The sequence below is a fragment of the Labrenzia sp. OB1 genome, assembly GCF_001624695.1.
In the GTDB taxonomy this organism is placed as follows: Bacteria; Pseudomonadota; Alphaproteobacteria; order Rhizobiales; family Stappiaceae; genus Roseibium.
The window spans coordinates 1-114,949 of sequence record NZ_JSEP01000017.1 but is presented as its reverse complement, the minus strand read 5'-3'; the positions used below and the strand labels follow the sequence as shown (position 1 = coordinate 114,949).

The 114,949-nt window shown below is 59.8% G+C and carries 101 protein-coding genes, 1 other RNA gene and 2 pseudogenes (1 of these 104 cut by a window edge); 63 read left to right on the top strand and 41 right to left on the bottom strand.

Annotation, left to right across the window (positions count from 1 at the left end; genetic code table 11):
• The 9 genes in view from OA90_RS20350 to OA90_RS20310 are tightly spaced (at most 35 nt apart) and all read left to right on the top strand, a layout consistent with a single transcriptional unit that may run on beyond the window.
• On the top strand, nt 1–977 hold the 3' portion of the coding sequence (locus tag OA90_RS20350) for a UDP-N-acetylmuramoyl-L-alanyl-D-glutamate--2,6-diaminopimelate ligase (protein WP_068416557.1). Its footprint begins 493 nt before the window's first position; only the last 977 of its 1,470 coding nucleotides appear in the window; its start codon lies off the left edge, out of view; it ends in the stop codon at nt 975–977.
• Nucleotides 974–2,404 (top strand): UDP-N-acetylmuramoylalanyl-D-glutamyl-2,6-diaminopimelate--D-alanyl-D-alanine ligase, encoded by a 1,431-nt coding sequence (locus tag OA90_RS20345; protein ID WP_068416554.1) that lies wholly within the window; start codon nt 974–976, stop codon nt 2,402–2,404. Before OA90_RS20350 ends, OA90_RS20345 begins: the two co-directional genes overlap by 4 nt.
• A gap of 10 nt (nt 2,405–2,414) precedes the next feature.
• Complete coding sequence (gene mraY / locus OA90_RS20340; RefSeq protein ID WP_068416551.1) at nt 2,415–3,500, top strand: phospho-N-acetylmuramoyl-pentapeptide-transferase; 1,086 nt, start codon at nt 2,415–2,417, stop codon at nt 3,498–3,500.
• Between the two features lie 5 nt (nt 3,501–3,505).
• Nucleotides 3,506–4,906 (top strand): UDP-N-acetylmuramoyl-L-alanine--D-glutamate ligase, encoded by a 1,401-nt coding sequence (murD, locus tag OA90_RS20335; protein ID WP_068416548.1) that lies wholly within the window; start codon nt 3,506–3,508, stop codon nt 4,904–4,906.
• Nucleotides 4,907–6,064 carry a putative lipid II flippase FtsW gene (gene ftsW, locus OA90_RS20330; RefSeq protein ID WP_068416546.1) on the top strand — a complete coding sequence of 386 codons (1,158 nt, stop codon included), beginning with the start codon at nt 4,907–4,909 and terminating at the stop codon, nt 6,062–6,064.
• A gap of 35 nt (nt 6,065–6,099) precedes the next feature.
• The gene (gene murG / locus OA90_RS20325) at nt 6,100–7,206 is read left to right on the top strand and encodes an undecaprenyldiphospho-muramoylpentapeptide beta-N-acetylglucosaminyltransferase (protein ID WP_068416544.1); all 1,107 of its coding nucleotides are present in this window, start codon (nt 6,100–6,102) and stop codon (nt 7,204–7,206) included.
• Nucleotides 7,203–8,603 (top strand): UDP-N-acetylmuramate--L-alanine ligase, encoded by a 1,401-nt coding sequence (gene murC, locus OA90_RS20320; RefSeq protein WP_068416541.1) that lies wholly within the window; start codon nt 7,203–7,205, stop codon nt 8,601–8,603. Before murG ends, murC begins: the two co-directional genes overlap by 4 nt.
• Before the next feature lie 12 nt (nt 8,604–8,615).
• Nucleotides 8,616–9,587 (top strand): UDP-N-acetylmuramate dehydrogenase, encoded by a 972-nt coding sequence (gene murB, locus OA90_RS20315; protein ID WP_068416537.1) that lies wholly within the window; start codon nt 8,616–8,618, stop codon nt 9,585–9,587.
• 1 nt (nt 9,588) lies between these two features.
• Nucleotides 9,589–10,515, top strand: a complete 927-nt coding sequence (locus OA90_RS20310; protein WP_068416534.1) for a D-alanine--D-alanine ligase — start codon at nt 9,589–9,591, stop codon at nt 10,513–10,515.
• 164 nt (nt 10,516–10,679) lie between these two features.
• Here OA90_RS20310 and OA90_RS29595 read toward each other — a convergent pair whose 3' ends face one another.
• Complete coding sequence (locus OA90_RS29595; protein ID WP_244274681.1) at nt 10,680–10,832, bottom strand: hypothetical protein; 153 nt, start codon at nt 10,830–10,832, stop codon at nt 10,680–10,682.
• Between OA90_RS29595 and OA90_RS20305 the strand changes: the two genes are divergently transcribed.
• The 9 genes from OA90_RS20305 to OA90_RS20265 all read left to right on the top strand — a co-directional run bounded on the left by OA90_RS20305 (nt 10,770) and on the right by OA90_RS20265 (nt 26,389).
• Nucleotides 10,770–11,417: a cell division protein FtsQ/DivIB gene (locus OA90_RS20305; RefSeq protein ID WP_068416638.1), complete on the top strand. Its 648-nt coding sequence runs from the start codon at nt 10,770–10,772 to the stop codon at nt 11,415–11,417. The two genes, OA90_RS29595 and OA90_RS20305, sit on opposite strands and share 63 nt — an antisense overlap.
• Nucleotides 11,414–12,736 carry a cell division protein FtsA gene (gene ftsA, locus OA90_RS20300; RefSeq protein ID WP_068416531.1) on the top strand — a complete coding sequence of 441 codons (1,323 nt, stop codon included), beginning with the start codon at nt 11,414–11,416 and terminating at the stop codon, nt 12,734–12,736. The genes OA90_RS20305 and ftsA overlap by 4 nt, the downstream gene beginning before the upstream one ends.
• Before the next feature lie 115 nt (nt 12,737–12,851).
• Nucleotides 12,852–14,633: a cell division protein FtsZ gene (gene ftsZ, locus OA90_RS20295; protein ID WP_068416635.1), complete on the top strand. Its 1,782-nt coding sequence runs from the start codon at nt 12,852–12,854 to the stop codon at nt 14,631–14,633.
• 254 nt (nt 14,634–14,887) lie between these two features.
• Complete coding sequence (lpxC, locus tag OA90_RS20290) at nt 14,888–15,832, top strand: UDP-3-O-acyl-N-acetylglucosamine deacetylase (RefSeq protein ID WP_068416523.1); 945 nt, start codon at nt 14,888–14,890, stop codon at nt 15,830–15,832.
• Between the two features lie 261 nt (nt 15,833–16,093).
• Entirely contained in the window at nt 16,094–16,906 is an 813-nt protein-coding gene (locus OA90_RS20285) for an outer membrane protein assembly factor BamD (protein ID WP_082837172.1), read from the top strand.
• 127 nt (nt 16,907–17,033) lie between these two features.
• Entirely contained in the window at nt 17,034–18,704 is a 1,671-nt protein-coding gene (gene recN, locus OA90_RS20280; RefSeq protein ID WP_068416518.1) for a DNA repair protein RecN, read from the top strand.
• 374 nt (nt 18,705–19,078) lie between these two features.
• Complete coding sequence (ligA, locus tag OA90_RS20275) at nt 19,079–21,232, top strand: NAD-dependent DNA ligase LigA (protein ID WP_068416515.1); 2,154 nt, start codon at nt 19,079–19,081, stop codon at nt 21,230–21,232.
• A gap of 265 nt (nt 21,233–21,497) precedes the next feature.
• On the top strand, nt 21,498–23,552 hold the full coding sequence (locus OA90_RS20270) for a nitrate- and nitrite sensing domain-containing protein (RefSeq protein WP_068416513.1): 2,055 nt from the start codon (nt 21,498–21,500) through the stop codon (nt 23,550–23,552).
• Between the two features lie 407 nt (nt 23,553–23,959).
• Entirely contained in the window at nt 23,960–26,389 is a 2,430-nt protein-coding gene (locus OA90_RS20265; protein WP_068416510.1) for a UvrD-helicase domain-containing protein, read from the top strand.
• Between the two features lie 185 nt (nt 26,390–26,574).
• Here OA90_RS20265 and OA90_RS20260 read toward each other — a convergent pair whose 3' ends face one another.
• A complete protein-coding gene (locus OA90_RS20260; RefSeq protein WP_156510575.1) occupies nt 26,575–27,069 on the bottom strand; it encodes a hypothetical protein in 495 nt (164 codons plus the stop codon).
• Between the two features lie 153 nt (nt 27,070–27,222).
• Here OA90_RS20260 and OA90_RS20255 point away from each other — a divergent pair, with 153 nt between their 5' ends.
• Together OA90_RS20255 and OA90_RS20250 are read left to right on the top strand one after the other, a co-directional pair.
• On the top strand, nt 27,223–27,987 hold the full coding sequence (locus OA90_RS20255; protein ID WP_244274679.1) for a response regulator: 765 nt from the start codon (nt 27,223–27,225) through the stop codon (nt 27,985–27,987).
• Nucleotides 27,980–29,308: an ATP-binding protein gene (locus OA90_RS20250; protein ID WP_082837171.1), complete on the top strand. Its 1,329-nt coding sequence runs from the start codon at nt 27,980–27,982 to the stop codon at nt 29,306–29,308. Before OA90_RS20255 ends, OA90_RS20250 begins: the two co-directional genes overlap by 8 nt.
• A gap of 70 nt (nt 29,309–29,378) precedes the next feature.
• On the opposite strand, the gene OA90_RS20245 is transcribed toward OA90_RS20250, so the two are convergent.
• A complete protein-coding gene (locus OA90_RS20245; RefSeq protein ID WP_082837170.1) occupies nt 29,379–29,942 on the bottom strand; it encodes a tetratricopeptide repeat protein in 564 nt (187 codons plus the stop codon).
• A 129-nt stretch (nt 29,943–30,071) separates the two neighbouring features.
• Here OA90_RS20245 and OA90_RS20240 point away from each other — a divergent pair, with 129 nt between their 5' ends.
• Nucleotides 30,072–30,968, top strand: a complete 897-nt coding sequence (locus OA90_RS20240; protein WP_208986217.1) for a 50S ribosomal protein L11 methyltransferase — start codon at nt 30,072–30,074, stop codon at nt 30,966–30,968.
• Between the two features lie 273 nt (nt 30,969–31,241).
• On the opposite strand, the gene OA90_RS20235 is transcribed toward OA90_RS20240, so the two are convergent.
• Nucleotides 31,242–31,448, bottom strand: coding sequence for a hypothetical protein (locus OA90_RS20235; RefSeq protein ID WP_068416621.1), 207 nt, complete (start codon nt 31,446–31,448; stop codon nt 31,242–31,244).
• 258 nt (nt 31,449–31,706) lie between these two features.
• On the opposite strand from OA90_RS20235, the gene OA90_RS20230 reads away from it, so the two are divergent.
• A complete protein-coding gene (locus OA90_RS20230; protein ID WP_068416501.1) occupies nt 31,707–33,521 on the top strand; it encodes an aminopeptidase P family protein in 1,815 nt (604 codons plus the stop codon).
• A gap of 75 nt (nt 33,522–33,596) precedes the next feature.
• The gene (locus tag OA90_RS20225) at nt 33,597–34,634 is read left to right on the top strand and encodes a phytanoyl-CoA dioxygenase family protein (protein WP_068416498.1); all 1,038 of its coding nucleotides are present in this window, start codon (nt 33,597–33,599) and stop codon (nt 34,632–34,634) included.
• A gap of 13 nt (nt 34,635–34,647) precedes the next feature.
• Here the strand turns inward: OA90_RS20225 and OA90_RS20220 are convergent, their stop codons facing one another.
• Both OA90_RS20220 and OA90_RS20215 read right to left on the bottom strand, forming a co-directional pair.
• A complete protein-coding gene (locus tag OA90_RS20220) occupies nt 34,648–36,291 on the bottom strand; it encodes a chloride channel protein (RefSeq protein ID WP_068416494.1) in 1,644 nt (547 codons plus the stop codon).
• 139 nt (nt 36,292–36,430) lie between these two features.
• Nucleotides 36,431–36,943, bottom strand: coding sequence for a thioesterase family protein (locus OA90_RS20215; protein ID WP_068416616.1), 513 nt, complete (start codon nt 36,941–36,943; stop codon nt 36,431–36,433).
• A gap of 111 nt (nt 36,944–37,054) precedes the next feature.
• Between OA90_RS20215 and OA90_RS20210 the strand changes: the two genes are divergently transcribed.
• Both OA90_RS20210 and OA90_RS20205 read left to right on the top strand, forming a co-directional pair.
• On the top strand, nt 37,055–38,470 hold the full coding sequence (locus OA90_RS20210) for an FAD-linked oxidase C-terminal domain-containing protein (protein WP_208986219.1): 1,416 nt from the start codon (nt 37,055–37,057) through the stop codon (nt 38,468–38,470).
• A 170-nt stretch (nt 38,471–38,640) separates the two neighbouring features.
• Nucleotides 38,641–42,432: an AsmA-like C-terminal region-containing protein gene (locus OA90_RS20205; RefSeq protein ID WP_068416489.1), complete on the top strand. Its 3,792-nt coding sequence runs from the start codon at nt 38,641–38,643 to the stop codon at nt 42,430–42,432.
• A gap of 2 nt (nt 42,433–42,434) precedes the next feature.
• On the opposite strand, the gene OA90_RS20200 is transcribed toward OA90_RS20205, so the two are convergent.
• The 4 genes from OA90_RS20200 to ssrA all read right to left on the bottom strand — a co-directional run bounded on the left by OA90_RS20200 (nt 42,435) and on the right by ssrA (nt 44,028).
• Nucleotides 42,435–42,662 (bottom strand): ribbon-helix-helix domain-containing protein, encoded by a 228-nt coding sequence (locus tag OA90_RS20200; protein WP_068416486.1) that lies wholly within the window; start codon nt 42,660–42,662, stop codon nt 42,435–42,437.
• Between the two features lie 6 nt (nt 42,663–42,668).
• Nucleotides 42,669–42,878, bottom strand: a complete 210-nt coding sequence (locus tag OA90_RS20195; RefSeq protein ID WP_068416483.1) for a DUF4169 family protein — start codon at nt 42,876–42,878, stop codon at nt 42,669–42,671.
• A gap of 20 nt (nt 42,879–42,898) precedes the next feature.
• Nucleotides 42,899–43,483, bottom strand: a complete 585-nt coding sequence (locus tag OA90_RS20190) for an SspB family protein (RefSeq protein WP_068416480.1) — start codon at nt 43,481–43,483, stop codon at nt 42,899–42,901.
• 175 nt (nt 43,484–43,658) lie between these two features.
• Nucleotides 43,659–44,028, bottom strand: a transfer-messenger RNA (tmRNA) gene (gene ssrA / locus OA90_RS20185).
• A gap of 146 nt (nt 44,029–44,174) precedes the next feature.
• Here ssrA and OA90_RS20180 point away from each other — a divergent pair.
• Nucleotides 44,175–44,969, top strand: coding sequence for a thymidylate synthase (locus tag OA90_RS20180; RefSeq protein ID WP_068416477.1), 795 nt, complete (start codon nt 44,175–44,177; stop codon nt 44,967–44,969).
• A 232-nt stretch (nt 44,970–45,201) separates the two neighbouring features.
• The gene (locus OA90_RS20175; RefSeq protein WP_082837168.1) at nt 45,202–46,272 is read left to right on the top strand and encodes a serine hydrolase; all 1,071 of its coding nucleotides are present in this window, start codon (nt 45,202–45,204) and stop codon (nt 46,270–46,272) included.
• 53 nt (nt 46,273–46,325) lie between these two features.
• On the opposite strand, the gene OA90_RS20170 is transcribed toward OA90_RS20175, so the two are convergent.
• The 3 genes from OA90_RS20170 to OA90_RS20160 are packed head-to-tail and all read right to left on the bottom strand — an operon-like array spanning nt 46,326 to nt 48,799.
• The gene (locus tag OA90_RS20170; RefSeq protein ID WP_068416474.1) at nt 46,326–47,687 is read right to left on the bottom strand and encodes a GH1 family beta-glucosidase; all 1,362 of its coding nucleotides are present in this window, start codon (nt 47,685–47,687) and stop codon (nt 46,326–46,328) included.
• A gap of 60 nt (nt 47,688–47,747) precedes the next feature.
• Nucleotides 47,748–48,428, bottom strand: coding sequence for a DUF2461 domain-containing protein (locus tag OA90_RS20165; RefSeq protein WP_068416471.1), 681 nt, complete (start codon nt 48,426–48,428; stop codon nt 47,748–47,750).
• Nucleotides 48,425–48,799 (bottom strand): TfoX/Sxy family protein, encoded by a 375-nt coding sequence (locus OA90_RS20160; protein WP_068416462.1) that lies wholly within the window; start codon nt 48,797–48,799, stop codon nt 48,425–48,427. The genes OA90_RS20165 and OA90_RS20160 overlap by 4 nt, the downstream gene beginning before the upstream one ends.
• A 297-nt stretch (nt 48,800–49,096) precedes the next feature.
• Between OA90_RS20160 and OA90_RS20155 the strand changes: the two genes are divergently transcribed.
• The 6 genes from OA90_RS20155 to OA90_RS20130 all read left to right on the top strand — a co-directional run bounded on the left by OA90_RS20155 (nt 49,097) and on the right by OA90_RS20130 (nt 54,410).
• The gene (locus OA90_RS20155) at nt 49,097–49,609 is read left to right on the top strand and encodes a dihydrofolate reductase (RefSeq protein ID WP_068416459.1); all 513 of its coding nucleotides are present in this window, start codon (nt 49,097–49,099) and stop codon (nt 49,607–49,609) included.
• Between the two features lie 36 nt (nt 49,610–49,645).
• Entirely contained in the window at nt 49,646–50,110 is a 465-nt protein-coding gene (locus tag OA90_RS20150) for a GNAT family N-acetyltransferase (protein WP_068416610.1), read from the top strand.
• Between the two features lie 222 nt (nt 50,111–50,332).
• Complete coding sequence (hflK, locus tag OA90_RS20145) at nt 50,333–51,523, top strand: FtsH protease activity modulator HflK (protein ID WP_068416456.1); 1,191 nt, start codon at nt 50,333–50,335, stop codon at nt 51,521–51,523.
• Nucleotides 51,524–51,525: 2 nt separating this feature from the next.
• Nucleotides 51,526–52,455, top strand: coding sequence for a protease modulator HflC (locus OA90_RS20140; RefSeq protein WP_068416452.1), 930 nt, complete (start codon nt 51,526–51,528; stop codon nt 52,453–52,455).
• Nucleotides 52,452–52,637, top strand: a complete 186-nt coding sequence (locus OA90_RS20135) for a DUF2065 domain-containing protein (protein ID WP_068416449.1) — start codon at nt 52,452–52,454, stop codon at nt 52,635–52,637. The genes OA90_RS20140 and OA90_RS20135 overlap by 4 nt, the downstream gene beginning before the upstream one ends.
• Nucleotides 52,638–52,922: 285 nt before the next feature.
• A complete protein-coding gene (locus OA90_RS20130; protein ID WP_082837167.1) occupies nt 52,923–54,410 on the top strand; it encodes a DegQ family serine endoprotease in 1,488 nt (495 codons plus the stop codon).
• An 84-nt stretch (nt 54,411–54,494) separates the two neighbouring features.
• On the opposite strand, the gene serB is transcribed toward OA90_RS20130, so the two are convergent.
• Nucleotides 54,495–55,385 (bottom strand): phosphoserine phosphatase SerB, encoded by an 891-nt coding sequence (serB, locus tag OA90_RS20125; RefSeq protein ID WP_068416447.1) that lies wholly within the window; start codon nt 55,383–55,385, stop codon nt 54,495–54,497.
• Between serB and miaA the strand changes: the two genes are divergently transcribed.
• Nucleotides 55,369–56,334 carry a tRNA (adenosine(37)-N6)-dimethylallyltransferase MiaA gene (gene miaA, locus OA90_RS20120; RefSeq protein WP_347876842.1) on the top strand — a complete coding sequence of 322 codons (966 nt, stop codon included), beginning with the start codon at nt 55,369–55,371 and terminating at the stop codon, nt 56,332–56,334. The two genes, serB and miaA, sit on opposite strands and share 17 nt — an antisense overlap.
• A gap of 212 nt (nt 56,335–56,546) precedes the next feature.
• Entirely contained in the window at nt 56,547–57,086 is a 540-nt protein-coding gene (locus tag OA90_RS20115; RefSeq protein WP_068416443.1) for a GNAT family N-acetyltransferase, read from the top strand.
• Between the two features lie 26 nt (nt 57,087–57,112).
• Here the strand turns inward: OA90_RS20115 and OA90_RS20110 are convergent, their stop codons facing one another.
• A complete protein-coding gene (locus tag OA90_RS20110) occupies nt 57,113–58,144 on the bottom strand; it encodes a LacI family DNA-binding transcriptional regulator (protein ID WP_068416440.1) in 1,032 nt (343 codons plus the stop codon).
• Between the two features lie 242 nt (nt 58,145–58,386).
• Between OA90_RS20110 and OA90_RS20105 the strand changes: the two genes are divergently transcribed.
• The 5 genes from OA90_RS20105 to ugpC all read left to right on the top strand — a co-directional run bounded on the left by OA90_RS20105 (nt 58,387) and on the right by ugpC (nt 64,970).
• Complete coding sequence (locus OA90_RS20105; RefSeq protein WP_082837175.1) at nt 58,387–60,705, top strand: alpha-L-rhamnosidase; 2,319 nt, start codon at nt 58,387–58,389, stop codon at nt 60,703–60,705.
• A gap of 48 nt (nt 60,706–60,753) precedes the next feature.
• Entirely contained in the window at nt 60,754–62,046 is a 1,293-nt protein-coding gene (locus tag OA90_RS20100) for an extracellular solute-binding protein (protein ID WP_068416434.1), read from the top strand.
• A 69-nt stretch (nt 62,047–62,115) separates the two neighbouring features.
• Nucleotides 62,116–63,000: a sugar ABC transporter permease gene (locus tag OA90_RS20095; RefSeq protein WP_068416431.1), complete on the top strand. Its 885-nt coding sequence runs from the start codon at nt 62,116–62,118 to the stop codon at nt 62,998–63,000.
• Nucleotides 62,997–63,824, top strand: a complete 828-nt coding sequence (locus OA90_RS20090; protein ID WP_068416428.1) for a carbohydrate ABC transporter permease — start codon at nt 62,997–62,999, stop codon at nt 63,822–63,824. Before OA90_RS20095 ends, OA90_RS20090 begins: the two co-directional genes overlap by 4 nt.
• 63 nt (nt 63,825–63,887) lie before the next feature.
• Nucleotides 63,888–64,970, top strand: coding sequence for a sn-glycerol-3-phosphate ABC transporter ATP-binding protein UgpC (ugpC, locus tag OA90_RS20085; protein WP_068416425.1), 1,083 nt, complete (start codon nt 63,888–63,890; stop codon nt 64,968–64,970).
• Between the two features lie 10 nt (nt 64,971–64,980).
• Here the strand turns inward: ugpC and OA90_RS20080 are convergent, their stop codons facing one another.
• The 3 genes from OA90_RS20080 to OA90_RS20070 are packed head-to-tail and all read right to left on the bottom strand — an operon-like array spanning nt 64,981 to nt 67,808.
• Nucleotides 64,981–66,282 carry a TRAP transporter large permease gene (locus OA90_RS20080; protein ID WP_082837166.1) on the bottom strand — a complete coding sequence of 434 codons (1,302 nt, stop codon included), beginning with the start codon at nt 66,280–66,282 and terminating at the stop codon, nt 64,981–64,983.
• A gap of 9 nt (nt 66,283–66,291) precedes the next feature.
• Nucleotides 66,292–66,783, bottom strand: a complete 492-nt coding sequence (locus OA90_RS20075; RefSeq protein WP_068416422.1) for a TRAP transporter small permease subunit — start codon at nt 66,781–66,783, stop codon at nt 66,292–66,294.
• A 20-nt stretch (nt 66,784–66,803) separates the two neighbouring features.
• Complete coding sequence (locus OA90_RS20070) at nt 66,804–67,808, bottom strand: sialic acid TRAP transporter substrate-binding protein SiaP (protein ID WP_068416419.1); 1,005 nt, start codon at nt 67,806–67,808, stop codon at nt 66,804–66,806.
• Between the two features lie 192 nt (nt 67,809–68,000).
• Here OA90_RS20070 and OA90_RS20065 point away from each other — a divergent pair, with 192 nt between their 5' ends.
• The 3 genes from OA90_RS20065 (at nt 68,001) to OA90_RS20055 (ending at nt 72,370) form a co-directional block, all read left to right on the top strand.
• On the top strand, nt 68,001–68,915 hold the full coding sequence (locus OA90_RS20065; protein WP_068416416.1) for a dihydrodipicolinate synthase family protein: 915 nt from the start codon (nt 68,001–68,003) through the stop codon (nt 68,913–68,915).
• Nucleotides 68,916–69,001: 86 nt separating this feature from the next.
• A complete protein-coding gene (locus OA90_RS20060; RefSeq protein WP_244274678.1) occupies nt 69,002–69,643 on the top strand; it encodes a GntR family transcriptional regulator in 642 nt (213 codons plus the stop codon).
• Nucleotides 69,644–69,649: 6 nt separating this feature from the next.
• Nucleotides 69,650–72,370, top strand: a complete 2,721-nt coding sequence (locus tag OA90_RS20055; RefSeq protein ID WP_068416409.1) for an alpha-L-rhamnosidase — start codon at nt 69,650–69,652, stop codon at nt 72,368–72,370.
• A 164-nt stretch (nt 72,371–72,534) separates the two neighbouring features.
• Here OA90_RS20055 and OA90_RS20050 read toward each other — a convergent pair whose 3' ends face one another.
• The 4 genes from OA90_RS20050 to OA90_RS20035 form a co-directional block, all read right to left on the bottom strand.
• A complete protein-coding gene (locus OA90_RS20050; RefSeq protein ID WP_068416601.1) occupies nt 72,535–74,091 on the bottom strand; it encodes a 2-isopropylmalate synthase in 1,557 nt (518 codons plus the stop codon).
• Nucleotides 74,092–74,635: 544 nt separating this feature from the next.
• The gene (locus tag OA90_RS20045) at nt 74,636–75,325 is read right to left on the bottom strand and encodes a DUF899 domain-containing protein (protein ID WP_068416406.1); all 690 of its coding nucleotides are present in this window, start codon (nt 75,323–75,325) and stop codon (nt 74,636–74,638) included.
• 24 nt (nt 75,326–75,349) lie between these two features.
• Nucleotides 75,350–75,850: an SRPBCC domain-containing protein gene (locus tag OA90_RS20040; RefSeq protein ID WP_068416401.1), complete on the bottom strand. Its 501-nt coding sequence runs from the start codon at nt 75,848–75,850 to the stop codon at nt 75,350–75,352.
• On the bottom strand, nt 75,847–76,170 hold the full coding sequence (locus tag OA90_RS20035) for a metalloregulator ArsR/SmtB family transcription factor (RefSeq protein ID WP_156510574.1): 324 nt from the start codon (nt 76,168–76,170) through the stop codon (nt 75,847–75,849). Before OA90_RS20035 ends, OA90_RS20040 begins: the two co-directional genes overlap by 4 nt.
• Nucleotides 76,171–76,331: 161 nt before the next feature.
• Here OA90_RS20035 and OA90_RS20030 point away from each other — a divergent pair, with 161 nt between their 5' ends.
• Nucleotides 76,332–76,982 (top strand): glutathione S-transferase family protein, encoded by a 651-nt coding sequence (locus OA90_RS20030; RefSeq protein ID WP_068416395.1) that lies wholly within the window; start codon nt 76,332–76,334, stop codon nt 76,980–76,982.
• A 55-nt stretch (nt 76,983–77,037) separates the two neighbouring features.
• On the opposite strand, the gene OA90_RS20025 is transcribed toward OA90_RS20030, so the two are convergent.
• A complete protein-coding gene (locus OA90_RS20025) occupies nt 77,038–77,802 on the bottom strand; it encodes an SDR family oxidoreductase (RefSeq protein WP_068416393.1) in 765 nt (254 codons plus the stop codon).
• Between the two features lie 173 nt (nt 77,803–77,975).
• Between OA90_RS20025 and OA90_RS20020 the strand changes: the two genes are divergently transcribed.
• On the top strand, nt 77,976–78,887 hold the full coding sequence (locus OA90_RS20020) for an AraC family transcriptional regulator (protein WP_082837165.1): 912 nt from the start codon (nt 77,976–77,978) through the stop codon (nt 78,885–78,887).
• A 29-nt stretch (nt 78,888–78,916) separates the two neighbouring features.
• Here the strand turns inward: OA90_RS20020 and OA90_RS20015 are convergent, their stop codons facing one another.
• The 3 genes and pseudogenes from OA90_RS20015 to OA90_RS20005 all read right to left on the bottom strand — a co-directional run bounded on the left by OA90_RS20015 (nt 78,917) and on the right by OA90_RS20005 (nt 82,173).
• On the bottom strand, nt 78,917–79,828 hold the full coding sequence (locus OA90_RS20015; RefSeq protein WP_068416385.1) for a PhzF family phenazine biosynthesis protein: 912 nt from the start codon (nt 79,826–79,828) through the stop codon (nt 78,917–78,919).
• 152 nt (nt 79,829–79,980) lie between these two features.
• Nucleotides 79,981–81,144 carry a GNAT family N-acetyltransferase gene (locus tag OA90_RS20010; RefSeq protein WP_068416382.1) on the bottom strand — a complete coding sequence of 388 codons (1,164 nt, stop codon included), beginning with the start codon at nt 81,142–81,144 and terminating at the stop codon, nt 79,981–79,983.
• Nucleotides 81,145–81,271: 127 nt separating this feature from the next.
• Nucleotides 81,272–82,173: pseudogene (locus OA90_RS20005) on the bottom strand (pirin family protein).
• Between the two features lie 247 nt (nt 82,174–82,420).
• Between OA90_RS20005 and OA90_RS20000 the strand changes: the two are divergent.
• The 4 genes from OA90_RS20000 to OA90_RS19985 are packed head-to-tail and all read left to right on the top strand — an operon-like array spanning nt 82,421 to nt 85,532.
• Entirely contained in the window at nt 82,421–83,344 is a 924-nt protein-coding gene (locus OA90_RS20000) for an ABC transporter ATP-binding protein (RefSeq protein ID WP_068416374.1), read from the top strand.
• A gap of 8 nt (nt 83,345–83,352) precedes the next feature.
• Nucleotides 83,353–83,838: a GNAT family N-acetyltransferase gene (locus OA90_RS19995; RefSeq protein ID WP_068416594.1), complete on the top strand. Its 486-nt coding sequence runs from the start codon at nt 83,353–83,355 to the stop codon at nt 83,836–83,838.
• A gap of 13 nt (nt 83,839–83,851) precedes the next feature.
• Nucleotides 83,852–84,613: an ABC transporter permease gene (locus tag OA90_RS19990; protein WP_068416371.1), complete on the top strand. Its 762-nt coding sequence runs from the start codon at nt 83,852–83,854 to the stop codon at nt 84,611–84,613.
• Between the two features lie 31 nt (nt 84,614–84,644).
• A complete protein-coding gene (locus OA90_RS19985; protein ID WP_068416369.1) occupies nt 84,645–85,532 on the top strand; it encodes a D-alanyl-D-alanine carboxypeptidase family protein in 888 nt (295 codons plus the stop codon).
• An 83-nt stretch (nt 85,533–85,615) separates the two neighbouring features.
• On the opposite strand, the gene ilvC is transcribed toward OA90_RS19985, so the two are convergent.
• Both ilvC and OA90_RS19975 read right to left on the bottom strand, forming a co-directional pair.
• Complete coding sequence (gene ilvC / locus OA90_RS19980; RefSeq protein ID WP_068416367.1) at nt 85,616–86,635, bottom strand: ketol-acid reductoisomerase; 1,020 nt, start codon at nt 86,633–86,635, stop codon at nt 85,616–85,618.
• A gap of 86 nt (nt 86,636–86,721) precedes the next feature.
• Entirely contained in the window at nt 86,722–87,372 is a 651-nt protein-coding gene (locus tag OA90_RS19975; RefSeq protein WP_068416365.1) for a TetR/AcrR family transcriptional regulator, read from the bottom strand.
• A gap of 392 nt (nt 87,373–87,764) precedes the next feature.
• Here OA90_RS19975 and OA90_RS19970 point away from each other — a divergent pair, with 392 nt between their 5' ends.
• Complete coding sequence (locus OA90_RS19970; RefSeq protein ID WP_082837163.1) at nt 87,765–89,765, top strand: bifunctional diguanylate cyclase/phosphodiesterase; 2,001 nt, start codon at nt 87,765–87,767, stop codon at nt 89,763–89,765.
• A gap of 3 nt (nt 89,766–89,768) precedes the next feature.
• Here the strand turns inward: OA90_RS19970 and OA90_RS19965 are convergent, their stop codons facing one another.
• Both OA90_RS19965 and OA90_RS19960 read right to left on the bottom strand, forming a co-directional pair.
• Complete coding sequence (locus OA90_RS19965; protein ID WP_156510573.1) at nt 89,769–90,740, bottom strand: ABC transporter substrate-binding protein; 972 nt, start codon at nt 90,738–90,740, stop codon at nt 89,769–89,771.
• Nucleotides 90,741–91,067: 327 nt separating this feature from the next.
• Nucleotides 91,068–91,970, bottom strand: a complete 903-nt coding sequence (locus OA90_RS19960; protein ID WP_068416354.1) for a LysR substrate-binding domain-containing protein — start codon at nt 91,968–91,970, stop codon at nt 91,068–91,070.
• 165 nt (nt 91,971–92,135) lie between these two features.
• Here OA90_RS19960 and OA90_RS19955 point away from each other — a divergent pair, with 165 nt between their 5' ends.
• The 5 genes from OA90_RS19955 (at nt 92,136) to OA90_RS28110 (ending at nt 96,105) form a co-directional block, all read left to right on the top strand.
• On the top strand, nt 92,136–93,266 hold the full coding sequence (locus OA90_RS19955; RefSeq protein WP_068416350.1) for a TauD/TfdA family dioxygenase: 1,131 nt from the start codon (nt 92,136–92,138) through the stop codon (nt 93,264–93,266).
• Nucleotides 93,263–94,030, top strand: coding sequence for a class II aldolase/adducin family protein (locus OA90_RS19950; RefSeq protein ID WP_068416348.1), 768 nt, complete (start codon nt 93,263–93,265; stop codon nt 94,028–94,030). The genes OA90_RS19955 and OA90_RS19950 overlap by 4 nt, the downstream gene beginning before the upstream one ends.
• Nucleotides 94,031–94,086: 56 nt before the next feature.
• Nucleotides 94,087–94,716, top strand: a complete 630-nt coding sequence (locus OA90_RS19945; protein WP_068416345.1) for a DUF998 domain-containing protein — start codon at nt 94,087–94,089, stop codon at nt 94,714–94,716.
• A gap of 130 nt (nt 94,717–94,846) precedes the next feature.
• The gene (locus OA90_RS19940; protein ID WP_068416342.1) at nt 94,847–95,440 is read left to right on the top strand and encodes a DJ-1/PfpI family protein; all 594 of its coding nucleotides are present in this window, start codon (nt 94,847–94,849) and stop codon (nt 95,438–95,440) included.
• A 314-nt stretch (nt 95,441–95,754) separates the two neighbouring features.
• Nucleotides 95,755–96,105 carry a ribbon-helix-helix domain-containing protein gene (locus OA90_RS28110; protein WP_082837162.1) on the top strand — a complete coding sequence of 117 codons (351 nt, stop codon included), beginning with the start codon at nt 95,755–95,757 and terminating at the stop codon, nt 96,103–96,105.
• Here OA90_RS28110 and mdoH read toward each other — a convergent pair.
• Nucleotides 95,997–97,910, bottom strand: coding sequence for a glucans biosynthesis glucosyltransferase MdoH (gene mdoH, locus OA90_RS19930; protein ID WP_082837161.1), 1,914 nt, complete (start codon nt 97,908–97,910; stop codon nt 95,997–95,999). The genes OA90_RS28110 and mdoH overlap by 109 nt on opposite strands.
• A gap of 118 nt (nt 97,911–98,028) precedes the next feature.
• Here mdoH and OA90_RS28650 point away from each other — a divergent pair, with 118 nt between their 5' ends.
• A complete protein-coding gene (locus OA90_RS28650) occupies nt 98,029–98,316 on the top strand; it encodes a hypothetical protein (protein WP_156510571.1) in 288 nt (95 codons plus the stop codon).
• Here the strand turns inward: OA90_RS28650 and OA90_RS19920 are convergent.
• The 5 genes from OA90_RS19920 to gatC all read right to left on the bottom strand — a co-directional run bounded on the left by OA90_RS19920 (nt 98,295) and on the right by gatC (nt 103,600).
• The gene (locus OA90_RS19920; RefSeq protein ID WP_244274677.1) at nt 98,295–99,887 is read right to left on the bottom strand and encodes a glucan biosynthesis protein; all 1,593 of its coding nucleotides are present in this window, start codon (nt 99,885–99,887) and stop codon (nt 98,295–98,297) included. The two genes, OA90_RS28650 and OA90_RS19920, sit on opposite strands and share 22 nt — an antisense overlap.
• 215 nt (nt 99,888–100,102) lie before the next feature.
• Entirely contained in the window at nt 100,103–101,197 is a 1,095-nt protein-coding gene (locus OA90_RS19915) for an NAD(P)/FAD-dependent oxidoreductase (protein ID WP_068416316.1), read from the bottom strand.
• Nucleotides 101,198–101,323: 126 nt separating this feature from the next.
• Complete coding sequence (gene gatA, locus OA90_RS19910) at nt 101,324–102,808, bottom strand: Asp-tRNA(Asn)/Glu-tRNA(Gln) amidotransferase subunit GatA (RefSeq protein WP_068416313.1); 1,485 nt, start codon at nt 102,806–102,808, stop codon at nt 101,324–101,326.
• A 12-nt stretch (nt 102,809–102,820) separates the two neighbouring features.
• Nucleotides 102,821–103,297 (bottom strand): GNAT family N-acetyltransferase, encoded by a 477-nt coding sequence (locus OA90_RS19905; protein WP_068416310.1) that lies wholly within the window; start codon nt 103,295–103,297, stop codon nt 102,821–102,823.
• A gap of 15 nt (nt 103,298–103,312) precedes the next feature.
• Nucleotides 103,313–103,600 (bottom strand): Asp-tRNA(Asn)/Glu-tRNA(Gln) amidotransferase subunit GatC, encoded by a 288-nt coding sequence (gene gatC / locus OA90_RS19900; RefSeq protein WP_068416592.1) that lies wholly within the window; start codon nt 103,598–103,600, stop codon nt 103,313–103,315.
• Nucleotides 103,601–103,807: 207 nt separating this feature from the next.
• On the opposite strand from gatC, the gene OA90_RS19895 reads away from it, so the two are divergent.
• The gene (locus OA90_RS19895) at nt 103,808–104,413 is read left to right on the top strand and encodes a TetR/AcrR family transcriptional regulator (RefSeq protein ID WP_068416306.1); all 606 of its coding nucleotides are present in this window, start codon (nt 103,808–103,810) and stop codon (nt 104,411–104,413) included.
• A gap of 167 nt (nt 104,414–104,580) precedes the next feature.
• Nucleotides 104,581–105,075, top strand: coding sequence for a YHS domain-containing (seleno)protein (locus OA90_RS19890; RefSeq protein ID WP_068416590.1), 495 nt, complete (start codon nt 104,581–104,583; stop codon nt 105,073–105,075).
• Between the two features lie 129 nt (nt 105,076–105,204).
• Here OA90_RS19890 and OA90_RS19885 read toward each other — a convergent pair whose 3' ends face one another.
• Genes OA90_RS19885 through mtnK form a run of 4 tightly spaced genes read right to left on the bottom strand, consistent with a single transcriptional unit; the run spans nt 105,205 to nt 109,232 of the window.
• Nucleotides 105,205–105,870 (bottom strand): class II aldolase/adducin family protein, encoded by a 666-nt coding sequence (locus OA90_RS19885; protein ID WP_068416303.1) that lies wholly within the window; start codon nt 105,868–105,870, stop codon nt 105,205–105,207.
• A gap of 4 nt (nt 105,871–105,874) precedes the next feature.
• A complete protein-coding gene (locus tag OA90_RS19880) occupies nt 105,875–106,867 on the bottom strand; it encodes a sugar-binding transcriptional regulator (RefSeq protein WP_068416300.1) in 993 nt (330 codons plus the stop codon).
• Nucleotides 106,864–107,973 carry an S-methyl-5-thioribose-1-phosphate isomerase gene (gene mtnA, locus OA90_RS19875; RefSeq protein ID WP_068416299.1) on the bottom strand — a complete coding sequence of 370 codons (1,110 nt, stop codon included), beginning with the start codon at nt 107,971–107,973 and terminating at the stop codon, nt 106,864–106,866. The genes OA90_RS19880 and mtnA overlap by 4 nt, the downstream gene beginning before the upstream one ends.
• On the bottom strand, nt 107,970–109,232 hold the full coding sequence (gene mtnK / locus OA90_RS19870) for an S-methyl-5-thioribose kinase (RefSeq protein ID WP_068416298.1): 1,263 nt from the start codon (nt 109,230–109,232) through the stop codon (nt 107,970–107,972). The genes mtnA and mtnK overlap by 4 nt, the downstream gene beginning before the upstream one ends.
• A 136-nt stretch (nt 109,233–109,368) precedes the next feature.
• Here mtnK and OA90_RS19865 point away from each other — a divergent pair, with 136 nt between their 5' ends.
• The 4 genes from OA90_RS19865 (at nt 109,369) to OA90_RS19850 (ending at nt 114,039) form a co-directional block, all read left to right on the top strand.
• The gene (locus tag OA90_RS19865) at nt 109,369–110,916 is read left to right on the top strand and encodes a sugar ABC transporter ATP-binding protein (protein ID WP_068416587.1); all 1,548 of its coding nucleotides are present in this window, start codon (nt 109,369–109,371) and stop codon (nt 110,914–110,916) included.
• Nucleotides 110,913–111,941, top strand: a complete 1,029-nt coding sequence (locus OA90_RS19860) for an ABC transporter permease (RefSeq protein ID WP_068416293.1) — start codon at nt 110,913–110,915, stop codon at nt 111,939–111,941. Before OA90_RS19865 ends, OA90_RS19860 begins: the two co-directional genes overlap by 4 nt.
• A gap of 58 nt (nt 111,942–111,999) precedes the next feature.
• A complete protein-coding gene (locus tag OA90_RS19855; RefSeq protein ID WP_244274680.1) occupies nt 112,000–113,025 on the top strand; it encodes a substrate-binding domain-containing protein in 1,026 nt (341 codons plus the stop codon).
• 204 nt (nt 113,026–113,229) lie between these two features.
• Nucleotides 113,230–114,039, top strand: a complete 810-nt coding sequence (locus tag OA90_RS19850; protein WP_068416286.1) for a siderophore-interacting protein — start codon at nt 113,230–113,232, stop codon at nt 114,037–114,039.
• Nucleotides 114,040–114,053: 14 nt separating this feature from the next.
• On the opposite strand, the gene OA90_RS19845 is transcribed toward OA90_RS19850, so the two are convergent.
• Complete coding sequence (locus OA90_RS19845) at nt 114,054–114,740, bottom strand: NADPH-dependent FMN reductase (protein ID WP_068416281.1); 687 nt, start codon at nt 114,738–114,740, stop codon at nt 114,054–114,056.
• Here OA90_RS19845 and OA90_RS28645 point away from each other — a divergent pair.
• Nucleotides 114,739–114,949: pseudogene (locus OA90_RS28645) on the top strand (IS630 family transposase); the annotation flags it as partial. The gene OA90_RS19845 and the pseudogene OA90_RS28645 overlap by 2 nt on opposite strands.

Below are 114,949 nucleotides of genomic sequence, written 5' to 3'. Positions count from 1 at the left end.
TTTCGGACCTTGAGGCCGAAGGGATCAACCATGCCGCGCTGGAGGCTTCTTCCCACGGGCTTGATCAGTTTCGTCTCGACGGTGTGCGGCTGACGGCAGCAGCCTTCACGAACCTCGGCCGCGATCATATGGATTATCACGCGAGCATCGAGGACTACCTGAACGCCAAGCTGCGCCTTTTTTCCGAACTGCTCCCGGTGGGAGGAACGGTGGTGGTCGACCCGGGCGAGAAATACGCCGATCGGGTTCTGGCAGTCGCCGAAACACGCGGACTTCCCGTTCTGACCGTTGGTGAAACAGGCAGGGATCTCAAGCTAACCGGGAGAAAGCCCGCCGGTGCGGCGCAGCAGCTGACTTTGCAGACGGTTCGCGGCGAGTACAAAGTGACCCTGCCACTGATCGGCCGCTTCCAGGTTTCCAATGCACTGGTCGCCGCGGGGCTTGCGATCGCGGCAGGGATCGATACCGGCACGGCTCTGCGTGCGCTGGAAAACCTGAAGGGCGCACCCGGCCGGCTTGAACTTGCCGGAAAAACCAGGACCGGCGGACTGGTTTTTGTCGACTACGCCCACAAGCCGGATGCGCTGGACAATGCACTTGCCGCCTTGCGGCCGTTCACGGAGGGAGCACTTTCCGTCGTGGTGGGCGCCGGTGGCGACAGGGACCCGGGCAAGCGCGTTCTGATGGGCGAAGCCGCCGCCCGGCATGCGGATCTGGTGATCATCACTGACGACAATCCCCGCTCCGAAGACCCTGCAACGATCCGCGAGGCGGTGCGGCAGGGGGCGCCGGATGCACTGGAGATCGGCGACCGGTTCGAGGCAATCGCGGAAGGTGTCCGGCAACTGGCGAAGGGCGATATCCTGTGTGTGGCGGGAAAAGGTCATGAAACCGGCCAGATTGTTGGCGACACAGTGATTCCCTTTTCGGATCACGAAGCCGTTATGCGCGCCATAAGCGTTGAAGGAAACACATGAGCGACCCGCTTTGGACATTGGATGCCTTTGTTGAAGCTGCCGGTGGCAGCGCCAAAGGCGATATTGGCGCGGACATTACCGGAATATCCATCGACAGCCGTACGCTTGAAACCGGCGATGCCTTCGTTGCGATCAAGGGTGACCGGCTGGACGGCCACGACTATGTCGCCGCTGCGCTGGACGCAGGGGCGTCACTTGCGCTGGTTGCCGAGGAGAGTCTGATGGATTTGCCCGATGACGGCCGTTATGTCGTGGTGGCCGATCCGCTGGAAGCACTGCGCGGTCTCGCGACCGCTGCCCGCGCCCGCACCGATGCCCGCATCGTGGCGGTGACAGGCTCCGTCGGCAAGACGGGAACCAAGGAAGCCCTCCGGCTTGCTCTCGAACCTTCCGGAAAGGTGCATGCTTCTGTCGCGTCTTTCAACAATCACTGGGGTGTGCCGCTCACCCTCGCGCGCATGCCGAAGGACACCAACTACGGCATTTTCGAAATTGGCATGAACCATGCGGGGGAAATCATTCCTCTGGTCAAGATGGTGCGCCCGCATGCGGCGATCATCACAACGGTCCAGCCGGTTCATCTTGAGTATTTCGACTCCGTGGAGAAGATCGCCAAGGCGAAAGCCGAAATTTTCGAAGGCCTGGAGCCCGGCGGTGTCGCCATCCTCAACAGGGACAATCTTCAGTTCGATCTGCTGAAATTTCTGGCTGCGACAGCCGGAGTTTCCAGGATTCATACGTTCGGCGAAAATCCGGCCGCCGACAGCCATATTGAAAAGACGGTCGGCTATCCGGCCGGGTCGAGTGTGGACGCCGTTATTCTGGGTCAGGAAATTACCTACAAGATCGGCGCGCCCGGCAAGCACCATGTGAAAAACAGCCTTGCCGTCCTGACCGCCGTGGCGGATCTCGGCGCCGACCTTGCCAAGGCCGGCCTCGCGCTGGACACCATGCGCGCACCCAAGGGGCGCGGGCAGGTGAGCCGGTTGCCGCTGCCGGACGGCGAACTCAATCTCATCGATGAAAGCTATAATGCCAACCCAGCCTCCATGCGTGCCGCGTTTGCCGTTCTGGGAGAGGCGCCGATCAAGCGGCCCGGCCGCCGCATCGCGGTCATCGGCGATATGCGTGAACTCGGCGAGGATGCCGACCGCCTTCATGCCGAGCTTCTTAAGCCGATCAGCGATGCGCACATAGACGCGGTCTATTGTGCAGGCCCGCATATGCATGCGCTCTGGAAAGAGCTGCCACACGATCTTCGGGGGCATTACTGCGAGGACGCAAAAGATCTGGAAGACGTGCTTTTGAGCGAGGTACGGCCGGGCGATGTTGTTATGATCAAGGGATCGCTCGGAACCCGGATGGGCCCGCTTGTGGAGGCCCTGAAAAGAGAATACCCGCCTGCGGAAGACAGCGCGGCGGCATAAGGGATAACTGATGTTTTATTTTTTGGGGCAATTCGCCGATCAGATCTCCGCACTGAACGTCTTTCGGTACATTACGTTCCGGACCGGCGGCGCGATCATGACCGCCCTGTTTTTTGTGTTCCTGTTCGGGCCCAAGATCATTTCCAGCCTGCGCATCCGGCAGGGCCATGGTCAGCCGATCCGTGCCGACGGACCGGAAAGCCATCTCCTGACCAAGAAAGGCACGCCTACCATGGGCGGGCTGATGATCCTCTCCGGCGCTCTGGTCGCCGCCCTCCTGTGGTCGGATCTTTCCAATCCTTATGTCTGGGTGGTGACCGGCGTGACACTGGGCTTCGGCAGTATCGGCTTTTATGACGATTACCTGAAAGTGACCAAGTCCTCGCACAAGGGATTCGGCGGCAAGGCGCGTCTGGGGCTGGAATTCCTGATCGCGGGCGCTGCCGCCTTCGCGGTAACAATTCTCGATTCATCACAGTCCTCGTCAGCGATCACCTTCCCCTTCATCAAGGATTTCACGCTTAATCTCGGCCTGTTTTTCATTCCCTTCGCGGCTTTCGTGATGGTCGGCGCCGGAAATGCGGTCAACCTGACCGACGGCCTGGACGGGCTCGCAATCGTGCCTGTGATGATTGCCTGCGCCTCCTTCGGGCTGATCGCCTATCTCTCGGGCAATGCGGTCTTTGCAAATTATCTGCAGATCCATCATGTCGCCGGGACGGGTGAACTTGCCGTGATCTGCGGCGCGGTGATCGGCGCCGGTCTCGGCTTCCTTTGGTTCAACGCGCCGCCGGCCGCCATATTTATGGGTGACACTGGTTCCCTGGCGCTCGGCGGCATGATCGGAGCCATCGCGGTTGCCACCAAGCACGAGATCGTTCTCGCCATCATTGGCGGCCTTTTCGTTCTCGAGGCCGTCTCGGTGATCGTGCAGGTCATCTCCTTCAAGCTGACAGGCAAACGCGTCTTCCGGATGGCGCCGATCCACCATCATTTCGAGATCATGGGCTGGACGGAAAGCCAGGTGGTTATACGCTTCTGGATCATTGCGGTTGTTCTGGCCCTGCTCGGTCTTGCCACACTGAAGTTGAGGTAAGCCGCATGATCCCTGTCACCACATTTGAAAACAGCACTGTCGCTTTGTTCGGGCTGGGCGGGTCCGGCCTGGCGACAGCGCGGGCACTCAAGCTGGGTGGCGCGAATGTGGTGTGTTTCGATGATAATGAAGATCGGGTCGGGCAGGCGGCAGCCGAGGGGCTTGAGACCCGCGACCTGCGCGAGCTGGACTGGAGCGGCATCGCCGCCCTCGTTTTGGCACCCGGTGTGCCGCTGACCCATCCGGTGCCGCACTGGTCGGTGGATCTTGCCCGAGACGCGGGTGTGGAGATCATCGGCGATGTTGAGCTTTTCTGCCGCGAGCGACGCAAGATTTGTCCGGACGCGCCCTTGATCGCGATCACGGGCACCAACGGCAAATCGACCACCACTGCGCTGATCGGTCATCTACTACGTGAACTGGGTCTCGATGTGCAGGTTGGCGGGAATATCGGCACACCGGTTCTTGAGCTGGAACCGCCGCAACCCGGCCGCCACTACGTTCTTGAGTGTTCTTCCTACCAGATCGACCTTTCTCCGACGCTGGACCCGACCGTCGGCATACACATGAACCTGTCGCCGGATCATCTCGACCGGCACGGCACCATCGAATACTACGCAGCTATCAAGGAGCGGCTTGTGGCCGGGTCCAAGGTCGCGGTTGTCGGCGTTGACGACCTTAATTCCTCTTCTATAGCCGACCGGCTGGAACTGGCGCGCAAGCCGGTCTGCCGGATTGCCGGAGAGCGGGAGCTCACCAGCGGTATCTATGCCCGCCATGGCCGTCTGATCGAAGCTCGTGACGGCAGCCAGAGCGAAGTTGCGCTCCTGGGCGGGATCGACAGCCTGCGCGGCGATCACAACGGCCAGAATGCAGCCGCAGCTTTCGCCGCACTCAGGGCGCTGGAGCTCCCCGCAGGAGAGATTGCCGCGGCTTTCACGTCCTTCCCGGGTTTGCATCACCGCATGGAAGTGGTGGCAAAACAGGGTCGGGTGCTCTTTATCAACGATTCCAAGGCCACCAACGCCGACGCAGCCGCAAGAGCCCTCGCCAGCTTCGAGAGGATCTACTGGATTGCAGGCGGACGGGCAAAGGAAGGCGGCATTTCCTCGCTGGACGAGTATTTTCCGAGGATCGCGAAGACGTTTCTGATCGGGGAAGCGGCCGAGGATTTCGCCAAAACGCTTGAAGGCCGCGTTCCGTACAAGGTCAGCGGCACGCTGCCTCAGGCAGTGGCGGACGCGGTGCGCGAGGCGGCTGAAGACGGGGCGGAGGAAATCGCCATTCTGCTTTCTCCCGCCTGCGCCAGCTTCGACCAATACCGGAACTTCGAACTGCGGGGCGTTGCTTTTGTGGACGCGGTGCGTGCCTTGCCTGGTACCGGCAATACGCAGGAGGTCGCCTAGATGGTGTCACGCGCTGATCGCAGCCGGTTCGCCGAGTGGCTCTGGACCGTGGATCACTATCTGCTCGCGGCCTTCGGCCTGCTGATGGTCGGGGGCGTGGTGCTGTCCTTCGCCGCAAGTCCGCCGGTTGCCGAACGGCTCGGTGTGGAGACTTTTTTCTTCGTCAAGCGTCAGGCCCTGTTTCTCCTGCCGGCAATCGCGGTCATGCTGGCGGCGTCGCTCATGTCGCCGCGCGCGATCCGGCGCGCCGCGCTGATCGTGTTCGTTGTCTCTCTGGTCCTGATGGTGGCGACGCTGTTCGCCGGTTTTGAAGCCAAGGGCGCGCGCCGCTGGATCTACATCGCCGGTTTCTCCCTGCAGCCTTCAGAGTTCCTGAAGCCGGCATTCGTGGTGCTGATCGCTTTCCTTTTGTCGGAAAGCGGCCGGCGGCGGGAGGTTCCCGGCGTCCTGTTCGCCTTCGTGCTGTTCGCCATCTGCGCGGCGCTTCTGATCGCGCAACCCGACTTTGGCCAGACTATGCTTCTGGGCCTCGTCTGGGCGGGGCTTTTCTTTCTCAACGGCATTTCCTGGGTTCTTATTATGGCGCTTGGGCTGATCGGCATTGCCGGTCTGTTCGCAGCCTATGCATTCCTGCCGCATGTGACCAATCGCGTGGACCGGTTCCTGGATCCGAGTTCCGGGGATACGTTTCAGGTCGATACGGCGATGGATTCCTTTCTTGCGGGAGGGTGGTTCGGGCGCGGTCCGGGAGAAGGTACGGTAAAGCGCATTCTGCCCGACAGCCACACGGATTTCATTTTCGCGGTTGTCGGCGAGGAGTTCGGCGTCCTGGCCTGCCTGCTGCTGGTTGCCGTCTTCGCCTTTATCGTCATTCGCGGCCTGAATCATGCGGGACGGGACCAGGATGCCTTCAGCCGTCTCGCAACGGCGGGACTTGTGGTTCTCTTCGGCCTGCAGGCAACCATCAATCTTGCCGTCAACCTGCATCTCATGCCCTCCAAGGGCATGACCCTGCCTTTCATTTCCTATGGAGGCTCGTCGCTTTTTTCGTCTGCCATGACGGCTGGTGCCATTCTGGCTCTGACCCGGAGGCGACCGCAGCCTTCCCGTAGTGATGCCGTTACCGTGAGCAGGTTGTCGCCATCGTCGCTGATGTAAAGCCAGATCAAACATTAGGCCAGAAGCCGGATTTTATGACAAAAACAGTACTCCTGACGGCCGGCGGAAGCGGTGGCCACCTTTTCCCCGCCCAGGCGCTTGCCAGTGAACTTCTCCGGCGCGGTTGGACCGTTGAACTGGCAACGGACGAGCGGGCCGACAAATACGGCTCGGCCTTTCCGGCTCGCAAGGTTCATATCATCGCATCTGAAACCATCCGGGGCCGCAATCCTGTTTCGCTTGCAAGAACGGCCTTCAGCCTGCTGCGCGGCACGCTTCAGGCCAGATCCGTGATCCGGACGCTCAAACCTGATGTCGTCGCCGGATTCGGTGGTTATCCGACCTTCCCGCCAATGTATGCCGCGCGCCTGGCCGGTACGCCTTCCATATTGCATGAAGCCAATGGCGTCATGGGCCGTGCGAACAGATTGTTGGCCAAGGGCGTAACCGCGATTGCCACAAGCGTGCCTATCGTCAACCTGCCCGAAGATCTGGCCAGCAAGCTTGTTGAAACCGGCAACCCGGTTCGCGATGCGGTTCTGGCTGCATCTGAGCTGCCGTATTCAGCGCCGCTGCCCGGCGGAGAATTCAACCTGCTTGTCTTCGGCGGGTCACAGGGGGCGCGGTTTTTCTCCGACCTTGTTCCCCAGGCGCTGGCAGACCTTCCATCCGAGATACGCGCCCGGCTCAGGATCGTGCAGCAATGCCGTCCGGAAGACATGGAACGCGTGCAGAGCGTCTACGATTCACTTGGTGTTCAGGCCGAATGCGCGCCTTTCTTTCAGGACATGCCTCAGCGTATTGCTCAGGCGCACCTGGTCCTGTGCCGCTCCGGAGCCTCTTCGGTGAGCGAACTCAGCGTACTTGGCCGGCCGTCGATACTGGTTCCGCTGCCCGGTGCGCTCGATCAGGACCAGGCTGTCAATGCCAGCGTTCTGGAAAAAATCGGCGGCGCCTGGCCGATCCGGCAGGTGGATCTGTATCCCGAGCGACTTGCAAAGGAGATTATCCGTTTCACGGAGGCGCCGGAGATGCTTGCAACAGCAGCTGAAAAGGCTCGCGGGATCGCAAGACCGGACGCGGTGAAACATCTCGCGGACCTGGTCGAAAAGGTCGCCAACGAACAAGGAGAACGGCCATGAAAATGCCGCAGGATATCGGCCCCGTCCATTTCGTCGGGATCGGCGGGATCGGCATGAGCGGGATTGCCGAAGTGCTCAAGACCCTCGGCTATCAGGTTCAGGGGTCCGATATGGCGGAAAACGCCAATGTGCAACGCCTCCGCTCTCAAGGCATCGAGGTCAAGGTGGGTCATGATGCAGACAATCTCGGCGATGCGGAAGTTCTTGTCGTGTCATCGGCGATCCGGAAAGACAACCCGGAGCTGGTTGCCGCCCGCGAGAAACTGATCCCGGTAGTTCGGCGCGCTGAAATGCTGGCTGAGCTGATGCGCTTCAAGCAGGCCATTGCCGTCGGCGGGACCCACGGCAAGACAACGACAACCTCGATGGTGGCTGCGCTGCTGGATGCCGGTCATCTCGATCCCACGGTCATCAATGGCGGCATCATCAATGCCTACGGTACCAATGCCCGTATGGGCAAAGGCGACTGGATGGTCGTGGAAGCCGATGAAAGCGACGGCACCTTCGTCAAGCTTCCGGCGGATGTGGCGGTCGTGACCAATATCGACCCTGAGCATCTCGATCACTACGGCGATTTCGCAGGGGTTCGTGCCGCCTTCCGGCAGTTCGTGGAAAATGTGCCGTTCTACGGATTTGCGGTCATGTGTCTGGACCATCCGGAAGTTCAGACCATGATCGGGGCGATCGAGGACCGGCGGGTCGTCACTTATGGGACCAATCCACAGGCCGATGTCCGCTTCACCGATGTCTCGATGGATGGTGGCAAGTCGGTTTTCTCGGTCACCATCCGCGACCGGCGGACGGGTGAGACAATCGAGCTGAAGGATCTGGTCTTGCCGATGCCGGGTCTGCATAACGTCTCCAACGCCACAGCCGCTCTTGCGGTGGCTTCCCAGCTTGGAGTGGGGCCTGAGGAGCTTAAGAAGGGCATATCCACCTTCGGTGGCGTCAAGCGCCGCTTCACCCCGACCGGCACGGCTGGCGGTGTTCAGATCTTCGACGATTACGGCCATCATCCGGTCGAGATCAAGGCGGTGCTGCATGCCGCGCGCGAGTCGACGAAGGGCAAGGTCATCGCAATCATGCAGCCGCATCGGTATTCAAGGCTCGCAAGCCTGTTTGACGATTTCTCGAATTGCTTCAACGATGCCGATGCTGTGATCATCGCGCCGGTTTATGCCGCGGGCGAACAGCCGATTGAGGGGGCAGCACATACCGATCTTGTCTCGGGGATGAAAACCCGGGGGCATCGCAACGTCCGGTCCATCGAGAGTCCTGAGGAATTGCCTGCGCTGGTGAAGGAGCTGGCGGGACCAGGAGATTTCGTGATCTGCCTTGGAGCGGGCAACATCACCCAATGGGCGTATGCGTTGCCGAAACAGCTCGAAGCGCTCTGAGGGAGACTTTTAATGGGTTTCCCCGATCTTCTTGAAGCCGTCCCGGGTCTCGGCGAAGACATTCGCGGCAGGCTGACAGCCAATCAGCCTCTCTCCTCTGTGACCTGGCTGCGCACCGGCGGTCCGGCGCAGCTCATGTTCCAGCCGGCCGACGAGGCGGATCTTTCAGCGTTCTTGAAGAAACTGCCGAAAGACATTCCCGTTCTTCCGGTTGGTCTCGGCTCGAACCTCCTGATCCGGGACGGCGGTCTGGAAGGTGTTGTGATACGCCTGAGCGCCAGGGGGTTCGGGGCCATCGAGAAAATTGGCGGCGACCGGCTCAGCGCCGGGGCTGCGGTGCCCGACAAACGTCTCGCGGAAGCCGCCGCGGAGGCCGGTCTTGGCGGTTTTGCATTTTACACGGGCATTCCCGGAGGACTGGGCGGTGCCCTGCGCATGAATGCGGGCGCTCACGGTACGGAAACCCGCGAGCGGATGGTGGAGCTCATCGCTTATGACCGTGACGGCAACCGCCAAGTGCTGACCAATGCCGACATGGGCTATGCCTACAGGCACTCTTCGGCTCCCAATGATCTGATTTTCACTGCCGCGGTTTTTGAAGGTGTGCCCGGTGATGAGGCGTCGATCCGGGCGGAGATGGCGGATGTTGTCGCGCATCGGGAAAAGGCGCAGCCGATCCGGGAAAAGACAGGCGGCTCGACTTTCAAGAACCCGCCTGGAACCTCGGCCTGGAAGGCCGTCGACGCGGCCGGATGCCGTGGGCTGACGGTCGGCGGTGCGCAAATGTCGGAAATGCACTGCAATTTCATGATCAACACCGGCGATGCCACCGGACACGACCTGGAGCTGCTCGGCGAAACCGTGCGGGCGCGAGTCCTGCAGCACAGCGGTATCAGACTGGAATGGGAAATAAAGCGGCTGGGACGGTTCGGACCCGATGGTCCTGTCGAACCGTTTCTGGGTGAAGAAGAGGAGGCTGCGTAATATGGCCGGAAAACATGTTGCCGTTCTGATGGGAGGCTGGGTCAACGAACGGCCGGTAAGTCTGTCAACCGGGAAGGAATGCGCCGACGCCCTGGAAGAAGCCGGCTACCGGGTGACCCGTATCGATGTGGACCGGGATATATCCGCCGTCCTGCGGGATCTGCGGCCCGATGTTGCCTTCAATGCCCTTCATGGCCCCTATGGCGAGGACGGCTGCATTCAGGGAATATTAGAGTTTCTTAACATCCCCTATACGCACTCCGGCGTGATGGCATCGAGCCTGGCGATGAACAAGGTGAAGGCCAAGGCGGTCATGGCGGCAGCCGGAATCCCGGTAACCGAACATGTGATCGTGAACCGTCGCGACATCCTTCGCGAACATCCCATGAAGCCGCCTTATGTGCTCAAGCCGATCAACGAGGGCTCCAGCTTCGGCGTATTGATTGTCCAGAAAGATCAAGAGTTTCCGCCGCAAGAGCTGAGCCGGGATGACTGGCCCTTTCCTGAGGTGCTGATGTGCGAGAAATTCATCGCGGGCCGGGAATTGACATGTGCTGTCATGAATGACCGGTCACTTGGCATCATAGATATTCTTCCGCAGGGGCAAGGCTTCTACGATTATGAAGCGAAATATGCACATGGCGGTTCAAAACACATTCTTCCTGCGAAAATTTCACCGATTGTTTACCAAAACATAGAGACACTAGCAGTCAAGGCCCATCAGGCTCTGGATTGCCGGGGTGTTTCCCGTGCGGATTTCCGATTCGACGAACGGGAAGACGGCTCCGGAGACCTGATTTGTCTCGAAGTAAACACGCAGCCAGGCATGACGCCTACCTCTCTTGTGCCGGAATTGGCGGCCTATCAGGGGATGAGTTTCAGGGACCTGGTTAGCTGGATGGTTGAGGACGCAAGTTGCTGTCGCTAGGACGCAAACATAAACGCAATGCTCTTACCCGCCTGGAGGCCGAACTGGCTCCGCGCGGGCGTGGTGTCGCGCGTTTGCATCGTCAGCCTGTCTGGCGCGCCGCCGGGCGCCTCATGGAATTGCCGCAGTGGGCAGGTTCTGCTGCTGCGCTGGGTTTCTTAACCTTAACAATTAGTTATGGAATAGTCATAGGGGGACATGGCCGGATCGTTTCCGATGCGCTGCTGTCCGCCGCAGGCTTTGGTGTTGAAGCCGTGAAGCTTTCCGGCCAGCGGGAAATCGACGAGTTCCAGATCCTCGAAGCGCTCGAAATCCATGATGGCACATCCTTGGCACTCTTTGATGCCGCAGGGGCACGTGAGCGTTTGAACCGCATGGCGTGGGTGAAGAACGCCTCTGTCATGAAGCTCTATCCGAGCACGCTTCAGATCAGCATCGAGGAGCGGGTTCCCTATGCTCTTTGGCAGCGGGGCGACCTGGTCTCGATCATCAACGAATCAGGCGACGTGATCACCGACGATGTCGATGGCCGTTATGCAAACCTTCTTCTCGTGGTCAATCACGGAGCACAGCGCCGGGCGGTGGAAATAAATTCGGCTCTGTCAGCCGTTCCAGAGCTGCGGCCGCGTGTGCGCGCGGCGTTTCTGGTCAGCGATCGGCGCTGGGACCTGCAGCTTGAAAACGGCATCTCCATCCGTTTGCCGGAAAACAATATTCATGCCGCTCTGGCGGACCTGGTGAAAATGGATGAGGAAAGCGGTCTGCTGTCGCGCGATATCATGGCGATAGATTTGCGTCTCGCCGATCGGGTGACAGTCCGACTGTCGGACGAAGCTGCCGAGCAGCGCAAGGTCATGACCGGCGGCAAGGGACAGTCCGGCAAGAAGGAGCGCGATACATGAGCCGCTCCTCCAGCCACCTTTATCTGCCAAAAATGCGGCCGCTTCCAACGCGGCGCGCGGTCATCATGTCTGTGCTGGACGTGGGCTCAACGAAAGTCTGCTGCCTGATCGCAAAGCTTGTGCCGCGGGACGACAAGTCGATCCTGTCGAGCCGATCCCACAAGGTGGAAGTGCTCGGCTATGGGTATCAGCGCTCGCGCGGCATCAAGTCCGGTGTTGTGGTCGACATGGACGCGGCCGAACAGGCCATTCGTCAGGCGGTCGACAGCGCGGAGCGGATGGCCGGCGTGACGGTGGAATCGCTTATTTCGAATATCAGCTGCGGCCGTCTGCAGAGCGAAATCTACAGTGCCGGCGTGCCGCTGGCTGGCGACAGCGTGTCCGAGGCCGATATCCAGCGGGTTCTTTCCGCCGGCTCCAGTCACTCGGTCACCGATGGACGGGCGGTCACGCACGCATTGCCTATCTCCTATTCGCTGGACGGCAGTCGCGGTATTCGTGACCCGCGCGGCATGATGGGGCACAAGCTCGGTGTCGAAATGCAGGTTGTCACAGCTGAAGTGCCGCCTGTACGCAATCTGGAACTCTGCATCAACCGTGGCCATCTTCACGTTGAAACCATGGTGGCGACACCCTTTGCCAGCGGGCTGTCCACCATTGTCGACGATGAAGCGGAGCTGGGAGTTGCGTGCATCGACATGGGCGGCGGCACGACGACCCTATCGGTCTTCGTGGACGGTCACATGGTGCATCTGGACGCGATTGCCGTCGGCGGCAACCACGTCACCACCGACATTGCCCGCGCCTTCGCGACCCGCCTCCAGGATGCGGAGCGCCTGAAAACCCTTTATGGCTCGCCGCTGGCTTCCGGCTCGGACGATCGTGACCTGCTCACGGTGCCGCCGCTGGAAAGCGACAGCGACCTGCCGAACCAGATCCCGCGCTCGGCGCTGACCCGGGTCATCCGCCCGCGTGTGGAAGAAATCCTAGAACTCGTGAGAGATCGCCTGACTGCCTCCGGTTTTGCCGGTCGGGTAGGCAAGCAGATTGTTCTGACAGGGGGTGCAAGTCAGCTCACGGGTCTTGGAGAAGTTGCGCGTCACGTCCTGGGGCGCAACGTCCGTCTTGGCCGGCCACTTGGTGTCGCCGGTCTTCCCGAGGCTGCCAAAGGTCCGGCATTTGCCGCCGCGGTCGGCCTCTTGATTTATCCGCAAGTCGCTCAAATCGAACAGTTCGAACACAAGAACCGGAGATCTGGGTGGGGCGGGCAATCTGGTTATCTGGCCCGTGTGGGCCAGTGGATCAGGGAAAGCTTCTGACGACATGAGCCAAGAAGACGAAAGCCAGGAATTTGTGCTGCCAGCAATGGCGGAGAAGATTAGGGAAGAAGAGGCCACTCCCGTATCGGGGGCGCCATTGGGTCGCGAGGATAATATGACCATCAACCTGAAGATGCCCGACATTCAGGAGCTGAAGCCGCGGATTACGGTCTTCGGCGTCGGCGGTGCGGGCGGAAACGCCGTCAATAACATGATCACAGCAGGCCTCCAGGGGTGCGACTTCGTTTGCGCCAACACGGATGCCCAGGCGCTGGCCATGAACCAGTCCGAACGCCTCGTCCAGATGGGCGTGGCGGTCACGGAAGGTCTTGGCGCTGGCTCTCAGCCGGAAGTCGGCTCAGCCGCGGCCGAGGAAGTGATCGACGAGATCAACGACCATCTGTCCGGATCGCACATGGTGTTCATCACCGCCGGCATGGGCGGTGGCACCGGTACCGGTGCGGCTCCCGTGATTGCCCGTGCGGCACGCGAACAGGGCATTCTGACCGTTGGTGTTGTGACCAAGCCGTTCCAGTTCGAAGGCGCCCGCCGGATGCGGATCGCGGACAGCGGTATCGAAGAGCTGCAGCGCAGCGTGGACACGCTGATCGTCATTCCGAACCAGAACCTGTTCCGCATCGCCAATGCACAGACCACTTTCGCCGACGCCTTCGCGATGGCCGATCAGGTGCTTTACTCCGGTGTTGCCTGCATCACCGACCTGATGGTGAAGGAAGGTCTCATCAACCTCGACTTTGCCGACGTTCGTTCCGTTATGCGCGGCATGGGCAAGGCAATGATGGGCACGGGCGAAGCAAGTGGCGAAAAGCGCGCGCAGCAGGCGGCTGAAGCTGCCATTGCCAACCCGCTTCTCGACGAATCCTCCATGAAAGGGGCCCGGGGCCTTCTCATCTCCATCACCGGCGGTAACGATCTGACGCTGTTTGAAGTGGATGAGGCAGCGACCCGTATCCGCGAGGAAGTCGATGCGGACGCCAATATCATCCTGGGAGCGACATTCGATGAAACCCTCGATGGCATCATCCGGGTTTCGGTCGTGGCGACCGGCATTGACAAGGAGGAAGCCCTCGCGGCCAACACGTTTCCCTCCGCAGGAGCCCAATCCCTGAATGCCGAGATGCCTGCACCCGCGCGTATCCCGGAATTCACAACGGCGAAGCCGGCGGCAACCGCTGAAAAAGCCAATGCCATGGACGCTGCGGCAAAGGCAGTTGCCAGCCTGGAGAAAGAACTGGCAATTCCGGACCCTCAGCCGGTGTCCGTCGCCAGCGATCCGGATGTGGAGATCAAGCGCGTACAGCCTTCGAGCGCCGCTCTTGCCGGCAAGGCCGCGATGATGGATCTCGATGGGGAAGCGCCTGCACAGGTCGTCGAGGATGCACCGCTCAGCAAGCCGTATATTCCGCCGGCTGCCGAGGAGCACACCACCAATTCGCGCATGCCGCGGGTCGAGGACTTTCCGCCTATCGCCCAGCGTGAGTTGCGGGCACAGCAGACCACTGCAAGCCCCGCCCGGCAACCTTTGGCAAACGAGGCTTCCGCAGCCCCGGCGCAGCCTGCAGCACCTGCCGCAGGCTACGAGGAGCATGATGAGGAAGACCGGCGCCCGATGGGTCTTCTGCGCCGTCTCGCCAGTGGCCTCGGCCGCCGGGAAGACGAGGAGGATGAGCTCGATGCGGAGGCTCCGGTTACCCGGTCCGCACCGCAGCTGCAGCCTGCGCAACAGGCCGCACCGCGCGCGCCTCAGCAACGTCCTTCCACCCAGGGCGCGGCTGGCCAGCTGGACGGCACTGGCCGGGCAGCACCCAAGCCGGTTACCACGACTGATGACGAACAGTTGGAAATTCCGGCTTTCCTCCGCCGTCAGGCCAACTGATTCCTCACGCGATTATCTTCCCTGATCGCAGCAGCCCGGAGCTCACGCTTCGGGCTGTTTTCTTTTAGGTCGGAATTGGCCTATTATTTCAGCATCTTGCGAAGCTGTGTATCGTTACAAACCGTAATAAAGCTTTATTTCGCTCTCTTCGGCATCGGGATTATCTTCCCGGAAATCGTGATCGTTAAAAGTCCGTAACCTTCAGTGGGTAAATCCCGGGCTATTTCCGATCGCTAACCGGAAGGGCAGAACATATGACAACTTATGTCGATCGACAGACAACACTCGCCGATCAGGTAACCCTGACCGGGGTGGGTGTTCATTCGGGCAAGCCCGTGTCGATCACATTGGTGCCAGCCGAAACTGGTGTGGGGATTGTGTTCACCCGAACCGACAAGGAAACTTCCTCGGAGCTTCCCGCTCAATGGAACAAGGTTTCCTCAACGGCTCTTTGCACGGTGCTTGGCGATCCCGCCGGCGAAGGTGTCGCGACTGTAGAACATCTGATGGCCGCACTCGTCGGCATGGGCGTCGACAATCTCGTTGTAGAGATCGACGGACCGGAAATGCCGATCATGGACGGCAGCAGTTCGGCATTCGTCGAGGCGATCGAGCAGGTTGGACTCAAGAAGCTTGACCGCGGCCGCCGGTATCTCAAGATCAAGAAGACCGTTCGTGTCGACAATGGCGGTGCCTGGTGTGAACTGCATCCTTACGACGGGACCAAGTTCGACATCACGATCGATTTCGACACCCCGCTGATCGGCCGGCAGCAGTTCGTGTCCGACTTGACGCCGCAGGTGTTCCGCGACGAACTTTCCCGCGCACGGACCTTTGGCTATGTGAAGGATGTCGAGCAGCTCTGGAAAATGGGTTTTGCTCTTGGCTCTTCGCTGGAAAACTCCGTGGCCATTTCCGAAGACAAGGTTCTCAATCCCGAAGGCACACGCTGGCCGGATGAGTTCGCACGTCACAAGGCGCTGGATGCCGTTGGCGATCTTGCCCTTGCCGGACTGCCTATCCTGGGCCTTTACCGCTCCTACAAGGGCGGCCACAAGATGAACAACGCCATTCTGGTCAAACTGTTTGAAGACCCGAGCGCTTTCGAAATCGTCGAAGCCCCGGCTTTCCGTCAGGTCGGTCAGGTGGACAAGGGCGGCCTGGCCGCGTCTGCAGCCTTCGGGCCGGACGTTTCCTGATCGTGTCCCCTGCTGTTTTTCGCAAACGACCGTTTTTCAATTCGGCGAAAATCAGCACAATTTGGACGGCCTGCCACAAATTTGCTTAAAAAATCCGTCAGATGGCCGATGAGGACGTGACGGGGACGGGTGCTTTCCGCTAAACACTCCTGTCGATGAAATACGTGGCCGTCTTAAAACTGGCCGGTTGGGCCGCTGCGGCCCGGGAGTATAGGCGTGAACGGAATGGACACTGGTTCTGAAGCAAGCGGAACCAAGGGTATGAAATTCTTCCTGAGACTGGCCGTCCTGGCCGCACCGCTGCTTCTGGCGGCTTGCGGAGGCAAGGACGATCTCGACGACCTTGCCCTCAACGACACGCCACCGGAAGTTCTCTTCAACGAAGGCCTCGCGTTGCGTGCTCAAGGCAAATTGCGTGATTCCACCGAGAAGTTCGAGGAGCTGGACAAGCTCTACCCCTATTCGGAATACTCCAAGAAATCGCTCGTCAACCTCGCCTACCTGAATTACACGCGCGGCAAATACACCGAGACGATAACGGCGGCCAAGCGATTTGTGACGCTTTATCCGGGCGACGAAGATTCCGCCTATATGCTGTATCTCGCCGGCCAGAGCTATTTCCGCCAGATGCCCGACATCACCCGCGATCAGGCCGTCACCCGGAAAGCAGCCGGCGCGTTCACCGAACTCGTCCAGCGTTTCCCGGAATCCGAATATGTGCCGGATGCGGAACAGAAGCTGCGGATCGTGAAGGATCAGCTGGCCGGCAAGGAAATGCAGGTCGGTCGCTACTATCTGGAAAAGCGCAACTACGTTGCCGGCATCAACCGCTTCAAGACCGTGGTCGTCGACTATCAGACCACGCGGCATGTGGAAGAGGCGCTGTTTCGTCTGACGGAAGCCTATTATGCGCTTGGCGTTGTGAACGAGGCGCAGACTGCTGCGGCGGTACTCGGACACAACTATCCGGACAGCCAGTGGTATAAGGACGCCTATTCGCTGTTGAACAAGGGTGGATACCAGCCTTCCGAAGACAGCGGAAGCTGGATCAGCCGCGCCTTCAAAAGTATCTAGAGCGTGTCTCACTCATCTGGAAGCATTTGAGCGAGACAAGCGCAAACATGCTCTGGAAAGACGACCCGATTCTCCTATATGGTGGATCGCGCCGAACCGTAGGCCATGCCCTTAGGAGCTTCCCTTCATGCTGGTCACGCTGTCTATCCGTGACATCGTTCTAATAGACCGTCTTGATCTTGATTTTTCCGCTGGAATGTCGGTTCTGACCGGCGAAACCGGTGCGGGAAAATCGATTTTGCTCGATTCCCTGTCGCTGGCTCTGGGAGCCCGAGGAGACGCGGATCTGGTCCGTCATGGCGAACCTCAGGGACAGGTGACCGCTGTTTTCGACGTGGTCGCCGCCCATCCAGTGCGTGCGTTCTTGCAGCAAAACGATGTTGATGATGATGGCGATATCATCCTGCGCCGCATCCAGACCGCCGATGGACGGACGCGGGCGTTCGTCAATGACCAACCGGTCAGTGCGGGCCTGTTGCGCCAGGCTGGCGGCCTGCTGGTGGAAATCCATGGACAGCACGATGATCGTGCTCTCGTTGATCCGGAAAGCCACCGGGCGCTGATCGACGTGTTCGGCGGGCTTGTCGGCGACTGCGGGACTGTGGGGAAGGCTTTTTCAACCTTCAAGGCAGCGGAAAAAGCAGTAACCGACCACGAGAAACGGATTGAGGCTGCGCGCAATGAAGCCGATTTCCTGCGCTCTTCGGTGGATGAACTGTCCGGTTTGCGGCCCGAGGCAGGTGAAGAGGATCAGCTCGCTGCGCGACGCACGGATATGATGCAGGTGGAAAAGATCGCCGGAGACCTGAATGAGGCCTTCGAAACACTGAATGGATCGGCTTCGCCTATCCCCGAACTTGCAAGCCTGCTGCGCCGCCTCGAGCGCAAGGCCGATCAGGTTCCGGTTCTCCTTGCGCCGCCTGTGCGCACGCTTGCTGAAGCGCTGGACCTTCTTGAGGACACACGTGCCAGCCTTGAGAGCGCCCTGCGTGAGACGGAGTTCGATCCGCGTGAGCTGGAAGCAGTGGAAGAACGCCTGTTCGCGCTGCGCGCGGCCTCGCGCAAGTATTCAGTGCCTGTGGATGATCTGGTGATGCTGCGTGAGCGCATGGCCGGGGATCTTGCCGATCTCGATGCTGGCGAGGACAAGCTGGCCGCTCTTTCCGAGGCGGCGGCCAAGGCGCGGGCGGATTATGACAGGAAGGCAACTGCCCTTTCGGAAAAGCGGCGCAAGACGGCGCGGGCGCTGGAAAAGGTGGTGCTCGCGGAATTGCCGGACCTGAAGCTGGAACGCGCCAGGTTTATCGTCGAAATGCAAAGCGATCCGCAAACCACGGGCCGGTCGGGTATCGATCAGATCGAGTTTCACGTACAGACCAATCCGGGCACACGCCCCGGTCCGATTATGAAAGTTGCCTCGGGAGGGGAACTGTCGCGTTTTCTTCTGGCGTTGAAGGTGTCGCTTGCTGACAAGGGTTCTGCCCCAACCCTGGTCTTTGACGAGATCGATACGGGTGTTGGCGGCGCGGTTGCCGAAGCTATCGGCCTGCGTTTGGCGCGCCTGGCGGACAAGGTTCAGGTGCTGACGGTAACCCATGCGCCGCAGGTTGCGGCACGTGCGGAAGGTCATTTCCTGATCGCCAAGGAAGCGATGAAAGCGGACCGTGTCGCAACGCGGGTCAAACGGATCGACGAAAGCCATCGCCGCGAGGAAATCGCGCGCATGCTGGCCGGCAGCGTCATAACGGACGAAGCGCGTGCCGCGGCGGGCAAGCTGCTTACGGAAACGGCAGGATAAGGATCCCGCCGCAGCCTTATCCGGGCGCATGCACTATCAACTCTTGAGCCTCGGGTTTGGTTCCGGTATCCGGTTAATACCAAAGAGTGTTCATCATGACTCGTCTGACCGCGTTTGGAGGCCTTTCGGTCAGGCGTGTGTCGCGGGGAGGTGCGGTTTCTCGGACAAGACGCGCAACGTCGTGCGAAGGGCGTCCGAGCGCGACCTTCGGTGACCCGTTTACGCCCGCCGGATTTCGTTGCACCGCTCGCCCGGTCAACCGGACCGCGCGACGCGATGCGCCTTGCCGGCAGACGGAAATCCGCCATCAGATGGGTCATAATCAATACTCTTTGGTATAAAACCGGCATTCCACTCAGGCCCGCGAAGACATCATGACCGACAGCTCAACATCCCGGATTGGCATCGAGGATCTCACCCAGGAAGAAGCTCAGGTGGAGCTGAAACGTCTGGCCACGGAAATTGCCGGGCACGACCGGAGCTATCACCAGGAAGACGCCCCGACGATTTCTGATGCGGACTATGACGCGTTGCGCCGTCGCAATGCGGACATCGAGGCGCGGTTTCCGGGTCTGATCCTCGCAGAGAGCCCGTCACATCAGGTTGGTGCGGCCCCGGTGTCCGGCTTCGGCAAGATCACGCACCGGATGCCGATGCTGTCGCTGGACAATGCGTTCAGCGACGAGGATGTAAGCGACTTCGTCGGCCGGGTGCGCCGCTTCCTGAAATTCGATCCGCTGATGGGGGCATTGGCCGTCACGGCCGAGCCGAAAATCGACGGCCTGTCGCTGTCCCTGCGCTACGAAAACGGCGATCTCATCCACGCGGCAACCAGGGGCGACGGTACCACCGGTGAAAACGTGACGGCCAATGCCAGAACGATTGCCGACATTCCGAAGAAGCTCGCCGGTGATGTTCCGGACGTGGTGGAGGTGCGTGGTGAAGTCTATATGGCGCACAAGGACTTCCAGGCGCTCAACGAGCGCATGGCCGCCAATGGCGGCAAGGTCTTCGCCAATCCGCGCAATGCGGCCGCGGGATCGCTCCGTCAGCTCAAGCCGGAAATCACCGCTTCTCGGCCGCTACGCTTTTTCGCTTATGCGTGGGGAGAGATGACTGCGCTGCCGGAAGACACGCAGTCGGGCATGGTCGATCGGATGCGGGCCTGGGGCTTCCAGGTCAATCCGTTGATGAAACGCTGTGAAACCGTCGACGAATTGCTGGCGGTCTATCACGGCATCGAGGAAAGCCGGGCCGAACTCGACTATGATATCGACGGTGTTGTCTACAAGGTCGACCGGCTGGATCTGCAGGAGCGGCTGGGGTTCGTCTCCCGTTCTCCCCGCTGGGCCATCGCCCACAAGTTTCCGGCCGAGCAGGCCTTCACGCTTCTCAACGATATCGAGATCCAGGTGGGCCGCACCGGCGCTCTGACGCCCGTCGCCAAGCTCGAACCGATCACCGTGGGCGGCGTGGTCGTTTCCAATGCGACGCTGCACAACGAGGATTACATCAAGGGGATCGGACAGGACGGCGAACCCATTCGTGGCGGCAAGGACTTGCGGATTGGCGACACGGTGAAGATCCAGCGGGCGGGTGACGTCATCCCGCAGATCGTCGATGTCGATCTGGACAAACGTCTCGAGGACGCGAAGCCCTACGAATTTCCGACCGTCTGTCCTGCCTGCGGCAGTCACGCTGTGCGCGAGGAAAACGAGAAGACCGGCCGCAAGGATGCGGTGCGCCGCTGCACAGGCGGGCTTATCTGCCCGGCGCAGGCGAGCGAAAAACTCAAGCACTTCGTCTCCCGCAATGCCTTCGATATCGAAGGACTCGGCGACAAGCAGGTCGATGCATTCTACCAGGAAGGACTTGTGACGACGCCGGCGGAGATCTTCACGCTGGAGGAGCGGGACAGGCAGTCCCTGACCAAGTTGCGCAACCGCGAAGGCTGGGGCGCTTTGTCGGCGAAGAACCTGTTCGAAGCCATCAATGTCCGCCGGAACATCGATCTCAACCGCTTTATCTTTGCACTGGGTATCCGCCATGTCGGTGAGGGCAACGCCAAGCTGCTGGCGCGGGCCTATGGGTCCTGGAGTGCGTTTTACCAGGCGATGCAGGCTGCCCATGACGAGACCGGCGAGGCCTGGGCCGAACTCAACGACATCGACGGGATCGGCCATATCGTTGCCGAAGCGCTGGTCGAATTCTTCGCGGAGGCCCACAACCGCGAGCAATTGGACAAACTGCTGGCTGAGGTGACCCCGAAGGATTCGGAAAAGGTAGATGCATCCGGCTCGCCGGTCGCCGGCAAGACCGTGGTCTTTACCGGTTCTCTTGAACGTATGACCCGCGACGAAGCCAAGGCCATGGCGGAACGCTTCGGGGCGAAAGTGTCCGGATCAGTCTCCAAGAAGACCGACCTCGTCGTTGCCGGTCCGGGAGCCGGCTCCAAGCTTAAGAAGGCGCAGGAACTGGAAGTCGAGGTCATATCCGAAGACGACTGGTTCGATCTGGTTGGCGGGTGACCGCGTCGCTCGCCGTTGACTATGAATTTCGTTGGGGAAGCAGGTCGGAATCCTGTCGAATTTGTCGCTCTGAATTTTCCGAATTCATGACTTGGCAAAAATAACAATGATTTTATTGTATATATCTTCAATCTTGAATTGACTGAACTTTGACTACGACCAGAAAAAAGCCGGTTTTTACTAATTTCACGTGGTGACTTAAAGGTTGAGTAATGGGTTCTGTACAGTTTTAGAAAAATTCTAAAACTCCGGAGGTACGGTGTCCATGAAACGGATCAGGCTACAAGTCGCGGCGCTTGCGTGTGTGCCCATGATTGCCCTTTTTGGTTTCGCAGCGTTGAGTGTCTACGAGAAAGTCGTCGAATTGTCTCATCATGCCTTTATGCAGCCGATGACGAGAATTGCCGAAGACGCCGGCAATCTGGTGCACGAGCTGCAGAAAGAGCGCGGCATTAGTGTCAACTATGTCAAAAGCGACTACGACACCGGCCTCGGTAGCAAGCTGAAAACGCAGCGATCCAATACCGACGCGGCGCTCAAGATATTCGACGACCATCTGGCATCTCTTGAACTCAATGACGATGGCATCATGAATGACCTGAAGCATGTTGCCGAGGAAGTGCACAAGGTGTCGACGGTTCGTGCTGATGTGGACGGGAAAAAACTTCAGGTGAAGGATGTCCTCAAACATTATTCGCACGAAGTGGAAGAATTGATCCATGTCGTTGGGGTCACAACGGAGATTAGCCCTTCGAAAGAAATCACCGGAGAGCTTCTGCCTTACCTGACAATTGTGGAAGCGATGGAGTCCGGTGGACTGGAACGAGCGACGGGTGCGGCCTTGCTGAACGGCTTCAATGCGACGGGTAAGGTCGATGCCATGATCTACAGATCGGTCATCACCAATTATGGTGGTGAAAGTGCCTTCCTGAAAGAATTCAAATCGGTTGCATTGCCCGATCAGAAAGATCTCTGGAAGGCGACCGTCAAGGGCGCCGACGTCGATCAGGCGCTGGCCTGGCGCAAACTGATCCACGAACTGCCTCAGACGCTGGATGCCGGAGGTCTTGAGGGGGCGGTGTGGTTTGCCATGGCAACCAAGCGGCTGAACCTCATGAAGAAATTCTCCGACGAGCTCATTCACAGGGCTGAAGCGGCCGCCGATGCGGATGTCGCCGGGCTTACTCAGCAGGTTTTGTGGATTTCGGTCCTCGCTGTCGTCTTCCTGGGTATGACGCTTGCTCTCGTAATCTGGCAGGTTCGTGCGATCACAAGAACCTTGAGCCGGCAGAGGGACAGCATCTCCGCTCTGGTTGACGGCGATCTGGATGTCGAAATTTCTGATACCGACAGACCGGACGAAATCGGCGATATTGCCCGTGCGGCTACCGTTTTCCGGGACAAACTCAGCCGTCAGCGTGAGATGGAGGCAGAGACGGAGGCCGGTCGGGAGCAACGCCGCAAGCGCGCCGAGCAGCTGGAAAACGCCATCCGCCATTTCGAGACCTCGGTGTCGACGATCCAGGAACAGCTCTCCACGGAGACCGAAGGCATGAGGTCCAGTGTCAGCGAGATGATCAAGATCGCGATGAATGCCGATGAAAGTGCCAAGGCAGCCGATGCCGCGACCGGTCAGGCGAGCGCGAATGTGCAGACCGTTGCGTCCGCCGCCGCCGAGCTGTCCGCCTCCATCGGAGAGATCTCGCGGCAGGCGACCTCCGCAACGGAAATTTCCGCCGGTGCGTCGGAAACAGCAATCGCGGCGGACAGGGACATCTCGCTTCTCGCGGAGACCGCGGACAAGATCGGTGAGGTTGTCGAAATCATTCGGGCGATCGCGGAGCAGACCAACCTTCTGGCCCTGAACGCAACGATTGAGGCTGCCCGGGCAGGTGAAGCCGGTAAAGGTTTCGCGGTGGTTGCCGCGGAAGTCAAGGAGCTGTCCACGCAGACGGCAAAGGCGACCGACGAGATCGCGAGCCAGATCACCGGGGTTCAGAATTCGACCCAGAAATCCGTGGCTGCCATCCGCTCGATCGTCGAGCGGATCCAGGAAGTTCAATCGGTGTCGGAAACCATTTCTGTCTCCGTCGACGAACAAAGCGCTGCGACGAGCGAGATCACCCAGAGCATCACCTCCGCATCGGACGGAGCCACCTCGGCCTCTACCAATGTCGCTGAAGTGTCCAGTTCGATCGATCAGACCCGGGACCAGTCCGAGGTGATGAGCCAGTCCGCCGAACAACTGGGCCTGGTGGCCGCGGATCTTTCCCAGGCCGTCAGCCAGTTTCTCGGCGAAGTGCGCGAAAAGGCGGCCTGAACCGGGTCAGAAATTTCGCGGATCTTTCCCAGGCCGGCGTCTCCTGGACGCCGGCCTCAGGTTGTCGGCCAACTCCTTCGGTCATCAACCCTGTTGAGTGGCCTGAGAAGCAGGGCCCGGCCCCACAGCGGTCATTCCGGACAAATGAGATGCAAGTTCGACACGGGTCCGGAACACAGCCCATCGGCGCGAGCGCGGGTGAGCACGAGACCGTTCATGGTATCCGGGTTGGAAGATGTTCGGTCCTGACCTGTGCGGTGATCAAGTATCGCTGATCGGCGGCTCCAGGTTTCGCGGTATGACCACACCGCTTTGTCCCCATCAATTCCCCGATCCGCGCCTCGCCAGCGCCGCTTTGTTGCTATAATGTTCTTTCAGAGACTTCTCGGCAACCGGACCAGTAAACCATGGCAGACCCGGACGGGTATGACGATGCATTCGACGATCCCTTTCAGCGGGAAGGCGCGGGGGCGGTGCCAACACCTGCGCGGGCGGAAGGCGGGATCGCGGCGCGAGCCATGGCGGCGCGGCGGGGCCCGGATTATCTGACCGGCCTTAACCCCGAGCAGCGGCTTGCGGTGGAAACCACCGAAGGTCCGTTGCTGGTGCTGGCGGGGGCGGGCACAGGAAAGACCCGGGTTCTGACCACCCGGATCGCGCATATCCTGGCGACAGGCCGGGCGCAGCCGTCGCAAATCCTGTCGGTGACTTTCACCAACAAGGCCGCCCGGGAAATGAAGGAGCGCATCGCAACTTTCGTCGGCGGCAATGTGGAGGGCATGGCCTGGCTCGGCACGTTTCACTCCATCTGCGTGAAGATCCTGCGCAAGCATGCCGAGCTTGTCGGCCTCAAGTCCAGCTTTTCCATTCTCGACACCGATGACCAGATCCGCCTGCTCAAGCAGATCATCCAGGCCGAGGGGCTGGACGACAAGCGTTGGACCGCCAAGGCTTTTGCCGCGATGCTCGACGGCTGGAAGAACCGGGCCCTGACACCCGATCAGGTGCCGGAAGGCGAAGCACGGGCGTTCGCCAATGGCAAGGGCCGCAAGCTTTACGCGGAGTATCAGGACCGCCTGTCGATCCTGAACGCCGCGGATTTTGGCGATCTGCTGCTGCATGTCATCACGATTTTCAAGACGCGTGCGGATGTTTTGGCCGAATATCAACGCCGCTTCCGCTATATGCTGGTGGATGAGTATCAGGACACCAACATAGCGCAGTACCTTTGGCTGCGGCTGCTCGCCCAGGGCAATCCCAATGTCTGTTGCGTAGGCGACGACGACCAGTCGATCTATGGCTGGCGCGGGGCGGAGGTCGACAATATCCTGCGCTTCGAACAGGATTTCAAAGGGGCGGAAGTCATCCGGCTTGAGCGCAATTACCGGTCCACCAGCCACATTCTGGCGGCCGCCTCCCACCTGATCGCCTTCAATGAAGGCCGGCTCGGCAAGACGCTGTTCACCGACTTCAGCGAACCGGATCACGATCTGGTTTCTGTCGCTTCCGTGTGGGATTCACAGGAAGAAGCCCGCACGATCGGCGAGGAAATCGAAGCGCTGCAGAGCAAGAACCATCCCTTGAACGAGATGGCCGTTCTGGTGCGGGCGTCTTTCCAGATGCGCGAATTCGAAGAGCGTTTTGTCACGCTTGGACTCAACTACCGGGTTATCGGCGGACCGCGTTTTTACGAGCGCATGGAAATTCGCGATGCCATGGCCTATTTCCGCTGTGTCATGCAGCCGTCGGACGATCTTGCCTTCGAGAGGATCGTCAACACGCCCAAGCGGGGTCTCGGCGATGCCACGCTGAAGCTGGTGCACGGGCTGGCAAGAGCTGAACGCATACCGCTGATGCAGGCGGCCGGCCAGTTGATCGATACGGAAGAACTCAAGCCCAAACCGCGCAACGCCCTGAAAACCGTGCTCGACAATTTCGAGCGCTGGCGGCGTCAGCTCGAGCAGATCAAGCATACGGAGCTGGCGGAAATCATTCTCGATGAAAGCGGCTATACGGAAATGTGGCGGATGGACCGTTCGGCGGAAGCGCCCGGACGGCTCGACAACCTGAAAGAGCTCATCCGTTCGATGGATGAATTTGAATCCATGGCCGGGTTCCTCGAGCATATCGCGCTGGTCATGGACCGGGACAGCGCCGACAGTTCCGACGCCGTGTCCATCATGACGCTCCATTCGGCCAAGGGGCTGGAATTCGACACCGTCTTTCTGCCCGGCTGGGAAGAGGGGCTGTTTCCGCACCAGCGCGCGCTCGACGAGAGCGGTCGCGCCGGGCTGGAAGAGGAGCGGCGGCTTGCCTATGTGGGCATCACGCGGGCGAAAAAGCGCGTAAAGCTCTATTTCGCCTCCAACCGGCGCATTCATGGCCTCTGGCAGTCAACCGTCCCGTCCCGGTTTCTGGACGAACTGCCGGCCGATCATGTGGAGATCGCCGAAGCGTCCTCGAACTACGGCGGATATGGTGGCGGCGGCTACGGTCCTTCGCGTTTCGACAGCCAGGATCCTTTCGACACGGGCAGCTATTCGACACCCGGCTGGCAAAGAGCGCAACGGGCGCGGCAATCCTCTGACGGGTTCAAGGACGGCGGACGCGGTTACAAATCGGCGCGGACGAAACGGCAGGGGCCGCTGACCATCGAAGGGGAACTTGTGGCGCGATCGGTGAGCGACACGCCGTCTGATTTTTCCCTTGGGGAACGTGTGTTCCACATCAAGTTCGGCTACGGAGCCATCAAGTCCATCGAGGGCAACAAGCTGAGCATCGATTTTGAAAAGGCCGGGTTCAAGAAGGTCATCGACAGTTTTGTCGAGCGGCATTGACCGGAATAGGTTCAGATATGCCCTGACCAAATTCGTATCCGGTCGGATAATGACAAAAAACCCGGCCACCAGGCGAATGACGGTTGCCCGAAACACATTCAGACGCTGACTGGATGGGCTCCTGTTGCAGGTCCTCTGGAAACGATACCTGCTCTCTGGTCGTGAGAAGAGCAGGCGTCGTCTGTTCAAACTCTGAAGTCTGCCAGCATCGATGCGACGCCGGATAAGGATTGTTCGCCCGAGTCGTTATATACGGAATCGCTTTGCAAGGTTTCCAGAAGACTGGCCATCAGCTCTTCCATGGGATCGCTCCCCTGTTGGGCCTCGCCGGGAGGCGGCGGAGGGGGATTACCTTCCGCGCGTCCGCCGAGTTCACCGCTTTCGAACATCGCCGCCAATTGGTCTGCCTGCTCCTGGTCAAGTGTGCCGGACTCGACCTGATCGGCCAGCATGGACTCGAAATTCGCCTGCATTTCCTCCTTTGAAGGCGGGCCGGAGCTGAAGTCCGGGACACCGGCCTCCATGCGTTCCGAATGCATCGCGTCCAGGGCGTCCAGCATGGCGTCCTGATCTTCGGATGTGATTTCGCCTGCTTCGACCTGTGCTTCCAGCTTGCTGACGATCTGGTCTCGTGGGGACGCAGCTGGTGGCATTGTGGGCATTGAGCCAATTGACATCATGAAACTGCTCCTGACAGAGACCGGGTGACTGTTGCTTCGGGCACCGTGCGAGGTCAATTGTTAACGTAGTCTTAACCATCTAAAACCTCGATTGCGATGTGTTTCTGCAGGGCCCCTCAGAAACATCCGGAAATATGTTCTACAAATTTCTGGATGAATTTTCCGTCCGTTCAGGCCTATGGTCTGCACATGCAAAGATCGTCCCACATACTGGTCGTTGAGGATGATTCCGAGATCGGGCTGCTGATCAAACGACACCTGGTTTCAAGCGATTTCAGGGTCACCCTGGCGCGCGACAGCGGCGCAATGGATCGTGTTCTGGCCAGCGACAGAATAGACTTGGTGCTGCTCGACATCATGTTACCGGGAGAGGACGGCATAAGCATTTGCCGCCGTCTGCGCGCCACCAGTGCCATTCCGATCATCATTGTCTCGGCTAAAAACGAGGACGTCGACCGGGTCATCGGGCTGGAGATCGGCGCAGACGATTACCTGCCCAAGCCCTTCAATCCCCGGGAACTGACGGCGCGTGTGAAGGCTCTGTTTCGCAGGGTTGATTTGGACGGAATAGTCTCACCCTTTGCGACAGGCATTCTGCGCTTCGAGAACTGGGAAATGGACTGCAAGGCCCGCCGTCTGGTCAACGCGGAAAAAGCGATGATTTCCGTGACGCCGGCCGAGTTCAACCTGTTGCAGGCACTGGCGGAACGCAGCGGCCGCGTTTTGAACAGAGATCAGCTTGTCGAACTGACGCAGGGCCAGTTCGGTGCTTCCAACGGGCGTAACATCGACATTCTCGTCAGCCGCCTCCGGGGAAAGTTCGAAGCTGCAGGAGCTCCATATCAATTCATCAGGACTGTCCGGTCGGGCGGCTACGAATTCGTGCCAGCGGTCACCCGGGAACAATCAGATGATTAAACGTATATGGCCCGAAACCATGTTGCATCAGATCCTGATGCTGATGGTGCTCGCCAGCCTGCTCATGATTCTGGCGGGGACAATAGGCAGATATTTCGTGAAGCAGGCCTTCGACAAAGGCGGATGGCTCATGGAAGGTCATTTCATCAGTGTTGCCGTGTCGAGACTGAATGAGACGCCGGCGCACGGGCGCGGTTACGTGCTTGCGGATATTGAGCGTGAACTTCCGGACCTCATCATCAGGCAGGTTGATGAAAAGGTTCTGACAGCGTTCGGCGTCACGGGTGAAAGCAAGCGTTTCGGTCCGCTCGTCACCGGCGACACGCTGTTCGGAATGCGTCTGGAGCACGTCATAGGACCTGGCGAACAGAGCGAAGATGCGCCACCGGTCCTTTTTTTCCGCCTGCGGGACGGTACTCTTCTAAGTACCGAATGGAGGAATAGCGGTCGGCCGCCGCCGATTTTTGAGATGCTTTTGTATCTGTTCGTCGGGTTTTTGGCGGTTACCGTGTGGTGGTTGATGGTCTGGGCCGCCCGGGGTCTGGTCGGACCGTTGACCGACCTCGCAATCTCCGCCGGTTCCTTCGGCAAAACCTCGACAAATCCCGTTCCTATCCGGGAATACGGCCCCAAGGAGGTGCGTATCGCTGCCCAGGCCTTCAACCGCATGCAACTGCGGATAAACGACATCCTCGAAAAACGGACCCGGATGCTGGCGGCGATCAGCCATGACCTGCGTACCCCTTTAACGCGGCTGCGCCTGCGGCTCGATCTCCTTGAGGAAAGCGAGATCCGGGATCGAAGCCTTGAAGATCTGGAAATCATGGACCTGCAGCTCACCTCTACCTTGACCTTCCTGCGCGACGGGGAGAGCTCCGAACCGTTTCAGCGCATCGACGTTCCCAGCTTTCTGCAATCGCTGGCCGATAAATATTCAGATACCGGCCGGCCGGTAAAAGCCGTATACAAGGCAAATCTGGCAGTCATGGCGCGGAGCCTCGAACTTGAGCGCGCCTTGTCCGATCTGATCGACAATTCACTCAAGTACGCTTCCAGTGCAGAAATCGAAGCCTCCAGAGCCGGGGACTGGATCAGGATCGATGTCATCGATCACGGGCAGGGAATACCCGAGGTTGACCGCGCGCGGCTGCTGGAGCCCTTCGAGCGCGGCGACGGAGCGCGTCAGATCCGCGAGGGCACGGGGTTCGGTCTTGGACTCGCGATCAGCAAGGCAATCGTGGAGGCGGCTTCCGGCACACTGGAGCTTCGCGACTCGAAAGGCGGCGGGTTGACGGTCAGGCTGGAATTTCCCGTCTGTTAGGACGCATCCATCCAATTCACTGGGGATGTGGTCCGGCTTCTTGGCCGATTTGAGCGGCGCGTCATGCGCCTCAAAGGTTCGTTTCCCCGGGCAACAGCATGTTGCGCTCCTTGAGAAACGGATGAATTTCGACTGCCTTCCGGAGCGCGTCCTGACCCAGCTTTACACGTCCCAAGGTCATGAAAATCATTGCTTTGCCGGACAGTGCGCCGAAGTGGCGGGGTTCCAGCTTCAAGGCACGCTCGATGTCCTCCAGACTGGCCTCATAGTCGCCCTGGAGAAACAGGATGAATGCCCGCTGGTTCCAGCCTTCGGAATAGTCCGGCGCCTGCGCGACAACCTCGTCGAGCAAGTCTCTGGCTCCCTGAAAATCATATACGCCGCGCCGCTCCATGGCTTTGTCGATCCGTGCACGGATCTCCGGCGTCGGAGCCGCGTTCAGCCAGGAATACCAGATGTCGTCCTCTATCTTGCGGGCCACCGCTTCATTCGGAGCGTTCTTCAATGCCAGGAACAGGGCGTCCTGTTCGGCGTCGGCTGCGGAGGCTGTTGCCAGTCCCGGACCACACACCATCACGACTGTCAGAACGCAGAGCGCTTGCGTCATGCAGGCGCGTAATTTCGCAAAGATCATCGATAGTTTCCTCTCCTTGTTGAAGGAAATGGAGCACGATGCCGAATTGCCCAGTGTTCAGCTGCTCTGGCATCTGCGTGGGGTTGCAGCTATACCGCTGGCCTCGACCCAACTTTACCAAAGGCACGCATGGACATGAAAACCATCCGGGTGCGGATCACAGCCGCGGAACTGGAAGCCAAACGGATCTCCGAAATTCTGGAGCGCGCTTTCGAGGATGACGGCAATCCGGTGGCGATCTACGAAGATTCAGCGGACGGAAAGACGTGGACGGCGGAAGTTCTGCTTTTCGGCGTGGAGCCTGAGGAGGCTGCGGACACAGTGCGTGACCGGGTCGGTGCGGACGCCTTCGCAGCGCCGCTCAAGGCAGAAGAACTCCCGGATATCAACTGGGTCGCAAAAAGCCTCGAAGGGCTGAAGCCCGTCAGGGCGGGGAGATTTTTTGTCCATGGCGGTCACGACAGGAGCAAGGTGCCGGGAGGCGCTATCGGGCTTGAGATCGAGGCCGCGCTGGCCTTCGGAACCGGACATCACGGCACCACGGCGGGCTGTCTGGAGGAAATCGACCGCTTGCTGTCTCTGAGGGACTACAACAGCATTCTCGATCTGGGCACCGGCACGGGGGTGCTGGCAATCGCGGCGGCGCTCAAGGCGAAGCAGAGCGTTCTGGCGACGGACATCGATCCGGTTGCCACCAGAACGGCGCTGGAAAACGCCCGGCTCAACGGTGCATCGCATCTTGTGCGGGGCTTCACGGCAAATGGCATGGAAGATCGGCGGTTCAGGCTTCAGGGGCCTTTCGATCTGGTGATCGCCAATATCCTGGCGCGGCCGCTCATGAAGATGGCCAAATCCATCGGAGGGCAGATGACACGCGCGGGCACACTGGTGCTGTCAGGCCTCAGGGTAGAGGATGGTCCGCGGATACTGTTTGCCTATGGGTGTCAGGGCTTCGTGCTGGATCGACGCCGGGAAAAGGACGGCTGGCTTACGCTTACCCTTGTGCGCGGGCGGAAGGCCGCTTGAACGGAAAATTCTATAACTCTCTAAATTATCTCGATTTTTCAGTTTTCATATTGAGTCAGATGAAAGCTGGTTGAACTGACACGTTAAGAAAAACCGGCTTTTCGGCCGACTTTGCGGCTCGATGTCGGCAACTCGGCTCCCTGAATCCGGATTGTGATTCACTCAAATCATCGAAGTCGTTGATTTAAAAAGCAAAGAGCCTGCCGAAAATCGGCAGGCTCTTTAGAGTGCACAGTAATTCCAGTTGAGCGTCCTGAGCCCCGTTTCAGGAGCTTAGAAACCGGCGGTCGTCGAGCCTTCGCGCTCAAGCTGCTTGCGGTCATAGCCGTGGGTCGCCAGGGTCGCGTCGTCAAGCGAAAGCAGATATCCGTTGACGTAACGGCGCGCCTGAACGGTGCGTGCTTCTATCATGCGGTCAAGTGCGCGGCGCATAAAGCTGTTTCCGCCGATACGGGTAGAAGTCGTGGTTGCAATGCTCATGGTGATCTTTCCCATCTGAAGTTTAAGAGCTTCCCTAGGGAGAAACGTCTTTTTGTTCTGTTGAACCATATATGCAGATTCGTTTGCCGGAGCGGTAGGCCTGCAAGTGCATGTCAGCCCTGCGCATTTCGCATATGCGAGAAGAAAATGCTGCATTGCGAAGCATCAGGGTCTGGCTCAGGGTTTCTTTCTGTTGAGACGGCAATGGGAGGCATTATCCGGCTTGATCCCGGGCGCGGGCCAAATTAACGTCCGGGCATGTTTCAGACCTTCGACGATCTCAGCGATCCCTCCTGCGGAGCGCCGCATGCGGCCCTTCTCAGGGCAGAACTTTCCCGCCGCGGCCTTGACGGTTTCCTGATCCCCAGAGCCGATGCGCACCAGAGTGAATATGTGCCGCCGCATGACTGCCGTCTTCAGTGGCTGACCGGTTTTACCGGATCGGCGGGCGTGGCGGCGATCCTTGGCGACGATGCGGCGATCTTTGTCGATGGCCGTTACACGATCCAGGTGCGCGACCAGGTGGATCTGGAGATATTTCCGGCACGGCATCTGATCGAGGAACCAGTGACCGGCTGGCTGGAGCAGCGGCTGCAGCCAGGCCAGAAACTTGCTATCGATGCAATGCTACACACGGTGCGGGAAGTCCGGCGTCTGAGGGAGATCTGTGAGCAGGCTGGCGCCGAGCTGGTCACGCTGGATGACAATCCGATCGACGGTATATGGGAGGACCGGCCGGAACCACCGATCGGTCAGGTGTCGCTTTATCCGGTGGACCTTGCCGGCAAGCCTGCGCTCGACAAGATTGCGCAGATCCAGTCCGCGCTCGCGGACAAAAAGGCCGATGCCTGTGTTCTGACCCAACCGGATTCGATTGCCTGGCTGTTCAACATCCGAGGTTCGGATGTCAGCCATACGCCGTTGCCGCTTTCCTTCGCGACGGTGCCCGTTGACGGCAAGCCGTCGCTTTACATCGACGGACGCAAGCTTTCCAATTCGGCGCGTGATGCCTTGACGGATCTGACCGAACTGGCGGAACCTGAAGACTTCAAGAAAGGGCTGAGTGCCCTCGGCGCGGCCGGTGCGAGTGTCATGATCGATCCCGGCTTGGCGGGGATCGGTATCGCGGAGGCGATCACGCGAACAGGGGGTACGCTGGTGGAGGCTCAGGACCCGGTGCTTCTGCCCAAGGCGGTAAAGAACGACGTTGAACTGAACGGCGCCCGTGAGGCGCACGTCAGGGATGCCGTTGCGTTCGTGAACTTTCTGTGCTGGTTCGATGCGGAAGTTCCCAAAGGGGCGCTCGACGAAATATCGGTAACGGAAAAGCTGGAAGAGTTCCGCAGCGAGACAGGGGTTCTGAAGGATGTTTCGTTCGACACGATTTCCGGAGCGGGGCCGAACGGCGCAATTTGCCACTATCGTGTCAGCCGGGCCAGCAATCTGAAAATTCCGCTCGGCAAGCCGTTTCTGATCGATTCAGGCGCTCAGTATCTGGATGGCACCACGGACATCACCCGTACGCTTGCCGTCGGAGAGACAAGCGCGGCCATGAAAAAGCACTTCACGCTGGTGCTGAAGGGACATATCGCGATTTCGTCCGCCAGATTTCCGAGGGGAACGACCGGCGCCCAGCTCGACACGCTGGCGCGTATCGCGCTCTGGAACGCAGGGCTCGACTATGACCATGGAACCGGTCACGGCGTCGGCGCGTACCTCAGCGTCCACGAAGGACCGCAGCGTATTGCCAAGACGGGCACGGTCCCGCTTCAACCGGGCATGATCCTCTCCAACGAACCGGGATACTATCCTGCGGGAGACTACGGCATCCGTCTGGAGAACCTGGAGGTGGTCACGGAAGCATCGGACATTTCCGGTGGCGAACGTCCGATGCTGGGCTTCGAAACGCTGACCCTTGTTCCGATGGATTTGCGTCTGGTTGACTTGTCCTTGCTGACGCAGGCGGAACGGGACTGGCTGAACCGCTATCACGACAAGGTGCGGGAGAAAATTTCTCCTCTCCTAGGGGAAAAAGAGTGTGAGTGGCTGGTGCGTGCCACAAAGTCAGTTTAGATATTAAGGGGCTGATCCAGATCGGCCCCTTGCGATTTGGTTGACTTTACGCGATTTCGAGTTGAATTTCCTGCAATGCGCACCGCCGACATATTCAAGACTCCTTTTTACGCCGCTGAGCTTGCGACGGGTGGTAAATCCTTTCGCGACAATCCCCTGATCGGCAGCCGCCGGCTGAACGAAGCTGGCTTGCATGTGAAGCGGATAGAGCTTGCCGAACGCATGGCCGATGCGCGCAGGCGCCGGCTGGCGCATCTCGTCGCGCAGGAAGACCGGGCGGCATATGCCCGGGACGGTTTTATTCAAAAGCGCGGCTTGCTGGCGGAGAGCGATCTTGAGGGTCTCAGGGCAGAAGTCGCGACTACCCCTTTCGATTCCTGGGACATGCGTCAGGGAAATGCGGTCACCCGTTTCATTCCCCTGCCGCCCAAAGTGCTCAAGAACCTTCCGTATCTGCGTAATTTTGTCTGGAGCGAGCCCTTTCAGAATGGTTTGCGCTATGTTGGCTCCACCAATGGGGATCCACTGGTGTATCTGCATATCGTCATGACCGATCCCAAGGTTGGCAAGAAGGCGGACCCGCAGACGGCGTTTCATTCGGACACATTTCACCCGACAGCCAAGGCGTGGTTCTTTCTGTACGATATTGACGATGCAGAAGGTCCGTTCACGTATGTCCCCGGGTCTCACCGGCTGACTCCGGAACGTCTGGCATGGGAACACGAACAGAGCCTGACAGCGGCAACGCACAAGGATCGCCTGCATGCACGCGGGTCCTTCCGATTGCGCGCTGACGAGCTCGACCGTCTGAATTACCCCGAGCCCCTCCGGTTCGCGGTGCCGGGCAACACGCTTGTCGTCGCCGATACGCACGGCTTCCATGCGCGTGCAACCAGCGAACGGCCTTCTGTCCGGGTCGGAATTTACGGATCTTTGCGGCGAAATCCCTTCTTGCCCTGGACCGGTATGGACCTCTTCAACCTGCCCGGTCTGCGTGGCCGGCAGTCAAGTCTGTTTGTCGCCCAGAAGGATCTGGTAACCCGCCTGAAGGGGCGGCCGGTTTCGCATCGTTATGCGGGCAAGGTTCTGGCGACAGAACCATCGAAATTCTGAACTACAGATTAGTCTACTGGTGCTCTTCCTTGGTCGCCTTGATCAGGGCGGCGTTGAAGTAGCGCAGCGCCCGGACGTGACGGGCGATTCCGATAATCTGCCTGGCATCGCCCTTGCGGACCACCGGCAGGGAGGCCTTGCCGCAGGAGTCGAAGCTTTTCAGAGCGCTTTCCAATGTGTCCGTGTCATGCAGATACGGTCCATCTTCCCCCGGATTGAAAACCCGGTCTTCTTCCGCCTCCGGTGGCGGATCCATGAAATCGCCGACCTTTACCGACTCGCTGAGGAACTGATGCACTCCCTCGTTCACGAAGCAGCCGCGCATACCCAGTTGCCAGTGGAAAAAGGACTTGCCGTGAACGGCCTGGGTCAGGCCGGTGGCGATCGAAACAGCTAGCAGGAGGGCAATGGACAGAGCGTAGCCGCCGGTCAGTTCGAACACGATTACCGTCGTGGAGAAGGGCGCGCCGAGCACGGCAGCGGCGACGGCTCCCATGCCGAGTATTGCATACAGCCCGTGGCTTGAGGCCATTTCCGGGAATACCGACGCGGCTATGAGGCCAAACGCGCCACCGGTCATGGCCCCGAGGTACAGGGACGGTGAAAATATTCCGCCGCCGAAGCGCGAAGCCAGAGTGATCGACGTGGCGGCCGCTTTGACCACCAGCAGTGATAGCATCGTGGTGATGGTGAGTTCGTGTTTCAGGGCCATGTCGGTGGCGTCATAGCCGACACCCAGAATGCCCGGAAAGAAAATGCCGATTGCCCCGACCGCGAGGCCCCCGATGACAGGCCGGAGCCAAAGGGGCATCGTGATGTTGCGGGCAGTCCAGTCGGTTCCGATCAAGGCGAACTGAAAAAGGATCGCCACTGCCGCGCAGGTGAGGCCCAACAGCGCGAAGGCCGGGATTTCGAGATAGGAGGTGATCTCGTACTGCGGGATCACGAAAGCGGCGACATCGCCGAACCAGAGGCGCGACAGAAGCGTTCCCATCACGGAGGCAAGCACGATCGGCACGAAAGCGGAGACCGCATAGTGACCGAGGACAACCTCGTGTGCAAAGAGAACACCTGCGATAGGGGCGTTGAAGGAGGCAGAAACGCCGCTCGCGACGGCACTGGCAATAAGAATGCGGCGGGAGGTATCGGGCAGCCGGAAATAGCGGCAGACTGCGGCGCCCAGGGTGGCGCCCAGATGCACCACCGGCCCTTCGCGGCCCGCGCTGGCGCCGCTGCCCAGCGAGATTGCCGTCACCAGGGCGGACCACAGACCTGCGCCGAGCGGCAGGCCGCGCCCGCCGTGAACCCTCGCCTCAATCACGTCGGCGACAGCGCCTGCACGCTGATTGGGATGAAACCTATGCAATATCCAGCCAACGATCAGACCGCCTACAGCCGGAGCGAGCAGGATGACCCACCAGGGCTGGAGCGCCGCGGCCTGCATGGTCAGTTCGGTCGTCGTGCGCAGCCAGGGCCACTGAAAGAGGCCGATCGCGGTCCTGAAGGCAATCGCGGCGAGAGCTACCAGCGCGCCGATGAACACGGCGAGTACCCAGACAAGTTGCATCCGTCCTGCACGGAACTGGCGCACGTTGGGCGTAATCCAGCTGATGAGAATGTCTGGGAGCTGAGCGGCGGTTTCTATTATTTTGCGCATCAGTCACGGTTGCTTTTTATAGGGCGTGAACGTGATTGGATGTCATTGTGCCCGAGTCGGCGCGAATGAACAGCCCGCCCTCCTGTTTTCGCTCGGAAATCGCTCACTTTTTGTCGTCTTCAGTTTATGAGTTTACGCCCTAGCGCGGTATTTCGATACGCCGTCCGACCCTTTCTGGGCGGGGAAGCCGGGCATGGTCCTCTAAAAGCGCGGCGAACCTGCTCCGGATGTCTTCCGGCCAGGGGGCGACCTTCCTTGTGTTCAAATCAACGTGGAGGCTCATCTGTTCGGATGTGGCGGACAGCCAGCCTTCTTCGGCGTGGCGCAACTCTTGGAAGATGTGCGCGCGCTTGGCGTCAAAGTCGATGAGCTGCAGGTTGACCGTGACCGGCATGCCCGCTTCCAGTTCCCGCAGATAGCAGACATGCACCTCGGCGGTGAAATAGGATGCGTTGCGAGCCTTCACATAGTCGGGTCCGAGACCGAGCTGCTCGCAGACCTGATCGAGCGCGGTATCGAACAGGACATTGTAATAGGCCATGTTCAAGTGACCGTTGTAGTCGATCCAGTCGGACTTGACAGTCATGACCGCGCTTTGTAGCGCTTGGGCTTCCCGGGTATCGATTGTCCCGTTCTCTCTAAGCTTTTCCATGACCGTACCCTTATCGCCGGATTTGACTTTGACCTTTTCAGTGTCTGCTAACATATTCGGTTTTCAAAGCGTGGCCAGAACCGCGCGACAGGAGGAAAAAACATGCCGGAAATGGCACGCGCTCAGCATTCGCCCCTAACCGACGACCAGAACCGCAATATTTCCCAGGCGATTGCCGAGTTGAAGGAGCGTTTCGGCGAGCGTTGCGCCACATCCGCAGCCCTTCGCGAACAGCATGGACACACCACGACCTGGCTCACAAACGAGCCGCCGGACGCGGTGGTCTTTGCCGAAAGCACGGAAGAGGTGGCGGAAACGGTGCGCATTTGCGCTGCCCTCAAGGTGCCGGTCATTCCCTTCGGTGCCGGATCTTCGCTGGAAGGCCATTTGAACGCGCCGCTCGGCGGGGTTTCACTCGACCTGTCCAGGATGAACCGCGTTCTGGAAGTGCATGCGGAAGACCTCGACTGCCGGGTGGAGGCGGGGGTAACCCGCAAGCAGCTCAACAGCGATCTCCGGGACACCGGCCTGTTTTTCCCTATCGACCCGGGGGCGGATGCCAGCCTCGGCGGCATGGCGGCGACGCGGGCTTCAGGCACGAACGCGGTGCGCTACGGTACGATGAAGGATGTGGTGCTCGCCCTGACGGTCGTGACCGCCGACGGGCAGATCATCAGGACAGGCGGCCGGGCGAAGAAATCCTCGGCCGGATACGACCTGACCCGGCTTTTCGTTGGATCGGAAGGAACGCTCGGCGTCATCACCGAACTGACCTTGCGTCTGCATGGTCAACCTGAGGCAATTTCGGGAGGCGTCTGCCCGTTCCCCGATGTCAACTCGGCCTGCAATGCCGTGATTTCAACGATCCAGATGGGCATTCCCGTCGCTCGGATCGAGTTGCTGGACACTCTGCAGGTGAAGGCCTGCAATACCTATTCAAAGCTTGATCTCGCCGAAACGCCGACCCTGTTCCTGGAGTTCCACGGTTCGGAAGCCAGTGTGCGCGAACAGTCCGAAATGTTTTCCCAGATTGCCGAGGAATTCGGCGGCGGGCCATTCCATTGGGCGACTGCCGCCGAGGAACGCACGAAGCTCTGGACAGCACGTCATGACGCCTATTGGGCGGGCAAGACCTTGAAGCCGGAAGCGGAAATCATGGTGACGGACGTCTGCGTGCCGATCTCCCGCTTGGCGGAATGCGTCAGTGAAACTGCGGAAGATATTGCAAGGGAAGGCTTTCTCGCCCCGATCGTTGGCCATGTGGGCGACGGCAACTTCCATGTTCAGATCCTTGTCGACCTGAACAAGCCGGAAGAAGTCCGCAGAACGGAAGCCTTCGTCGAACGGCTGGCCATCAGGGCCATCGGGATGGACGGGACTTGTACCGGCGAGCATGGCGTCGGGCAGGGTAAAGCCAAATATATGCGCCGCGAACACGGCGATGCGCTTGAAGTCATGGGCGCCATAAAACAAGCGCTCGATCCTGACAACATCATGAATCCGGGCAAGATCCTGCCGCAGTCATGATATTGTATCGAATCAGTTCGATAAACGCTGATTTGTTCAGCGGATGTTTCTCCGGCGGGTTTGCCCGAGCCGTGTTTGCACTGCAGCAGGGATCGGGTAAAGCTGACCGGTAAGGTTTCCGGTGACTTTGGAGAACAAGGAGACAAGGCCTGAACTCCGTCTATATCACTGTGGGAATAGCCGTCATACTGGTGCTGGTCACGGCGCTGGTGGGGCCGTTCTTTATCGACTGGACGGTTTACCGGTCCACATTCGAGAGTTATGCGGAGCGGGTTCTGGGGCACCGCGTGACGGTGCTCGGCGAAGCCGACCTCAGGCTTCTGCCTGCGCCGTCTATCAGTTTCTCCGACGTCCGTGTCGGAGAAGCCGAGGACCCGCTTCTGGTGGTCTCCCAGTTCAACATGCGGATCGAGCTGTCGCCGCTTCTGAAAGGCGAAATTCGTGTCATCGACATGGAACTGGATCGGCCGCAACTTTCCCTGTCACTGGATGAAGACGGACGGCTGGACTGGCTGACCGCCATGACATCCGACGGTGCGCTGACAAAACTGCCGCCGGACGATGTCGCTTTCGAGAAAGTTTCGATCCGCGACGGCGCGTTGTCGATTGTCGACGCGCGATCGGGTGAGGTTCACCAGGTCGACAACGGCAATCTGTCCGTCAGTGCCCGCTCGCTCGCCGGGCCGTTCAAGGCCGCAGGCAGCCTCTCCATTGAAGGGTCCCCTTATAATATCAGCCTTGCGACCGGCAGGGCGCAGGACGATACGGGGCTGCGGATCAAGGGAGAAATCACGCCCACCGACATGCCGGTGAATTTCGCTTTCGACGGAATGCTGAACCAGTCGGACGCGGCGCCCACCTTCGCAGGTGACTTCAACATCGCCTCCATCTCCCTGGAGGATGACGATGGACCGGGCTGGACCGCCGAGGGGCAGTTCACGGCGGATATCGCCGAGGTTGCGGTGCCTGCATTCGAATTTCGATATGGTCCGGAAGACCGGCGGCTCAGCGTCACCGGCAACGCCGATCTGCATTATGCCGGCAACAAGCGTTTCGAAATCCGGGCGCAGTCAAAGCAGGTTGACCTCGATCGATTGTTCGGGGGCGGGCCCCAGGAACCCGTTGATCTCGACAATGCGGGCGAACAGCTGATTGCCGCGCTCAGGGCCGTGCCGCTGCCGCCTATCGACGGCGCGATCTCCATGGATGTTCCGGCGGTCGTGGCCGGTGGCGGAATTATCCAGAACGTGCGCCTCGATCTGGAAACCATGCTTGGCGGTTGGCGGGTCGCCCGCCTCGCCGGGCGCTTGCCGGGCAGGACCACTGTAGCCACACAAGGCGATCTGGGTCTCGAACCGGCACTGACATACCGGGGAGCGGTCTCCATCAGTTCCGACCAGCCAGGCTCGTTCCTGAGCTGGTGGACGCAGAAGGATACCGGCGTCAAGGCCTTGGACCCGGTCTCGCTGGAAGGACGGCTCAGTCTGCTTCCGGAAGGTGCTGCCCTGGACAATCTACGCCTGACGCTTTCCGGGGCAGAAGCACGTGGCGGTCTTTCCTATCGCAAGCCGCGCTCCGGGAATGCTGTATTTTCGCTCAGCCTCGACGCGGACAAGCTGGATCTGGATCAGGTCGAGCAGCTTGCCGGGCTTGTCCAGCCGGACCGTTCGACATCCGGTGATGCTGAAGATCCGACGGGTCTCGACGTGTCGGTGCGTCTGCGCGCCAAACAGGTGAGCGCAAGAGGTGTGGAGGGGGAAGGCCTCGCCCTGGAAGCGGAATATTCCGACGGCGGTGTCCGGATCGACCGGCTGTTCGCCGAAGATCTGGCGGGTGCCCGTCTGGACGTGCAGGGGGCGATCCAGAACCTGTTTTCCGCTCCCGAGGGCTCGGTCTCCGGAACGCTTGATGCCCGGGACCTGTCCGGTCTCGTCGCACTGGCGGGCGGGTTTTTCCCCCAGACCGTCTTTGTCGATCGTCTGGGAAGAGCCGCCGCCAGTCTCGTGCCGGCAAGATTCGATGCCAATCTGACCGCCGCCGCTGTGGGGAACGGCACCGACATGACGCTCAGTCTGGAAGGTTCGGCGGGCGGTGCGGATGCTTCCGTCAGGGCCGAGTTGGAAGGACGCGTCGATGATTGGCACAACGCCGAGATTGATATGGCGGTTGGGCTTCAGGGGCCGGACGGCGGCAAGCTGCTGCAGCAGCTTGGCTTTAGCGTGATCCCCATAGATGCGGACAATGGCGGCAAGCTCAGTGTCATGGCGAAGGGCGTTCCATCTGACGGTCTTGCCCTTGAGATTGAAACGTCGGTCGGCAGTTCGGAAATCGGTGCGCAGGGGACGCTTACCTTGAAAGAGGGGAGTGAGCCGCAGTTCCGCATGAAGGTGGCCGCGAACACGCAGGATCTTGCGCCGCTCGCCCTGATGGCCGGGCGGGTTCTTCCTGTCATGGCCGGAACGCTGCCGGCCGAAGTCAGCGTGGACCTGGAAGGCATCGGCAGCGTCCTCAAGGTGACAAATGCCTCCGGGCAGGTTGGAGAGACCTCGTTCGAGGGGAGTCTGGAAGGCGACCTTCAACCGGCACCGGGGGAGCGAAATCGGCGCTTTTCAGGAGAAATCACGGTTTCACAAGCGGATTTGCGCAGCTTGAGCGAACTCGTTCTGGGGCCGGATCAATGGTTTTCCATAGGCGATGGCACCAGCAACTGGCCCTCCGCTCCCTTCGGCTCGCCGCTTCCGGACGGCGTGGACCTGAGTTTTGATTTCCGGACTGACCGGCTCCTTGTCGATGACGAAACGGAAATAACCAATGTCCGCGCCCAATTGCGGATCACGCCTATGCTCCTGCGCCTTGACGGGCTCAATGGTGCATTCTCGGGCGGTTCGCTGGAAGCCAGTCTGTCGCTGCGCCGCTCCGATGCGGAAGCGGCTGCGTCCGGCCGGGTGAAGCTGGAGGGAGCCGACCTGCGCCAGCTCGTATGGCGGCCGGACAGCCGGGCGATTGCTTCCGGCTCGCTAGATCTGTTTCTTGAGTTCGAGGGGGTAGGCCGTTCGATCTCGGCGATTGTCGCCGGCCTTGGCGGCGGTGGAACCTTCTCGATGGAGAACGGCGAATTCAGGGGCGTCAATCCCCAGGCGTTCCAACTCGTCACGCGAGCGGTCGATTCCGGTCTCGATCTTCAGGACGAGAAAATCCGCGAGATATTCGTCAGCCACATGGCCGCCGGCAATCTGCCCTTCAACCGCGTGGACGGTACGTTGACACTCGTTGGCGGCCGCCTGAGCGCCCGCAATGTCGTGGTCGATTCAGGCAAGGCGGAAATTTTCGGATCCGCCGAAGTGGATCTGGGAACCTATGATCTGGATGCCGATTTCTCGGTCAAGGTCGATCCGGGTGAAGATGCGGTGACCGGAGCGGAACCTCAAGTGGGACTGCTCTTCGAAGGTCCTGTTGAAGCACCTTCGCGCCGGGTTGATATAAGCCCTTTCACCGCATACCTGACCCTGCGCGCCTTTGAGCAGGAAGTTGAGAGGGTGGAGCAACTGCAGGCGGAGATCCTTGAGCGCGACCGGCTGGCGCGCGAACTCAAGCATCAGCGGGAAGAGCAAGCACGCAGGGAACGTCAGGCCGCCGCGAAGGCCGCGGAAGAAGAACGGCTGCTGCAGCTTCAAAACGCGCCTTCCGACGACAGTCAGGGCGGGGCTTCGGAGGCGGAAAACACGGTGTTGCCGAGGCAGGGCAGCGCTGAGCCCCGGGAACAGGAGCAATCCGGTCACACCGGTTCTGTGCCCTTAACGGAGCGCATCCGCGCGCTTATCGAGGATTCTGAACCAGCCGGGGTAGTGCCGGGGCAGAAACCGGCCGGTGGCCTGCCGCCGCTCGATCCGCCGATTTCCATCGAAGACCTGCTGACGCGGGATGTGGGCGGACCGATGGTTCTGCCGGGCGCATCCCGGTAATATCAAACGTGAGTGTGTGCCGTCTTTTCAACCTGCTTCAAGGCCCAGACCCTGACCGCTGAGGAAAGCGGATCGTCCGGGTCGCGGTTGTCGTCGATTTCGACGATCAGGCTGGCGAGAGAGCATTTTTCTTCATCGACATATCTGTCCACCACGTCCCAGAATTCTGTTTCCAATGCCACGCTGGTCCGGTGGCCATGCAGGGAAAGGGAACGTTTTACGAGCGCCATGGCGTTTTACGCAGCGCCGTTGTCGTCGGGGGTGGGGGGCGTGTCAAGGAGATGGCTGTCGACCTGTTTTTCCAGATCGTCCCTGCGCCTGCGGGCGGCTTCCCGCTCAGACTTGGAGCGTCCGAACTTGCGCCGGTTGTCCTCCGCCGCCTTGTCCTTGTCCTGACGCTGTTTCTGTTTGCGCACCATGCGCAGATTGATGATCTCCGCGCTCATGAGTGTCACTCCGGCTAAATTCAGGTCTTCTTGCGGAATGCGTCCAGTGAAACGACCTCGCCGCCGCCGTCGTTTCCGGTCGTGTCCGCCACGGGTTTGGCCTTCTTGCCTTTTGGCTTGGAGGAAACTGCAACTTCCTTGCCGTCTTCCACGCCGTCCTGCTTGGCGTCGCTGTCGGAGTGTTCCTGTTCCACCTTGGCGAGTTCCTCCACGGCTTCCAGCAGTTCCTCGGGTAATTCTTCCGCCGTCTTGCCGGGGTCGAATTCCAGTGCGAACTGGACGGAAGGATCGAAGAATCCCTTGATGGCGGAATAGGGGACAAGCAGCTTCTCCGGCACGCCGCCGAAGGAAAGGCCGACTTCGAAGGCATGCTCGCCGATCGCGAGATCCCAGAACTGATGCTGAAGCACGATCGTCATTTCCTGCGGATAACGTTCCTTGAGACGCGGGGAAATGCGAACACCCGGCGCATTGGTATCAAACGCGATGTAGAAATGATGGTCGCCGGGAAGACCGGTGCGTCCGACTTCGGCAAGAATCTTTTTGACCGCGCCACGCAACGCGTCCTGTATCAATATGTCGTATCGCAGAAGGTCTTCAGACATCAGTTTTCGTCATATCTCGATGGGAATCTTATCTATCGCATCCACATTGACGGTCCGGGATGAAAAAGAAAAGGCTCTTTATCCAAGTGATACCAGATAAATGCACCTGATCTTTGATATTATAGCACTCCGGCTGGCAAGGCTGCTCACGTCTTCACGATTGTCTTGGAAATTGAGTGGAGGCTTCTGTTGCCAGGTGCCTCCGAACCCCGCCTGAAGGTGCTACCCTACGGGACTTAGTGGACTACCGGCACTGCATTACGCAGCGACAGCGTTGTCCATAGCATAGTTGTCATTTGCAACTATTAAGAAAGCCCGATAACGGTGGTACAATACCGGGCAAAAGCGCAGTCTTTACACCCTCGTCGATCCTATTTCGCCCCCGCCGAAACCCACAGGTTTTCCGCTGGAAAAGCCCGTGGGCTTGGGTGGAGGCGCCGGGTACCGCCCCCGGGTCCGATAGGCTTATTGCACTGTCCATTTATTGCCATAGCTGGCGAACCAGCACGCCTGATATAAGGCGTTCGTACCTGAAATGAAAGAGGCTTGCGGGGTGAGAGACTGGTTTGCCGGTGAAGCTCATCCACAATTAACGGCAGGATCTGGGGAAAGACGCGGGCAGGGGCTGCGTTTTTGAAAAAATCTGCGAAGTTGGACCCGTTCCGCCTGAAACCGCCAGAAGGGCCGCGCCGTGCAGCAATATCTCGATCTCATGCAGAAAATCCTCGATGAGGGCGTTGACCGGGGAGACAGGACGGGAACCGGTACGCGCTCCCTCTTCGGCCACCAGATGCGTTTCGATCTTTCGAAGGGCTTTCCGGTGGTGACGACCAAGAAGCTGCATCTGAGGTCGATCATTCACGAATTGCTCTGGTTCCTCGCGGGCGACACCAATATCCGTTACCTCAAGGAAAACGGTGTCAGGATCTGGGACGACTGGGCGGACGAGAACGGCGAACTCGGCCCGGTCTACGGTTATCAGTGGCGCTCCTGGCCGGCGCCGGATGGGCGGTCCATCGACCAGATCGCCAACCTCCTGACCATGATCCGCACCAATCCGGAAAGCCGCCGGTTGATCGTCTCTGCCTGGAACCCGGCACTGGTCGACGAGATGGCCCTGCCGCCCTGTCATGCCCTGTTTCAGTTCTATGTGGCGGACGGAAAGCTCTCCTGCCAGCTCTACCAGCGTTCGGCGGATGTTTTCCTCGGCGTGCCCTTCAACATTGCTTCCTACGCGCTGCTGACCATGATGATCGCCCAGGTCACGGGCCTGCAGCCGGGCGATTTCGTCCACACGCTCGGCGACGCGCATCTCTACTCGAACCATTTCGACCAGGCGCGCGAACAGCTCAAACGCTCCCCTCGGGCTTTACCGCAGATGAAGCTCAACCCGAACGTCACCGATCTTTTCGCGTTTAAATTCGAGGACTTCGAGCTGACGGGTTACGACCCGCACCCGCATATTTCCGCACCAATCGCGGTTTAATTGTTCTGCTGGTTGCAGAGCCTGTTGAATTCGTCAGTGAAAATGTGTTGGGCTCTCACTTTTTCTTTGTTTCCTTGGTGGTGATGTGACGCCATGACCAGCATGGCGGTTCCTGCCTCTTGAAGGTCAAGGCTGGTGTACGAGCCAACAGCGCCGTTCATCGGAAGGCACTGGAATTTTGCATGGTCGGGTGGCACTCTGGCGCCATTTCCGGCAACAGGATTTCAGAGCGATGGTTTCTGCAAACGACGTTTCCCTGTCTCCCCACGCCGTCGCTGCCGAAATACGTGGTTTCGATCCTGTGATGGGCCGCAAACTATGCGCGGGAGTCGAAGCCGGGCTGCTGCCGCATCTTCATGCGGTGCTGGCGGAGCGGGGAGGCGAGACCGTTCTGGAGAGCTACGGAACCGGTCCGGACGAGACCTGGGGCAAGCCTTTGGGCGAGGTGAGTTTCGAGGCCGAGACGCTGCACGACCTGCGCTCCGTCACCAAGAGCATTGTCAGCCTGCTTTACGGTATTGCGCTTGAACGCGGCGAGGTTCCGAGGATCGACACGCCGATCCTGGAGCTGTTTCCGGAGTACGGGGATCTGGCCACCGATCCGAAACGCAAGAGCCTGACCGTCGAGCATGCACTGACCATGACCCTCGGCATGGAGTGGGACGAGACCCGTCCCTACACGGATCCGCTCAACAGCGAAATCGCAATGGAACAGGCCGCTGATCGCTACCGCTATATCCTGGAGCTCCCGTTCGTCGCGGACCCCGGAACGCGCTGGATCTACAGCGGTGGCGCGACCGCGCTGGTCGGTGCGATCCTGCAGAGGGGCACGGGCAAGAATCTGCCCGAATTCGCCCGCGAGGTGCTGTTTGCCCCCTTGGGCATCACACGGTTCGAATGGGCCGCGGGAGCGGACGGAACCCACTCGCCCGCCTCCGGCCTGCGGTTGACCGCGCCAGATCTTCTGAAAATCGGTCGGCTGGTTCTGAACAACGGCATTTGCGAGGGACACCGGCTTATTCCGGAAGCGTGGATCACCGCATCACTGAGACCGGTGATCGCGACCAGCGAGGGTCTGGACTACGGCTATTTCTGGTTCTGCGGTCAGGCGCCCGTGCCTGTGCTCGGCGGCCCGGTGCCGTGGGTCGCCGGGTTTGGCAATGGCGGTCAACGGCTCTGGCTTTGTCCAGAGGCGGATGTGGCTGCTGTGATCTTTTCGGGTAATTACAACGTCTGGGATGCCTGGGTTGCTCCGACCCGGGTGTGGAGCGAGATCATTCTGGCGAATTTGCGCGCCGCATAATGCCGGTCCCGGTGGCAGGTCTCGGGGATCTGAACCACTGTCGAGCGGAAGCGTCAGTCGCCTGCCTTGTGCACCTCCAGAAGATCCCGGTACCAGAGCGCGCTGTTTTTCAGGGTGCGGACCTGGGTTTCATAGTCGACATGAACGATGCCGAAGCGCATCCGGTAGCCTTCCGCCCATTCGAAATTGTCCATCAGGCTCCAGAGGAAGTAGCCCTTTACAGGCACGCCGGCTTCCCGGGCGTCTGCAATCGCGCCGAAGTGCTTTTCGAGATAGTCGATCCGGCGCTGATCGTCGACAACGCCGTCCACGAAGCCATCATTGTAGCAGGCGCCGTTTTCGGTGATGTAGCAGTCAGGCAGCTGGTAGCGCGCATAAAGGTCCTTCATCAGGTCCGAAAGTCCCTTCTCGTAAACCTCCCAGCCGATATCGGTAAGGTCCGGACCCGGCTCGGGCGCGATGGTGCGGCCTTGCGGGTAGTCCGCTGCATCAGCAGGATCGTGAGCGACGCGCAGGGGCGTGTAGTAGTTCAGCCCCCACCAGTCGAGCGGCTGGCTGGTGATGTCCAGATCGCCGTCGCGGATGTCCATGCTGTCGCCAAAGGCCGACAGGATGTCCGGGTGATAGGTCCCCTTGAAGAGCGGGGAAAAGAAGATGCCGTTGTTGAATTCGAAGGCACGCTCGGCCGCTGCCCTGTCTTCCGGCGTCTCGCTTGCCGGATAGACGGAATGGGCGTTGATCACTATGCCCATGGGCAGGTCGGGCCGGACCGCCCGGGCCGCCTGAACGCCAAGCCCGTGGGCAAGGTTGAGCGTGTGAACGGCCGCCGCGAAGGCCTCGGTGCTTTTCTCGCCGGGGGCGTGAATTCCGTAGAGATGGCTCAGATGGCAGATGCACCAGGGTTCGTTGACGGTCGCCAGCGCGTCCATCCGGTCGCCAAGCCTCCGGACAACGACGTCCGTGTAGTCGGCAAAAGCTTCGGCCGTGCTGCGGGCCGTCCAGCCGCCATCCCCGGCAAGCATCAGCGGTAGATCCCAATGATACAGCGTCGGATAGACCTTTATGCCACGCTCCACCATGCCGTCTATGAGGCGATCGTAGAAATCGAGACCCTTCTCGTTCACGGTGCCACGCCCGTCCGGCAGGATACGGGGCCAGGCAATGGAGAAGCGGTAGGCGTCGACCCCAAGAGACTGGATAAGATCGAGATCGCTTTCCCACCGGTGATAATGATCGCAGGCGACATCGCCGGAATGCTGTTGAAAAACCCGGCCGGGCATCTTCGAAAACGCATCCCAGATGCTCGGCTTGCGGCCGTCCTCGTTTGTTGCGCCTTCGATCTGGTAGGCGGCGGTCGCAACGCCGAAAAGGAAATCCTTGGGAAAGCGCTGCGCCAGCTCTTTGTTCGGTGCCATCGGGTCTCTGCTTCATCTTCGTGAAAAACACGATGGTCATAGATTTCAAAGCGCTTTGGATCAAGCCTTTTCCTGCAGTCTTATGAGCCACTGCCACAAGGGGAGAGTGTCCTTCCAGATCGCCAGCAGAGAGGTTGCCGTCATTTCGTTCTGAACGATGCGAGTGTCCTCCAGCGTCTTCCAGAGCGCCAGACCCTTGTGTCTTGCAAGGTCGCCATGCGGATGATCGCGCGGAAAACCTTTCGGGACCCTGGCAAGCTCGGGTTCCGGTGCTTCAAAGCCATCCGCCTTCAACACCGAGATCAGGGCCAAGGCCTCGTCTCCGCCTGCGGTTTCGAGCGCGTTGAGATAGGCCGCGAGCAAGGGTTTGGCAAATGCCATGCTGCCGGTGCCGATGCGCAGATGATCTGCTTCGACGGACAGGAAGAAACCCGGCGGCTGGGCTTCCCTGCCCGCAAAGACCGCGTCCTTCGGCCAGAATGCCATGCGGATGTGGGTGTTGTAGGGGGACTTGTCCTTCGAAAAGCGCAGATCCCGGTTGATGCGGAATTGCTTGGAGGCGATTTCGTGGCCGGTCAGCTCCGCGAGCGCCTCTTCAAGGCAAGAGCGCACCGCATCCGCCGGGTTTTTCACGAAGCGCTGATAATCCTGCCGGTTGGCCTCGAACCAGTCGCGGGTGTTGTTGCCGGCAAGCGCCTTCAGAAAGACGAAAGTCTCCGGAGAAAAACCGGCGGCGCTCATCGTGTCGGCTTCCCGGCCCTGGATTTTTTGGGCCGGGAGGCATTGGGCGGAAGCGCGCAGACATAGGTCCGGGCCATTTCGACCCAGTTCCGCAGCAGCTCATCGCTGTCGATGCCTTCCGGCTCGATCCGGATAAAGCCGGGCATGGGCCGTCCCGTCGGCCGGCATTGGGAGGCATATGGCTTCGCGAGGGCTTCTGCTTCCTGTTCCTTGCCGACGCGGGCCATCAGGCCGCGTCTGGAGATGCAGAGCAGCATGTTGCCGTTGACCATGAAGCAGGTTCCCCCGAACATCCGCTTCTGCTCGACATTCTCGTCCGGGATCATGGCCCGTGTGCGCTCGACCAGAACGGTTTCCATCAAATCGGACATGGCAAAAAGTTCTCCTGAACAAATGGTCCCGATGACTAGGACGGGGCAGGGCGCTTTGAACCGACAGGCTGTTGAAAAGAAATTTGCGGTTGGTTTTTCTCTGCCTCGAATTTCATGCTAGAGCATCACCCACTTTGATTGTATCGCTTTGGCGATCAATAAAATGGGTAAAGATGCTCTAACATGCTAAAATGGCGAGCAAATTTACCTGGTCACACCTAACCGGAACAGTTCGGTGTGACCAGATTTTGCTCTCGGAGGCGTCCGGGAAAAAGCAAACCGGAAAGAGAGGAATACGTGCCTGATATCGTCTTGATTGCCGCAGTTGCCCGCAACGGGGTCATCGGGGCCGACGATGACATGCCCTGGAAACTCTCGACCGACCTGAAGCGGTTCAAGAAGCTGACACTCGGAAAACCGGTTGTTCTTGGCCGCAAGACGTTTCTCTCCTTCGGCGGCAAACCCTTGCCGGGCCGGCCGCATATCGTGATTTCCCGAAACCCCGGCTACGCCCCCGATGGCGCTGAGGCCGCAACGTCCCTGAAGGATGCTCTGGAGCGGGCCGGTGCATTGGCCGGCCAGCTCGGCGTCGAGGAGATCATGATCATCGGCGGCGGCCAGATATATGCCCAGGCCATCGAGATCGCCGACCGGCTCGAAATCACCGAAGTGGATACGGCGCCGGAAGGCGATACAATATTTCCGGTCATCGACCCAGCCGTCTGGCAGGAGACCGGCCGTACCCCCGGGGAGCGGGGCGAAAGGGACAGCGCCGATTTCACTTTCGTGACCTATCGTCGCAAGACCTGACCTGACTTGACCTGACCGGAGCGCGTGACAGTTTTCATGAAATTGCCTGAAACCATAACCGCGAAATGGGCGGCCTTCGAAGAGCTGAGCCCAGGGGACGTTCATGATCTCCTGCAGCTCCGGCAGGCAATTTTTGTGCTGGAGCAGGCCTCGCTTTATGCCGATATCGACGGCAAGGATCCGCTCGCGTTGCATTTTCTCATCCGGAACCGGGCGACGGACGCCCTGACCGGAGCCATCAGGCTGTTTCCGGGACTTGAAAACGGTGATGCGCGGATCGGCCGGGTGGTGATCGCCCTCGACTGCAGGGGCGGCGGTCTTGGCCGGAAGATGATGCTTGCCGGGATCGACAAGGCGGAGGCGCTTGCGCCGGGCTGCCGGATTCACGTCACGGCCCAGGCTCATCTCGAAAAATTTTACAATTCCCTGGGTTTCCGCAGCGTTTCGGAGATCTATCTGGAAGACGGCATCCCCCATATCGACATGTTGCGTGGCGATTGAGGCGGCTTGCTGAATTTATTTGTGTGTTTCTCACTGCGCGGTCTTGAAAGCCGCGAGTTCCTTTCCCACCTGCGGCGCGGGAAATTGTACCGGATTTACCAGGGAGGCTGTCAGCCGTTTTCGTTGAAAGCGGCTCGTAACCTCCCTATAACCAACGGTGAGTCAGAAGAGGCGTAGCCTGAAGCCGGCGACGCCTGCGGGAATTCACAGAAGGAAGTTTTGATGCCTTGGAGCAATCAGACAGGTGGCGGTGGCCCCTGGAAGGGTGGCGGAAACAACGGCGGCCCATGGGGTAGCGGAAATAATGGTGGTGGCCCCTGGGGAGGTGGTGGTCAGAACCGGGGCGGTGGCGGTAGTCCGCCCGACCTGGAAGAGCTTCTGAAGCGCACGCAGGACAGGATGAAGAACGTCCTGCCGGGCGGCGGCGGCGGCGGCCTGGGCTTTGTCGGCATCCTGATCGTTATCGGCATCGGTGTCATCGGCTGGCTGCTGACCGGTCTTTACGTTGTCGACGAAGGTGAGGTCGGTGTCGAGCTGGTTCTCGGCAAGGTTGAAGACCAGACCCCTCCGGGCCTTAATTACAACTGGCCCTATCCGATCGGCGAGGTTTACAAACCCCAGGTCGAGCTGCAGCGCGAAACGACCGTTGGCGTCGAGGAAAGCATCACCAGTTCCGGCGGTGTGCGGGCCCGGGATATCCCCGAGGAAAGCCTGATGCTGACCGGCGACGAGAACATCGTCGACGTCGGCTTCAAGGTTCTGTGGAGGATCAAGAGCACCCGTGAGGGCATCAGCGACTATCTGTTCAATATCCAGGAGCCTGCCGGAACGGTGAAAGCCGTCGCCGAAAGCGCCATGCGCGAAGTGGTCGGCGAGTCGAATATCGATTCCATCCTGACGGAGAACCGGGTCGCCATTCAGAACGATGTCGTGACCTTGATGCAGACGACGCTGGATTCGTACCAGGCCGGTATCGAAGTCGCGGAAGTCCAGATGCAGCGGGTTGACCCGCCGGCTCAGGTTATCGACGCGTTCCGGGATGTTCAGGCGGCGCGGGCCGACCAGGAGCGTATCCGTAACGAAGCGGAAGCCTATGCCAACCGGATCGTTCCGGAAGCACGTGGTGAATCCGCCCGTGTCCTGGAAGCGGCGAACGCCTACAAGGACCAGACCATCGCCGAGGCGACCGGTCAATCCCAGCGTTTCACCAAGATCTACGAACAATACGAGAAAGCACCGGATGTCACCCGGGAGCGCATGTATCTCGAAACCCTGGAAAAAGTTTTGGGCGTTACCAACAAGATCATCATCGACAGCAATTCATCCGGTACCGGCGTGCTGCCGTTCCTGCCGCTTAACGATCTGAACGGACGCGGTTCAACCGCTCCGTCCGCACGGACAGGAGGGAATTGATCATGCGCAGCGGAATTCTGGCAGTCATTCTCGTTATCGTCGCCGTTCTCGGTTACATGTCGATCTTCATCGTAAACCCGACCCAGCAGGCGCTCGTCCTGCAGCTTGGCCGGATTATCGACACCAAGACCGAGCCCGGTCCTTATTTCAAATATCCGTTCATCCAGAACGTCGTCTATATGGACAAGCGGATCCTCAACCTGAACATGCCGCCGCTTGAGCCGATCTCATCGGACAAGAAGCGGCTGGTGGTCGATGCCTTCGCGCGTTACAAGATCATCAATCCGGTGCTCTTCTACCAGCGTGTTCAGAACGTTCCGACGGCCAACCGGCGCCTGTCGACCCTGCTGCAGTCCTCGCTGCGGTCTGAACTGGGCCGCACCAGCTTTGCTGCCCTCGTCAGGGACGACCGGTCCGGTGTCATGGAGAATATCCGCCGGGATGTCAGTGCGAATGCCGCCGAACTCGGTATCGAAGTGATCGACGTGAAGATCCGCCGTGCGGATCTGCCGGATGCCAACTCCCAGGCCATTTACGCCAGAATGCAGACGGAACGTCAGCGGGAAGCAACGGAGCTGCGCGCACAGGGTGAAGAACTCGCCCGGCGTATCCGCTCGCGAGCCGACCGCGATGCAACGGTTCTTGTCGCGGAAGCCCGGCGGGATTCGGAAATCACCCGTGGTGACGGCGATGCGGAGCGGAACAAGATCTTCGCGGAAGCCTACGGCGCGGATCCCGAGTTCTTCGCGTTCTACCGTTCGATGCTGGCCTATGAAGAAGGTCTCAGGGCAGGTGACACCAGCCTTGTCCTGTCTCCGGATTCCAGCTTCTTCCGGTATTTCAAGGACCCGAGGGGCATTGCCGCTCCTGATGCGGGCAATGACAATGGCGGCACAGGGAACACCGGCACGTCGTCGCTCACCGCGCAATGAGTGAGTTGATGACCGCACTGGGGCTGGTGCTGGTGGTCGAGGGCGTGCTTTACGCCCTCGCACCGGGCGGCATGAAGGCCGTCATGCGCAGCGCGCTCGAGACACCGGACCAGACTTTGCGCGTCGCAGGGCTGGTTGCGGCTGGTGTGGGCGTATTTCTTGTGTGGATCATACGCGGATAACGAAAAGTTTTCGGGCGGGAGAGGTAAAAATCTCCCGCCCGATCTATAATCCCGGTCAAGAACCTGAATGAAGCCGGTCGACTGTTCATTGTTCAGGGTCTGTTGAGAATTAGAATCCGGTCGTTGTCCGGACGCAATTCGCTCCGGTTCGGGAAGCGAAGGTGCACGGACATAGTGACTTTTCAAATCCGGGCAGCGCGGGTCTTCGGAACGCGCCGCAGGCGGGACCTAATTCTCAGCAGATCCCAGGAACAGTCCAGCCGGCTGGGATGAGGAGAACACCCCATGGCCCCAGAATTTATTCGTCGCAAGATCTCCCGTATCGCCTTCGCGGCAGCAGGGATTGCTCTCGGCGGGATGATCGCAATTCAGCCTGTGCAGACCGCCCGGGCGCAAGGGCCGGTTTCCGTCGCCGATCTGGCGGAGAACCTGGCCGATGCCGTCGTGAACATTTCCACTGCCCAGACTGTGCAGGGACAGCGGTCCGTTCCGATGCCGGAAGTTCCGGAAGGATCGCCGTTCCAGGAATTCTTCGAGGAATTCTTCAACCGTCAGAACCGTGACAACGACCAGCCGCGCCGGGTGCAGTCTCTCGGGTCTGGCTTTGTCATCGACGGCAAGGAAGGCATCATCATCACCAACAACCACGTCATCGAGGGGGCCGACGAAGTCACGGCCAACTTCAATGACGGCACCAAGCTGAAGGCGGAAATTCTCGGCACCGACGAGAAAACAGATCTCGCGGTGCTGAAGGTGACCCCGGAAACGCCGCTCAAGGACGTCAATTTCGGCGATTCCGACAAGATCCGCGTCGGTGACTGGGTGATGGCGATCGGCAACCCGTTCGGTCTCGGCGGCACCGTGACCGTCGGCATCGTGTCGGCGCGTAACCGAGATATCAATTCAGGGCCCTACGACAATTTCATCCAGACCGATGCGTCCATCAACCGGGGCAACTCGGGCGGGCCGCTGTTTGATATGGAAGGCAAGGTCGTCGGCATCAATACCGCGATCATTTCCCCGTCCGGCGGATCTATCGGCATCGGTTTCGCCATTCCGGCCAAGACCGCCATGCGGGTGATCGAGCAGTTGCGCGAGTTTGGAGAAACCCGCCGCGGCTGGCTGGGTGTCCGCATTCAGGAAGTCACCGACGAGATCGCAGAAAGCCTTGGCATGGACGAAGCCATGGGAGCTCTTGTCGCCGGTGTTACCGAAGACGGTCCGGCAGCCAAGGGCAAGGTCGAGCCGGGCGACGTCATCATCAAGTTCGACGGCAGCGAAGTCGAGTCCATGCGCGAGTTGCCGCGCATGGTTGCCGAAACGGCAATCGGCAAGGAAGTCGAGGTGGTGGTTCTGCGCAAGGGCGAGGAAGTCACCATCAGCGTGACGCTCGAGCGCCTTGAAGAAAATGATGTCGAGGAGGCGAGTGCAGAAAGCGAAGAGCAGCCGGAAGACAAGCCCGTCGAAAAGAGTGAAGTTCTCGGAATGATGCTGGCGGAGCTGGACGATGCCCTTCGCAAGCAGTTCTCCATCGACGAGGACGTCACCGGGGTTGTCGTCACGGAAGTGATTGCAGGCTCTTCGGCTGAGGAAAAGCGCGTGACGGCTGGCGACGTCATCAAGGAAGTCGCTCAGGAACCGGTCTCCACTCCGGCTGACGTCGAGGCCGAAATCAAGAAACTGAAAGACGATGGCCGTCGCTCGGCGCTGCTGCTCCTTGCGAACCCGACTGGCGATGTGCGTTTCGTGCCGGTCCGGATCGAAGACGAGTAAGCCGGTCTTTCCGGTTCCACCAACAGGAAGAGGCGCCGGAAACGGCGCCTTTTTTGCTTCAACCGATAGATCCTCGCGCTGGCCTCAGCTCAGCACGAATTCGCTTTCGCAGTAGCCCTGCAGATATAGAAGTGCCGTCAGATCGCCGTGATCGATGCGGAAGTCGGCGGCGGCGGCGACCGCGGGTTTGGCCCTGTAGGCGACGCCGGCGCCGGCCAGGTCGATCATCGCCAGATCGTTGGCCCCGTCGCCCACGGCGAGCGTTTCGCTGAAGGCAAGGCCCTTTTCCGCGGCCAGATATTCCAGCCGGGCGCGCTTGGCGTGGCGGCCGAGAATAGGCTCGCCAACCTTGCCGGTCAGGTGCCCGTCTTCCGTCAGAAGGATGTTGGCCTGGTGTTCGTCAAAGCCGATCATGCGATAGACCGCCTTGGTGAAATGCGTGAACCCGCCGGAGACAAGGGCGCAATAGGCCCCGTTTGCCTTCATTGTCTGCACAAGCGTGCGGCCGCCGGGCATCAGCTGAATTCGGTTGGTCAAAACCGTATCGATCGCCGAAAGGGAGAGGCCCTCCAGCAGGGCAACCCGTTCCCTGAGAGCAGGTTCGAATTCGATCTCGCCGCGCATTGCCCGTTCTGTAATCTCGGAAATCCTGTCCTTCAGACCAAGTTCAGCGGCCAGTTCATCAATGCATTCCTGGCGAATCATGGTGGAATCCATGTCGGCGATCAAAAGCCTTTTGCGCCTACCCTCTGGCGGCTGGACAAAGACATCCACCGGGGACTTGCCGACGATTTCGCGCAGAATGGCGTCGGCGGCACTTGCGTCGGGCCCGTCAAAGCGGATATCGGCTGCAATGCCGGGATTGAGTATGGTCGTGGCTCCGGTCACGCCGAGGACATCCGAAGCCTGGCGCAACAGATCCTGATCGACCGCCGGTGCAGTGGGAGTGGACACCAAAGTGGCAACTAAAGACATGGAGGCTTCCCTGGAAGGCAGTCGGAGACGGACTGAGGATGAACGCGTCGTTTTGATAGCGGGACCGACGGCAAGCGGCAAGTCCGCATTGGCGCTGTCGCTGGCGCGAAAGCTGGACGGCGTGATCATCAATGCCGATTCCATGCAGCTTTACGAGGATTTGCGAGTGGTGAGCGCGCGCCCGTCCACTGAGGAGGAAACGGAAGTTCCGCACAGGCTCTACGGGGTTCTGTCGGCAACGACCGCCTTTTCCACCGGTGACTGGCTGCGCCTGGCCACCCAGGAAATCGAGGCTGTGCGCACGGGCGGCAGGACGCCGATCCTGGTAGGGGGAACCGGTCTTTACTTCAAGGGACTGACCGAAGGCTTCGCAGAGATGCCGGCTATCCCTGACGATGTGCGCCGCAAGGCGCGGGATTTCGCGGACGAGGGCGGAGTGGAGGCGCTCAGGGCCTGCCTTCTCGAACTGGGAGACAGGGAAGCGGCCTCCGGCCTGAACGATCCCCAGAGGCTCACCCGGGCGCTTGAAGTGATTATGGCGACGGGAAAACCACTTTCCGACTGGCAGAGGGAGGCACAATCGGCACCGTTGCTTCCGGATGCGGAATGCCGAAGATATGTCCTTGCTCCGCCCAGGCCCTGGCTGCACCAACGGATAGAACAGCGAGCCCGGTTGATGCTGTCGCAGGAGGGATGCGAGGAGGTTCGCGCGCTTCTGGCGAAGGGGCTCTCCGGCAAGCTTCCCGCCATGCGCGCAATCGGCGTTGCGGAGATAGGTGCGTATCTTGGCGGTGAATGCGACTATCAAGAGGCCATCCACAGGCTGACAGTCGCGACGCGGCAATACGCCAAGCGTCAGGAGACATGGTTTCGAAACCAGATGCCGGACTGGCAACGGATTGATCCATCGAACGGAATCAGCCCGGGAGATTTGGATAAGCAGCACTGATAGAAGTGTCAATAACTTCTGCGTGTGCGGCGCACAGGTTGGTATTCACCTAACTTGTTGGTTATGCGTATATATTTTCGCAAATATAAGGCTTATAATGACGGCTGTCACAGGGTCGGCACAATTCAGGGTTACACGGGTCTACGTCTTTGGTGGAGGCCGTTTTTCAACTCTGGTGCCCGCCGTATGTAGTTCAACACCTGGAGGATACGGTGCAGACGATATTTCTCGAATGCGGCGCTGTGAGGCTTGTTCCCTTTTCTTCGGCCGATGTCAGACTTATCGACGACCTTCATTCTGACGCCTATGGAAACCGGTGCCTGGAATTCTCGACCAGCTGCACCGTGATGGACGCGGCCGAATTGGTAAGCTCCGCCTTGCAGCATCAGGAAGATCTTGGTTTTGGCAAGTGGAAGGCCGTTCTTGAAGACGGAACCTTTCTTGGCTGGGCCGGCTTTACCCCGGTCAGCGAAACGTCCGAAATCAGTGTGAATTACTGCCTGCCGAACGAGGTGCTGCAACGCGATCCCGATCTGGCGAAACGTCTGTTCGCGGCGCTGGCCGACTGGTTCTTCGAAAACACCTATTTCTCCCATCTGATCGCGGTCGTGCGAACGGACAACCGCGATATGCGGGAGGTGGTGCTGAATTGCGGTTTCTATCACCGGGAAAGCAAGGTGATCGAGGGAATGCAGGCGGATGTCTTCCAGATGCTCAGCCCTTCAATGCAGTCCTATCTTCTGAGCGCCTAGACTGCGGACCTTCAATGGCCGGCACACTAGTCCTGATGCGGTGAGCGCGGGTGCGAGCTGTTTCGGGCGACTATGCGTGGCGTGATCACCAGGTGCTCTGCATTGGTGCGCCCATTAATACGCTCGACCACCAGACGCGCCGCCTGCAATCCGAGTAATTCGCCGGATTGGTCAACGCTGGTAAGGGCGTTCTGGGCAAAATCGCAGAAAATGGTGTTGTCATATCCAACGATCGCGATGTCGTCCGGAATGCCCAGACCCAGCTCGGTGGCAACACTTATGGCTTCAAATGCCATCAGATCCGTCCAGCAGAACAGCGCTTCGGGACGGTTCTTGCTTTCAAGCAACCGCCGGACGGCAACCTGAACATCGCGCGCCACCTGAGGGGCGCGTACGATGTGAATGAAATCTGCGCATTGCTGATCGGTCATCTCGGCGCAATAGCCTAGTTCGCGATGGTGAACGACCGTCGAAGCCGGTTCCGACACGCTGAGCATCGCAATGTTGCGAAAGCCGTTTTTCATCAAATGCTGAACCACCAGCCGTGCGCCAAGCTTGTCGTCGTTGTTGACCGTGTCGAAAGCGTCGCCGCTCGAGTCGTGCTGGCCGATCGCCACGAGCGGGGTCCGTTCGGCTGTTTCAATCAGCATTTCGAGTTCTTCATTGGGGCCGATCAGGATGAGGCCGTCCATCTGACGGTCGATCATCGCTTCTATCAGGGCTGTCGCGGTGGGGCTGACGCCCTGCATGGCCTGGTACTGGGTGCGCTCCAGCGCCGAGTTGATGCCCGCGTAGATGTCGGCGAAGAACGGGTTCCGTAAATCGGGGAAAATCAATCCCAAAGTGTAGGTGCGGCCGCGCATGCCGCGAGCGGAGGCCAGGGGTCTGTAGCCGAGCTTTTTCATGGAGGCGCGCACTTTGAGGCTCAGGTTTTCGCTGACGCCATAGGCATCGCGCAGCACCTTGGAAACCGCAGCAACCGAAACACCGGCGTCTTTCGCAACGTCGCGGATTGTTACCCGCGCGGTCTTCTTTTTCGCAGGTGCGGTTCGCTTCAATTTTGTCTCCAGAATCCGGTCTCTTTGTGCCGGGCAAATCCCCGGATCAGCTTTATCGCACTCCGCTCGTCAAAACACTATTGCAAATCGGGAAGCTCTGTAGAACGATACACGTAGAACAGTCTACACGCCTGAGGGCGGGAAATCCGGCGAACCGGCCGGGGACCATAAGGGGGGAACGCGTGCGCAACTCAGCGGTTTTTGAGGACCTGTCGGTCGCAACACCCAAATGGCAGGCGGACATGATCCGTCCTCTGGCCGACAAAGGTGTCGGAACATCTGCTTCCTTCGTTCGCACCCGGTTCATTGTCGACGGGCGAACCGGTCACGAAAGCCTGCGTATCAGCGCATTGGGGCTCTATCGATGTTTCATCAATGGCAACCGTGTCGGTAACGATCAGCTCACGCCGGGCTGGACTGCCTACGACAAGCGGTTGAGTTACCAGACCTACACGGTGTCGGACCTTCTCGTGGAGGGGGAGAACAGCATCGAGATCTGGCTCGGCGATGGCTGGCTGCGGTCGCATCTGATGTGGGGCAAGTTTCCGATCCACAATACCTGGGGCAGTGAAATCGCGGCAATCGCGGAACTGTTCGCAAATCCCGAAGATGCAACGCCGATCCTGCGTACGGACGAGACCTGGAAAAGCGGTCTTCTGCCAATTTTGAAGTCGGGTATCTATTACGGCGAAATCTACGATGCACGCATCGAGCCCGGCGAAAGCGCGGGGACCCGAAAGATCGATTTCGACAATGGCCGGCTGGTGGCTCATGAAACCACACCGGTCCGCGAGCTCGCCGTCCTGCCCGCGCTGAAGAGCTGGGACGACGATGAAGGCCGCGCGATCCATGATTTCGGACAGAACTGCGCAGGCTATGTGGCCCTTTCTGTCAAGGGCAAGGCAGGCGCGCGCGTAATCGTCGAACATGCGGAGATACTCGACAAGGACGGCGCATTCTACAACGTGAACTTCCGGACAGCGGAAGCACGCTTGGAATACATACTGTCCGGATCCGGTGAGGAGACATACCGGCCCTTTTTCACTTTCCAGGGGTTCCGCTTCGCAAGGGTGACCGTCGAGGGAGATGCGGAAGTCACGGAAATCGTCTCGGTGCCCATAAGCTCCGTCACGGAAGTGACGTCTGAATTCACCACGGGCAACGAACTGGTCAACAGGCTGTTCTTGAACACGCTCTGGTCGCAACGCTCCAACTTCGTCGATGTGCCGACAGACTGTCCCCAGCGTGACGAACGTCTGGGCTGGACCGGCGATGCTCAGGTTTTTGCCGGCACGGCGATGTATCTGGCCGATGCGCAGGGGTTCTTCCAGAAATGGATGCGCGATTTGATGGCCGACCAGCGCGAAGGAGGAGAAGTGCCACACGTCGTGCCGGATCCGACACGATTGAAGCCGGAACACTATCCGGGCTTTTACGGCAGCACCGGCTGGGGGGATGCGGTGGTCATCGTTCCATGGCAACTCTATTTGCACTACGGCGATACGGCCATGTTGAAAGAAGCGCTGCCGGCCATGGTCAAGTGGCTCGATTTCGTATGGTCGATCAGTGACGGGCCGGTTGTGTCTCCGCAACGGGAGTGGGGCGCGCGCGGGTTCTCGTTCGGCGACTGGCTGCAGCCGACCGGACCGAGTGCGAAGCCGTTCCCGACAATCGGCGATGACGCCGCCGCCACTATTTATCTCTACATTTCGTCCGATCTCGTCTCCCGCATCGCACGGATTGTCGGTGAACACGACATCGCAAGCCGGTTTGAAAAAATGGCTGAAGACGTCAAGGCGGCCTTTCAGCATGAATTCATCACTCCGTCCGGCCGCCTGGCCTACGACGACCAGACGTCCTATGCGCTTTCGTTTCTTCACGACCTGATTCCGGAAGACCGGCAGGAAGCCGCCAAGGGGTATTTCAAGAAGGCGATCTCGCGGGCGGACGGGCGCATTCAGACCGGCTTTATCGGAACGCCGGCCTTGCTGCCGGCACTGGTGAAAATCGGCGAGAAAGCGCTGGCCGGAGACATGTTCCTGCAGGAGGGCGTTCCCGGCTGGCTCTATCAGGTCAAGATGGGAGCCACGACCATCTGGGAGCGTTGGGACGCGATCCAGGAAGATGGTTCGATCTACAATCCACGCATGAATTCCTACAATCACTATGCGTATGGGGCCGTCTGCCAGTGGCTCATCGAGGGTGTCGCGGGGTTCCGGCCGGACGAAGAAACACCGGGCTTTGAGAAAATAATTTTTGAACCGACAATCATACCGGACCTTGCTCCGGTGAAGGCGCACCATGACAGTCCGCGCGGCACGATCCGCGCAAGCTGGGACATGGATGGCACCAGCGTTCGGTACGAAGCAGACGTCCCGGAGGGTTGCGAAGGCGTCCTGCGCCTGTTTGCGGACTACAGCGATGCGCGTCTGGATGGCCAGCCTGTCGGCAATAACGTTGATGTAGCGCTCAGTGCCGGCAGACATGTTGTGACATTTGAGTATTCCGAGCCCGAACGAGAGGATCGCCACCGGCCCGGCGTGAACGTGCGCACACCATAGGAGGAGACGCGCACGAAACTACAAATTGCAGTTTCAAGGGAGGAAACCATGACTGCCAAATTCACCAGGACGGCGCGTGTTGCTGTCGGAATAATGGCGTTTACCGCGCTATCGGGTTCCGCACTGGCGGAAGACGTTTTTATGACCATGCTCGTTTCGAACAACCCTTCCAACGTCGCGACTGCTGAAGCTGCCGTCGCGGCCTACATGAAGGCAAATCCGAATGTCACGATTGAAATAGAGACCCGCCCCGGTGGCGGTGAGGGCGACAATATCGTCAAGACCCGTCTCGCGACCGGCGTCATGAACGACGTATTTCAATACAACGGCGGCTCGCTGTTCCAGGCGATCAACCCGCAGCAGAACCTGTTGCCGCTGACAGACGAACCGTTCATGGCCGACATTCAGGAGAGCTTCAAATCCGTCGTGACAGCCGGCGGCGAAGTCTTTGGCATTCCAAACGGCCCGGCGATGGGCGGCGGTATTCTGTACAACATCCCGATTTACGAGGAACTCGGCCTTGAAGTGCCCAAAAGCTGGGATGAGTTCATGGCCAACAACGAGAAGATCAAGGCTGCCGGCAAGGATGCGGTGATCCAGACATATGGCGATACCTGGACAAGCCAGCTTTTCGTGCTTGGCGACTACTTCAACGTCTCGGCCGCCGAACCTGATTTCGCTGAACGCTACACAGCCGGCGAAGCCAAGTTCGCCGATAGCCCGGCGGCGGCCAAAGGTTTCGAACGGCTTCAGGAAGTGTTTGAAGGCGACTACATGAATGAGGATTTCGGCGCCGCAAAGTTTCCTGAAGGTGTCCGCAAGATTGCGCAAGGCGAGGGCGCTCACTATCCGATGCTTACGTTCGCCATCGGTGCCATCAAGGACACCTACCCCGAACATGTCGATGATGTCGGGTTCTTCGCCCAGCCGGGCGACAGCACGGATTCCAACGGCCTGACTGTCTGGATGCCGGACGCAACATATATTCCGAAAAGCACATCCAATCCCGAAGAAGCCAAAAAATTCGTTGCTTTCCTTGCAAGTGTGGAAGCCTGCAAGATCCGCAATGAAGCTGTTGGTGCGACCGGGCCATATCTGGTCAAGGGGTGCTTCCCGCCGTCCGATGTTCCTCCCGTTGTCTCCGACATGCTGCCCTACTTCGAGGAAGAGGGGCGGAACGGTCCTGCTCTGGAATTCCTGTCTCCCGTAAAGGGCCCTGCGCTTGAGCAGATTACCGTCGAAGTCGGGTCGGGTATCCGCAACGCCGCCGATGCCGCCGCTCTTTACGACCAGGATGTCCGCAAGCAGGCAATGCAGCTCGGCCTTCCTGGCTGGAAGTAAACGGTTTGGCGGGTGCGGCTTCGGGCGGCTGTTGCCGCCCGGGGCCGGTCCGCCCGCAGGAGATTGTTGATGGCCAATCCCACGAGCCGGGCTTATGCGCGCCGATCGACTTACCCCGGCTGGTTTTTTCTGCCGGCGGCGATCATTTACGGCGTGCTGTTTCTGGTTCCCACATTCGCTTCCCTTTATTTCAGTCTGACGCGCTGGTCGCTCTTCAGTTCCGAGTTCATCGGTCTCACGAACTTCTACCAGTTCTTCGAGGAACCTTTTCTGGTACAGGGGCTGGTGAACACCGTCATCTTCGCGATGATCACTTCGGGGCTCAAGGTCGTGCTCGGCCTGCTGCTGGCTGTGCTGCTGACCAGCCGGATCGCATTGCGCGGATATCTGAGATCGGTCGTCTTCTTTCCCGTTCTGGTCTCGACCGTCGGGGTCGGCATCACCTTCACCGTTCTCATGCACCCGACCCAGGGTGCCATCAACGTGGCGCTTGAACTCGTCGGTATCGACGGTCCGCACTGGTTGACCAATCCAAGTCTCGCACTGTACTCGGTCGCGCTCGTCGATGTCTGGAAAGGGGTTGGCCTGGCCACAGTGATCTACATCGCCGGGCTTGTTGCGATACCCAAGGATTACTACGAAGCCGCGCGCATCGATGGGTCGACGCCGACGCAGAGTTTCTTCTACATCACCCTGCCGCTCAGCCGCCCGGCGACCGTGACCGTCATTACACTGAGTTTCATCGGCGGCCTCAAGACTTTCGATCTCATCTGGGCGATGACCCGGGGCGGCCCCGGCTTTTCCTCCGACACGATCGCTTCGATCATCTACAAGCAGTATCAGGCCGGATTCTACGGTCTTTCCACCGCCGGCAATGTGGTGCTTTTCGTGCTGATTGCTCTGCTGGTCGTGCCGCTTACCATGTATCTGAACCGCCGGGAGGGACACGAATGAGCCTCATCCGCCGCCATTGGCTCAGTGTGGTTGCCATCCTCGTATCGTTCGTGGTGTTCGTGATACCGTTCATCTTCATCGTGCTCACCGCAATGAAAGACAAAAGACAGTCGGCGCTGCTGGATTTCTCCTGGCCCGAGAAGTTTCAGCTTTGGGAGAATATCGTCGACGTCATCACGACACGAAACTGGCAATTGCTGACGGCGTTCATCAACTCGACCATCCTCACGGTCGCCAGCGTGACCCTGCTGGTGGTATTTGCCGCAATGGTCGGCTTTGTGCTGCAACGCCGCAGGACCCGCTGGAACGGATTGATCAACTTTCTCATCCTGGCCGGTCTGATGATTCCGCCCGCCATCGTGCCGACTATCTGGCTGCTTCAGGCGATGGGTCTTTTCGCCAAATTGCATGGCCTGATCCTGATCGAAGTCGCCTATCATCTGCCGTTTTCGATCCTGCTCTACAGGGCATTCATCGCCACGATCCCGAAGGATCTTGATGAGGCGGCGATTATCGACGGCGCCAGGCCGCTGGACGTGTTTTTCCGGATTATCATGCCGCTTCTGTGGCCGGTGACGGTCACCAATATCGTTGTGCAGTCGGTTACGATCTTCAACGATTTCACCAATCCGCTCTATTACCTTCCGGGCCGTGGCAACGAGACGGTTCAACTGACGCTCTACAATTTCCAGAGCCAGTTCAACACCTCCTACCATCTGCTCTTCACCAACATCCTGCTGATTACAATTCCGCCGCTGATCGTCTTCCTGTTCTTCAACCGGCAGATCGTGGCAGGGGTGACGGCCGGCGCGGTCAAGGGCTAGGGTGTGACCTCTGGAATCCGGACCTGAAACTGACAATCAACGCACGAAAGGAAAGCGGACCACATGGCCGGACTGGAACTCAAGGCGATACAAAAAAGCTATGGCGCCGTGGAAGTCATAAAGGGCGTGAACCTGGAAATCAGCCACGGTGAATTCGTGGTTTTCGTCGGCCCCTCGGGCTGCGGCAAGTCAACCTTGCTGCGCATGATAGCGGGCCTTGAGGACATCAGTGCCGGTGAATTGTGGATCGCCGGCAAGAAGTGCAACCATGTGGAGCCGCGCGACCGCGGTATCGCCATGGTGTTTCAGTCCTATGCGCTCTATCCGCATATGACCGTTTACGAGAATTTCGGATTCGGCCTCAAGCTGGCCAAAACCCCGAAAGACGTGCGTGACAGGAAGATCCGGGATGCCGCCCGCATCCTGCAGATGGAGCATCTTCTGGACCGAAAGCCCAGTCAGCTTTCGGGTGGCCAGCGTCAGCGCGTTGCCATCGGCCGGGCGATCGTCAGGCAGCCCGAGGTCTTTCTGTTCGATGAGCCGCTCAGCAATCTGGATGCGGCCCTGAGGGTCGACATGCGCATGGAGCTCGCCAACCTGCATCGGGATCTCGGATCCACCATGATCTATGTGACCCACGATCAGGTTGAGGCGATGACACTGGCGGACAAGATCGTGGTTCTTAACGGCGGTGTCGTGCAGCAGGTGGGCTCCCCGATAGAGCTTTACCAACGGCCGGAGAACCTGTTCGTCGCCGGCTTCATCGGCTCTCCGAAAATGAATTTCACCGAGGTGACCATAGACAGTATCAACGGAGGGCAGGTCACGGTCTCGGGAGCGGACATTCAGCCGACCGAACTGTCGGCGGACACGACTGGCCTAGGCGAGGGCGATACCGTCACATTGGGCACACGGCCCCATGATCTTCTGGCCGATGCGTCAGGTAACATCAGCGGCCATGTCAGTCTGGTCGAGCGGCTTGGTAACGAGACCAATGTGAGCCTGAAACTCCGCTCGGGAGCGACCTGGCTCGTCGTGCTGGACGGCGACCGGGAGCTGCGCCACGGTCAGGAGCTGCAATTGGGGATAGAAGACCAAAAAGCGATGATCTTCGACGCAGCGGGTCAGGCGCGCCACATGGCTTGAGGCTCCGTATCTAGTTTAGCAATCCGGAATAACGCGGCAGCCAGAGCGACAGATCCGGCCAGTATGTGACGACCATGAGAAGTCCGATGAGAACGCCGACAAACAGCCAGATTTCCCGGATCATCTCAGCGATGGGAATGCCGTTGAGAGCCTTGATGATGAAAAGCAACACGCCGTAGGGCGGGGTGATGAGGCCGATCATCATGTTGAAGACCACAACGATACCGAAGTGGTGCAGGTCGATCCCCAGGGCGGCAGCCGTGGGGATGAATAGCGGCGTGATGACAAGCATGATCGTGGAGACATCCAGAAAACATCCAAGCACCAGATAGAGAATGTTGATCGTCAATAGGAATGTCGCGGCATTCATTTCGAAATCATTCAAGAAAAGAAAGACGTTCTGAGGAACCCGTTCGATAGTGACCACGTAATTGAAGATGAAGGCGCCACACAGAACGATGGTCACGACAACAGTGGTTTTCACGGTAGAGACAACGACGTTCCAGAAACTCTTCGGTCCAAGTGCGCGATAGGCGAAGACCGAGAGCAACAAGGCATAAAACGCGGACACCGCGGCAGCTTCGGTCGGGGTGAAAGCGCCGCTGTAAATGCCCCCCAGCAGGATGACCGGCATCAACAGTGCGGGCACCGCCCCCAGAATGATGGCCGGGAAGGCTCGCAGCGGAATGACCGCTTCAACCGGGAAACCCCGCAACTTGGCGGAGACGCCAACCACGATGGCGAGAACCGCGACGATCAGGAGAGCGGGAACGACGCCGCCGAGAAACAATGCGCCGACGGATGTCGAGGAAATAAGCGCATAGAAGACCATCGGGATGGAAGGCGGGAAGATCGGTCCGACAACGGATGAAGTTGCTGTTATCGCCCCCGCGAAACCACGCGGATAGCGGTTGTCCTTGATCATCATGTTGGTCAGGACTTTGCCAACGCCGGCAACGTCGGACACCGCGCTGCCGCTCATCCCGGAGAAAATCAGGCTGGTCAGGATGTTCACCTGCGCCAGCCCGCCGGGCAAACGTCCGACCAAGGCCAGGGCGAACTTGAGCAACCGGTCCGAAATCTGGCCCGCATTCATGATGTTCGCCGCGAAGATGAACAGCGGCACGGCCAAGGCCACGAAATTTCCGAAGACACCGTTGAGCACCTGCTCGGCGGCAAGTCCGACATCGCGCCCGGCCATCATGAGATAGAAGATGCTGGACACAATCATGGCGATGCCCATGGGCAGGCCAGCGACGGTCGTAACGATCAGGATGACCAGCATGACGGGCAGGGCGGCGGCAACGAGCATTGTTTATTCCTAGATCTGGTCACGCCAATCGGGCCGCAAAAGGCCGTAGATGCGGTAGATTCCCTGAATGGCAAAGGCCACGAGAAACAAAAGATAACAGGAGAAGATCCAGACCTTCGGAATGCGCAGGACGTTCGATTTCTTGCGCGTCAGGAATTCCAGATACTCGAACGTGTAGGGTACCAGAATAGCGAAGGCGGCCACCAGCAGGATCATCGTGCCCAGGGCCAGGAAACGCTTCACCTTCGCCGGTGCGAAATCGTAGACCACATCGAATGTCACATGTTCGCGTATGGGCACCATGAAGGCGCCCGCCCAGAACACGGTCCAGATGAAGGCGATCATCACGGCTTCCTCCGTCCAGGCCAAAGGCTGGTTCAGAACATAGCGGAAGAACACCTGGACGAGGAAACCGGTGAAGGCGCCGAGAAACAGCAGGACACCGACCGCGTCGACGCCCCGCTTCAGCCATACCAGCCCGGACTGGAGCTTATGCGTCATTTCCGGAGACACGGATGAACTTACATCGCCAGCTTGTTGATGCGTTCAACCCAGCCTTGGGGCCAGTCCTTCGCCCGGTCCGATTCCAGATAGAATGACTGAACATGCTCGCGGAAGGCTGCGACATCCGGTTTGGTGACCTTGAGGCCCTTGGATTCGAAGAATTTGACCAGCTCGGCCTCTTTCGCGTAGCGGCGTTCATTGTTCCAATCGCATGCAGCGACGGCCGCCTCCGTCATGTGGGCTTTTTGCGCATCGTCGAGCTTGTCCCAGGTCTGGTTGTTGACGGTGATGTTCACGCCATCGACCAGATGGTCCGTCAGCACGATCTGCTCGGTGACTTCATAGAATTTGGCGGCATCCACGGTTGGCAGCGGATTGTCCTGGCCGTCGACTGTTCCTGTCTGAAGGCCGAGATAAACTTCCCCAAAAGGCAGCGGTGTCGGGTTGGCACCCAGCGCCTTGCCGAGGAACAGCCAGGCGTCGGACCCGGGCATGCGCAGTTTCACGCCTTCCAAATCAGCCGGTGTCTGCACGTCGCGGTACTTGCGCAGGTTGACCTCGCGGGTGCCGAGATAGCAGGTGTCGAGCAGCTGCAAACCCATTTCGTCGGAAACGGTCTGTTTGAACTCGGTGCCGAGATCGGAATTCATCACTTTCCGGTAGTGATCCGCATTCTGGAAAAGATAGCCGGCCGTGAACAGTCCGAACTGCGGAATGGAATCGGCAATCAGCTGAAACGACACATAAGTCATCTCCGCGTTGCCGCGCTGCAGGGCATCGAGGTCGCTGTTCTGACCGAAAAGCGAACCTGAATCGTAGAGCTGGATATCGAACGTCCCGGGCTCCAGTTCGTTGAGCTTGTCCGCGAACACGGTCATTGCCTGGGTGTGCAGATCGGTAGGCACGGATACGGACGTGAATTTCAGTTCGATAGGATCCTGAGCCTGAACCGCACTGACTGCCATGATGGCAACGGATACCGCGGAAAGTGCGGCCACCGCACTGTGCTTGAGAATATTCATATTTCCTCCCTTTCCAAAATATCAGGCTGCCTGTGACTGACGCAATTTCTCACCACCGGGTCTGGACGTGACAGCTCTTTTTGACAAACCGACTTTGCAACATCGTCGTACTGATGTAAATACTGATATGATAACTGATCGTACAACTGATTGTATCAGTCAGTTAACTTATTGATTTTGTGGAGCTAAAAATTGAAATATTCTGATTTGAGCGGAATCGTTTCTGCTTTGCCCACACCCGTTTCCGAGACGTTTGAAATCGACACGATGCGTCTCGCCCGGCATTGTGAGCAGGTGTTGAAGAACGGCTGCAGTTTTGTTTCAACCTTCGGTACAACCGGTGAGGGCGCATCCCTTTCAAGCAGTCAGAAGATTGCCGCCCTCAGGGCCCTGAAGGCTGAGGGGCTGGACATGACGCGGCACATTCCCGCAGTCATGACGCCGACAGCCGATGAGGCCGGTCGCCTGATCGCCGAAGCCAGGGCGCTCAACTGCCGCGCAGTCCTGGTGCTGCCACCGTTCTATTACGATACGGCTTTTGACGAAGGCATTGTCGCATTCATCGAAGACGCCCTGCGGCGGGCGGGCCGGGCCGACATCGATATCCTGCTCTACAATATCCCGCGCTTCAGCCGCACGGCCTATACGCCTGAGCTCATCGACATGTGTATCGACAGGTTTGGCAGTGCGATTGCCGGCTTGAAGGATTCGACGGGCGTGCTGGAAAACGGCAAAATGCTGGCGCAGCGCTTTCCCGGCCTGTCGATTTTTACCGGCGATGACCGCGTTCTGCCGGGCCTGCTGGAATCAGGCGGCGCCGGGCTGATCGGCGGCATGCCCAATGTATTTGCAAGGGAGTTGCGTGAAACCCTGGAGGCTCCCACGGCCGCCGGGACGGCTCAATTGCGCGACGACGCCAACCGGCGGATTGCAACGGTGGCCGATAATGGCGACATGCTTGCAATCAAGGCTATCCTCGCCGCAATCTATGACGATCCTCAATGGGCCAGGGCGATTCCACCCCTGACTGGTTTGAATGATATTCAGAAAACCAGATTGTTCCGAGAGTTGGCTGTGACCGGCTTCGCACCGAAACGAGCCGCTTAACCGGCACAGCCTTGAAATGGCAAACGTGGAGCCTTGAAATGCCGCCAACCCGACAGCGACGCACTGATCTCCGTCAGGACCGAAGCGTGACGTCGGTCAGGCACACGGCATATGACAAGTTTCAACAGGCGTTGCTGCAGGGCAAATTGCGGCCAGGCCAGATTCTGTCCCAGAAGGATCTGGTCGCCTTGTTGGGGTTGTCCATCGGAGCTCTGCGGGAACTGCTGCCGCGTCTTCAGGCGGAAGGCCTTTTGAATGTGATGCCACAACGCGGCATCCAGATTACGGTCGTCGATCTGCCGATGATACGCGATGCCTTTCAGTTGCGTGTCGCCCTGGAAAGGGAGGCGGTCATCACGGCGACGCAAACGCTGTCGAAAGCTATTTTGCTGGAGCAGCGCGACTTGCACGTGGATATTCGCGAAAGGGTCGCGCGCGGCCTGAGTGAAGACCTGTTGGCTGAGGGCCAGATCATTGACACCAAGTTCCACGACCTGCTGATCGGGGCTACCGAGAACGAACTTCTCATTCAGGCCTATCACGTGAATTTCATCCGTATCCGCCTGATCAAACTCGATCGTATTCTGTTGACTGAAACAACATTCCCGTCAGCCTTCAACGATCATCTGGCCATCATCGACGCCATGCTGGAACGCGACCCGCAAAAAGCCGCCGCAGCGATGGAGCATCACATCAGAAACGCCCGTGACCGGGCGGTAAAACTTTGAGCGTTCATGTCCGATCTTGTTCCCTTTGATCTGCGCTGCGAATTGCTCGCGGCCCCTGTTGGCCTGAACACCGAAACACCGCGGTTCGGCTGGGCGCTTGAGTCGGGCCGGAATGAGGACCGGCAGACCGCCTATGAAATCTGCGTCGGCGACGACGCGGATGCGGTTGCGCAAGGATGCGGCAATTTCTGGTCATCGGGGAAAGTCGCCTCCGACGCACAGCTCCATATTCCCTATGACGGCAGACCGCTGACATCGGATCTGACGTTGCACTGGTCCGTGCGCGTCTGGAACCGGGATGACCAGCCGTCCGCCTGGGCCGGCCCCGCCAGCCTGATGACCGGCTTGATGCAACGCGGCGATTGGGATGCACAGTGGATCGCCCGTTATTTCGTATTGCCCGCGGGCCGCGAAATTCCCGCCGACACGCTTTACGACAATCCATGGCAGGCACGTCCCGCCGACTACCTGCGGCGGGAGTTCAGCCTTCGCGGTCCGCTCATCCGTGCGACGGTCTATGTCACGGCGCTGGGCCTGTACGAACTCTATCTCAATGGCAAGCGCGTTGGCGACGAGGTCATGGCGCCGGGCTGGACCGACTATCATCAGCGTGTGCTCTATCAGAGCCATGACGTTACCAATCTGGTTCGCACCGGAGAAAATGCGATCGGCGCGATCCTGGGCGAGGGCTGGTACAGCGGCCGCGTCGGGCACAACCAGCGCCGTGCCGGAAATCACTACGGCGGCCGCCCGGCCCTGTTCTGCCAATTGCATCTGACTTACCGCGACGGGTCAGTCGAGCGCATCCTCAGCGATGCCGCCTGGCGCACGAGCCAGGGGCCTGTCTGCTATTCGGATTTCCTGATGGGCGAACATTACGACGCGCGTCTCGAGCTTGACGGGTGGGCGGAGGCCGGGTTCGACGACGCGGCATGGCAACCGGTGGAGGTGTTCGTCCCCGATCCGCGCGAGCCGCTGTTGACGGCGGCGAAAAGCCAGCCTGTCCGGGAGGTCGAACGGTTCGAAGGGCGCTATTTGCATGAAAGCGGGAATGGCGGGCACATTTTCGACTTCGGCCAGAATTTCGCCGGCTATGTGGAACTGAATGTCCGGGCTCAAAGCGGTGATACATTCACCTTGCGCCATGCTGAAATTCTCGACGGAGAGGGCGGTCTCTATACGGCGAACTTGCGTCACGCGGTGTGTACCGACCACTATACGGCCTGCGGAAAACCGCAGGAAACCTTCAAGCCCCGCTTCACCTTTCACGGCTTTCGCTATGTGGAGCTGACCTTGCCGGATCATGTTGCCCTTGACGACATCGGGCTGACCGGCATCGCCATTCAATCCGACACGCCCAAGACCGGTGCGCTCCAGACGGGTAACGAGCTGGTCAATAAACTCATTGCCAATATCGAATGGAGCCAGCGCGGCAACTTTCTGTCCGTTCCGACCGACTGCCCGCAGCGCGACGAGCGTCTTGGCTGGAGCGCCGATGCCCAGGTGTTCTGGCGTACAGCCGGCTACAATGCGGATGTGTCTGCTTTCTATGCCAAATGGGTCGATGACATTATTGATGCGCAGTTGCCCGACGGAGCCTTCACCGATATCGCGCCTTCACGGCCGCTCAACCCGTACAGGCAATCCGCCCAGCCAGGAGCGCCCGGCTGGGGAGACGGGCCCGTCATCATGGCCTGGCAGCATTATCTGCGCTATGGCGACGTGCGCCTTTTGAAGACCGTCTATCCTTCGCTGCTGCGCTGGATGCGGCACGTCTCGGAAGCCAATCCGGACTTTGTGCGCCGGAATGCCGTTTACAACAATTATGGCGACTGGCTGAGCGTCGGTCCGGTTTCGGACCGCACCATGGTGGCGACTGCCTACTGGGTGCATGTCGCAGATGTCATGGGGAAAATCGCAGCGGCGCTGAACGAGCATGCAGACACATCGGCCTTTGCTGCACAGGCCGCGAATGTGCGCAAGGCATTTTTCGAGACCTTCGTATCCGACAACGGTGAGATCAGCGGCGATACCCAGACCGCCTATCTGCTGGCGCTCGATTTTGACATTCTGCCGCCCTCATTGCGCGGTGCAGCCGAGGAACGGCTTTCAAGGAAGCTCGAACAGGCCGATAACCACCTGCAAACCGGATTCCTGGGCGTCAAGCACCTGTGCCCGGTTCTGGCAGATATCGGGTCTCCGGAGTTGGCCTACACCCTGCTGCTCAACGAGACCTACCCGAGCTGGGGCTTTTCAATTCGTCAGGGCGCAACAACGATCTGGGAACGCTGGGACGGCTGGACACCGGAAAAGGGCTTCCAGAGCGCCAATATGAATTCATTCAATCACTATGCCTACGGCTCTGTGGGCGAGTGGCTTTATGCGCGCATGGCAGGCATCGACTGGGATGAAAACGACCCCGGATTTCGCACAGTGCGCATGCGGCCGCTGTTCGATCGCCGAATTGGATGGATCGATGCGAGTTACCTTGCAGCAACCGGTCTTGTGCGCAGCAAGTGGACCTGGCACGGTTCTGGAATCGACTGGACAATCGAGGTGCCACCCAACTGCAGGGCAATGATTGAATTGCCGTATCATCCGGATTCAATCAACTGCGGCGGCAAGGCCCTCAACGAAGCCGGCATGTCCTTCACCTTTGAAAACGGCAAGGTCTTGCTGCAGGTGAAGTCCGGTCATTTCAGCTTCGCGATCAGTCTCCGGGAATGACCGTTCCATGGTCCTGACAAAGTCGTAGCCTGACCACCGTCATTCCGGCCAAGCGAGGCGCGAGCCGGGGTCTTCAAACCGCTGTGTCGGGGATGAGAATTGCAGGTTTGTCGCCAGACTAAAGGGCCGCCGTAGCGGCCCTTTGCATCTTCGGGTCTTTTCGCTCAGACGGCCTGCAGGGCGCCCGGGTTGTCGGCCTGCTGGCGCAGGGCCAGTTTGTTCATGGCCGACACATAAGCGCGGGCGGAGGCGACCAGCGTATCGGTGTCCGCGCCCTTGCCGGTTGCGATCCGGCCGCCGGCTTCCAGCCTTACGGAGACTTCGGCCTGCGCGTCCGTGCCTTCGGTCACTGCATGAACCTGATAGAGCGACAGGGTCGCCTCATGCGGCACGATGGACTTGATCGCGTTGAAGGTGGCGTCGACCGGGCCGTCGCCGGTGGCTTCCTTGGTGATATGCTGGCCGGCCACATCCATGGTCAGGATCGCCTTCTGCGGGCCGCCGGTTCCGGCGATTACCGTCAGCGCGATCACCTTGGTGCTTTCGCCCAGGATGGTGATCTCGTCCTCGACCAGCGCCTCGATGTCTTCGTCGTAGACATGCTTCTTGCGGTCGGCCAGATCCTTGAAGCGTCGGAAGGCGTCCTGCAGGGCATTGTCGCCCAGATCGAAACCCAGTTCCTTCAGCTTGTCGCGGAAGGCGTGGCGGCCGGAGTGCTTGCCCATGACCAGTGAAGTGGCTTTGACGCCGACATCTTCCGGACGCATGATTTCGTAGGTCTCGGCGTTCTTCAGCATGCCGTCCTGATGAATGCCGCTCTCGTGCGCGAAGGCGTTCTTGCCGACGATCGCCTTGTTGTACTGCACGGCGAACCCTGATGCCCCGGCCACCATCTTGGAAGCGCGCACCAGAAATTTCGGGTCGATCTGCGTCACGTAGGGCATGATGTCGCTGCGGGTGCGGACCGCCATGACGATCTCTTCCAGAGCCGCGTTGCCGGCCCTTTCGCCGAGGCCGTTGATGGTGCACTCGATCTGGCGGGCGCCACCGGCGACACCGGCCAGCGAGTTGGCGACCGCCAGCCCCAGGTCGTCATGGCAATGGACGGAAAAGATCGCCTTGTCGCTGTCCGGAACCCGTTCGCGGATCTGTTCGAACATGGCCTTGTACTCGTCCGGCGTCGCATAGCCGACCGTGTCCGGCAGGTTGATGGTGGTTGCGCCGCATTTGATCGCGGCATCGACGCAGCGGCACAGATAGTCGATCGGGGTGCGGGTGGCGTCCATGGCCGACCATTCGACATCGTCGATCAGGTTGCGTGAGCGGGTCACCGTGTCGGTGATGATGTCCAGAACCTCGTCTTCCGTCTTGTTCATCTGGAATTTCAGATGGATCGGCGAAGTGGAGACGAAGGTGTGGATGCGGCCCTTGTCGGCGTGTTTCACCGCAGCGCCACAGCGGTCGATGTCCGCGTGGATGGCGCGGGCCAGTCCTGCGATCACCGAGTTCTTCGAGCGTTTGGCTATTTCGCTGACGGCTTCAAAATCGCCGTTGGAGGCAATCGGAAACCCGGCCTCGATGATGTCGACGCCCATCTCGTCGAGAATTTCGGCAATCTGCAGCTTTTCTTCCAATGTCATGGACGCGCCGGGCGATTGCTCGCCGTCGCGCAAGGTGGTGTCGAAGATGCGGACCTGCTCCGTGGAGGTATTGGCAGTCATGGTTGTTTCGTCCCTGGCTTGGATCGGGCCTTCCTGAATGCAAACGTCAGGAAGCAAGCGACGCGATCCGAATATCGTGATGCGTTGTCCGAAGTATCTCCCCTAAGTGCCCGTTCCGCAACAACAAGCGGATCAGCCGACGCTCAGGGGCATCTAAGAAGGAGGAGGTCGCCAAGTAGGAGGAGGCCGCCGCGCAGGGCCTGCGCGTCGCAAGAACAACCGGAAATGTCGCGTGCCGCGATCATGGGTCTGTCTTTGGCCTTTGGTCGTCTTTCAAAAGGTCGTCCACCGAGGGTGGCTCAAAAGCGTGACCCGACGGTTAACGAGAATGTTCTTAAGACAGGATCGGCTTCGATGCAACCGGCTTTTGCCAGAGACGGCATGCTGGTTGCCGAACCGAAGATCCGTTGCAGACCTTCGTCGTCCCGGCCTTGAGCCGGGATCTCCCCCCAAGGTTACGAAGTTGCCCCGGCTCAAGGCCGGGGCGACGAAGCGTTGGAGAGCGTATCGGGATTTGTTGAGCAGAGGCTGCGGGAACCTGGCCTCAAGCCCCATACCTGTCCCGCCGTCTGACCCACGCCATCGGATAGTCGAGGGCCTCCTCGTGGCGGCCCATGGGGGTGAGGTCGAGGATGTTGTAGGCCGTGTTGAGGATGTCGATGCCGCGGCCATAGGTGGAGTAGCTGTGGGCGATGCGGCCGTCTGCCAGTTTCAGGAAGGTGCTGATGCCGGGCATTTCCTCGCCGAAGATCTTGTTCGTATAATTGTATCCGCCGGCCAAGGTTGGCTGCGTGCCTGGGAAGGTGACGCCGAATCCGTTGCCGGCGGTGGAGACCCAGTCAAAGCTCCAGCTCATGCGTTTCCTGTAAGCCAACAGCTTTTCGAGCGGTGCGTTGGAGATGCATACCAGCGCGCTGTCACGGGCGGCAAGGTGGACGTCAAGGCGTTCGTAATTGTCCGCCCAGAAGGAACAGCTAGGGCAGCCTTCCTCCCAGGTTTCGCCGAACATGAAGTGATAGACGACCAGTTGCGGGTGCGGGCCGAACAGATCGGCGAGGGATCTGCTTCCTGATGGCGTGTCGAACTGATAGTCCTTCTCGACAATCACCACGGGCAGATCCCGGCGCGCGGCGGCGAGGGCGTCGCGTTCGCGGGTGAAGGCTTTCTCGCGCTCCAGAAAAACCTTTCTCGCTTTCAGCCAGTCTTCGCGGCTGACGATGTTCGGATGGGACATGGTGTTCTCCTTTGGGTCTGGGGATCAACCAGCTTGTTGCGTGAAGAAGTCCGCCAGGTATTCAAAACAACCGTTCCAGCCACCACCGGTGCCGCGGCGGGCATCCTCGGTCTTGATGGCCTCGTGGCGCAGGTTCACTTCCGTTGCCTTGCCGGCCTTCCGGAAGGTGACGATGACCCGGGAACTGTCGGTGGCATCCCGGGTTCCATCGGCAAACTCCTTGACGTGCCTCCAACTGAATTCCAGCCGGTTGGGCGCCTCTATCGCCAGATATTCGCCTTCGAAATGGATTTGCCTGTCTTCCGTCTTCTCGATGACGAAACACCAGCGGCCGCCGACCTTCAGATCGATTTGCGCCGAGACAAGGGCTCCGTTCTTAGGCACGAACCAGCAACCGATCTCATCGGCTTCGGTGAAGGCCCGGAAGACGCGAGCCGGGGTGGCACGGAAAAGACCCTCGACGATGATCGGCTCCCGTCCCGGGTCCGATTTCAGGAATTCACGGTCAGACTGTTGAACGGTCATTTTTCACGGCCTTCCTTGGCGAGATGGCGAGCGAGGGCGTCGAAGCGGTCGACCCAGAAGGCCTCGTATTTGCCGAGCCAGTCGACGGCTTCCTTGATCGGTGCCCCCTGGAGGCGGCAATGGCGTGTGCGACCGCGCTTTTCGATCTCGACCAGTCCCGCGTCGGAGAGAACCTTAAGATGTTTCGACACGGCCGTGAGCGACATGTCGAAAGGCTCTGCAAGATCGGAAAGGGATGTTTCCCCATCGGCGAGACGGGCGACGATGGCGCGCCGGGTGCTGTCGCTGAGGGCTGAAAAGGTTGAATCGAGTTGGGGCATTTCCGTCACCGACATAAAGTGAACCTTTTGGTTGACTAAAATTAAGTTCCATTATAGTCAACTAATTGGTTGAGTAAAGTGAGGCACATTCACCGACTCAAACTTTCAAGCGCAAGGGGCCCGACCCGACCGCACATGACATTCAGACAGGAGTCACGGACATGAAACTCTATACGACGAATTTTTCGCCGAATTGCCGCCGCGTCGAAGCGGTTCTGCATCACCTGGGCCTTTATGAAGAAGTTGACGTCCAGAGGCTGAATCTGATGGCAGGGGAACATCAGCAGGATGCAGTGCGCGCCGCCAATCCCAACGTGAAAGTTCCGACCCTTGTCGCCGGGGACCTGAACCTGTGGGAAGCCAATCCGATCATGATCTATCTTTGCGACCGGGCCGGTGCGGAAGAGTTCTGTCCTTCGGATCTGAAAACCCGGTTCGAAATCCTGCGCTGGATGTCCTGGGAAGTGCAGCACTATAACCGGGCGCTCGGCGAGATCCTCTGGGAAACATTCGCGAAGTCGATGTTTGGCGGAGGTCCGGCGGATCAGAACAAGGTCGATGCCGGACTGGAGAACTTTCACCGCTTCGCTGCTGTCCTTGAGGGCCAGCTTGCGGGTCGGGACTTCGTTCTGGGAGACACGCTGACAGTCGCGGATTTCGCGGTGGGTTCACACTCAGCGCTGGCGATGGTTCCCGGGTCGCAGGTGCCGCTCGACGATTATCCGACTATCAAGGCGTGGTGTCTGCGACTTGAGAGCATACCTTCCTGGGGCGCGACCGCACCTGATACCCGGGCCGAAGCTGCAGAATAGGCAAGTAGCACCGGTGATGGCACCGGAGTGCCGTCACCGGGATGCCGACGGGCTTTCAAAGACCTTGACCGCCGGACGCCTCGATACGTTGTCCGGTGATCCAACCGGTCTCACCGGAAAGCAACGCGGCGATTGCGCCGCCGATGTCGTCCGGCAGGCCGGCCCGGCTCATCGCGGTCATGGAAGAGATCATCCGGTTCACCTCGGGATTGTCGCGCACGGCGCCGCCGCCGAAATCGGTCTCGATGGCACCGGGCGCGAGCGTGTTGACGGCGATGCCTCTGGGGCCGAGTTCCTTTGCCAGATAACGTGTCAGCACCTCGACCGCGCCCTTCATGGAGGCATAGGCGGCGTAGCCCGGCATCGCAAACCTTGCCAGGCCCGACGAGATGTTGAGGATGCGGCCGCCGTCGGCAATACTCGGAAGAAGATGTTGGGTCAGGAAGAAAACCCCCTTCACATGCACATTCATGAGCTGGTCGAAGTCTTTCTCACTGGTCTCCTCAAAGGAATTGCGAATACCCATACCCGCATTGTTGACCAGGAAGTCGAAGGTCGTGCGCTGCCAGGTCGCGGCGAGGGCTTCGCTGAGGCGCATTTTGAAGTCCGGGAAACCGGAAATGTCGGATGTGTCCAGTTGCAGGGCGAAGGCCCTGGCGCCGAGCGCCTGGATTTCGGCGACGGCGGAGTCGGCCGCCGTCTTTTCGGAGCGGTAGGTGAAGATGCTGTCGATGCCGCTTTCGGCAAGATGAAGAACTGCGGCGCGGCCGAGGCCGCGGCTGCCGCCGGTTACAAGTGCGATTTTGCGATCCCGGGTCATGATGGTCGTTCTCCTGGGGCTGGTGTCATGTGATACGTTCCGGAGATAGCTTTTCACGTCGCGCTGTGCCTGCCGGTTTCTCCAGGATATTTGCCTGATCCTCCACGGATGAAATTGAGAGGTCTTGCCAGCGGGCGACCCTTGGCTTATCGGCTGGACCAAAGGAGATCGTGATGCGGGCCCTGCTGCAAATCCCGATGCAAACAGACGAACTGGTACAAAGGCTCATAGATTTCGCCGATGCGTCCGGGGCCGATGGTGAGCCGCAGCCGGTCGGGATCGCCGGCATGACCCTCGTGCGCCAACGCCGGCCAAGGTCGATCAGCCCGTCCGTCTACCAACCGATCTTCTGCCTGGTTCTCCAGGGAGCGAAGGAAATTCATCTCGGTTCCGGGATTGTTCGTTTCGGCAGGCTGCAGTCCCTGATCGTCGGTCTGGACCTTCTGGCAAGTGCTCGGATCGTGACCGCAAGTTCTGCGGAACCCTATGTCGCCCTGGCGTTAAAGCTGGACATGGGCCTGATCAGGGAACTCGCGGCGGAGCTTCCGGACAGAGCCGGCAGCTCAAGGGGAGCTGCGGTTGAGAGTGGCGCGGCCGATGCTGCCGTGGTTGACGCCATGCGCCGGCTGTTCGACCTGGCGTTCATGGACGAGGCCCGGCAGGTGCTGGAGCCTATGGTGCGGCGGGAAATACACTACTGGCTTCTGAGCGCCGGCCATGGCCGTATTTTGCGGGAACTGGCGGTCAGGGACAGCCGGGCCAGCAGAGTGGCACGGGCGGTCGCAGCGATCCACAGGGACTATGCATCGGTGCTGAAGATCGAGAACCTCGCCCGGCTGGCCGGAATGAGCGTGTCTGCCTTTCACGCGGGCTTCAAGGAATTGACCGGCTCCAGCCCGCTGCAGTTCCAGAAGCAACTTCGCCTGATCGAGGCGCGGCGATTGCTGCAGGGGGAGGGGGTGTCCGTTTCCGGTGCAGCTTTTCAGGTGGGCTATGAAAGTGCCAGCCAGTTCAGCCGGGAATATTCCAGGCAGTTCGGTGTTTCACCGCGTGTTGACAAGGCGCTGGAGATCGCCTTGTCCTGAACCCGGACAGTGAACGCTTCAAGCCGGATCTAGAGAAACAGCTCTCCCCGGGCCACCAGCGTGGCCTGGCCGCCGATACGGACCGCGTGCATTTTTCCCGCCTCGATGTCGATTTCCAGATCGATCAGCGAGGGGCGGCCCATCTCGAATCCCTGTTCGATCCTGATATGATGGGTGCCGTTTGGCAGGTCGTCGTAATAGTCGACGACACCGGCAAAGGCGGCGGCGGCAGACCCCGTGGCGGGATCTTCCGGGATGCCCATGTCGGGAGCAAACAGGCGGGCGTGGAAGGCGCTGTCGTGAGAACGGGTTTCGCGGCAGTAGATATAGGCGTCGCTATGCTCATCCTTGCCGAATCCGGCCTTCCACATGGAGGCCACGGGTTTGGCGCGGGCCAGGGCGTCCAGGTCGCGGACCGGAACGAAGGTGAAGGGCGGCCCGACACGGAACCTCGAAGGCGAGTGGTTTTCGAAACCGATGTCGGACGGTTCCAGATTGAGCGCGGCGGCAATCACATCGACACTGTGGGTGGGACCGGCCGGCTCGGGCAGGATCGGCACATCGAACTCGGCGAAAGCGGCCGCGTTTTCGCGCAGGATGACAGCGCAGCGCACGGGACCGATCTTCTGTTTCAGCACCACCACGGAATCCTGTTCGCCGGTAATGTCGCCGAAGCGTTCCGTCGCCATCAGGATGGCGGTACCGACGGTGGGATGGCCTGCAAAGGGCAGTTCCAGCTTCGGGGTGAAAATCCGAATGCTTGCGGATTGTCCCGGATGTTCGGGAGGGAATGCGAAAACCGTCTCCGACAGATTGAACTCGCCGGCGATTTTCTGCATCTGCTCGTCGCTCAAGCCTTCCGAGTCCAGAACCACCGCAAGAGGATTGCCGGCAAGACTGGTGTTGGTGAAGACATCCAAGATGGCGTAGCGACGGCCCATTTATTCATTCTCCCTGGCGATTGATGCCGCAGCGGCTCGTAAGGTGAGCGGACTTTTGCATTTCTAGGCAAGTCCCGCCAGTGCCTAACAGTCTTTCTTGGTGAACAAATTGTTGCCACCCGAAACACCAAGCCTAAGCCGAATTCACCAGGTTAAACTGGGCCCGAGGGCATCAGATACGCGCCTATGGCACGGGCATAATGCGTGATTGCAGGATCAGTCAGATCTTCCTGACCGCGGACGATGCGGATATCAGCCAGTTCCTGTTCTTCAGAAGCTTCTGAAAAGCGCAGAATGTTTTGCCGCAGGGCGTCGGCTTTCCTGTCGATATCGAAAACCTGAGCGAGGGCAATGCGCGGACCGTCGAAGGCGATCAGAAGATCGCCGGGGCGTACATCCCTTTCAGACAGGCCGGTTTCTTCCGCCAGCTCCCGATAGATGGCGCCGATCACATCGACCTTGCCATCCGGTGTCAGATCGGTCGGATCCAGATTGCCACCGGGCGGATAGATCTGACCGGCTGTCGCCGTGCGTGCCGACATGACGCCGTAAAGAAGTGCCCCATCGGCGGATCTCAGTACCGCGGAGCCGAAGAGATTATAAGTGGAGGCATCGGGCGCACCCCATTCCTTCCAGGTCAGGAACGCGGCGTAGGAGCACTCGCAGCAAGTGCCCTTGAAGGCTCCGTCCTGGAAGCGGAAATCCGTGAGTTTCAGAGTGCGGCCGTTCCACAGGAGGGCAATGCGTTTCCTGGCTTCTTCGAAATGGGCGGCGATGGCGGCTTCATTCGCCGTCTCGAACGCCCACGCAGCAGGGGACAGATCGATGTCGATCGACGAGACCTTGTGAACACCGGGCTGCAAGACTTTCTCCATCATGGGGATCTCGCCCTCGGGCTGCATTTCGCTCGGACGGGTCGCCATTGTCCGGAAGCCGCGTTTTTCGTAAAAAGGCGCCGCATTGGTGTCCGATTCAAGGAAAAGCCGCGTGAGCTTGCGGGACCGGGCCACATCCTCGGCGCGGGTCAGCAGGAGATCGCCGATCCCCTGACATTGTGCCTCCGGTGCAACGAACAGGAAATCGATGAGGAGCGTTTCCTCGTCCTGCGGGGAAAGCCCGGAAAAGGCCACCGGATGCCCGCCCCGTTCCGCGACAGTGACGGCAAGGGATCTGATGGTGGCTTCCGAAATCCGCCATTGTGCCCGGAATTCCTCCATTTTCTCCTGGGGATATCCCCAGGAAGCCTTTGCCCGATGCATAACATCGGTCAGCGCCTGCGCATCGGCGATTGTGGCGGGGCGAAGCTTCAATGGCATGAGCGGTCCGGGGTTTCGAGCAAAGGTCATCCCTAGACAGAGATTGTGAACCTGACAAGGCAAGGCTTTAGCCGTGCGGAAGTCTGCTCCTTCGGATGCCGTGACCTTGCAGCGGCAGAGGGCGTCTCTATCGGATAAACGTGCCGTTCTGGAGTTCCGTGATTGCCCGGGTCAGTTCCTCGCGGGTGTTCATGACGATCGGGCCGTGCCAGGCGACGGGCTCACGGATCGGGGCACCGGAGACGAGCAGGAAGCGGATGCCTTCATCGCCTGCCTGGACGACGATCTCGTCGCCTGAACCGAAGATCACCAGCGAGCGGTTCCCGGTCTGGTCGCGGATCTTCAGCTCCTCGCCGCCGAATTCCTTTTCCGTCAGCACGCCGAGGGGTCGGAGGCGCCTTCGAAACTTCCGGACCCTTCGAACACATAGGCGAAGGTCTGCTTGTAGGTATCCACCTTGAAACGTTTTTTCTTTCCCGCAGGCACATGGATGTCGAGATATTGCGGCTCGGCGGCGATGCCGTCGACAGGTCCGCGTTTGCCCCAGAACTCGCCGCAGATGATGCGGACGGACGTGCCGTCGTCATCCACCTCGACGGGTATATCCTGACCCGCGACGTCCTGATAGCGCGGCTGTGTCATCTTCAGCGAGGACGGCAGGTTGGCCCAGAGCTGAAAGCCGTGCATGCGTCCGTTCGTGTCACCCTTCGGCATTTCCTGGTGCATTATGCCGCGCCCGGCGGTCATCCATTGCACGTCGCCGGCACCCAGATTGCCGGTGTTGCCCAGGCTGTCTCCGTGCTCGACGGTTCCGGCGAGCACATAGGTGATGGTCTCGATGCCGCGATGGGGATGCCAGGGAAACCCTTTCAGAAAGTCCTGCGGCCTGTCGTTGCGGAAATCGTCGAGAAGCAGGAACGGATCGAGTATGTCCGGATCCTGAAAGCCGAAGACACGCTCGAGCTTGACGCCCGCGCCTTCCATGGTCGTTTGCGTGCTTCCGATATGTGTAACCGGGCGTATGGACATGGGCGTCTCGCTTTCATCGAAGATTGCATGGCTCAAGATAGCGTCAATTTTCCAAAATCCCAGCGGGGCACAGCAGACGCAGTGTTTGCGCGACGTGGACAATCCCGGTTGCCCGGGGCAGATTCCTGTCAGAGGATGTCAGCAGGCCGGGCGTCTTGCATCTTGCGGCATTTCGGCCCACATGCCAGTGTGGCGCGCCAATTTGGCCGCCCGGTCAAATTCGATTTTCTCAACCGGTTGGAACTTCATGTCTGCCATACTGTCCGTCCGCGACCTGGAAAAAACCTATGAAGGCGGTTTCCAGGCCCTCAAATCTGTCTCGCTTGATATCCGCGAGGGGGAGGTCTTTGCGCTCCTTGGGCCGAACGGTGCGGGCAAGACCACGCTGATCAGCACGATCTGCGGTCTCGTGCGGCCGACATCGGGAAGCATCGATGTGGGCGGTCATGATGCCCTGAAGGATTTTCGCGCCGCTCGCCAGCTCATAGGTCTCGTGCCGCAGGAAATGCCGACCGCGCCGTTTGAAATGGTTGCCGACACAGTTGCCTTCAGCCGCGGGCTTTTCGGTCTGAAACCGGACCCGGCGCTGGTTGAAAGTATTTTGAAGGACCTGTCCCTTTGGGACAAGCGTGACAATTCGATCATGTCGCTGTCTGGCGGCATGAAGCGCCGCCTGCTGGTTGCCAAGGCGCTTGCCCATGAGCCTCGGCTCCTGTTTCTGGATGAACCTACGGCAGGAGTCGACGTGGAACTCAGACACGACATGTGGCGCATTGTCGGCAATCTCAAGGAGCGCGGCGTCACCATTATCCTGACGACGCATTATATCGAGGAGGCCGAGGAAATGGCCGACAGGGTGGGGGTGATCAACGGCGGTGAAATCATCCTCGTGGAGGACAAGGCCGAACTGATGCGCAAGCTCGGACGCAAGCTGCTGACGCTCAACCTGAGTGAACCGCTCGGCGCCTTGCCGGCAGGCCTGGCTCAATATGATCTGAAACTGGCAAACGACGGCAACAGCCTTGTCTACACCTATGACACGCACGCGGAGCGTACGGGTATCACGTCGCTTCTGACGGACCTGTCGGCGGCCGGCGTTCGGTTCCAGGATCTGCAGACCGACCAGTCCTCGCTTGAGGACATTTTTGTCGATCTGGTGAAAAGCGGGTAGTGATGGCCATGGCTTATGACTTCGCCATTCGCAGGGCGGAACCCGGCGACAGGGACGCTCTGACAGACCTGTGCATGCGCTCGAAGGGATCGAACGGCTATGACGAGGCGTTCATGGCGCAGTGCGCGGAAGAATTGCGGGTTCGCGACAGCTGGATCGCGGACGACCACTTTTGGCTTGCGGAGACCGTCGGCGGGAAACCGGTCGGCTGCATCCGCCTGAGCATTGCGGGAGACGGTGAAACAGGGGAAGTCGGCACCTGTTTCGTCGATCCGGACTGGAAGGGCAAACAGGTCGGCCGCCTTCTTTTTGGACCTCTTTTCGATGAAGCCAGAGGCCGGGGGCTGAAGCGGATTGGGCTGGACTCCGATCCGTTTGCCGAAGCTTTTTATGTCCGCATGGGCTTCACCACAATCGGCCGGTCTCCCTCCGGCTCCATTGCGGACCGCACTTTGCCGCGAATGGAACTGCTGCTGGACAGCGATCAGGTTTAGAGACGGAAATTTCATGAATTTCGAAGCAATCAAATCCATCTATCTTGCCGAAATGGCGCGCACCAGACGCACGATCATGCAAAGCATCATCTCGCCGGTGATCTCGACCGTGCTCTATTTTGTGGTTTTCGGTGCCGCGATAGGCTCGCGTATCACGGAGGTGGACGGGGTGAGTTACGGGGCCTTCATCGTCCCCGGCCTGATCATGCTGTCGCTGATGACGCAGAGCCTGTCCAATGCATCTTTCGGAATCTATTTTCCCAAGTTCACCGGGACGATCTTCGAGGTTCTGTCTGCGCCCGTCTCGTTTCTGGAGATCACCATCGCCTATGTCGGCGCCGCGGCGACGAAATCCGTTCTGGTCGGGATGATCATCCTGATCACGGCGAATTTCTTCGTGCCACTGGAAATCCAGCATCCTGTCTGGATGGTGGCGTTTTTCGTGCTGACGGCGGTGACCTTCGCCCTGCTTGGCTTCATCATAGGCATCTGGGCGGACAATTTCGAGAAGCTTCAGTTCGTTCCGCTTCTGATCGTCACGCCGCTGGCATTTCTGGGCGGCAGCTTTTATTCCATCAACATGCTGCCGGAATTCTGGCAGAAGGTGACCCTGGTCAACCCGGTTGTCTATTTGATCTCCGGTTTCCGTTGGAGTTTCTACGGACAGGCGGATGTGAGCTTGTGGCTGTCACTGGTCGCAACGATGATCTTCCTTTTCGGATCGCTTGCGATCATACATCGTATCTTCAAGACCGGTTATCGCCTGAAACCGTGATGGGGAAGACCGGATAGGAATGGGGCCGGGAATGGGCTGGAGCGCACATCTGAAAATGACGGCTGCTGCCGGGCTGGCCGTGGTGCTGGCAGCGTGTCAGACAGCGCAGCCTCCCTCCGTAGCCTCGCCAGCGCCATCGGGTGCTGCCGTCCAGAGCGCTTCCCTTCCGGTTGTCAGCTATGCACCGGCCACCGCCGTCGAGCGCGGCTATTCAGCCCTGGTCGTGAATGCCGCGACAGGGGAAGAGCTTTATGCGGTCGATGCGGACGCTGCGCGCTATCCTGCCTCCCTCACCAAGATGATGACGCTCTACCTGCTGTTCGAGGCGGTTTCCGAGGGGCGCTATTCACTGTCGTCGCCTCTCACCGTCTCGGCGAATGCGGCATCTCAGCCTCCGGCGAAGCTCGGGCTGAAGGCCGGATCCACGATCACCGTGGAACAGGCTGCCCGGGCCCTGGCAGTGAAGTCCGCCAACGACGTTGCCGTGACGATTGCCGAAAATCTTGCCGGCAGCGAAGCCGTGTTTGCCCGGCAGATGACGCAACAGGCTCGGGCGATGGGTCTTTCCAGAACCCGTTTCGTCAATGCGACCGGTCTTCCCGATCCGGTCCAGGTGACCACGGCACGGGACATGGCCACCCTTGGCCGGGCCCTTAAGCGCCGCTTTCCGCAATATGCAAGCTATTACCGGGCCAAATCGGTTTCATATGATGGCCGAACGTTCCGGGCGACCAACAATCTTCTCGGCAAGGTTCCCGGCGTCGATGGCCTCAAGACCGGCTATATCCGCATGTCCGGCTACAATTTGGTCGCGACCGCGAACCGTGGCGGTAAACGGCTTGTCGTCGTCGTGATCGGGGGCAAGAGCGAGGCCGCGCGGGACAGGGAAGTCACCCGGTTGATAAAGGCATATTTCTAACATACGGCGCTTTCAGCGCACGGCCGCAAAAAAGGCCCCGCCGAAACCGGCGGAGCCTTGTGTCTGGTGACGATCCCGAAAGATCAGTTCTTTGTCTTGTCGACCAGTGCGTTGGACTTGATCCACGGCATCATGCCACGCAGTTTCTCGCCGACTTCCTCGATCTGGTGAGCGTCGTTCAAACGCCGGGTCGCCTTGAACTTGGCAGCACCCGCCCGGTATTCCTGCATCCAGTCGGACGTGAACTTGCCGGTCTGGATGTCGGTCAGAACGCGCTTCATTTCCGCCTTGGTTTCGTCGGTCACGATGCGCGGGCCGGTGACATACTCACCCCATTCCGCGGTGTTGGAGATGGAGTAATTCATGTTGGCGATGCCGCCTTCGTAGATCAGATCGACGATCAGCTTTACTTCGTGCAGGCATTCGAAATAGGCCATTTCCGGCGCGTAGCCGGCTTCAACCAGTGTTTCGAAACCGGCGCGGATCAGCTCGACCAGACCGCCGCAAAGAACGGCCTGTTCGCCGAAGAGGTCGGTTTCGCACTCTTCCTTGAAAGTGGTCTCGATGATGCCGGAACGACCGCCGCCGACGCCGCAGGCGTAGGAGAGGCCAAGGTCGTGCGCGTTGCCCGATGCGTCCTGATCGACAGCGATCAGGCACGGCACACCGCCACCTTTTTCATATTCGCCGCGCACAGTATGGCCAGGGCCCTTCGGAGCGACCATCAGAACGTCGACGGTGGACTTGGCTTCGATCAGTCCGAAATGCACATTGAGGCCGTGAGCGAAGGCGATTGCCGCGCCGTCACGGATGTTGCCGGCGATATGGTCGCGGTAAATGTCGGCCTGCAGCTCGTCCGGAGCAGCCATCATCATCAGGTCGGCCCAGGCGGCGGCATCGGCGACGTTCATGACCTTGAAGCCGTCGGCTTCGGCCTTGAGCGCGGTGGTGGAGCCATCGCGCAGGGCAACGGCAACATTCGCGCAACCGCTGTCCTTGAGGTTCATCGCATGGGCGCGGCCCTGCGAGCCGTAGCCGATGATGGCGACTTTCTTGGATTTGATAAGATTCAGATCGGCGTCACGATCGTAATAAACGCGCATGGGGTGTCCTTTCTCCCGTTTGCATTCTGATTTTTTTTAAAAGCCGGATTTCAGGCCGGTCTTTGTTTTCGTCTGGCCGGCGGGGCTCATGCCCCGAACAGCCGGTAAAAGCGGTCAACGGCCGTTTCGGCCTGGGCTTTCAGATCCTTTTCGGCGGGGCCAGCGGCCTCACCGAGAAGCAGGCGGATGTGAACGTCCCGGATCGCAAGGCCGTAAAGCACCTGATAGGCGTCCTCGGCCCTGTCGAACTTCAAAAGCCCGTGGCGGCGGCCGCTTTCCAGCATGGCGCGCGCGCGGGCGGAGATCATATGTTTGCCGCGCACCAGCAGCAGCTGGCCGAGACGGTTGGAATTTGTATTGGACTGGCCGATGGACAGGCGGTTGAGCGCAAGCGATGTTTCGGAAAACAGCACCCCCAGCAGGGCTTCCACAAAGGCGGCTACGTGGGCGCGAAAGGTTTCGGCATCGGCGGTCGCGCCTGCTTCGGAGGGAAACTGCACCTGGCTGGCCTGAAAGGCGACGACTGCCGCCAGCAGGCCGTCCCGGTCCCCGAACCACTTGTAGAGGCTTTCCTTGGAACAGCTCGCCGTACGGGCGAGACCGGCCGTCGTCAGCGCTTTTTCCCCGCCTTCGACCAGCAGCGTCAGCGCGTGCTGGAGCACCACCTGCTGGCGCGGCGAGAACTCCGGCGCGGCGTCCGGACGGGAGGTGGCGATATCAAAGGCGGCTGCTGACATTTTTCAGGGCTTGATCAGGATTGGGTACAAAGAGAGGCGACTGATGCGAGGGAACCGTACCGTACGGTTCTGTCGAGGTTATGACATTGGCTGAAAAAGAGGTCAAGAGCTTTGTCGGCAATTTTGAGTGCAGACGTGGCGAGTGCACTGGACCTTCTGTCTTTGAAACCTGGCTGAATACCCTTGATGAAAGAATCTGCCCGAAGATTTTGAGGGGTTGTGTGAAGTATCGTTATAAAATGGAATAAAAATATATCGCAATAAATCACAATGTCATTGTTGACGCTCGTTCTATTTGCGAATTCATACAGTAAAAGAGAATCTTCAAAATTATAATAATGTTAGTTTGTTTGTGTTTTTATATTAAAATCTTGATGCGTCGGGAATTGTAAATGTTTAGCAAGTCAAGCGGTATGCGCGGCTGGTTTAATTTTGCGATATTGATCGCATTTATTGCGATCATGTTTGCTCTGGGCAATCTGGCAATCAAGCGATCTGTGGATGCGGTAATCGTGGCCAACGCGGAACGCAAGGCCACAAACTGGAGCCACTATCTCTCCACTGCCATGCCGGATCTTCAGGGCATGATAAGAACGGGCGAGGCGACGGCGGCGCAAAAGGCGGTCATCGACAAGGCGGTTCAGGTTGCGGACGTCTTTCGCTTCAAGCTTTTCAATGCTTCCGCGCAAATGGTGTTGATATCCGATGAACTCGGCAAGCCACTGGAAGTGGGCGCACAAACCGATCACAACGGATATGCGCGCAGGGTTCTGGATACCGGCCGTGCGATAATCGATGTTCAGGATGGCAGGCAGAAGGACAATCGCCCCGACCTTTATGTTGAAGCCTATGTTCCGGTGCTTTCCGGGAGCGGAGACTGCATTGGCGTCGTAGAAGTCTATCTTGACCAGACGCCTGTCGCCAATCTGTTCCAAAGCAAATTTTTTACTCTGGTGTCCTCGCTGGGCTTTGTCGTGCTCTTCAGTTTCGGGGTGCCGTTCCTCGCCTATTTCTTCAAATTGCGCCAACAGGTCAAGACCGACGCGAAGGTCCGTCTACTGTCCTCGCGCGATCAGCTTACCGGATTGCCCAATCGCTCGACCTTTTTTCAGAACGTTGAGGATGCCCGCCAGTCCGGTCGGCTGGACCTTCACAATGCGGCGATTGTCTTTATCGATCTGGACAACTTCAAAGCCATAAACGACACATTCGGCCACAAGGCCGGTGACGCGTTCCTGCGCCATGTCGGCAATGCAATCTCGTCCCATCTTTCGGATGGCGACCTTGCCGCGCGGTTCGGTGGCGACGAATTCATTCTGATCTCCGCAAACCGGACCATGGCAGAGGTCGAGGCGCTTATCGAAAGTCTCCGCAAATCCGTCAGTATGCCTGTGCGGGTGGATGGTATCGCGCTGACCGGTCATCTGAGCCTCGGTGTTCATTTTGATAATCTGGGCGACGTGAGCCTGAAAGACCGCATGCACAAGGCCGATATCGCTCTTTATCAGGCGAAGCTCATGGGACGGGACAATTGGGTGCTGTTCACGCCGGATCTTGAAGAGAAAATCGCCCGGCGGCGGTATGTGGAGGAATGCATCGTTGCCGGCTTCCCGCAGGACCGGTTCGAAGTGCACTACCAGCCGCTGATCGAACACTCCTCATCCGAGGTCGTCGGCTTCGAGGCGCTGTTGCGGCTCAGGGATGCCGGGGGAGACTTCATATCTCCCACGGAATTCATACCCGTTGCGGAAGACGCCGGTGAAATCAACAAGATCGGGATGTGGGTTCTCGAGGAAGCCGTAAAGACCGCCGCTACCTGGCCGGAGCCTCTGTTCGTTTCCGTGAACCTTTCGGCAAAACAGTTCGATGACGGCGAGCTGGTCGAGGCGGTGAAAACGATCCTCGACAAAGCCGGACTGCCTGCCAACCGGCTGGAACTTGAAGTGACCGAGAATACGCTTATCGAGCAGGAAGAAAAGGTGACCTGTCAACTGCGCGCGTTCAGCGCGATGGGCGTTTCCCTTGCCATGGATGATTTCGGTACGGGCTATTCGAGCCTGGGTTATTTATGGAAATACGCATTCGACAAGATCAAGGTCGACAGGTCCTTCATCACCTCCCTGACCGACATCGAAGGCAAATCGCTCCATGTGCTGGACACAATCATCGAGCTGGGACACCGGCTCGACATGACCGTGACGGTTGAGGGGATCGAAACGGAAGATCAGGTTCAAGCACTCCAGAAGTTGTCCTGCGATCATTTTCAGGGCTTCTATTACGGTGTGCCCATGCAGGCCAGCGACCTGGCACCCTTTGTGGCGGAAAATCTCGCTCAGGTGAAAGTCCGCGCGAAACGGCCGGTCGCTGTTTCGGAAATAAAGGCGTCCGGCTAGTGGTCACTGCGGCGAAAGCCCGGCCTCAGTCGGTGTGTTCTGTTGTCGTTTTGCCAGGTTCGGGGGAATGTCTCCGGGCGTGAACCACAGAGCCGGATCGTCCAGGGGTGTTTCAGGGCCGAGATTCGGATTGGGAATCCTGATCGTCCTGCGCTTGTCCAGGCCGACCCGTTCGATATCCTTCTGGAAATATTTCCAGAAGAGTCTGTCCAGCGATCCATCGGCGATCATCGACCTCAGACCCCGTTCGAAACGTTCCGCAAGGTCGGGCCGTTCTGGCGATACGAACAGATAGGTCGGGAGCGGGATAAAGAGCGTAAGGTTTTTCTCTATGGCGAGGTCCGGAATTTTTTCCGACCATTTCTCATATTCGAAAAAAATCTCGTCCATGCCTCGCGGCAGGTTCATGAAGCGCCCAAGCTCGAGCATTCGCAACAGGTGTTCCAGCGTTTCAGCCTTCACGACGTGGAGGCCGGCCTCTTCCATGACACGGCTTGTCGACCATTGAAGACCGGAACCGACGGAGAGACTTCTCAGGTCTTCCAGCGTTTCGATCCTTGAATGGGTTTCCTGATTGGCGCCAAGGATAAACAGGATGCGGTAGCCCTGGAGCCCCTTGCGCAGCGGAATTCGTATGGGGATCAATTCCGCTTCCCACTCCGGCTTGGTCGCCACAGCCGCATATTCGATCAGCTCGCCGCTAACAAGCTCGGACAGCAGCCGATCCCGAGACATGTCGTATGCGTTTGCGACCCGGTACTCAGCGGCGTCGGGCCCGTTCGTACGCCTGAGGATTTCGTCAATGACCTCATCGACATAGCCGTTGTTGGCTACTGGTGGTGTGGTTGAGGCGGCTGACTGTGCGAATCCCGGCTGCGTCGAAACATGAAAGGACAAAAAGGCAGCGAAAGTCAGGGTGAGCCTGCCTGCCGTTTTGAAGATATTTCCCAGCAATTTTCCTGTCGCTTCTGGCATTGCTCTTGTATTCTTTCGGAACGATTTAGCTAGTGCAAATAAAAAATGATAAAAATAGTTTTTTATTGTGTTGTCTTAAATTATGAGACGGCTCACCTTTTCGTAACATGACAAATTTACTGATGAAACCGCCCGTTGACCACCCGCCTCCGGCCTATAAAGCGGGCCTTCCTCGGTGTGCAAGTCTGGCGCGCGAACCCCTGCTGAGTGACTTCGCGTGAAAATCAGATATCCACGTGGATATTTGGGCCAGCACCAAAAAGTGGAAGAAACATGCGAGCGCGTGGGCCAGGCCTCGCGATCTTCAGGGCGCAGTATTCAGTTCGCTCAGCTATCCGAAAGGCCTGCCGCCCGCGCCAGCCAGGCCATCACCACCTTTGCCGTTTCCGTTTTCCGGCTGCGGTGTGAGAGGACTGCGTGATAGGCGTTGTCCGGTTGCAAGGGGGGCAGACCGGCGGGGACGAGGAGCCCGTTTTCGACCTGATCACCGGTGATCGAGCGCCAGCCGAGCATGACGCCATGGCCGGAGAGAGCGGCCTGGGTGGCCTGGACATAGTTGGAAAAGCGCAGACCTTTCGCGGAGCCTGCCGCTTTCAGACCGGTCCGGGCGAGATAATCGGACCAGGTGAGCCAGCGCCGGTCGGCAAAATCCACGTGGATCAAAAAGGCGGAGGCGAGACTGCCGCCGTTTTCCTCGATGCGCCTGGCAAGCGACGGGTCGCAGACCGGTTCAATGATTTCCGCGAACAGCAGGCGGACCTCGCCGTCATCCCAGCGGCCGTCGCCATAGCGCAAGGCGATGTCCGTGTCGGGTCCTAGCCGGGGAACCTCCTGCGCGGTGGTCTGCACGTTCACCGCGATATCCGGATGATCGAGATAGAAGGCTTCAAGACGCGGCATCAGCCAGTAGGTGGCAAAGCCGATGGTGCAGGCGATGGTGACGGTCGGAACATCAGAAGACGTGAGCACCCGGATCTCCTCCAGCGCCTCGGTCAACCGCTCGCGGTTTTCCGTCACGGCGGCCAACAGGATGGCGCCGGCTTCCGTCAAGCCTGCCGGGCGGGTGCTGCGGTCGAACAGCGCCGCGCCGATATGGTCTTCCAGTTGCCTCAGCGCCTGGCTGACGGCGGACATCGACACATTCAGGTCACCGGCCGCGCGTTTGGCGCTGCCCGCCCGCTGTACGGTTTCGAAAACACTCAGGAGCCGGAGCGGAGGGAGGCGGTGCATGATGTGCTCAAGTTAAGCATTAGATTAAGTTAACTTATGTTTTTATCGCCTTTTCAAACCAGCGCTGCAAGTTCAATTTGATCGAAGCACATGATTTGAAGGCTCTATCGCCTTTGGCTGCCTTGTGGTGGTCGAAGTCGCGAAATTAAGTTAAAGGTGAGAACCATGCTTGGAACCGGTGAAGCAGGTGTGCTTCTGCAGAAAAACGGTCTCGATGTGCCGCTCGGCGACGGGCGGACCGCCTATTTCAATTACTACTGGCTGCGCGACAATTGCCCGACCTCCTTCGACATGGAAACCCGGGAGAGGGTGTTCGACATCTTTGCCGAAGAAGATGCACCGAGAGCCGCATCCGCTGCGATTACCGGCGGTCATCTGGAGATCACCTGGCAAGGCTCCGGCCATGTCACCCGCATGCCGCTCGCCTTGCTGGGCGATCACGCGGGTGGCGAGAAGCGCTCCGATGCCGCCAATCTGCCACGTGTGCCCTGGTATGGGGACCACTATCCGAAGCTGGCGCGCTTTTCTTACGATGACCTTGTCGCGGAGCCGGCCAGCGTGCGCGACTGGAGTCGGGCCATGCTCATCGACGGTGTTGCGCTGCTGACGGGATTACCCGACACGGACGCGGCCCTGAAAGACACCGCCGGCTTGATCGGCCATGTGCGGCCGAGCTATTTCGGTCCGGATTTCGAGGTAAAAACCCACATCAAGCCAACCAACCTTGCCTTCACCTCCAAGGCGCTGCCCCTGCATACGGATCTGCCCGACGAAGACCTTGCGCCGGGCGTCCAGTTTCTCCATTGCCGGGCGAATTCCGTCGAGGGCGGCCAGAGCCTGTTCGTCGACGGGCTGGCGGTTGCCGAGGATTTTCGTGAACAGCACCCGGAAGACTTCGAGCTTCTGGTGTCGGTGGATGTGCCTTATTACTGCGAGCATGACACGTTCGACATGCGTGCTCGTCAGCATGTCATCGAGCTGGACGCGTATGGCAATGTTTCCGGTGTCACCATCAGCCAGCACCACGCCGATATTTTCGACATGCCGCAGCGGGACCTTGACCGCTTTTACCCGGCGTTTTGCCGCTTTGGCCGGATGATGCGGAAGGAAAAACACCTGATGCGGTTCCGTCTGAATGCCGGCGAGTGTATCGTTTTCGACAATCATCGCGTTGTGCATGGCCGGGCGGCCTATTCGGCCACGAGCGGCGACCGTCACCTGCGCGGCTGTTATATTGACCGGGGCGAGTTGCGCTCCATCTACCGGGTGCTTTCCGGCGAAGGGCGGTTCAAATGAGTGTTGTCACCGATGTCGCGTTCGGCTCCCCGGACAGGCAGTCCGAACAGGCCCTGCGCGAGGATCTTGCGGCCGCATTCCGGATCGCGGTCAGGATGGGCTGGCACGAGTCCGTCGGCAACCATTTCAGCGCGGTTGTCTCCGGGGACGGCTCGACGTTTCTCATGAACCCGAAGTGGCGGCATTTTTCCGATGTGAAAGCCAGCGACCTGCAGCTGCTCGACGCCCATGACGATCAGGTGATGGCAAGTGACGCTGCGCCGGATCCGTCCGCCTGGTGCATTCACGGCACGGTTCACCGGATGAATCCGGATGCCCGGGTACTGTTTCATTGCCACCCGCCCAATGCGACGGCGCTTGCGACCTTGCAGGATCCGTCGATGAAGCCGATCGACCTCAACACCGCGCGGTTCTTCGGCAAGGTCGCGGTCGATCTCGGCTTCGGCGGCATGGCCGATGAGGCGGAGGAGGGGCGGCGGATCGCCGAGACGCTGGGTGACAAGCCGGTGCTGGTCATGGGCAATCACGGGGTGTCGATTGCCGCCAGAACCGTGCCCGAAGCCTTCGAGCATCTGTATTTCTTCGAGCGCGCTGCCGAGACACTGTTGAAAGCCTATGCGACCGGCCAGCCGCTCGCCGTCATGTCCGACAACCTGGCCGCCAAGATGGCTGCCGAGTGGGAGCCATATGCCGGCATGGGCTATGCCCATTTCGATCACTGGAAGCAGGAACTGGACCGGACGGAACCGGACTACAAGGGCTGATCGATCTTGGCCATCAAGTGCTTCCAAATGAAGAAGAAACGCTCTAATTGGTGCGCATGATCAAGGCGAGCGCCCTCATCCTGTTGCCGTTACTGAGTTTTTTCTGGCTCGCCTGCGGTGTGCTTGTGGCCGGCAGCTATTATCCGGACTACAGCCATCTTTCCCAGTTCATGAGTGCGCTCGGCGCTACGGGAACCGCATACGGAGCCACGGTGAACCTGGTTGTTTTTGCCGGAGCCGAACTCTGGGTTCTGCTGTTTGTCGGACTGGCGGTCAGCGCGGTTGGCAAAGACGGGTTGGCAATCGCGGGGTTGAGTCTGATCGGGTTCTACGCGCTCTTGCTTCTAGTGGCGGCCTACTATCCGTGCGATTTCGAGTGCCGTCCCGAAGAGCCCTCAATCTCGCATCTCATTCACATCAGCGCCGGGTTGCTGGCCTATGTCTTCGGCTTGGTCGGCCTGTTTGTGATCTCCTGCGCTCTGAAAAGGCGGGGGAGCAGCCTGTTGCCCCGGGGGACGGCAACCGGACTGTTTCTGACCGGGGCTTTGTTGTTGGCCGGAACCGTTCAGATCCAGGAATTTGCCGGACTGTTGCAGCGATTGCTGGAAGTCCTGATCTATCTTTGGCTGACGGTGGTGGGGTTGAAACTGGCACGTGCGTTGAGGCAAGGTCAGCAAAGTACCTGAAACATATTTGGACGCGGGTGAGGTCGTGCCGATCTCACATTTTGCGCTGTAGTAATCGCCTAATACCCGTTCGATCCGGTTGCCTGCTAGCATTTCTCCATCGCATTTTTGCCAAGTGGGAGGAGAAAGCATGAGCGCGAAGAAAATTCTGATGATCACCGGTGATTTTACCGAAGATTATGAGACCATGGTGCCGTTCCAGACGCTTCTGGCCATGGGGTATGACGTCGATGCGGTTTGCCCCGGCAAGAAGGCCGGAGAAACAGTCGCAACCTGTATCCACGATTTCGAGGGAGACCAGACCTATTCGGAAAAACGCGGTCATAATTTCACGTTGAACGCCAGCTTTGCCGATGCGGATGTCACCGGCTATGACGCCCTGGTGATCCCGGGTGGTCGGGCGCCGGAATATCTGCGTCTCGACGCCGGTGTCATCACGGCGGTCAAGCATTTCATGGATGAAGGCAAGCCGGTTGCAGCGATCTGCCACGGCGCGCAGATCCTCAGCGCCGCGAAAGTCATTGAGGGACGCACCGTCTCCGCTTACCCTGCCTGCCGCCCGGAAGTGGAACTGGCTGGCGCGACCTATGCTGACATCGCCATCGACGGAGCCGTAACCGATGGCAACCTCGTCACCGCCCCCGCCTGGCCCGCCCATCCGGCCTGGCTGTCGCAGTTCCATGCGGTGCTGACCGGCGAAGCAGCTGGGTCATTGGCGGCCTGAGCAGAACGATCTTCCGCACCTTCCAACTGTCTCCCCACCAAAAGACACTGGAGGGCTACGGTTCCTGCCCGAGGCTGCGAGCAGTCCTCGGGCGGGCTTTTCAGCCGACTGGAAAAGCACTAGGGTACGAACCCATAAAATTGTACTTTCAGGCATCAACCCGGCCGCGAAGCGCCGCGTCAAAGCCTTTGCGCCATGCACCAGCATGGCTCTTCAGGCTTTTCCTAACTCTTCTTTGCCGGGTTGATGCCTGAAAGTACAATTTTATGGGTTCGTACCCTAGCCTTGAAGGCCACGAAAACCGGATAATCCCAATGTGCAAACTCTTCATAGATGCCGACAGCGGGCTTTGGGAAAGCGCGACGAAATCCCTGCGGATTGACGGAATGGTCACCTCCGTGCGCCTGGAAACGTTTTTCTGGAAGGTGCTTGAGGAAATCGCCGGACGGGACGGCATGAACGTCGTGCAGCTCATCACCCGGCTCCATCATGAAAGCATCGATGCCGGGCTTGATCTCGGCAATTTCACCAGCTTTCTGAGGGTCTGCTGTGGCCGCTACCTTGCCCTGCAGCTCTCCGGCGACGTGCCGACAGACACCCGCCTGCCGATTTCCGGCCTCGACGCGGATGATATCCTGGAAGCTGAAAACGGCCGCATGCACTGAGCTTGCCCGACTCTCAAACCGGCGCTCTGTCCGGGCATATCCGAGGGTGTGCATTCCGTTTCGCTTTCCAGCAACGCGCTGTGCGTCTGCGCGGCAATCGCAACGGGCCGTGCATCGACCGGAACCGCAAGAAGACCGAGCCGGCGGCCGATTTCGCCAAGCATGACAGAGGACGTCATCCAGACGAGCAGCGGTGCGAAGACCAGCGGCAGTGCGACTGGCAGAAGCCAGTAGAACAGTTCCGGCACGTAATAGTGCGAGAATGTGACACCGGCGACGCCGGTCAGGGCCATCCACCACGTGGCGCTGATGGCGGCTCCAAGGGGAAGGGAGCCGTCGTCGCGGTCGGCCGCCGGCCAGCCGGAATCGGCGCCGATAACCACCTGCATCACCGAGCGGCAATGAAACATCATCAGGATCGGCGCCAGGGTCGAGGTCAGGAGGATCTCGATCACGAAGCTGAAGACGAGCCGTGCCGGACCACCGAAGGCCTTTGCGTTGCCGGCCGCGAGGGTGCGGATCACCAGCAGGAGCTTGGGCAGGATCAATAGCGCCACGAGACCGAAGAGCAGGGCGAGCGCCGTTGCGGTTTCCGGATGGGGAAAGACAGGAAAAGGCGAGTAGCCGTCGAAATATTCCGGTGGCGGCGCCACCAGCGGAGCGGTCAGGCTGGTCAGCAGAAAAAGGAACCAGATCGGCGAGGCCAGATAGGCGAAGATCCCCTGCAGGATGGAGATCCGGCTCCAGAACTTCAGGCGCGGGGCAGCCAGAATGCGGCTGTGCTGCAGGTTGCCCTGGCACCAGCGCCTGTCGCGCTTGGCGTAATCCACCATGTTTGCGGGAGCTTCTTCATATGAGCCGGTCAGATCCGGGTCGAGACGCACCTTCCAGCCGTCACGGGCCAACAGCGCGGCCTCCACCGTATCATGGCTGAGGATATGCCCGCCGAAGGGTGGCTTGCCCTGCAAGGGAGCCATTCCGCAGGACGCCGCGAAGGCTCTGGTGCGTATGAGAGCGTTATGTCCCCAGAATGTGCCTTCCTCACCCTGCACGGCGGCCAGGCCGCGTGCGAAATAGGGACCGTAAAGGGAGGTGGCGAACTGCAGCAGGCGGCCATACAGGGTTTTCAGGCCGATGATCTGCGGCAATGATTGCAACAGTCCGAGGCGCGGGTCGGCCTCCATGCGCCGGACCATCTCCACGATGGTTTCACCGTCCATCAGACTGTCGGCGTCCAGCACCAGCATATATTCGTAGGCGCCGCCGGAGGTCTTCAGAAAATCGGCGATGTTGCCAGCCTTGCGGCCAACGTTCCGCTCCCGCCGCCTGTAGAAAAGTCGTCCACCCGCCCGTTGCCGGATCAGCAGTCGCTGAAAAGCCGACTGTTCCTCCCGGGCAACGTCGGGTCTGGTCGTGTCGGACAGGATGAAAAAATCGAAGCAGTCCGCTTCCGGCAGTTGGCCGACGGATTTCATGATGGCTGCGAGACGTGCGAAGACCGGGCCGGTGGCTTCGTTGTAGATTGGCATCAGAATGGCGGTGCGCCCCTGTGGCCGGCCAGACACCGCCGCCGCCCTGACCGGAGGAAAGAGAATGCCGAACAGCGCGATACAGCCGCCCCAGGCGAGCCAGAAGGCGGCAACCGCCATCAGTGTGATGCGCACCACGTCGAGCCTGTCGAAGCCATCTGACTGAACAACCGTAGCGAACATGAAGGATGCCGCGGTCGTCAGGCAGGCCGCCGCCAGGATCATCGCCAGCCGGCGAGGACCGGCAGAGCGGACCCTTGAACCGGCCAGCTGCATGTCAGCGGTTCCTGAGGGGGGGCGGTGTCCGTTTCATCTGTGGCCGAACCAGATGCAACAGCCGCTCCCAGAGGGCGGCGAGGGGAGCAAGCCGCCGGGAAAGAGGTGGCTCAAGATCATGAGCCGGCATATCGAGACAGTGCAGGGGGGGCGGCACGATCATTGTGCGGATCACGCCCGCGCGCTCTCCCGCCCGGCCTTTTCCGTCAAGGAAAGCATCGGCGCTCAATGTGGTATCGCCATCGAAGCTGTGCTCGGCAAGGATTTGGCGCAGAATGTCGTCGGACAGGTCCGGCCGCCGGAGGACGTGCCGTATTTCCTTAGAGAGGGATCCGTTGTCGCACGGATGCAAAAGCGGCCGGGTGCCGGTTCTATCGTGCGATATCATGTGTTTCCGCTCCACTGATACATCCAGGTTTCCGTCCGGTCGGCGCCGTTGAGCTGCAATGCCAGAGCGAACTCGACCGGAATGTCTGTTGCCTGGCGTTCGACATCCACGACAGCACGCCAGGAACCACCTTCCAGACGCTGGACAAAATGATGTTTGACCGCGGCGTTTTGAACCGTGAGACGCGGTTCCAGAGCTGCATCGTCTCCAAGACCGGACAGCGCTTCGCCCGCGAATTCCACCACGAATTTGCGGAACCAGGGATCAGGGTCGGAAGCTGCCGCGCCGCCGTGGCCCGTGCTGGTGCGCAAGATCCGCGCCAGTTCGGTTCCCGGTTCCGGGTTGCTGCCCCAGATCATCCGGTAGGCGAACCGGTGTTCCGAGCCTGCTTCAGCGCCGCCTTCCGGCACCCAGCAGGCAACGATGTTGTCGTAGATTTCCTTGTCCGCCGGTATTTCGGCCAGCATGACATGCCCGGGACCCCAGCCGTTGACCGGTTCGATCCACAAGGACGGCCTGCGCTGGTATTTCGCTTCCGTGTCCTGATAGTGCTCGAAGTCGCGGTCGCGCTGCAACAGGCCGAAACCGACCGGGCTATCCTCCTGGAAGAAGGACAGTGAGAGGGCTTGCGGATTGCGGATCGGCCGCCACAAACGCTGGCCGTTGTGCCGCAGGATTAAAAGGCCGTCGTTGTCGTGAACCTCCGGGCGATAGTCGTCGAAGCCGGTCCGGTCGTTTTCTCCGAACAGGAACATGGAGGTCAATGGGGCAATGCCCAGCCGTTCGACATCCTCGCGCAGGAAGATCCGTGCATCGACCTCAACCACCGTGTTGACGCCCGGCTTGATGGTGAACTGATAGGCTCCGGCAACGCTTTTGCTTTCCAGTTCCGCGTAAAGCCGCATCTCCGCAGCCCCTTCCGCGGGGCGCTCCAGATAAAACCGTGTGAACCTTGGAAATTCCTCCGGTCCGGAGATAGCGGTGTCAATGGCCAGGCCGCGCGCGGACAAGCCGTAGACATTGCTTTTTCCCAGAGCCCGGAAGTAGCTCGCGCCAAGAAATACGATCAGTTCGTCGAAGACGTCAGGGGTGTTGAGCGGATGATGCAGCCTGAAACCGGCGATGCCGGGAAGTTCCAGCTCCTTGAATTTGCCCGCCTCGAGCGGTTCCCGGTATTCGAAATCTGCACCGGTGAAGCGCATCGGGCCGGTTTCGTCTGCGGAGATTTCGAAAAGCTCCACCGGCTCCCTGTAGAGCCAGCCGGGATGGAAGGCCTGAAGCCGGTAGCTTCCCGCCGTCTCGTTCCAGACAGCACGCTCCGGCAGGAAGCGGATGGCCCTGTGCCGGTCGTAATCGAGTTCGCTCAGGATTTCCGGCAGGTCCGGCGTGGCGGCGTCGAAGGATTTGGCGGCCTTCTCCTTCATGCGCAGAATCAGGGAATCGAAGCTGAAGGGTGTTCCGGAATCAGGCCCGGATCCGCCTGTTGCAGATGCGATATTTTCAGCCCCGGCAACGCCTGGGATGGCTCCACCAGTGAGCGAGCCGGCCATCAGGGCTGTTGCCGACAGGAATTTGCGCCGATTGATCACAGTGATCGATCACCTCGTTGAAATTAAAGCGTTCTTTTATGGACACGATTTCAATGAGCACACGGACTGGAGCAATTTTATGGACAAAAGCGGACCAAAAAATGGTCTTTCTGTGCGCCGCAGCATCGCATGCCGGTCTCTTCGGGCTTTAAACGCTGAAACCGTCAATCGGTTTCAGCGTTCAGACGATAAAATCAGCTGCGTGAGTCGGTGGCCTACAGAAGAGTGACCACGAAATCGCCTATCGTGAGAGCCGAGGTCAGGCCCGGAGATTCGATGCCGTAAAGGGCAACGAGGCCTTTCCGGCCGTGGGCGCGCTGCCCGTCGATGCGGAAATCCTCGGCGGGTTCCCCGGGGCCGGAAATCTTGGGACGGAAGCCGCAATAATCCGGAATCAGGGAATTGTCCGGCAGGCCGGGCCAGTAACTGCGGATGGCTGCGTAGAACCTGTCGCCGCGCGCGGGATCGACTTCGTAGTCTATGTCCTCCACCCACTCCACATCGGGGCCGAAGCGGGCCTGATGTTGCAGATCCAGCGTGATGTGAACGCCTGAGCCGCCGGGTTCAGGCACCGGATAGACAAGCCTGGAAAACGGTGCCTTGCCCTGAAGCTTGAAATAATTGCCCTTGGCCAGATAGGCCTTCGGAGCTCTGGCTCCGGCGATGTCCTCCATCAGGCCCGGCGCGCCATGTCCGGCGGAAACTATGAGTTCCCGGCAGGTCAGGGAATAGGACCCGGTGTCGCCGGTGTCGACCGTGAGCTTGTAGCCGTCGTCATATGGCTCGATCCGCATGACGTTGCTGTTGAGAACAACCTGGCCGCCACGGTCCTCCAGACCGCCCTGAAGGGCGAGCATGAACCCATGGCTGTCGATGATGCCGGTCGAGGGGGACCAGAGCGCGCCACAGCAATCGAGCTCGGGCTCGATTTCCTGAAGCTTGTTGCGGTCGTAGAAGACCAGATCGTCAAGATCCGTGTCCAGGGCCTGCCTGTGCAGGCGCTCCAGTTCTGGCAGTTGCGCTTCGTCGGCGGCCACGATCAGCTTGCCGATCCGCTCATGGGCAATGCCGTTTTCGGCGCAGAACCGGTAAAGCTGCTGCTTGCCGGGAAGACACAGTTTCGCCTTCAGGCTGCCGGGGGGATAATAGATACCGGCATGGATGACTTCGGAATTGCGGGCACTGGTCTCCGAGCCGATCAGGCCGTGCCGCTCCAGCACCATGACCTCACGGCCGGAGAGCGCCAGCGCCCGCGCGCACGCCAGCCCGACGGCACCCGCGCCGATCACGATGGTTTCGATGTCATGCATGGGGTTGATTTCCAGTTGTCATGATCTGCGGCCTGTCCGGACGCCGCCCCGGCCTTGAGCCGGGGCCTGCAGATGAAACCTGCTTGAAGGTCCCGGCTCAAGGCCGGGACGGCAAGCGGTTGTAGTTCAGCTCCACCATTTTTGCGGTTCGAACGACCCGGCGGCGTCCTCGATCACCTGGCCGATCTGGAACAGGGTGCTTTCGTCGAAGGGTTTGCCGATCAGCTGCAGTCCGAGTGGCAGCCCGGTCTTGTCGAGGCCGGCGGGCACGGAAATGCCCGGCAGGCCGGCCATGTTCACAGTGACGGTGAAGATGTCGTTCAGGTACATTTTCACCGGATCGGAATGCAGCTCCTGATCGGCGACGCCGAAGGCCGCCGAAGGCGTGGCCGGGGTCAGGATGGCGTCGACGCCGTTCTGCCAGGCCAGGTCGAAATCGCGCTTGATCAGCGTGCGCACCTTCTGGGCTTTCAGATAGTAGGCGTCATAATACCCGGCGGACAGCACGTAGGTGCCGATCAGCACGCGGCGCTTGACCTCCTCACCGAACCCGGCGGCCCTTGTGTTTTCATACATTTCGGCGATGTCATTGCCCGGCACGCGGAGGCCATAGCGGACGCCGTCATAGCGGGCAAGGTTGGAAGACGCTTCGGCGGGGGCGACAATGTAATAGGCCGGAAGGGCGTATTTGGTGTGCGGCATGGCGATGTCGACGATTTCCGCACCCGCATCCTTCAGCCACTGAATGCCCTTTTGCCAAAGGTCCTCGATTTCGCCCGGCATGCCGTCCATGCGGTATTCCGCCGGAATGCCGATCTTGAGGCCCTTCACGGACTTGCCGATGGCAGCTTCATAGTCCGGGACTTCGATGTCGACAGAGGTCGTGTCCTTCGGATCGACGGAAGCCATGGATTTCAGCAGGATGGCGCTGTCGCGAACGGTGTGCGCAATCGGCCCTGCCTGGTCGAGCGAGGAGGCGAATGCGACGACGCCCCAGCGCGAGCAGCGGCCGTATGTCGGCTTGATGCCCACGGTGCCGGTAAAGGCCGCCGGCTGGCGGATGGAACCGCCGGTGTCGGTCGCCGTGGCGCCCATGCACATGCGGGCAGCAACGGCGGTGGCCGAACCGCCGGAAGATCCGCCCGGAACCAGATCCTGATTGGAGCCCTGTTTGCGCCACGGATTGATCACCGGGCCGTAATAGGAGGTCTCGTTGGAGGACCCCATGGCGAACTCGTCCATGTTCAGCTTGCCGAGCATGACAGCGCCGTCCGCCCACAGGTTGGACGTCACGGTGGATTCGTACTGCGGCTTGAAGCCGTCAAGGATGTGGCTGCAGGCCTGAGTGTGCACGTCTCTCGTGGCGAACAGGTCCTTGATGCCGAGCGGTATCCCTTCCAGCGCCCCGCCGTCGCCCTTGGCGAGTTTCGCGTCCGAGGCTTTCGCCATGTCGCGGGCCTTGTCGGCGGTAACGGTCACATAGGCGTTCAGCGATGCGTTGGCCGCTTCGATGTTGCCGATGAAGGCGTCGGTCAGTTCCAGGGACGTGTAGTCCTTGTTCTTCAGGCCGTCGCGGGCCTCGGCAATGGTGAGTTTGGTGAGATCGGTCATGTCTTGGATCTTTCAGGCGGCCCTGAGCGGCCGTGTGTAAAAAACGGAATAGGGACTTTCTGGATAATCGAGCACCGGACCGCATTCGCTGAACCCGGCCTGCTCATAGAGCCGCCGCGCGGCCTGATAGTTGTGCCCGGTTTCCAGCACCAGGCGTGTGAGGCCTTCTCTGGCGGCCAGTTCACTCACGTGCTCAAGGATACGGCGCGCCAGCCCCAAGCCCTGAAACTGGGGGCGGGAATAGAAACGCTTGAGTTCGCCGATACCATCTGCGTGCCGGTACAGCGCGCCGCAGGCCGCGGCCTGGCCGTCCACACGGGCGATGAAAACAGTCGTCTCCGGCCCGTCCATGTCTTCGGCGCTCATGCTGTAGTTGGCCTCGTCTGGCGTCAGGGAGCCGAGTGTGGCGTTCAACTCGCCGATCATGGCGCGCATGTCGTCCGACAGGGGTGTTTCAACGGATATCGTTATGGAACTGGAAGCGGTCATCCCGGCGGTGCCCGATTATTCGACGACTTTCGGAACCATGAAGAAATTGTCTTCCGAGGCCGGTGCGTTGCGGACGATATCGTCCGCCTTGTTGCCGTCGGTCACGCCGTCGGCGCGCTTCTTCATGGTCTGCTCGACCACCGAGGTCAGCGGCTCGACGCCGTCGATATCGACTTCATCGAGCTGTTCGACGAACCCGAGAATGGCGTTCAGCTCGCCGGTCATGCGGGTGGCGTCGTCTTCGCTTACCTTGATCCGGGCGAGGTGGGCGACGCGCTTCACCGTTTGAGTATCAACAGACATGTGGTCCTCGTTATTTTTGGAGTTCCGCAGGTCCGGCCTGTTGCCGGGTCCTGCATGAGGTCTTGCCTCTTTCTGCGGCGCATTCGGGCCGAAGGCAAGCATGCTGCCTTGCGTGCCGGTCTGTTTCGGATTAAATCGGTACCAATCATAACCGTAATATCGAAAACGGCTTTCGCAATTGCGAGAATGCCCTCAGGGAGACCGCCTGTGGCCGAGGCCAGGGAAGGGACTGCAGGAAGACCGCGCGAAAGCCGGGTGACGCAAGCGCTGCTCGAGGCAACCCTGCGTGAGCTGTCCGAACACGGCTATGAGAAAACCACCATTTCGGCGGTCGCCGCGCGGGCACGGACCAGCAAGCAGGCTGTCTACCGGCGGTTTCGCGACAAGGAGGCATTGATTGCGGCGGCGCTTCAGCAAGCGCTTGCTGCCGCCAATCCCGGTCCGCCGCAGCGGGGCAGCGTGGCGGAGGATCTGAGGCAATGCCTTTCCAGCACGGTCAGCGTTCTTCAGGACACACCGCTGGGAGATGCGATCCGCGCCCTGGTGCCTCACCGGGGAAAGCCGGATCTTGCGGCGGTTCTGGACGAAGCGGAAGAAAGCAGGCGTCTGCTCATGCGTCAGATCTTCGTTGCAACGCCTTTCGAAGCCGGCATGGAGATCCGGATAGATCTTCTGCTTGGCCTGATCTATTTCCGCCTGCTCATACGCGGTGTCAGGATCTCCGGCGATGATATTGAAACGGCCATTTATCTGGTGCTCGGCCTCGTCGCGCCGCGCGATCCGGTGCCCGGGGACGGCTTCCCAGGGATGTGAGCGCATAGGTCTCCGCGCTCAGGCGATCACGGGTTCTCCCGTCCGGTTGGCGGCCCTGTGATCAAGGGTGATTGGCGTTCTTTTGCCGGGAAGCACATCTTCCAGTCGTTACGGAGCGCAGAGCCAGCGCCCGAACCTGTTCATATTCACCACTGATGGAGATCCCGATGCCGCTCTATACCTCCAAGTCCGTTCTCCTGGGACTGACCGCGCTGTTTTCCGCTGCCGCGTTCACTGCTTCGGCCGATGAAATCACCACATTCACCAAGTCGGGCGCTGCCATCGGCGGCACGGATCCCGTCGCCTATTTCACCGAAGGCAAGCCTGTGGCCGGGTCGGATGCGTTTACCGCAGACTATGACGACGTCACCTGGAAATTCGCCTCCGCGGCAAACCGCGATGCATTTGTTGCGGACCCTGCCAAATACGCCCCGCAGTTCGGCGGCTTCTGCGCCTTCGGCGCGGCCATGGGTTTCAAGGTTCCCGTGGTGCCGGAAGCCTGGTCGATCGTGGACGGCAAGCTCTATCTCAACAATTCCCTGACTGTGCAGGAGCGGTTCGAACAGGACGTCCCCGGCCATATTGAAAACGCCACATTGAACTGGGAAATCATCCGCGAGAAAAAGCCGGAAGACCTGAAGGAACCGATCATCCGCAATTGATGGCGGTTCGACTGAAGAACTGAAGGCCGCTAGGACCTTTGCGCGGATCATGGTCCGCGATGCCGAAGCCCGCCAACCGGCGGGCTTCGTGCTGAACACGAAGACGAAGACAGTTCCCTGACGGGGAGATCAGGCCGTCTTCAGGCCGTAGTTCGCGACAGCACCCAGGACGCTGTCGATCTCGCCGTCCGAGAGAATGTGCGGTGTGCCGATGCTGCGGCTGATGATATAGGCGCGGGCGAGCACTTCCAGTTCTTCCAGACGCCAGAGACCTTTTTCAAGTGTCTCGCCGGCAACGACGGCACCGTGGTTGGCCATCAGGCAACCGTGCCTGTCGCGCATGGCGGTGACCACCTCGCCTGCAAGCTCCTCGCTGCCGAACAAGGCGTAGCCGGCCAGCGGCACGCTGTTGCCACCGAACAGTGCGATCATGTAGTGGCAGGCCGGAATTTCCTCGCGGTTGATGGACAGCGCTGTGCAATGCACCGGATGAGCGTGAACAATGGCGTGCATCTCTGGTTTTGCCTGCAGCAGCGCCAGGTGGAACTGCCATTCTGTGGAGGGCGGCAAAGGTCCTTCCGGCTTTCCCAGTCCGTCAAGCGGTATGGAGACCAGCATGTCGGGCGTCATCCGGTCATAGGGGATCCCCGAGGGCGTGATGATCATCCGGTCGTCCGCGCGGGCCGAGATGTTGCCGGATGTCCCCTGGTTGATCCCCTGGCGGTTCATGTCTCGACAGGCGTCGATGATGGCCTGCCTGAGGTCCGGCGTGTCCCGATAGGGTGGTTTCAGCATGGTTTCACGCGAGCTCCAGCAATTGTGCGGCGGTTTCTGAACAGGTGGCGACATGGGTGGCGTAACCGCCGCGAATGGCGGCCAGCATCGGGGCAGCCCGCTGGGGACCGGACCCGACCAGCAGGCCCATGTCCTTGTTTTTCATCTGGTCGAGCGTGACGGCGATCATGCGGTTTTCGATCTCCCGCAGGACGGGGTTGCCGTTGTGATCGATCAGCCGGCCGCAGATGACACCAATCGCGCCCTTTTCCGCGCAGGCATCCACTTCCGACCGATCGAGCAATCCGGCATGGACCACGTGGCTGCCGGCGGTGCAGGTGCCGCAGGCGAAGATGGTCTTGTTGCAATCGGCGACAGCGTCGAGCTGCTCGCGGATCACGGGTTCCTGCTTGAGACGGTCGACTAGCAACCTGTCCGACAAGAGCAACGGCACATGCAGGTTGACGCAGTGGGCACCGTAGCGGCGCGCCAGCGTGGCCGAGCAGGTTTCGGCGGCGAAGCCGAGTGCGGCGGGCCGCGATCCGACGAGCTGCACGACGGTCAGCCCGTCGATGGTGAGATGGGGGGCTGCTTCCGCGACCCGGTAGACGGTCTCGCCCCAGGCCACGCCGAGGCGGTCCCCCGGCTCCAGGAGGCTTGGTAGCCAGTCGGACACCACCCGGGTCACCCGGTCGAGCGACTGGTCCGCACCGTCCGGGGAGGACGGCACGACGATGGCGTCACGAAGGCCGAACCGGTCCACGAGGGCACGGGCGAGTTGCTGGTCGCGGAAAATGTCGCTGTCCAGCGTGATCCGCACATAGTCCCGCCGCCGCGCCTCGGACAGGTAATTGACCACCGTCGCGCGCGAGATGCCGAGCCTTTCGGCGATCTCGTTCTGGTTCATGCCGTCCTGGTAGTAGCACCAGGTTACCTCGATGATCGCCTCATCCTGGGACCGGGTGCGGGTGACGGTTTTCGCATCGCCCGAACGGGATTTGCCGGGGGCCGGTGTCATGCGCTCTTTTCGAGGTTGGCAAGATCGGGAAACAGACCGGCAAGCCCCTCGGCGCTCGCCTCGCAAACACCGCGTTCGGTGATCAGGCCGGTGACCAGATGGTTCGGGGTCACATCGAAGGCTGGATTGCCGCCGGGAGTTCCCGGTGGTGTCACCTGAACCTGGTCGATGGTGTCCTCCGCCGTCAGACCCTGGATATGCGTGACTTCGCGCTCGTTGCGCTCCTCGATGGGGATTTCCACGACGCCGTTGTCCACCGTCCAGTCGATTGTCGGGGAGGGGAGGGCCACATAGAAAGGTACGTTGTTCGCCCTGGCTGCCAGCGCTTTCAGATAAGTACCGATCTTGTTGCACACGTCGCCCCTGCGGGTGGTGCGGTCCGTGCCGACGATGACCATATCGACAAGGCCATGCTGCATCAGATGCCCGCCGGCATTGTCGGTGATGTAGGTGTGCGGGATGCCGTGGCTGCCGAGTTCCCAGGAGGTCAGTGCTCCCTGGTTGCGCGGGCGGGTCTCGTCGACCCAGACATGGATCGGGAGGCCTGTGTCATGGGCCTGGTACATCGGGCTTGTCGCCGTGCCCCAGTCGACGGTGGCGATCCAGCCGGCATTGCAGTGGGTCAGCAGCCGGACGGGCTCGCCTTCCTTCTTGGCTGCCGCGATCTTGCGGATGATCTCCAGTCCGTTGAGGCCGATGTTTCGGTTGATCTCCACATCCTCGTCGGAAATCTCGTGCGCCAGCTTCAGGGCGGCGGCGGCACGCTCGCCTTCTGGCAGGGTCTTTAGCCGGCTGCGGCAGCGGTTGAGCGCCCAACGCAGGTTGATTGCCGTCGGACGGGTCTTGTCGAGATAGTCGAAGGCCTCGTCCAGATGGGCGTCGGACGGGTCAATCCGGGCGGCCAGCGCCATACCGTAAGCGGCGGTCGCGCCGATCAGCGGTGCGCCGCGAACCCGCATTTCCACGATCGCATCGGCGAAATCGCGCAGCGTATCAACCTGCTGAATACGGAAGTCGTGCGGCAGCCAGCGCTGATCGATAATCTGCAGGGCGGACTGGTCCTCATCCCACCAAAGCGAGCGGTAATGTGTGCCGTTGACCTTCATAGGATGTCCTTTGCATTGAATTGGCGGGCAAGATCGAGAAGCGAGGCTGTCGTGCCGAACTCACCGGCGCGCAGAATGAGCTCCGCACCCATGGCCAGGTTGCGGGCTTCGAGACGGCTTCTCACCTGGGTGTCCTCGATGTCCTCGAAATCGGCATTGTGGGCGAGCGACAGCGTGCGGCGGTGCATCTCGATGCCGCAGAAGCCGAGCGCGTCGGTGCGGATGTCCGCCAGCAGGTCCTCGCAGATGCCGGTGCTGGGCTGGCCCTGATCCTCGAACAACGCGGCGGGATAGAGCATGCCGGTGCGCTCGCTCTTCCAAAGGGATTTGAACTCTGTTTCGAAGGAGGCGAACACCACGTCGATGATGGTGAGAATCCACTCCTGGTAAGGCTTCAGCCCGGCGGCGTCGCGATGGGCGGGCTGGCTGAAATAGGCCATCAGGAAGTTGGCGACGAGCATGCCGATGTCGAAGCCCATCGGCCCGTACTGGACGAATTCCGGATCGATGACCTTGCTTTCGGTTTCCGTCGACATGATCGAACCGCTGTGCAGATCGCCATGGAGCATCGTTTCCGTGTTTGAGGCGAACTTCATCAGCATGCGCTGCGCCTGCGCTTTCAGGCGCGCATTCCCGCGCAGTTCCGTCACCACGGGATCGAGGCCGGGAGTATGGTGGTTCATCTTGGCGTCGTAGTAGGGATCGATGAAAACCAGCGCCTCGGTGATGGCCGGGATCTCGACGTTGCCGGAGAACAGGCCAACGTCCTTTTTCTTGTCGGCGCTCTTCAGGGAGAGCTCGGAGCCGCGGAACGCCGTGCGTGCGCAGAACCGTCCGAGGAATTGACCAAGCCCGTCGACCTTCTCACCGTCGATCAGCTTGCGGCGCAGGATCTTGTGGGGCGAAAGAAACTCCATCACGATCAGAGCCTGGGCCTCGTCGAAATGGAAGACCTCCGGGACAGACCCGGGATCGCGCTCAGCCTGGCGGACAAGCGCATTGTTCTCGTAATAGGCGCGATAGAGCGGCAAAGGCCAGCTGTCCCCGACCAGACGCACATAGGGCAGGGCCTGCTTGACGATTACCGTGCCTTGCGGCCCTTCCACGATGAAGACGAGATTCAGGTTGCCGTCGCCGACTTCCTTCACTGTCCATCGGGACGGGTCGGCACCGACGCGTGCGGCAATCACGGGCACCGCCGAAAGACGGGTTCCAAGCTCTTCAGGGGTTAACGGGCGATAGAGATCCGGCGTGTCCATCTTGCTGTACTGTCCTCCCTATTTTTTCCGAATAAAGGTCAAGATTGTTCAAAAGTCAACTCAGTTGACAAATGACTATTTTACGTGCTGTAACGATTGCAACGAGAGAGGAGCTCGTCAAAAATTGGGAGGAAAGGTGAAAGAAGTCACCTGCACATTGAACGGCCTGGAGAAGTCCTTCGCTCGCAATCACGTGCTGCGCGGCATCGATCTGCAATTGCGCGCAGGCGAGGTCACGGCCCTGATGGGAGCGAACGGCGCGGGCAAGTCGACGCTGGTCAAGATCCTGTGCGGCTACCATTTCGCGGATTCCGGCCGGATGGAACTGGGCGGTGCGCCCTATGCGCCGGCCGATGCGGCCGACGCCATTTCCAAGGGCGTTGTCACGGTGCACCAGTCCATCGACGACGGCGTCATTCCCGATCTCGACGTTGCGACAAATCTGACGCTCGACCGGCTGACGGAACCGGGCGTAGGCCTGTTCGTCAACGATCGCAAGCTTCGCCGCCAGGCCCGCGCGGTCGCCGAAAGCATGGGGCTGACGATGGACGTGCGCACCCGCGTCGCGGACCTCGATGTCGCCGACCGCCAGATGATCGCCATCGCCCGGGCAATGGCAAGATCCCCGAAACTGCTGATCCTCGACGAGCCGACATCCTCCCTGTCCGCTTCGGAGGCGGAGCGTCTGTTCAATCTGATCGACAGGCTCAGAGCCGACGGCGTCGCCATCTTGTATATTTCCCATCGCATGTCCGACATCCGCCGGGTGGCGGACCGGATCGTCTCCATGCGTGACGGCACCATTTCAGGTTTCTTCGACACGGAACCGCTCGATTATGTCGGCGCGGTCAACGCCATGCTCGGTCATCAGATGACCGAAGTCGACATCGACCCGGTTACGGGGGGCGAAGCTGTTCTTGAGGCCAGGGAACTGCGCTTGTTCGCGGACAGCCCGCCTATCGACTTCACGGCCAGGGAAGGCGAGGTCATCGCCTTCACCGGGCTTCTGGGCAGTGGCACCACCGAACTCGCCGAGGTTCTATTCGGCCTTGCCGAACCGGCGGACGGCGTGCTGCTTCTCGACGGCAAGGCCTACCGTCCGGCAAGCGCGACGGAAGCCGTTGCCTGCGGCGTGTTCATGTCGCCCAAGGACCGCAGCGTGAATGCGGTGATCGCCGATTTCGATATCGCCGACAACATGACGCTGCCCTTCCTCAAGGCTTTCAGCCGGTTCTCCTTTCTCAGTGAACGCGCCCAACGGCGGGCCAGCAGCAGCATGATCGACAGGATCGGCGTCAAATGCCAGAGCGAGCGGGACGGCATCGGCACATTGTCAGGTGGCAATCAGCAAAAGGTCATGATCGGCCGCTGGCTGCTTGAAGACGCGCGGGTGCTCTTGCTCGACGAGCCGTTCCAGGGCGTGGATATCGGGGCCCGGCGGGATATCGGTAAGTACATCCGCCAGACCGCCGCCGGCCGCACCACACTCGTTTTCGTCGCGGAAATCGACGAAGCCCTCGAAATCGCGGACCGGATCATCGTGCTGAACGAAGCAATGATCGCCGGTGAATACGTCAACAGGGACGTGGACCTGAACCATCTGGTCGCGGCTGTATCCGGTCCTGCCCGGGTGCCGGCTTCAGGCCAACCGTTTCCCACGTCCCCAAAGCAGGCAATTGCATGAATTCCAACGACACATCCAGGTCCGCACTCGAACTTGCCATCCGCTACGGCTTCATCGTGCTTTTGTGCGGGCTTGCGGTCTTCTTCAGCATCTACGCCAGCGGCTTTGCAAGCGCCCGGTCGGCGGTGTTCATTTTTCAGTCGGTGGCTATCACCGGCATTCTCGCCCTTGGGGTGACCTGCACGCTGGTTGTCGGTGGTTTCGATCTGTCGATCGGCTCGGTCGCGACCTCCGCACTCATGCTGTCGGCCTATACGATGGTGATCCTTGAACAATCGGCGTTCGTGGCTGTGGTCGTGTGCCTGGCCATGGGCGCCCTTGTCGGGCTGATCAACGGGCTGCTGATCGTGAAGATGCGCGTTCCCGACCTTCTCGCCACCCTGGGGATGATGTTCCTTCTGATCGGCCTGCAGCGCATTCCGACCCAGGGCAATTCGATCGCAACCGGCATGAACCTGCCGGACGGCTCGGTTGCCGAAGGTACGTTTTCCGCCGCTTTCCTGTGGCTGGGGCGGCACCGGTTCGACCTCTTTCTGGATCGCCTGCTGCCGGTTCCGGTGGTTGTCTTCCTGCTGATCGCCCTGATCATCTGGCTGTTTCTCGGCTATACCCGTCATGGCCGGCTGATGTATGCCATCGGCTCGAACGAGCGGGCCGCCGGGCTCGTCGGCACCAATGTGCATCGCTACAAGATCGTCGCCTACATGATCTCCGGCATGCTCGCCTCGGTTGGCGGCATCCTGCTTGCCGCCCGGCTCGGCCGCGGGGATATCGCGTCGGGCAACAATCTTCTGCTCGACAGTGTGGCCGCCGCCCTCATCGGTTTCGCGGTTCTGGGAGCGGCACGTCCGAACGCCTTCGGAACGGCGGCGGGCGCGCTTTTTGTCGGCATTCTTCTTCAGGGGCTCACCATGATGAACGCCCCTTATTACATGCAGGACTTCGTCAAGGGCGCCGTGCTTGTCGCCGCCCTTGTCTTTACGTTCTACCTGTCCTCGCGTCGCGGCGGCAGGAGAACAGCGTGACGCCGCAAAGGCGCCCGTTCGAAAAATGGGAGGATACACAATGTTGAGACGTGAATTCATGAAGCTCGCGGTTGCCGCCGGGCTGGGACTGTCCGGCGGTGGCGTTGCGCTTGCCGCCGACATGCCGGCTCCGTTCGACAAGCCCGAGGATGTAAAGATCGCGCTGGTGCGCTACCTGTCCACCGGCGACTTCTTCCAGTCCTATCTTTCAGGCGTCGAAAAACAGGCGGAAGCGCTCGGCGTGGACTTGCGCGTGCTGGACAGCCGCCAGGATGCCGCTCTTCAGGCCGACATGGTCGATCAGGCAATCGCGCTGGGCGTTGACGGCATCATTATCCAGCATGGCTTGACGGAATCCATGAAACCCGCCGCCCAACGCGCGGTCGAGGCCGGAATCAAGGTTGTCGCATTCGACGTCAACGTCGAAAACGACGCTATTCCCCAGGTCGAGCAGTCCGATTATCTTCTCGGCAAGCTGGCCCTGGAACAGGCCATCAAGGACAATGGCGACAGCTTCACCGCAGGCTATGTCTATGTGCCGGGCATTGCCCCGCTCGACCGGCGCGACGTTGCCTGGAAGGAAGTCAAGGAAGCGAATGTCGGCATCAAGGAAGCGGCCATGTTCGGCACGCTTGACAATCCGATCGCCAATTCGGTCGCCAACCAGGCACGGTCCGTGCTGCAGGCCAACCCGACGATTTCCGTCGTCTTCGCCCCATACGACGAATTCGCCAAGGGTGTGAAGATTGCCGTCGATGAAGCAGGCCTCAGCCAGGATATCAAGATCTACTCCGCCGATGTATCGACCGCGGATATTTCCGCCATGCGCGAACCGGACAGTGCCTGGGCCGCGACGGTCGCGACCAACCCGGCCGTTGTCGGCGAAGTGAGCGTGCGCACGCTTGCCCTGATGCTGGCCGGTGAAAACCCGGGCAAGCAGGTCATCGTCCCGCCGACCCTGATCACCCAGGACTTCCTCAACGAACAGGATGTGAAGAACATGTCCGACCTCGGCGAGAAAATGCCGCAGTTCCAGCATGCGGATGTCTCCACCGCCGAATGGATCCCGTTGCCCAAGCGGTAACCGGCCACCTGCCGTGAACAGCGGCACCGAATGAAACGCAAACTTCCGAAAGCCCGGCAGAGATGCCGGGTTTTTTTGGCTCGGGAGACGTAAAAACAGGACAGGTGACGGACTGTCATCAAATTCTCTGCGATGCGGGTCTTTAAATGTGCCTGCGCCGATGCTAAATCCTGACTAATATATTCAGCTTTAAGAGGTGCTCCATTGGCCAGCCGTCCGAAACGCCTTCCCCGGGTCATTACAGTCCGGCGCGCAGACTATCTCAGCCCGAACATGATCCGCGTCACCTTTGCCGGGCCCGAGCTGGAAGGCTTTCCACCGGGACATGAGGGCGCGAACTGCAAACTGATCCTGCCGCGCGAGGGCGAAAGCCGCGAGGAGTTCGAAACCTATTTTGCTCCGGACGGGCCAGAGGAGAAGGTTCACGCGGTGCGGACCTACACCATTCGCAGCTTTCGTCCCGAGAGCCTGGAACTGGACATCGACTTTGTCGCTCATGGCGACAATGGTCCGGCGACGCGCTGGGCGCAGCGGGCAACGGAAGGCGCGTTCCTCGGTCTTCTGGGTCCCGGCCCGGCGAAACTTACGGATTTTTACGCGGACTGGTACCTGATCGCTGCCGATCTCTCGGCTCTGCCGGTTGCAGAAGCGACGCTTGAGGCCTTGCCTGCGGACGCTCATGGGGCCGCCGTCTTCGAGGTGCCTTCCAAGGAGGACATCCGCAGCATTACCGTACCAAAGGGCGTTGAGGTGACCTGGCTCGTTCAGGAGGACGTCCACAAGCCCTCGACCGCACAGGTGGACCTGATCCGCGGGCTGGACTGGCCGTCGGGAACGGTTCAAACCTGCATTGCCGGTGAAAGTTCGGTCATCCGGGCTCTGCGCGACTACCTGCACAATGAGCGGAACGTGCCGAAGAAGGACACCTATATTTCCGGATACTGGAAGATCGGGCTGATCGAGGACCAGCACCAGCAGATGAAACGCGCGGAGGCGGCGGCGGTTCAGGCCTAGGGCCTCTTATGTTCTTACTTGGGCCGCGGTCCGGAATAGCCTCCTCGTAACAAAGTCGATGAGGCAGGCTGTTCCTCTGCCTGTTGTGGTTTCGGGCACAGGGATTTTCTGAATGCCTCAAGCGCTGCCACGATTGTCGCCTTGTGGCCGGCGTTGCTGCAGATCAAATCCACGTCCACATTGTTGGTTGTCAGGCCCAGATTGAAGCCGGCTTCCGGAACGAGCGTGGCGGCCATCGTCTTCAGGACCTCTTCAAGCTGACCGGGTAAGAAAGCATGCCGGGCACTCACGTGGGCAAGTGCGACGGGTTTTCCTGGAAATCGCTGGCAGCCGACCATCCAGTCCAGCGCGTTTTTGAAACTCCCGGGCAGGCCGTGCATATATTCGGGAACCGCGAACAGAAGGCCGTCTGCCGCTGCGACCTGATCGCGCAGGTCCCGCACCGCTGCCGGGAGGAAGGTGTCATGGTCCAGATCCGGGGTGAAGTGGGGAAGCTCGGCGATGCCTTCATATCGACGGATGGAAATCCCCTCCGGCGCAAGCCGCTCAACGGTGGTCAGCAGTGCCCGATTGGACGAGGCGGACCGCAGGCTGCCGCAAAAGGTGAGGATCTGATACCAAGCGACGAATTTGACGACTCTTTTGGATTCCCAAAGTTTCGCGAATATGATTCCTGATGGGGAACATGAGGAGTTTGCCATGTCCGCCCCTATCCGTCTTCGAGATGACTTTGATGCTCCAACCCTTCGTCATCTAGCCCGTGGCTCGGTGAATGCCGATCAAACACGGCGCCTTTTGGCGCTTGCAGTGATCTATGACGGCGGCTTGCGCAGCGATGCGGGTGCGGTCGGCGGCGTGACGGTCCAGGTGATCCGCGACTGGGTCTTGCGTTTCAATGCAAAAGGCCCCG

Bases quoted from the DNA above. Each gene is read 5' to 3' on its own strand.
- OA90_RS20345 (WP_068416554.1), top strand. From the start codon at position 974: ATGAGCGACCCGCTTTGGACATTGGATGCCTTTGTTGAAGCTGCCGGT.
- mraY (WP_068416551.1), top strand. From the start codon at position 2,415: ATGTTTTATTTTTTGGGGCAATTCGCCGATCAGATCTCCGCACTGAAC.
- murD (WP_068416548.1), top strand. From the start codon at position 3,506: ATGATCCCTGTCACCACATTTGAAAACAGCACTGTCGCTTTGTTCGGG.
- ftsW (WP_068416546.1), top strand. From the start codon at position 4,907: ATGGTGTCACGCGCTGATCGCAGCCGGTTCGCCGAGTGGCTCTGGACC.
- murG (WP_068416544.1), top strand. From the start codon at position 6,100: ATGACAAAAACAGTACTCCTGACGGCCGGCGGAAGCGGTGGCCACCTT.
- murC (WP_068416541.1), top strand. From the start codon at position 7,203: ATGAAAATGCCGCAGGATATCGGCCCCGTCCATTTCGTCGGGATCGGC.
- murB (WP_068416537.1), top strand. From the start codon at position 8,616: ATGGGTTTCCCCGATCTTCTTGAAGCCGTCCCGGGTCTCGGCGAAGAC.
- OA90_RS20310 (WP_068416534.1), top strand. From the start codon at position 9,589: ATGGCCGGAAAACATGTTGCCGTTCTGATGGGAGGCTGGGTCAACGAA.
- OA90_RS29595 (WP_244274681.1), bottom strand. From the start codon at position 10,832: ATGGATTTCGAGCGCTTCGAGGATCTGGAACTCGTCGATTTCCCGCTG.
- ftsA (WP_068416531.1), top strand. From the start codon at position 11,414: ATGAGCCGCTCCTCCAGCCACCTTTATCTGCCAAAAATGCGGCCGCTT.
- ftsZ (WP_068416635.1), top strand. From the start codon at position 12,852: ATGACCATCAACCTGAAGATGCCCGACATTCAGGAGCTGAAGCCGCGG.
- lpxC (WP_068416523.1), top strand. From the start codon at position 14,888: ATGACAACTTATGTCGATCGACAGACAACACTCGCCGATCAGGTAACC.
- OA90_RS20285 (WP_082837172.1), top strand. From the start codon at position 16,094: ATGAAATTCTTCCTGAGACTGGCCGTCCTGGCCGCACCGCTGCTTCTG.
- recN (WP_068416518.1), top strand. From the start codon at position 17,034: ATGCTGGTCACGCTGTCTATCCGTGACATCGTTCTAATAGACCGTCTT.
- ligA (WP_068416515.1), top strand. From the start codon at position 19,079: ATGACCGACAGCTCAACATCCCGGATTGGCATCGAGGATCTCACCCAG.
- OA90_RS20270 (WP_068416513.1), top strand. From the start codon at position 21,498: ATGAAACGGATCAGGCTACAAGTCGCGGCGCTTGCGTGTGTGCCCATG.
- OA90_RS20265 (WP_068416510.1), top strand. From the start codon at position 23,960: ATGGCAGACCCGGACGGGTATGACGATGCATTCGACGATCCCTTTCAG.
- OA90_RS20260 (WP_156510575.1), bottom strand. From the start codon at position 27,069: ATGATGTCAATTGGCTCAATGCCCACAATGCCACCAGCTGCGTCCCCA.
- OA90_RS20255 (WP_244274679.1), top strand. From the start codon at position 27,223: ATGAATTTTCCGTCCGTTCAGGCCTATGGTCTGCACATGCAAAGATCG.
- OA90_RS20250 (WP_082837171.1), top strand. From the start codon at position 27,980: ATGATTAAACGTATATGGCCCGAAACCATGTTGCATCAGATCCTGATG.
- OA90_RS20245 (WP_082837170.1), bottom strand. From the start codon at position 29,942: ATGATCTTTGCGAAATTACGCGCCTGCATGACGCAAGCGCTCTGCGTT.
- OA90_RS20240 (WP_208986217.1), top strand. From the start codon at position 30,072: ATGGACATGAAAACCATCCGGGTGCGGATCACAGCCGCGGAACTGGAA.
- OA90_RS20235 (WP_068416621.1), bottom strand. From the start codon at position 31,448: ATGAGCATTGCAACCACGACTTCTACCCGTATCGGCGGAAACAGCTTT.
- OA90_RS20230 (WP_068416501.1), top strand. From the start codon at position 31,707: ATGTTTCAGACCTTCGACGATCTCAGCGATCCCTCCTGCGGAGCGCCG.
- OA90_RS20225 (WP_068416498.1), top strand. From the start codon at position 33,597: ATGCGCACCGCCGACATATTCAAGACTCCTTTTTACGCCGCTGAGCTT.
- OA90_RS20220 (WP_068416494.1), bottom strand. From the start codon at position 36,291: ATGCGCAAAATAATAGAAACCGCCGCTCAGCTCCCAGACATTCTCATC.
- OA90_RS20215 (WP_068416616.1), bottom strand. From the start codon at position 36,943: ATGGAAAAGCTTAGAGAGAACGGGACAATCGATACCCGGGAAGCCCAA.
- OA90_RS20210 (WP_208986219.1), top strand. From the start codon at position 37,055: ATGGCACGCGCTCAGCATTCGCCCCTAACCGACGACCAGAACCGCAAT.
- OA90_RS20200 (WP_068416486.1), bottom strand. From the start codon at position 42,662: ATGGCGCTCGTAAAACGTTCCCTTTCCCTGCATGGCCACCGGACCAGC.
- OA90_RS20195 (WP_068416483.1), bottom strand. From the start codon at position 42,878: ATGAGCGCGGAGATCATCAATCTGCGCATGGTGCGCAAACAGAAACAG.
- OA90_RS20190 (WP_068416480.1), bottom strand. From the start codon at position 43,483: ATGTCTGAAGACCTTCTGCGATACGACATATTGATACAGGACGCGTTG.
- OA90_RS20175 (WP_082837168.1), top strand. From the start codon at position 45,202: ATGGTTTCTGCAAACGACGTTTCCCTGTCTCCCCACGCCGTCGCTGCC.
- OA90_RS20170 (WP_068416474.1), bottom strand. From the start codon at position 47,687: ATGGCACCGAACAAAGAGCTGGCGCAGCGCTTTCCCAAGGATTTCCTT.
- OA90_RS20165 (WP_068416471.1), bottom strand. From the start codon at position 48,428: ATGAGCGCCGCCGGTTTTTCTCCGGAGACTTTCGTCTTTCTGAAGGCG.
- OA90_RS20160 (WP_068416462.1), bottom strand. From the start codon at position 48,799: ATGTCCGATTTGATGGAAACCGTTCTGGTCGAGCGCACACGGGCCATG.
- OA90_RS20150 (WP_068416610.1), top strand. From the start codon at position 49,646: ATGAAATTGCCTGAAACCATAACCGCGAAATGGGCGGCCTTCGAAGAG.
- hflK (WP_068416456.1), top strand. From the start codon at position 50,333: ATGCCTTGGAGCAATCAGACAGGTGGCGGTGGCCCCTGGAAGGGTGGC.
- OA90_RS20140 (WP_068416452.1), top strand. From the start codon at position 51,526: ATGCGCAGCGGAATTCTGGCAGTCATTCTCGTTATCGTCGCCGTTCTC.
- OA90_RS20135 (WP_068416449.1), top strand. From the start codon at position 52,452: ATGAGTGAGTTGATGACCGCACTGGGGCTGGTGCTGGTGGTCGAGGGC.
- OA90_RS20130 (WP_082837167.1), top strand. From the start codon at position 52,923: ATGGCCCCAGAATTTATTCGTCGCAAGATCTCCCGTATCGCCTTCGCG.
- serB (WP_068416447.1), bottom strand. From the start codon at position 55,385: ATGTCTTTAGTTGCCACTTTGGTGTCCACTCCCACTGCACCGGCGGTC.
- OA90_RS20105 (WP_082837175.1), top strand. From the start codon at position 58,387: ATGATCCGTCCTCTGGCCGACAAAGGTGTCGGAACATCTGCTTCCTTC.
- OA90_RS20100 (WP_068416434.1), top strand. From the start codon at position 60,754: ATGACTGCCAAATTCACCAGGACGGCGCGTGTTGCTGTCGGAATAATG.
- OA90_RS20095 (WP_068416431.1), top strand. From the start codon at position 62,116: ATGGCCAATCCCACGAGCCGGGCTTATGCGCGCCGATCGACTTACCCC.
- OA90_RS20090 (WP_068416428.1), top strand. From the start codon at position 62,997: ATGAGCCTCATCCGCCGCCATTGGCTCAGTGTGGTTGCCATCCTCGTA.
- ugpC (WP_068416425.1), top strand. From the start codon at position 63,888: ATGGCCGGACTGGAACTCAAGGCGATACAAAAAAGCTATGGCGCCGTG.
- OA90_RS20080 (WP_082837166.1), bottom strand. From the start codon at position 66,282: ATGCTCGTTGCCGCCGCCCTGCCCGTCATGCTGGTCATCCTGATCGTT.
- OA90_RS20075 (WP_068416422.1), bottom strand. From the start codon at position 66,783: ATGACGCATAAGCTCCAGTCCGGGCTGGTATGGCTGAAGCGGGGCGTC.
- OA90_RS20070 (WP_068416419.1), bottom strand. From the start codon at position 67,808: ATGAATATTCTCAAGCACAGTGCGGTGGCCGCACTTTCCGCGGTATCC.
- OA90_RS20055 (WP_068416409.1), top strand. From the start codon at position 69,650: ATGTCCGATCTTGTTCCCTTTGATCTGCGCTGCGAATTGCTCGCGGCC.
- OA90_RS20050 (WP_068416601.1), bottom strand. From the start codon at position 74,091: ATGACTGCCAATACCTCCACGGAGCAGGTCCGCATCTTCGACACCACC.
- OA90_RS20045 (WP_068416406.1), bottom strand. From the start codon at position 75,325: ATGTCCCATCCGAACATCGTCAGCCGCGAAGACTGGCTGAAAGCGAGA.
- OA90_RS20040 (WP_068416401.1), bottom strand. From the start codon at position 75,850: ATGACCGTTCAACAGTCTGACCGTGAATTCCTGAAATCGGACCCGGGA.
- OA90_RS20035 (WP_156510574.1), bottom strand. From the start codon at position 76,170: ATGCCCCAACTCGATTCAACCTTTTCAGCCCTCAGCGACAGCACCCGG.
- OA90_RS20030 (WP_068416395.1), top strand. From the start codon at position 76,332: ATGAAACTCTATACGACGAATTTTTCGCCGAATTGCCGCCGCGTCGAA.
- OA90_RS20025 (WP_068416393.1), bottom strand. From the start codon at position 77,802: ATGACCCGGGATCGCAAAATCGCACTTGTAACCGGCGGCAGCCGCGGC.
- OA90_RS20020 (WP_082837165.1), top strand. From the start codon at position 77,976: ATGCGGGCCCTGCTGCAAATCCCGATGCAAACAGACGAACTGGTACAA.
- OA90_RS20015 (WP_068416385.1), bottom strand. From the start codon at position 79,828: ATGGGCCGTCGCTACGCCATCTTGGATGTCTTCACCAACACCAGTCTT.
- OA90_RS20010 (WP_068416382.1), bottom strand. From the start codon at position 81,144: ATGCCATTGAAGCTTCGCCCCGCCACAATCGCCGATGCGCAGGCGCTG.
- OA90_RS20000 (WP_068416374.1), top strand. From the start codon at position 82,421: ATGTCTGCCATACTGTCCGTCCGCGACCTGGAAAAAACCTATGAAGGC.
- OA90_RS19995 (WP_068416594.1), top strand. From the start codon at position 83,353: ATGGCTTATGACTTCGCCATTCGCAGGGCGGAACCCGGCGACAGGGAC.
- OA90_RS19990 (WP_068416371.1), top strand. From the start codon at position 83,852: ATGAATTTCGAAGCAATCAAATCCATCTATCTTGCCGAAATGGCGCGC.
- OA90_RS19985 (WP_068416369.1), top strand. From the start codon at position 84,645: ATGGGCTGGAGCGCACATCTGAAAATGACGGCTGCTGCCGGGCTGGCC.
- ilvC (WP_068416367.1), bottom strand. From the start codon at position 86,635: ATGCGCGTTTATTACGATCGTGACGCCGATCTGAATCTTATCAAATCC.
- OA90_RS19975 (WP_068416365.1), bottom strand. From the start codon at position 87,372: ATGTCAGCAGCCGCCTTTGATATCGCCACCTCCCGTCCGGACGCCGCG.
- OA90_RS19970 (WP_082837163.1), top strand. From the start codon at position 87,765: ATGTTTAGCAAGTCAAGCGGTATGCGCGGCTGGTTTAATTTTGCGATA.
- OA90_RS19965 (WP_156510573.1), bottom strand. From the start codon at position 90,740: ATGCCAGAAGCGACAGGAAAATTGCTGGGAAATATCTTCAAAACGGCA.
- OA90_RS19960 (WP_068416354.1), bottom strand. From the start codon at position 91,970: ATGCACCGCCTCCCTCCGCTCCGGCTCCTGAGTGTTTTCGAAACCGTA.
- OA90_RS19955 (WP_068416350.1), top strand. From the start codon at position 92,136: ATGCTTGGAACCGGTGAAGCAGGTGTGCTTCTGCAGAAAAACGGTCTC.
- OA90_RS19950 (WP_068416348.1), top strand. From the start codon at position 93,263: ATGAGTGTTGTCACCGATGTCGCGTTCGGCTCCCCGGACAGGCAGTCC.
- OA90_RS19945 (WP_068416345.1), top strand. From the start codon at position 94,087: ATGATCAAGGCGAGCGCCCTCATCCTGTTGCCGTTACTGAGTTTTTTC.
- OA90_RS19940 (WP_068416342.1), top strand. From the start codon at position 94,847: ATGAGCGCGAAGAAAATTCTGATGATCACCGGTGATTTTACCGAAGAT.
- OA90_RS28110 (WP_082837162.1), top strand. From the start codon at position 95,755: ATGTGCAAACTCTTCATAGATGCCGACAGCGGGCTTTGGGAAAGCGCG.
- mdoH (WP_082837161.1), bottom strand. From the start codon at position 97,910: ATGCAGCTGGCCGGTTCAAGGGTCCGCTCTGCCGGTCCTCGCCGGCTG.
- OA90_RS28650 (WP_156510571.1), top strand. From the start codon at position 98,029: ATGAGCCGGCATATCGAGACAGTGCAGGGGGGGCGGCACGATCATTGT.
- OA90_RS19915 (WP_068416316.1), bottom strand. From the start codon at position 101,197: ATGCATGACATCGAAACCATCGTGATCGGCGCGGGTGCCGTCGGGCTG.
- gatA (WP_068416313.1), bottom strand. From the start codon at position 102,808: ATGACCGATCTCACCAAACTCACCATTGCCGAGGCCCGCGACGGCCTG.
- OA90_RS19905 (WP_068416310.1), bottom strand. From the start codon at position 103,297: ATGACCGCTTCCAGTTCCATAACGATATCCGTTGAAACACCCCTGTCG.
- gatC (WP_068416592.1), bottom strand. From the start codon at position 103,600: ATGTCTGTTGATACTCAAACGGTGAAGCGCGTCGCCCACCTCGCCCGG.
- OA90_RS19890 (WP_068416590.1), top strand. From the start codon at position 104,581: ATGCCGCTCTATACCTCCAAGTCCGTTCTCCTGGGACTGACCGCGCTG.
- OA90_RS19885 (WP_068416303.1), bottom strand. From the start codon at position 105,870: ATGCTGAAACCACCCTATCGGGACACGCCGGACCTCAGGCAGGCCATC.
- OA90_RS19880 (WP_068416300.1), bottom strand. From the start codon at position 106,867: ATGACACCGGCCCCCGGCAAATCCCGTTCGGGCGATGCGAAAACCGTC.
- mtnA (WP_068416299.1), bottom strand. From the start codon at position 107,973: ATGAAGGTCAACGGCACACATTACCGCTCGCTTTGGTGGGATGAGGAC.
- mtnK (WP_068416298.1), bottom strand. From the start codon at position 109,232: ATGGACACGCCGGATCTCTATCGCCCGTTAACCCCTGAAGAGCTTGGA.
- OA90_RS19860 (WP_068416293.1), top strand. From the start codon at position 110,913: ATGAATTCCAACGACACATCCAGGTCCGCACTCGAACTTGCCATCCGC.
- OA90_RS19855 (WP_244274680.1), top strand. From the start codon at position 112,000: ATGAAGCTCGCGGTTGCCGCCGGGCTGGGACTGTCCGGCGGTGGCGTT.
- OA90_RS19845 (WP_068416281.1), bottom strand. From the start codon at position 114,740: ATGGCAAACTCCTCATGTTCCCCATCAGGAATCATATTCGCGAAACTT.